Raw genomic sequence first — 112936 nt, forward strand, 5'->3', positions numbered from 1 at the left:
GCTGTACCACGCAGAGTGGGTCAGACCAGCGGCTCCGGGCGGTGCACACCGCGCGGGCGGTAGCCGAGAGCATCGGACAGACCGAGGTAGTCGGAGAGCAGCCAGATGATCGCCAGCCACATCTCGGTCCCCTGCAGGCCCGGGATCGCGCGGTCGTCCGTGCCGTCCGGCGCGAACGCGAAACCGGCGCCATCGACCCAGCGCGGCAGGATTGCTCGCAGCTGCTCCTCGGCCCAGCGCCGGCCGTCCGCTTCGCCGTACGTGGTCTGCTTGCGCGCCAGCCACAGCGGGTGGATCACGTCGAGCACGTTGCACGCGTTGTAGTTGTCGCCGGTGAACATCCGCCGGTCGTTGCTGTGGGCAAGTACGGTCGCGACGGCCTGCTCGGGGTACGGGAGCGGGAGGCCGAACTGCGCGTACGTACCACGGGTCAGCCGGTAGAAACCGTTCACGACCTGCAGCAGGCCGTCGTCCGGATGCGCCGATCCCCAGGCCCCGGTCGCCGGATCGACGCGCGTCACGAGCCAGCCCATGAGGAGCTCGAGCGGCCCGGATTCCTTGTGGTCGTGGAGGTTTCGCGCCAGCGCCGTACCGAGGGCATCGATGCCGGAACCGGACGACCACGCCCTTCTTGCCCAGGGCAACTTGTCCAGCTCCTCGAGCGTGAAGTCGGTGGTGATCGGATGCTCGAAGCTGCTCCCGAGGACCTGCAGCGCGTACCCGACGCACAGGACGTGGTAGCTCGCAGGACCCTCCAGGACCGACAGTTCGACGTCGGACGGCTTACCCAGTCCGTCGTCGGACAGGTCTCCCGGTGATACCAGTCCGGTCTTCGGGTCCTGGCGTGCGCGGAGCCGGCGGACGAGGTCGTCGCGGGTGTGGCCGGCAGGCGTCCGGCGTACGAGCAGGTCCGCGATCTCGATGGCGTCGCACCAGGGCCGGATCTCCGGTTCGCGGTCGATACCGGGACGGTCGACGAAGCGCGATCCGTCCCAGGAGCGCGCGAGGACGTCGTCCACCTGGCCGCGGGCCTGCGCGGCGAAGTCGGCAAGCTTGGTTCGCAGATCACCTGACACGGAAACTCCTGTCCGAGAGCGGAGGACGCGGGCCGGGTTGCCGGCCGCGACCGAGTTGGCCGGGATGTCCTTGGTGACGACCGCGCCGGCACCGACGATGCAGTGCGGGCCGATCGTCACGCCGTCGAGGATCGTCACGTTCGAACCGATCCACACGTCGTCGCCGATCGTGATGCCGCGGGCGGTGATCGGCTGCCGGAAGACCGGCGTACCGGCGGCGGTGCCGTGGTTGAAGGCGAGGATCGAGGTGTGCGCACCGATCCGGACGCCGTCGCCGATCGTCACCTCGCCGCGGACCGCGGCGAACGGGTTGATCGTGGAGTCCGAGCCGAGCGCGATCCGGCCGGTGACGTAGGCGTGCGCGGCGATGTACGAACGCTCCCCCATCCGGAGCTCGTCGCAGTACACCGCGGCCGACTCCGCGACGTACACGTCGGCCCCGAGCTCGACCGACCCGCCGAGCCGCGCCTGCCGCTCGGCCTGCCGGTCACGCTCGTCGTCGGACGCCTTGCGGGCGTACTCCCAAGGCAGGAAATCCAGTCGCAACGGCTCGTTCGGCACCATGGGAAAACGCTATCCAAATCTCCGGGCCAGCGCTAGGGCGTATCTCCCACTCCCACGCCGTAGCGAGCAGGTGCTCGGCGGAGTGCCTCGGCGAGCGGGAGCGGAGGGTTCGATGCGGGTTTCATCGTGCCCTCCGCTCCCGCTCGGCGAGGTGCCCGTCGAGTGCCGCGCAGTAGGCGTGGGAGTGGGAGATACGCCCTCGGGCCGAAATGCCGCTGCTAATCTCCGGTCTGACATGAACACTTTTCCGTCTGTGCGAGGGGCGGCCGGGCGATGACGACGAGCGGAACCGTTGCGGACTCCGGCGCCGACGACGACCGCCCGGCGGGCGGTACCCGCCGCAGTCATCGAGTCACGATCAGCGACCTCGCCCGCCGGTTGCACATCTCGAAGGCGTCCGTCTCGTACGCGCTGAACGGCCGCGCCGGGGTCAGCGAGGAGACCCGGCAACGGGTGCTCGCCCTGGCCGAGGAGCTGGGCTTTCACCCGAACTCCGCGGCGGTCGCGCTCTCCGCGAGCCGGACCCGGACGATCGGCATCGTGATCGCGCGGGACCCCTCGCTGATCTCGACCGAAGCGTTCTACATGCGCACGCTGGTCGGCATCGAGCAGTACCTGAACGAGGTCGATTCCTCGCTGCTGCTCCGACTCACGGGCGAGCACGGCGAGGACCTGGACGTACTGCGCCGCTGGTCGCGGCAGGGTCGCGTCGACGGGTTCATCCTGTTCGACGAGCTCGAGAACGACCAGCGGATCGGTTTGCTGAAGGAGCTCGGGGTGCCGTGCGTGGTGGTCAGCTCGAACGAGCCGGACGACACGGTCGGACGGCTGATCAGCTCGCCGACGGAGACCGTTGCGCTGCTGCTCGAGCACCTGTCCGAGCTCGGGCACACGGACATCGCGCACATCAGCGGGCCGTTCAACTTCATCCACGAGCGGCTGCGCGTACAGACCCTGCTCGAGCAGGCCGCGGAGCACGGGATCACGGTGCGGCACATCGAGGGCAGCTACCGGTACGACGACGGCGCCGAGCTCACCCGGCAGTTGCTGACCGGGCCGAATCCGCCGACGGCGATCGTGCTCGGGAACGACCTGATGGCCGTCGCGGCGCTGCGCGTGGCACTGGATCTCGGTACGGCCGTACCGGACGAAGTGTCCGTGGTGGCGTGGGACGACTCGCCTTTGTGCGAACTCGCGCGGCCCGGGATCACCGCGGTCGACCAGAAGACGATGGAACGCGGCCGCGCCGCCGCCGACCTGCTGCTGCGGATCATCACCGGTAGCAGCACCCTCCACGAGGAAGCCCCGGCCGGCGAACTCCGCCCCCGAGCATCCTCCGGCCCAGCCCACCCCTGAACGACCAATTTGCCTGGCAGACCCACGAAATATGGGGTTCCCCACCGTGGTCCAGGGTGCAGAACCCCATATTTGGTAGGTCTGCCAGGCAAATTCGTGGGTCTGCCAGGCAAATGCCGCGCGCGACGGCGGCGAGGGCTGGCGGGGTGATGCTCGGGGCCTGTTTGAAGACTGTGTGAAATCGGGTGGTTCCGGTGTGTGTCGGATTGCGTTTGCCGGTGCACCGGAGGAGGTTGGGCGGGTCACGAGGTCGTAACGAACACGCTTCTACTGAACCGGTTAGGGTTTCGAAACTTAACCGGTTAGGTCAGTATGGGGCCGATCCGCCCCCGCAGGTCCGCGGGGGCTCGAAGGGACGAGGGAGTCCGACGTGAGACTGCGTTCGCTTGTAGCCGCGGTTGCGGCGACCGCCATGGGAATCACCCTCGCCGCCTGTGGCGGCGGCGACAAGGATGACTCCTCCGGCGGCAGTACCGGTGACCAGACGCTGACCTACTGGGCCAGCAACCAGGGCACCAGCCTGGACAACGACAAGGAGGTGCTGACCCCGGTCCTGCAGAAGTTCACTCAAGACACCGGCATCAAGGTCAACCTCGAGGTGATCGGCTGGAACGATCTGCAGACGCGGATCCAGACCGCGATCACCTCCGGCCAGGCGCCGGACGTGGTGAACATCGGCAACACCTGGGCGGCCTCGCTGCAGGCGACCGACGCGTTCCTGCCGTTCGACGGCGACGCGATGACCGCGATCGGCGGCAAGGACAAGTTCGTGCCGACGGCTCTGGCGACCGGCGGCAAGGAGGGCACCGACCCGACCTCGGTCCCGCTGTACGGCCTGGCCTACGGCCTGTACTACAACAAGGCGATGTTCGCCGCCGCCGGCCTGCAGCCGCCGAAGACCTGGGAAGAGATGGTCACCGACGCGCAGAAGCTGACCATCCCCGCCAAGAAGCAGTGGGGCATGGCGCTGGCGGCCGGCAGCTACACCGAGAACGTGCACTTCGCGTTCATCAACGCCGCGCAGAACAAGGCCGAGTGGTTCGACAAGGACGGCAAGCCGACCTTCGACGGTGACGGCAACGTGCAGGGCGTGCTGCGGTACCTCGACCTGATGCAGAAGGACAAGGTCGCGAACCCGTCCAACGCGCAGTACGACAACGGCACCAAGTCGGTGAACGACTTCGCCACCAAGAAGGTCGCGATGGTCATCAACCAGAACAACGCGGACTCCTCGATCGTCGCCAACGGCATGAAGGCCGGCGAGTACGGCGTCGTACCGTTCCCGGCTCCGGCCGGTGGCGAGCAGGTGGCCAGCCACGTGGCGGGCATCAACCTGTCGGTGTTCAAGAACACCAAGCACAAGGACGCGGCGCTGAAGTTCGTGAAGTACATGACGGACGCGACCACGCAGACCACGCTCGGCAAGCCGTTCTCCTCGCTGCCGGTGCTGAAGGACGCGAAGCCGGTCTTCACCACCGACGCGGCCGAGGCGGCGACCTTCTCCGACGTCTACAACACCAAGTCCAAGCCGCTGCCGCTGGTGCCGGCCGAGGACCAGTTCGAGAGCACCGTCGGCAAGGCGATGAACTCGATGTTCGCCAAGATCGCGACCGGCGGCACGGTGAGCGCCGACGACGTGAAGGCGGCCCTGAAGACCGCCCAGGACCAGGTAGCAGCCGGCAGCTGACCCACCCCCGCTTGCGTCCGAGGCTTTGTGGCTGCCAAGCCACAAAGCCTCGGACGCAACGCACTGTTCGAGACAGGAGGCGACTCGAAGGATGTCCGTCGCCACAGAGCACGCGACGCCGGCCGCCGCAAAGCCCGCGAAATCCAAGGCCAAGCGCGGCCCCGAGCACCGGCCGGGCCTGAACCGCTGGCTGCCGTACGCACTGCTGGCCCCGGCGGTGTTGCTGGAGCTGCTGATCCACATCATCCCGATGCTGGTCGGGATCTGGATGAGCTTCGTGAAGCTCACCAAGTTCTTCATCGCCAACTGGTCCGCCGCCCCCGGCGCCGGGATCAACAACTACAAGGTCGCGCTGGACTTCAACAACGCGGTCGGCCAGGGCCTGCTGAAGTCGTTCGGCGTCACCGTCGTCTTCTCCCTCGTCACGGTCGCGTTCTCGTGGGTACTGGGGATGGCGGCCGCGGTCGCGCTGCAGCCCGAGTTCCGCGGCCGCGGCATCGTCCGGACGTTGTTCCTGGTGCCGTACGCGCTCCCGGCGTACGCGGGAATTCTGACCTGGAACTTCATGCTGCAGCGCGACACCGGCGCCGTGAACCACATCCTGCAGCAGCTGCACCTCAGCGACGGCAACACCTTCTGGCTGATCGGTGGCAACGCGCTGGTGTCGCTGATCACGGTGGCCGGCTGGAAGCTCTGGACGTTCGCGTTCCTCACCCTGATGGCCGGTATGCAGAGCATCCCGCGGGACCTGTACGAGGCCGCGTCGGTGGACGGCGCCGGCAACATCCGGCAGTGGCGCAACATCACGCTGCCGTCGCTGCGCCCGGTCAACCTGGTGCTGGTGCTCGTCCTGTTCCTGTGGACGTTCAGCGACTTCAACACGCCGTACGTGCTGTTCGGTACGGCGCAGCCGCCGGCCGGTGACCTGATCACGTTCCACATCTACAACGCGTCGTTCCTGACCTGGAACTTCGGGACCGGTGCGGCGATGTCCGTACTGCTGCTGATCTTCTTGATGATCGTCACCGGCGCCTATCTGCTCGTCACCGGAAGGAGGTCACGTCGTGCGTGAGACCAGAGGCTTCAAGATCTACCGCGGTGTCACCCTGACTGTGCTCGGGCTGTTCGTGCTGATCCCGCTGTACGTGATGGTCACGTCGTCGCTCAAGCCGCTGAAGGACGTACAGGGCGCCTTCACCTGGTGGCCGTCGAACCTGACGCTCGCGCCGTTCGTCGACATGTGGAAGACGGTGCCGCTGGCGAAGTACTTCGTGAACTCGACGATCGTGTCGGTGTCCGCGACGGTCTTCTCGGTGGCGATCGCGATCCTCGCGGCGTTCGCGGTGTCGCGGTTTCGGTTCCGCGGGCGGACGGTGTTCACCACGACCGTACTGTCGACGCAGATGTTCCCGGGCGTGCTGTTCCTGCTGCCGTTGTTCCTGATCTTCGTGAACATCAACAACTCGTTCGGTCTGCAGCTGGTCGGGACGCGGCTCGGGCTGATCATCACGTACCTGACGTTCAGCCTGCCGTTCTCGATCTGGATGCTCGCCGGGTACTTCGACAGCATCCCGCGCGAGCTGGACGAGGCGGCGCTGGTCGACGGCTGTGGTCCGATGGGCGCACTGTGGCGGGTCGTCCTGCCCGCGGCGCGTCCCGGCGTGATCGCGGTGGCGATCTACTCGTTCATGACCGCGTGGGGCGAGGTGTTGTTCGCCTCGGTGATGACCACCGAGGCCAACCGCACACTGTCCGTCGGCCTCCGCCAGTACTCCACCCAGACGAACATCTACTGGAACCAGATCATGGCGGCCGCCCTGGTCGTCAGCGTCCCGGTCGTCATCGGCTTCCTGCTCGCACAGCGACACTTCGTCGCCGGCGTAACTGCCGGTGCGGTCAAATAGGACGCATGTACTTCGAGGACTACCAGCCGGGTGCTCCCGTCGAGCACCCGGCCACGATCACCGTCGACCAGACCGCCGTCATCGAGTTCGCCGAGGAGTTCGATCCGCAGTACTTCCATGTGGATCCGGAAGCCGCCGCGGACGGCCCGTTCCAGGGCCTGATCGCCAGCGGCTGGCACACCGCGGGCCTGATGATGCGGCTCTACGCCGACCAGTTCCTGTCCAAGGAAGCGAGTCTGGGCGGCCCCGGCGTCGACGAGCTCCGCTGGCCCGCCCCCGTCCGTCCGGGCGACGTACTGCGGCTGCGTACCGAAGTACTCGAGGCCCGCCCCAGCCGTTCGAAGCCGGACCGCGGCCTGATCCGCACCCGCACAGAGTTGCTCAACCAGCACGACACCATCGTGTTCTCCTGCGAGGTACTGAATTTCCTCGCCGTGCGCCCCTGAGCGGCTATCTGTTGTACTCGCCCTCGATCGTCGCCGAGCTGGTCCAGGTGGCGGAGCGTTCGGAGATCTCCGTGGTCGTCGGCGTTGTGCAGGTGAGGCGAAAACCCGTGAGGGTCATCGGTTCGCAGTCCTCGAGGCTGTAGCTGTAATGCCCGACGATCGCCTGGTGGATCTTCGGGTCGGCGAAGATTCCGGCGAGCAGGCGCCGGAGTTCGGCGTTGGTCGCCGCGATCGCCAGAGCGTTGCCTTTGGCACGATCGAACGGGCCGGGAGTCGAAGTACGGACGGAGAAGATGCCGAGCCGGCTCGGATGCTGGGCCGACTTCCGGAACGTCACCACGGCGGTTTTGCCTTTGGTGCACAGCGTTCGGTCTGCTGCCTCGGCCTGGCACGCATAGCCGTTGGCTTCGACATGGCTGCGAAACGCCGGCAGCGTCATCGTGTAGAAGCAGCCGTAGCAGTACGTCCCGTCCGGCGGCGGCGTCGCCGAGGCGGTTGCCGATGGTTTGCTTTTCTCTGCTCGCTCGGCGGCCGCTCGGTGCTTCTCGGAGATCGTCTGCACGCCGACGATGACGAGACCGCTCAGTACGAACGCGATCACCACCCCGAGCACGATCCAGCCGGCGCGGGACCGGCGCGGAGTGGGCTGCTGGTTGCTCACTGCCACAAGATAGTGACGCGACGGTTCAGCTGAGGAGTTTTTCGCCCCAGTACGAGCCCGGGGTTACGCCGGGTGGGCAGGCGAAGATGCCGGAGCCGACGTGGTGGATGTACTCGTTCATCGTGTCGTTCTTGGCCAGCTGGTTCTGGATCGGGATGAACTGTTTGCGCGGATCGCGTTGGTAGGCGAGGAAGAACAGGCCGGCCTCGAGACGGCCCAGTCCGTCGGAGCCGTCGACGAAGTTGTACCCGCGGCGGAGAAGCTCGGCACCGTTGTTGAACTGTGGGTGCGCCAGCCGGACGTGTGAGTCGGTCGGCACCTTCGGGCCGCCGTCGGCGCTCTTGGCGGCGAAGTCGATCGCGTCGAACTCGTCGGCCTTGCCCAGCGGTGCGCCGGTGCCCTTGCCGCGGCCGATGATCTGCTCCTGTTCGCCGAGCGACGTACGGTCCCAGATCTCGATGTTCATCCGGATCCGTCGCGACACCAGGTACGAGCCACCGACCATCCAGTCCGGGCCGTCCTCGGGCTGCACCCACAGCTGCTGCTCGAGCTTGTCGGCGTCCTCGAGCTTGAGGTTGTTCGTGCCGTCCTTGAACCCGAACAGGTTCCGCGGCGTGGCCTGCGCGCGGGAGGTGGACGACGTACGTCCGAAGCCGAGCTGTGAGTACCGTACGGCGACCCGCCCGAAACCGATCCGCGCCAGGTTGCGGATCGCGTGCACAGCGACCTGTGGGTCGTCGGAGCAGGCTTGTACGGCGATGTCACCGTACGAGCGTTCCGGGTCGAGGTCGTCGCCGATGAAATGCGGGAGGTCGACCAGCGCCTTCGGTCGTTTCGCGGCCAGTCCGAAGCGCTTGTCGAACAGCGTCGGACCGAAGCCGACGGTGATCGTCAGGCGTGCGGGTGGTAGGCCGACCGCCTCGCCGGTGTCCTCCGGAGGTGCCTCGTCCGGCCCGTTCACGGCCCCGTACTGACCGATGTCCCGGCCGGCGGTGAGCAGCGCGGCGGCCGCCGTCCACTCCTTCAGCAGCGCGACCAACTCGTCCCGCTTCGTCGTCGTCACGTCGAACGCCGCAAAGTGCAACCGATCCTGCACAGGCGTAACGATCCCAGCCTGCCGAGGTCCATGGAACTCCACCGGCCCGTTGTTGTCGGCAGCCTGGACCTTCTCGTCGCTGAGGACAGAGTGCGCGGCGTACCCGGCGACACCGGTGGCCACGGCGGCACCCGCGGCCCCCAACAGGCCGCGGCGAGAGATCCCCATACGTTCGCTCATTTCTTTGCGAGTACTCCGGCGACCTTGCTGACCGGTTCGGCCAGGCCGTCCACGACTGCGCCGAGGGCCTTCTTCTCTGGTTCGGTGGCGGTATAAGGCTTGAAGCCGTCGCCGGTGCGGTACTTGTCGAGGGACGCGAAGACTGCCTTGAACTGCGTGTCCAGTTGCGTAACGAGCGCCGCGTCGCGGGCCTGGAGCGCCGGGCGGAGCGCCTGGATCGCCGCCTGCGAGCCCTCGACGTTCGCCTGGAAGTCCCACAGGTCGGTGTGCGAGTAGCGGTCCTCCTCGCCGGTGACCTTGCCGGTCGCGACCTCGTCAAGCAGTTCCTTCGCGCCGTTCGCGAGCTGCAGCGGCGTGAGCTTCACGACCTTCGCCTTCGCTACGACCGTCTTCACATCGGTGAGCAGCTGGTCGGCGTACTTCTCCATGCCCTTGGTGGTGTTGGAGACCCAGAGCGCCTGCTCGATCCGGTGGTACCCGGTCCACTCGGTGCCCGGCTCGACGTCGTTCACCCGGGCGTCGATCTTCGGGTCGAGGTCGCCGAACGACTCCGCGACCGGCTCGATCCGCTCCCAGTACGTCCGCGAGACCGGGAACAGCGCCTTCGCCTTCGCGACGTCGCCGGCCTTCACCGCGGTGACGAACTCGGCGGTCTTCTGCTCCAGCGCGACCGCCTGCGAGTTCACGTACCGCTGATAGCTCTCGGTCGCCTGCTTGAGCGCGGTGTCGGTGTCGATCTGCGCCGGCACGTCCCCGGTGACCGTCAGATCGCCACGGATCCCGTCGCCGACCATGCCCGGCTTGCAGACCGCCTGGTACTTGCCGGTCGGCAGCTCGACGATCAGGTCCCGCTTCAGGCCGGGGCCGATGTTCTCGACCTCGCCCATCACGCGGTCGCCGTCGGCGTACACGTAGAACTCGGTGACCTTGCTGCCACCGTTCGACACCGAGAACGTACTGGTGCCGGACTTCACGTCGCGGCGGCTCAGGTCGCAGCCGGAGTCGGATGCCTGCACCGACACCGGGCCGGAGCCGTCGTCCTTCGCCGCGGGGGTGTCCTTCGCGCACGCTGTGAGCGTGGCCAGGCCGGCGACGGCAGCGAGTACGGAGGCCTTACGAGCCAGGGACGCGGACATGGTTCTCCTGTGCGGAAACGGGACGAGGGGTGTGGATCAGGCCGCTTCGCCGGCGGGCTTGCCGGCAGGTACGGCGGGCGGCGCGGAGCTCTTCACCGGGCGGAAGTACAAGAACAGCACCGGGACGAGGTAGACGAGCCACGCGGTCGCCTCGAGCACCGACGGTGCCGGGTTGAAGTTGAAGATGCCCTTCAGCAGCACGCCGTACCAACTGTCCGGCGGGACGACGTGCGAGATGTCGAAGGCGAGCGTGTGCAGGCCGGGCAGGATATTCGCCTCTTGCAGGTCGTGGAAGCCGTACGCGAAGATGCCGGCCGCGACCAGGATCAGCACCGCGCCGGTCCACTTGAAGAACACCGCGAGGTTGATCTTCACCGCGCCCTTGTAGATCGCGATTCCCAGCAGCACCGCGGTGCCGAGGCCCAGCAGGACCCCGATCAGCGGCACGGCGGTGGTCGCGGAGGCGGCCGACGCGTACACGATGAACGCGGTCTCGATGCTCTCCCGGAAGACCGCGAGGAAGGCCAGGATCACCACCGCGCGGGACCCGACCTCGAGGGCCTGGGTCATCCGGTCGCGCAGTTCCTTGGCGATGCTGCGGGACGCCTTGCGCATCCAGAAGATCATCCAGGTGACGAAGCCGACCGCGAGGATCGACATCACGCCGCCGACGGTCTCCTGGGTGGTGAACGACTTCGCGGTCAGCGCGGTGACGAACTGCAGCAGGCCCCAGGCGGCGGCCGCCACGGCCAGCGCCGAGACGACGCCGATCCAGACCAGTTTGAGCCGGTCCCGGTGCCCGGACTTGACCAGGAACGTCGCCAGAATGCTGACCACCAGCGACGCCTCGAGGCCTTCGCGGAGTCCGATCAGATAGTTCGCAAGCATGGCGGGGACACTTTCGGCTTCTTAGGTACGGCTAACCTTGATGAGGTTAGCCTAAGAAATCCCATTCGCCTACGGTGACGTACGCCGCAGTCTGCCCGGGGCCCTCGCCCAGCCGGGACTCGATCAGCCGCAGACTGCCTGCGGTCCAGACCGGACTCTCGTAGGTGTCGAAGATCCGCACCCACTTGGTGACATCGAGTTGCCGGCGCAGCCGCGCGAGCGTCAGGTGCGGCGTGAACTTCCGACCCTCGACCGTGACCCCGGCCCGGCTCGCGGCCGAACGGGTCGTCATCGACAGGTGCTGCAGTGACTCGGTGTCGTCGCGGACGCCGGCGTACAGCACCCGCGCATCCGGTACGCCCGGGAACGCGCCGGCGCCGGCGACCTGCAGTTCGAACGGCTTCTGCCGCTCGGCGGCCCGCTCCAGCCGCTCCTCGAGCTCCTCGGTCTTCCAGTCCGGTACGTCACCGAGAAACGCCAGCGTGATGTGCCAGTGCTCGTCCGCCGCCCACCGGATGTCGTCGTCCGGATGCTCCCGGCGCGGCTCGACGAACGCCCCCAGATCCTCCACAACCTCAACAGGCGGCACCACCGCCACAAACAATCGCATCCGAAAAGCCTAGCGGTGATGGAAACTCTTTTTGTGTCCGAGTTGAAGCTGCCTTCGCCGTGTGTCGTCGTGCTGGTGGGCCCAGGAGCGTCGGGGAAATCGTCGTGGGCCGCGGAGCATTTCGCGGGTGAGTTGATCGTGTCGAGTGATCGGTTGCGGGCGTTGGTGGGGGCCGGGGAGGACGACATCGCTGCCAGTGCGGACGCGTTCGCGTTGCTGGAAGAGGTGGTGCGGCAACGGATCGGGCGGCGGTTGACGACGGTCATCGACACGCTGGGGCTGGACAGGGAGCGGAGGATGCGCTGGTTGGCGGCGGCGCGGGAGGCGGGGATGGCCTGTGTTGCCGTGGCGTTCGATACCCCGGCCGAGGAGTGCAGGAAGCGCAATCGGGAGCGTACGGCGAAGCGCATTCCGGCCGACGTACTGACGTCCCAGTTGCGGTCGTGGCGGGTCGCGAAGACCGAGCTCGCGGACGACGGGTACGACGACGTACTGCAGCCTGCTGCGCTGCGCGTGGTGCCGAGCGCGTTTGTGGAGTCGGCGGCGGCACAGACCCGGCAGTCCGAGGCGCCGGTGGGATTGCGGTTCGGGCTGCAGCTGAGCAGCTACACGCATCCTGGCGGTCGCGTGGGGACGGCTGCGTGGGTGCGTGAGGTGGCGGAGCGGGCCGAGGCGGCCGGGTTCGACGCGATCTACGTCATGGACCATTTCCGGCAGATCCCGCAGGTCGGGCGGGCGTGGGACGATTTCCTGGAGAGCTGGACGACGCTCGCGTACTTGGCCGCGTGTACGACGCGGGTGCGGCTCGGCACGCTCGTCACGGGGATCACGTACCGCAACGTCGCCCATCTCGGGAAGATCGCGGCGACCCTCGACGTACTGAGTGGTGGGCGGGCCGTGTGCGGGGTCGGGCTCGGCTGGTTCGAGGCCGAGCACAAGGCGTACGGGTGGCCGTTTCCTTCGGTGAGCGGGCGGTACGCGTTGCTCGAGGACGCCCTGCAACTGCTGCCCGTGATGTGGGGGCCAGGCAACAAACCGTTCCACGGCAAGGTGCTCGACGTCCCGGACACCACCTGTTATCCACGCCCATTGCAGGAGCACCTACCGGTGCTGGTCGGTGGCAGCGGGCCGAGGACACTAAGGCTGGCAAGCCGGTACGCCGACGCCGTCAATGTGTTCGGCGATGTCGAGGCGGTCCGCAAACGCGCGCAGTATGCCGGTCCGAACGTCGAGCTGACGCATCTGTCCACCACCCTGGTGGGGCGCGACCGCGCGCAGCTCGACGAGCTGATCGCCCGGCTCCGGCCGCGGAACGCGAACCCCGAGAAGTACGCCGCCTCGGTGAACGCGGGCACGGTCGACGATCAGATCGGGCGGTTCCGGGAGCTGTCCGAGGCCGGGGTGGCCGAGGTGATGATCAGCCTCCCCGACCTGGACACGCTCGACGCGGTCGCCGACGTGATCTCAGCCTTCCGGATGTAGGTCGAGCTTGAGCAGGGCGTTCTCGATCAGCTCGGGCATCGCCGGGTGGATCCAGTACTGGCCGCGGGCCATCGTGTACGCGTCCAGGCCGAAGCTCATCGCCTGCACCACCGGCTGGATCAGGGTCGGCGCCTGCGGGCCGATGATGTGGCAGCCGATGATCTGCCCGCTCTTCGGGTCGGCCAGCACCTTGGCGAACCCGGTGGTGTCCTCCATCGCCCAGCCGTACGCGATGTCTGCGTACCGCTGAACCGCCGCCACATAAGGGATCCCACGCTCTTTGGCCTGCTCCTCGGTGAGCCCGACAGAGGCGATCTGCGGCGAACTGAACACCGCGTGCGGGACGAAACGGTGGTCGGACTCGATCCGGTCGTCCGGGTTCAGCAGGTTGTGCTTCACCACCCGCGCCTCGTGGTTCGCGACATGCTTCAGCTGCAGCGGGCTCGTCACGTCGCCGAGCGCGTAGATGCCCTCGACAGCGGTCTGCTGGTACGCGTCGACCACCACCCGGCCCTCGGTGTCGACCTCCACGCCGGTGGTGTCCAGGTCCAGGTCCGAGTTCGGCGTCCGGCCGACCGCGACCAGCAGCTCGTCGACGACCAGTTCGTCGACGCCCGTCGGGGTCAGCATCTTCAGCTGGATCGAGCCGTCGTCACGCCGGGCGACGCGGACGGTCTCGTGGTTCAGGCGTACGTCGTACAGCTCCTGGGCGATCTCGGTGAAGCGGGCCGCGACCTCGCCGTCCTCGGGCCGGAGCAGCTCCTTCGAGCGGGCCACGATCGTCACCTCGACGCCGAACGCCGCGAACACGTGCGCGAACTCGGCCGCCACGAACCCGCTGCCGATGATCGCGATCCGGCGCGGCAGCTCCTCGAGCCGCATGATCGTGTTCGACGTGTGGTACCCGGTCTCCTCGAGGCCGGGGATCGGCGGTACGACCGGCCGGCTGCCCGTGGCGATCACGAACCGCTCGGCGCTGAACACGCTCGTCGAGCCGTCCTTGTTGTCGACGGTCAGCTCCTTGAAGCCGGTGAACCGCCCGGTGCCGTCGTAGAACGTGACGTTGGCGTTGTCCGGGTTGTGGTGCCGGTACTCCGACCCGCTCGCGGAGATCGGGTCGATCCGGCCGAAGATCCGGTCCCGGACGTCCGGCCAGCGGACGCCGAGCAGTTGCTCGTCGACGCCGTACCGCGAGCTCACCGACGGGGTCGCGGCCACGTCGGCGGCGTGCACGAACATCTTGGTCGGGATGCAGCCGAAGTTCAGGCAGGTGCCGCCGAACGTGCCGCGCTCGACGAACGCCACCTTCCAGTCCGCGAACCGCCGGTTGACGATCGTGTTCCCGGACCCGGTCCCGATGACGACAAGATCGTAATTGGTCACACCCTATTGTGCGCGTTACAGGTGAGAGACCCACTCAGGGGGAAGGATGGGCGGGTGGCAGGTGGTGAGTTGGTGAGCGTGAACGGCACGGTGGTCTGGGACGGGACCGGGACCCTCAGGGTTCGGTACGACGGGACGCAGACCGGGCTGGATCCGCTGACCAGTTCGCTGCGGGAGCGCCTGGGCGAGCGGGTCCTGCCGGTCGAGGCGCTGCAGTCGGTCGAGGTGCGCGACGGCGGCCTGCGGCTCATCCTTCGCGAGGGCGCCGATCCGCTGCAGTCCGTCACCGGGTGCACGGCCCTGGCCGATCCGTACGACTTCCCGGGCGTCGATCCGGTGCTCGCGGAGCGGATCGCCGGCGAGATCCGGCGTACGCTCGCGCGCCGCGACGTACCGGCGGCCGCCTCGCGCTGGTTGCTCGCGCCGCCGCCTGCTCCGGACCGGATCGAGGGGCGGGACGCGACGCTGTCGGTGGCGAACGGGCAGCTCACGTTCGCGTACGAGCGCGGCGCCGGACGGCGGAAGACGGCGCTCGGCAACCCGTGGTCGGTGCCGCTGGACACCGTTCTCGACGTGGAATGGCGGCCGTACCAGGGCCGGATCGGCGGGCGTGGGTTCCTCCGGATCGGTACCGGCCAGACCCCGCTCGAACGCCCGAAGCCGAAGCACGACCCGGCCGCGATGCTCACCCGGCGGGACGCGGACGTCGACGCCCTGTTCTTCGCCGCCCGCCTCCTGACCCGCATCCGCCCGTAGCTGGTTGTACCGCCACGCAGGCAAAACCCCCGTTTCGAGGGTGATTTCGGCCCGTTTGGGCGGGTTCTGCCCGCGTGGCGGTACAGCTACGCGACCTGTGGGCCCTTCTGTCGCTCGTCCACCTCGGGCGCCGCCGGGATGTCCCGCGCCGTGAGGTCGGGGGCGGCGTCGACGGCGGCCTTCTCGCCGAGGAGTTCGCTCTGCGGGAGCACCTCGAGGTGCGGGCGGGGCAGCAGCCGCGGACGGATCGCGAGGCCGCGCTTGCGGGAGAAGTACAGCACCGAGCCGACGGTGCCGAGCACGGTCATCCCGCCGCCGACGATCAGCGAGGAACGGGCGCCGAACTCCTGCCCGATCCAGCCGATGAACGGCGACCCGATCGGCGTACCGCCCATCAGGACCGTCATGTAGAGCGCCATCACCCGGCCGCGCATGGTCGGCTCGATGCTCAGCTGCATGGTCGCGTTCGCCGAGGTCAGCATGGTCAGCGACGACAGGCCGACGATCGGCAGCACCAGCGCGAAGGTCAGGTACGTCGGCATCAGCGCGCTGACGACCTCCGCAACCCCGAACGCGAGCGCCGCACCGACCACCAGCCGGGCGCGGATCCGGACCCGCCGGGCCGCCAGCAGCGCTCCGGCCAGCGATCCGATCGCCAGCACCGAGCCGAGGATGCCGTACTCCCCCGCGCCCTTGTGGAACGCCTGGGTCGCCATCAGCGCCGAGGTCAGCTGGAAGTTCAGGCCGAAGGTGCCCGCGAAGAACACCGCGACGAGCACCATCATCAGCTCCGGGCGGCGCCACAGGTAGCGCATGCCGTCCCGGATCATGCCCTTGTCACGCGCCGCCGGCTTCGGGGTGTAGAGCTCGCCGACCCGCATCAGCCGCAGCGACAGGATCACGGCGGCGTAGGTGAACGCGTTGATCAGGATCACCGGACCGGTGCCGATCCAGTTGATCAGCAGACCCGCGAGCGCCGGGCCGAACAGCCGGGCGGCGTTGAAGGAGGCAGAGTTCAGCCCGACGGCGTTGGACAGCTCGTCCCGGCCGACCATCTCGACCACGAACGCCTGCCGGGTCGGGGCGTCGAACGCCGTACCGACACCGAACAGCAGCGCCAGCAGGTACACATGCCAGGGCTGGACGACATCGGCGATCGTGAGGGCACCGAGGACCAGCGCGACGCTCGCCATCGCGATCTGCGTGACGGTCAGGACCTGCCGCTTCGGGAAGCGGTCGGCGACCAGGCCCGCGTACGGCCCGAACAGCAGGGCGGGGAGGAACTGCAGGCCGGTGACGATGCCCAGCGCCGTACCCGAATGGGTCAGCTCCAGGACCAGCCAGTCCTGGGCGACACGCTGCATCCAGGTACCGACGTTCGAGACGATCGCACCGGTGGCGTAAAGCCGGAAGTTGCGGACTTTGAACGCGCGGAAGGTGGGGCTCACATCGCCGCCAGACGTTCGAGAACAGGTGCTGCCTTGCGCAGGATGTCGCGCTCCTCGGGGGTCAGTTGCTTCAGTTTGGTCTGCAGCCATTCGTCGCGGCGCCGGCGGTTGGCCAGGATCAGCTTGTCCGCGCGGTCGGTCAGCTCGACGACGATCTGGCGCTTGTCGGTCGGGTGCGGGCGGCGGAGCACCAGGCCCGCCTCCTCCAGGTTCGTCACGATGCGCGTCATCGACGGCGGCTTGACCTGCTCGTGGGCGGCCAGCTCACCGATCGTCATCGCGTCGTGCTTGGCCAGCGCGCCGAGCACGCTGAGCTGGTTCGCGGTGAGGTCGTGACCGGGCTCACGCTGCCGCCGGATCTGCCGGGACAGCCGCAGGGTCGACGACCGCAGGGCACTCGCCAGCCCGACATCACTCTTCACCTGCTGGGCTACGACTTCGGGCATGTCTTTACCTTAACTCATTACCTTTGCTAACTAAAAACGCACAGCCACCCATCGGTATTCCCGTACCTACGGACGGGTGGTGGCCGGCCCGGGCGGCTGGGCGCCGCGGGGCTGAGCGTGACCGGGGCGGGCTGAGCGCCACCACTACCCGTTCTTCGGTACGCGAGCGGCTAGGGTTCCGGCTCATGGGAACGACGGGCGAGCTGGAGCGGTACGAGCAGCGGTTCCGGCGGGCGGGGCTGCCGCTGTTCATCGAGGACCTGTCGCCGACGCACGACATCTTCACGCGGGCCGCACCGCTGCTCGTCGTGGTGTTCGGTATCGAGATGCTCGGCGCCACCTCCCTGGACTGGCGCTGGTGGCAGAACCTGCTGGCCGCCCTCGGCGGGCTGGTCGCGCTGGTCGTCGGCTTCGGCCTGCTGAACGGGTTCCGCGGGCGGCCGTTCTGGTCGCTGCCGACCCGTTTCGGCATCCCGGAGCTGGCGGTGTTCGTGTTCCTGCCGGCACTCCTGCCCGTGGTCACCCAGGAGCAGTTCCGCCAGTTCTTCGGGATTGCCGCCGGCAACCTGTTGCTGCTCGGCGTCGCGTACGTCGTGATCGGCTACGGCCTGATCGCCACGACGTACTGGGGTCTGCGCCGGCTCGCAGGCGAGCTGGCGAACTCGGTGGCCAGCCTGATCCGGGCGCTGCCGCTGCTGCTGGTCTTCTCACTCGTACTGTTCGTGACCGCGGACATGTGGCAGGTCTTCGCCGGGATGCCGACCGCGTTCATCGTGTTCTCGGTGGTTGCCTTCACCGCGCTGAGCACACTGTTCCTACTGATCCGGTTGCCGCACGAGGTGGACGCCATCGAGCGCGACGCCGGCTCCGGCCCGCCGCTGCGCCGCAGCCAGCGACTGAACCTCAGCGTCAGCCTGGTGATCCGGCAATGGATGCAGGTCCTGGTGGTGAGCGCGGGCGTCGGACTGTTCTTCGTTGCCTTCGGCATGCTCGCGATCAGCCAGCACATCTACGACCAGTGGGGCGTGACCGTCGGCTCCTGGTCGTACCACGTGACGCTCCTGAACCACCCGCTCGTGCTCAGCGCCTCGCTCGTCAAGGTCGCGGTCGGGATCGCGAACTTCACCGGCCTCTACTACTCGATCGCGCTGCTCACCGACTCCACGTTCCGCACCGACTTCCTCGACAACGTCAGTACGGAACTCCGCGACCTCTTCACCGCTCGCGCGGAGTACCTGGCGATGCGGGATGCAGATGCGTCGACAGGAAGTCCAGTTCGTGACGCATGAGGCCCTCGGCCGCGGATCCACCGGCCATGTGGGTCGTGTTCGAGAGTGGGAGGACCTGGTGCGGGCGGCCCGCGGCCAGTAGCGCGGCCGAGAACCTGAGCGTGTGGGCGGCGAAGACGTTGTCGTCGGCCAGGCCGTGGACGAGCAGGAGCGGGCGGCGCAGCTCGGCGGCGTACGTCATCAAAGACAACCGGTCGTAGATCTCGGCGTTCTGATCGGGATGACCGAGGAACCGCTCCCGCCAGTGCGTGTCGTAGAGGCGCGGATCCGCGGGCGCCGCACCGGCGACGGCCGCGTGGAAGTGGTCCGGGCGCAGCAGTACTGCGGCCGCGGCGAGCAGACCGCCGTAGCTCCAGCCGCGGATACCGACCCGGCTCAGGTCGAGCGCACCTGTCTGCTCGGCGGCCGCCTGCAGTGCGGTGACCTGATCGTCGAGAGGCCCGGTCAGCGTGTCGAGGTGGACGGCCTTCTCCCAGACCGGACCGCGGCCCGGCGTACCGCGACCGTCCGCGATCACCACCGCGAACCCGTGCTCCGCGAACCACTGCGCGGTCACGAAAGCACTCCCCGAGCGCCGCATCGCGAGCTGCATCGCGGGGCCGCCGTACGGCGCCATGAGTACGGGGAGCGTGCCGGATTCGTACCAGGACGGGAGCAGGACGGCGGTACGCAGCTCGAGCTCACCGGCTCGGAGCCAAGTGATGCGCGGCTGGAGGATCGGCTCCGCGGCCCTGGACTCCACGGCTTGGTCGGGTTGGCCTGGTCGACGGACGATGACGGTCTGGCCGGACTCGGTGCTGGACATGAGGAGGAGTGCGTCGCCGGCGCGGCTCCCGCTGTGGGTGCCTGGTTCGGAGCTGAGCCGGCGGAGCTCACCGTCGTACAGCCAGAGGTGGCTTTCGGTCGGCTCGTCGTTCGCCTCGAAGAGGACCTCTTCACCGGACACGTCGAGGACGCCGCGGATCTGGAGACCGTCCGGGGTGATCGGTACGCCGTCGATCGTCAGCCGCCGGGTCTCGCCGTCGTCCTCGGTGTGGACGAGTTTGCCGGCCGCGGTACGGGCGGGCGTGCCGTGGATCAGCTCGACCCACGCCGGGTCCCGCTGCTCGTGGAGGAGCTTCGTCTCACCGCTGTCGGGGTCGCCCGCGAGCACCAGCACAGTGCGCTGGTCGCGGGACTGTACGGACAGCAGCGGTCCATGCGCATCCCAGGTGACCGCGGCCAAATACTCGTACGCCGACCGGTCCCACCGGATCTCGACCGCGCCGCCGGTCAGGTCGAAGGCGTGCAGGGTGACGATCGCGTTCGGCGTGCCGGCGGCCGGGTACGCGACCTCGCGGGGCAGACGGTCCGGGTTCGCCGGGTCGGCGATCCACCAGCGCTGCACCGGCGTCTGGTCGACGCGGGCCGCGAGCAGGCGGGTCCCGTCCGGCGACCACCAGTGTCCGCGCTGACGGCCCATGGATTCGGCGGCCACGTGCTCGGGCAGGCCCCAGCTGACCTCGGGATCGTCGTCCGCGGCCACGGCCAGGTTGTTGCCGTCAGCAAGATCCACCACGTGCAGCTCGCGGCCGGTGACGTACGCGACCCGGCGACCGGTCGGGTCGATCCGCGGCTCGACGACCGGACCCGCGGTCCAGATCTCCCGGGGCAGCGCGTCCGGGCCGTCCAGGTGGTACAGCACGCCCTGGAGCCCGAAGACGATCTGCCGGCCCGTCCGATCGGAGGAGTAGGCAACGATTCCCGACGTACGCTCGCGGCTGCGTTCCCGCCGGATTCGCTCGGCGTCCGGAAGCCGGCCGCCCGCGACCAGGTCCTCGGGCGCGACGACAAGCTGTTCCACTCCGTCGCGATCCAATTGCCACAGGCAACTGGTGCTGTCCTCCGGGCCGCGGGTGCGCAGGAACAGCAGGTGTTCGTCGTGCAGCGTGAACGACTTCGGCAGGCCGTACGTGAACCGGCCGGTCCGGGCGGACTGTGCCGGGAGTTCCTCGACCGGATCCACTCAGGTCAGCCAGTCCGTCAGCGGGCCGATCGCGAAGTAGACCACGAACAGCACCGAGACCACCCACATCAGCGGATGCACCTGGCGGGCCTTGCCGCGGACCAGCTTGAGGAGCACGAACGAGACGAAGCCGGCCCCGATGCCCGCCGAGATCGAGTACGTGAACGGCATCAGCACGATCGTCAGGAACGCCGGGAACGCGATCTCGAGATCGTCGAAGTCGATCCCCTTCACCTGCGTCATCATCAAGAACCCGACCAGGATCAGCGCCGGCGTCGCGGCCTCGTACGGAACCAGGGTCACCAGCGGCGCGACCACCATCGAGATCAGGAAGCAGATCCCGGTCACCACGCTCGCCAGCCCGGTCCTTGCGCCCTCGCCGACGCCCGAGGCCGATTCGATGTACGAGGTGTTGCTCGAGACGGAGGCGGCGCCACCGGCCGCGGCCGCGACGCTGTCGACGATCAGGATGCGCTGCGAGTTCGGCGGGATGCCGTCCTTGTCGTTCAGGCCGGCCTCGGCGCCGATCGCGGTCATCGTGCCCATCGTGTCGAAGAAGTCCGCGAGCATCAGCGTGAAGATCAGCAGCAGCGCCGACACCACCCCGATCTTCCCGAACGACCCGAACAGGTTGAACTCGCCGATCGTGTCCAGGTTCGGTTTCGTGAACCACTGGTCCGGCAGCTTCGGCACGCTCAGGCCCCAGCCGCCCGGGTTCTTGTCGGTCCGGGCGCCGATGGAGGCGATCGACTCGATCACGATCGCGAGGACGGTCGCGGCCAGGATCCCGATCAGGATCGAGCCCTTCACCTTGCGTGCGTACAGCGCCACGATCAGGACCAGACCGAACACGAACACCAGCACCGGCCAGCCGCGGAGGCTGCCGCCGACACCCAGCTCGACGGGCGGGCCGCTGAGGGCGGCGGGGCGACGTACGAACCCCGCGTCGATCACGCCGATGAACGTGATGAACAGGCCGATGCCGACGCTGATCGCGATCTTCAGCTGCAGCGGCACCGCCTCGAACACCGCCTTGCGGAACCCGGTCAGCACCAGGACCAGGATGATCAGGCCCTCGAGGACCACCAGGCCCATCGCGTCGGCCCAGGTCATCTTGGTCGCCACGGAGAACGCCAGGAACGCGTTCAGGCCGAGGCCGGTGGCGAGCGCGAGCGGGAAGTTCGCGACCAGGCCCATCAGGATCGTCACCACACCGGCCACCAGCGCGGTCGCCACCGCGATCTTCGCGATCGCCGCCGCCGGGTCGGTGCCGCCACCGACGAACTGGCCGGCGCCGTCCTTGACGGTGCCGATGATCAGTGGGTTCAGCACGACGATGTACGCCATCGTGAAGAACGTGACCAGCCCACCACGGACCTCCCGGCCGATGGTGGATCCGCGTTCACTGATCTTGAAGAAGGAGTCCAGAGGACCGGAACCGGAGCGGGCCGTCGCGGCCTGGGGCGAGCTCATGACGGCATCGTGCCAGGTCTCACCGGGCAGGTGCGAGCACATACCGCAAACCGTTGTACGCCGGAAGCTAAGGTAGACCCGTGACGGAGGATCAGGGGGCATCCAAGAAGCGCACCGACCCGACCAGCCAGCTGGCCCGCGGCGAGCTGGTGCACGCCGAGGTCAAGCCGCTGGACCTGTCCGGCATCCCCAGCGTGATCACCGGCATCGTGCTCTGGGCCGTGTCCTTCGTCGTCCTGCTGCTGCTCCGCGGCCACCTCAAGAACAACGACCTCGACTGGTGGCTCTGGGTCCCGGTGGCCGGCTTCGGTCTCGGCCTGATCGGTCTCTGGTACTGCAAGCGCCGCTGGGCCGCCATCCAGGCCGGGCACCGCCCCGCCACCGAAGACTGACCCGAAGACGTCAGGCTTCGGGCTGGGCCAGCTCGAGGGTGTCGTAGCCGGTGGTGTCGAAGGCGTGCTCCGGCGTGGGCTGTTCCGGGTTTTCGATGGTCGCGTCCGAGTGCGCGCCGCAGCCGTAGTCGTAGGCAACGACGCGGGCCTCGCCCGGGGCCATCTCGTTCGCGCAGACGCCGAACGCCTGGCCGAGGCTGTCGGCGAGCCGGATCCAGTAGCCGCAGGAGTGGCACTTGTACGGGACCGCCTGGGCGATTGCGGACGTCGGCCCGAAGTCCCCGGCGTACCAGCGCTCGGCCGCGTCCTCACGACCGAACGGCGAGAGCACCCGCTCGCGACCGAGGCCGAGCTCCTCGACGACCGTGAGCACGTCCTCGGGGGCGTCCGCAGTGTCGGTGAAACCCGGCTCGAGGCGCGGGTCGTCCGCGTGCGTCGGGAACAGGTCACCGGGACGCAGGTCGCCCGGCTGGACGCGATCCGACCACGGGACCCACTCGGGCGCGACCACCGCATCGCCGCCCGGCAGCATAACGACCTCGTTCACCGTGACGGTCTTCGCACGCGAGGCGCGGGTGACCGTGACGGCCCAGCGCCACCCGCGGTACCCGGGGTGGGCGGAGGCGAAGTAGTGCGTGACGAGGCGCTCGCCCTCGACCTGATGGCCGAGGTGCTCCCCGACCTGTGCGGCGCCGGCCTCTGCGACCGCGGCCGCACGCGCCGGTTCGACCGCCGCGACGCAGACGGCGTCGGGCTTCGCGCGTACCGGTTCCGGGGCTTTGACGGGAGTCACAATCGCCCATTCTCGCACGCCCTCTGCCGTACGCCGAACCGCCCGTGAACCACCCCGGTACGCGCGGTGCCTGCGGTCTGTCCCCGGGAAGAGGCAGGATGGTTTCATGCACCCTCCCGACCCGGACGACCCGAACGCCCGCCGCGGCAGCAACCCCGCCGGCACCGGGCGTGACGACGTACGCACCGGGGACGGCAGAAACGGTGATCCGACCGCGGGCGACGCTGGGAAGGGAAAGCCGTCCGGCGACCGGCTCGGGGACGCGCGCGAGCGGGTCGGGAGTGCGGGTAAGAAGGTCGGAAGCGCCGGGAAGAAGGTCGGGCACGCCTCGAAGGTGGGCGCGGAGGGCGTCGCCTCGGCTTCCAAGAAGGCGGCCGCAGTCAGCGGGAAGGTCGGCCGGGCGACCGGGCGGCGGATCCGCGGGCTGACCAGCGCCCAAGGAGCCGGCGAATCAGGCCTCTCGCGACTGATCGAGCTCGGCGCAGTGAACGCCGCCGGTGACACCGCCTTCGCGGTGTCGCTCGCGGGGACCGTGTTCTTCACCGTGCCGAGCGACCAGGCGCGCGACCGCGTGGCCCTGTTCCTGCTGCTGACGATGGCACCGTTCGCGTTGATGGCGCCGCTGATCGGACCGATCCTGGACCGATTCCGGCACGGTCGCCGCTGGGCGATCGGCGCGACGCTCGGCGCCCGCGCGTTCCTGGTCTGGAGCCTGGCGTCGTCGATCTCCGGCCACGGTTCGGCCTGGCTGTATCCGGCCGCCCTCGGCTGCCTCGTCGCCTCGAAGGCGTACGGCGTCACGCGCGCGTCGGCCGTACCGCGCCTGCTCCCCCAGCAGATCACGCTCGTCACGGCCAACTCGCGGATCTCGCTCGCCGGTGTCGCAGGCGGCGCGATCGGCGCCGGGATCGCCGGTGCGTTCGCGGCGATCGGCCCGCAGTGGTCGCTGCGCTGGGCCGCGCTGGTGTACATCGTCGGCCTGGTCCTCGCGATCCGCCTGCCCGGCGCGGTCGACTCCCCCGCCGACGAGGAAGTCACCGGTCCCGCGGGACGCAATGCTCGCAAGCGCGCGATCACCTCGGCGGTGGCGCGCGGGATCCGGTGCAACCTCGGCCTGCGGTTCGTGTCCGGATTCCTCACCATGTACCTGGCGTTCCTGCTCCGCGACCAGCCGATCAGCGGCGTCAAGGGCGCGGTCGCGGCGGCCGCAGTGATCGGTGCGGCTGGGATCGGGAACAGCCTCGGCACCCTGTTCGGATCGTTGCTCAAGGCCCGCAAACCTGAAGGTGTCGTCCTGGTGGTGCTGCTCGCGGACGCCCTCGTCGCGGTCGCGGTCGCGGTGCTGTACGGCCTGCCGATCCTGATTGCGCTCGGCCTGGTGGCCGGGTTGTGCAGTTCGCTCGGGAAGCTTTCGCTGGACGCGATGATCCAGCGCGACGTTCCGGAGTCCGTCCGTACGTCGGTGTTCGCCCGCTCGGAGACGGTGCTGCAGCTGGCGTGGGTGATCGGTGGTGGGTGCGGGATCGTGCTGCCGTTGATCCCGCGGCTCGGGTTCGGGTTCCTCGCGGGCGTACTGGTCGTCGTGGTCTTCCTCGTACTGCGGATGCGTCCGGTCCAACGTCCCAGCCAGGGGCCGTTGCGCCCCGGCGGTCTCGGCGGGCCCCGTACGGACGGCCCCTCGCACCACCACCCGCGGGACCCGCACCAGTCCGACCCGCATCACGACCAGCAGGACCCGTCGTACGACCAGCACTCCGACAGCTCCACCCGGACGATCCTCAGCGTCGCCGAGCAGCGCGCGAACCGGGAACGCCGCTCCACCTCGCACGACGAGCCGACCGTCGAATGGCGCGCCCGCGGCCAGATGCCCCCGCCCGAACAACCCATCGGCCCCTGGTGGAGCGGCCAGCCCGAAGAGGACGAGAACACCGCCGGCAACCCGGCCCCCTGGTCCGAAGAACCGACCGAAGAACGCAACCGCTCCCCCTTCAAACGCCGCCCCGGCAACACCCCCCGCCGCCCACCCCGCTAACCACCTGCACTCGGCCGTCACAGGACGGGTTAACCCTTCAGCTGGCGGGTTCTCACCTCGCATACCAGCAGAGAACCCACCACCTCAGCGGTTAACCGCTGAGGTGGTGGGTTGACGCGGGGTCAGACTGCGGAGAGCAGGTTGGGCTCTTCGGGTTCCGGGGCGGCGGCCGGCGCGGGCTCGTCGTCGGTCGGGTTGGTGTGGGTGGTGCCTCGGAGGGTGAGGGTGGTGGCTACGGCGGTGGCCAGGAGGAGGAGGGCTCCTACCAGGGCGACTGCGTTCATGCTGTGGGTGAAGGCATGGCGGGCGGTGGTCAGGACGGTGTCGGCCAGCTCGGCGGGCAGGTGTGCGGCGGCGGCAGTGGCGGCAGGCAGGCCGTCGTGGACCGGAGCGGCGACGGTGGCGGGCAGGTCGGCCGGTACGTCGGAGCGGTAGACCGCAGTACCGATCGAACCCAGGATCGCGATCCCGAGCGCCCCGCCGAACTCCGCGCAGGTCTCCATCACCGCGGACGCCGAGCCGGCTCGTTCCGGGGCGACCGATCCGACGACCGCCTCGGTCACCAGGGTCATCACCATCACCAGGCCGGCGGCCAGCAGACCGGCACCGACCAGCGGCACCACCAGGGACGAGTCGACGTGCACCTGGGTGAGGACGCCGTACCCGGAAGCGGCCAGGACGAACGCTCCACCAATCACGTACGCACGGTCCATCTTCGCGGCCAGCGCGGTCGCCAGCGGAGCCGCGCCACCGACCAGTACCGACGGCGCCAGCGACCACAGCGCCGCCTTCAACGGCGAGAGTCCGTGGACGAGTTGCAGGTACTGGGTGAGGAACACCGCGTTGCCGACCAGTGCCAGGGTCCCGACGGTGTTAGCGGCGAGCGACCCGCTGAACGCACGGTTGCGGAACATCGACAGCTCCACCATCGGGTGCGCAGCGCTCCGCTGCCGCTGTACGAACAGCACCCCGAACACCAGCCCCGCGACGATCGCGACCACCGGCAGCGCCGACGCACCGTTGGCGGCCAGTTCCTTGATCCCCCAGATCACCGGCAGTACGGCGGCCAGCGACAGGACCGAGCTCAGCAGGTCGAACCGCCCGCCCACCGGCGCCTTGAACTCCGGCAGCAGCATCGGCGCGAGCACCACGAGCAGGACCATCGCCGGGGTGTTGATCAGGAACACCGAGCCCCACCAGAAGTGCTCCAGCAGGAATCCGCCGAGCACCGGGCCGAGGGTGATCCCGCCCATCATCACCGCGCTCCAGAACGCGATCGCCTTCGAGCGCTGCTTCGGGTCGTGGAACAGGTTCCGGATCAGCGCCAGGGTGGAGGGCATCAGGGTCGCGCCGCCGATCCCGAGGACGGCGCGAGCGGCGATCAGCTGCTCCGGGTTCTGCGCGTACGCCGCGGCGATCGACGCCAGCCCGAATCCGATCGCGCCGAACAGCAGCAGCCGGCGGCGGCCGATCCGGTCGCCGAGCGAGCCCATGGTGATCAGCAGCCCGGCCAGTACGAAGCCGTAGATGTCGAAGATCCACAGCTGCTCGGTGGCGTTCACCCCGAGGTCGGCGCTGATGAACGGAACCGCGAAGTACAGCACCGAGACGTCCATCGAGACCAGCAACAGCGGCAGTGCGAGGACACCGAGTGCGATCCACTCCTTGCGCCCCGCCCGTTCGTTCGCACTCATGACACCCTCCGGATTATCTGTCTATGCCGCACACTGTGTGCGCCATACACAGACCATACACATGACTGTCTATGATGTAAACAGATAAGCTCCGAGCGGAGAGGACGGTAGCCATGGACGAGCACGACCTGCCGCGGGTGTTGCAGCAGCTCTGGGGGTTCGAGGGGCGGAGCCGGCCGGGGCCGAAGCCGGCGTTCCACATCAGCGACATCGCGCGCGCCGCGATCAAGCTGGCCGACGCGGGCGGGCTGCCCGCGGTGTCGATGAGCAAGGTGGCGGCCGAGCTCGGCTTCACCACGATGTCGCTCTACCGGTACGTCGACGCCAAGGACGACCTGTACGTCGTGATGCTCGAGCACGCGTTCGGCGAGCCGCCGGTGCTCGACCCGCGGAGCGACTGGCGGGCCCGGATCACCACCTGGGCGGAGGCGTTCCGCGCCGGGCTCCGCGAGCACCCGTGGATCCTGCAGATCCCGGTGTACGAGCCGCCGCTGTCACCCAACCAGCTGGCCTGGCTGGAGTCCGCGCTGCACGCGTTCGACGGAACGCCGCTGACAGCGCAGGACCGGCTGTCCGCGATGCTGCTCGTGAACATCTACGTCCGCGGTACGGCACAGCTGACCGCGAACATGCGGACCGAGCCGGACGCGATCCAGGAGGGCGGCCGGCTCTACACCGAGCGGCTCACGATGCTGGCCACGCCGGAGCGCTTCCCCGGGATCGCCGCCACCCTCGAGCAGCCCCCGAACGAGGGCTACGCCGGCGACTTCGACGCCGGCGAGTTCGCCTTCGGCCTCAACACCGTCCTCGACGGCATCGAATCCCGCATCACCCGCCTGACCCCCTGACCCCGCACCCGCATCACCCGCCCGACCCCGCACCCGCATTTGCCTGGTCAACCCAGCAAGTTGGGGGTTCCTGACCCTTAACCAGGGTCCAGAACCCCACATTTGCTGGGTCTGCCAGGCAAATTGGTGGGCCTGCCAGGCAAATGGGGACGGCGGCTGGCCGGGGCGGGGCTGGGCGGCCGGGGCGGGGCGGGAGGCTCAGACGTCGAGTTTGTCTGCTACTCCGCGGAGTACGGTGGCGACCTGGCGGGCGGACTTGTTGTCGGGGTGCCGGCCGTGCCGGTACCCCTCGCCGACCCGGTCCAGGAGCTTGATCAGGTCCTCGATGACGACCTGCATCTCCTCGGGCTTCGGGCGCATCGCCTTGGCCACCGACGGTGGCGGGTCGATCAGCCGGACCTGCAGGGCCTGCTCGCCCTTGCGGCCCTCGACGACACCGAACTCGACCTTCTGACCCGGCTTCAGGTTGGTCACGCCGGACGGCAAGGCCTCGGCGCGGACATAGACGTCCCCGCCCTCCTCCTTGCTGAGGAATCCGAACCCCTTGTCGGAGTCATACCACTTCACCTTGCCAACGGGCACGGGAAACCTCTTCAGTCGTCAAAAATTCGGAAGCTGATCGGGCCCGTCAGGCCCGACCGAAACCAGCGTACGTGAACCGGCGCGGCGGCGCCTCCGGGAAACTACCTGATCGGGCAGCCTCCCCGCACTCCTCAAAGATTCCGATACTTTTCGGGCTCCGGCAGCCGCTCGTTCATCGAACCGGACCGGAAGCCCCGCGGGTCGACCTGCGCGGTCGTGAACCCTTCGGCGACGACCGCATCGACCAGCTCCTGGTGGTCCACTCGATCGAGCAGCGCGGCGTCGATCTCGATCGAGGCGTTCTCCCCGAGGTCCCGGACGCGGACGTTCTCGACACCGTACGACGCCAGCTTCGCGCGCACCGTCTGCTCGGCGCGGTCGACCCGGGCGAGCAGGTTCGGGGTGATGCGGATGCCGTACGCGATCCGGCTGGACAGGCACGCCGCGGCCGGCTTGTCGGAGGTCTCGAGCCCCCAGCTGCGCGACGCCGTACGAATCTCGTCCTTGGTCAGCCGCGCGTCCCGCAGCGGGGTCAGCGCACCGCGTTCGAAGGCCGCGCGGATGCCCGGCCGGAACCCGGCGATCGCGTCGTCGGCGTTCGTCCCGGTGGCGATCGCGGTGATGCCGAACTCGTCGGCGATCGGCTGCAGCGTCTCGATCAGCTCGGCCTTGCAGAAGTAGCAGCGAGCACCCGAGTTCGCCTGGTAACCCTCGCGGTCCATCTCGTGGGTGTGCGGGGAGACGTGCCGGACGCCGAGGCTGTCGGCGAACCGTGCCGCCGGCTCCAGCTCCGCGGCCGGCAGCGACGGCGACACCGCGGTCGCGGCGATCACGTTCGCGGGCCCGATCGCCCGGGCCGCGGCCGCGAGCAGGAAGGCCGAATCGGCACCCCCGCTGAACGCGACGACCATCTTGTCGTACGACGACAGCCGCCGCATCAACGCCTCGAGTCGCTGCTCGAGCACGTACCCCTCGAGCCAGGCCGGGAACTCGGTCAGGTCGTTCAGCACGACGTCGGCGCCGTACGCCCGCAGCTCGTCCGCGGTGAACGGACCGGTCGCAACCGACACCGCGACCGCGCCCGCGGCATGTGCTCCGTCGATGTCGGCGGTGTGATCGCCGACGTAGACCGTCGCGTGGTGCTCGCGCAGCGCCGTGCCCTTCTCGGCCCCGTGCAGGTCACCGACCGGCTCGTCGACGTCCAGGCCGAGGTGCTCCAGGTGCAGCCGGACCGACGGGGTGTACTTCGCCGAGACGACCATCGTCCGCCCGCGCAGCGCGCGGATCGTGGCCAGCGCCTCGGCCACCCCCGGCAGCGGCAGGCTGCCCGAGATCGCGTGCGCCGGATAGTGCTCGCGGTACCGCGTGACCATCGCGTCGACCTGCTCGGGCGGGAACCAGTTCGCCATCTCCCAGGTCAGCGGCGGCCCGAGCCGGCTCACCACCAGGTCGGAGTCGATCGGTACGCCGGTCTCCGCGGACAGCAGGTCCCAGACCGCCTGGATCCCCGGTCGCGAATCGATCAGCGTCATGTCCAGGTCGAACCCGACCACCAGCTCCGGTACGTCGGCGGTATCGGGGGCGGGTTCAAGAGCGGCAGTTGACACGTCCCCAACCTTAACAAGGGTCCCTGAGCCGCCAACCATCCTTTGACAATCGGATCAATGTTGTCCGGATCCTTGACAGCGAGATCTATTTTGTAAACCATCGTCCGCATGGACTCGTTCGCGGACCGGACCAAGCGCCGCTTGCGCGACGAGTTGCTGGACGCTGCGCAGGACGCCATCGAGACAGGTGGGTACGACGGGCTCCGGATGGCTGAGGTCGCTCGCCGGACCGGGGTGTCCCGGCAGACCGTCTACAACGAGTTCGGCGACAAGTGGCGGCTGCTCGAGGCCGTCGCGGCGCGCGAGACCGAGCGGTTCCTGCTGGAGGTCAGCGCGGCGCTCGCCGATGCACCCGACCCGATCGACGGCTTACGCGCCGCGGTCGAGCGGGCGCTGACGCTGGCCATGGAAGCCCCACTGGTGAAGGCGGCATTGAGCCAACCGGGATCGGACCAGGCCAGTCAGTTGCTGACCACGCGAGGGCAGCGGGTGCTGGAGTTGGCGCACCTCCGGCTGGACGCCCATGTCAGGGAGCACTGGCCGGAGGTTCCCGCAGCGGACGCGACCAGTTGCGTCGATGTCGCCTTGCGCATCGTCATCAGCCACATCGTCACCCCGGGCCCTCCCCCCGAGACGGTGGCGGCGCAGCTGTCCCGCGTTCTTTCGCCCTTCTTGACCGAATCCAGGAGGCACCACGGATGAACGATCTGCACAGGCAGGGCTTCAGCTCGCTGAAGGCCGGCGGTTTCAACTGGGACACGTTGCCGCTGCGGCTGTTCGACAAGGGCAATCGCAAGTTCTGGAACCCGCGCGACATCGACTTCAGCCAGGACGCGAAGGACTGGCAGCAGCTCAGCGCGAACGACAAGGACAACGCGTTGATGCTCTGCTCGCAGTTCATCGCGGGCGAGGAGGCGGTGACCGAGGACCTGCAGCCGTTCCTGCAGGCGATGTCCGCCGAGGGCCGGTTCGGCGACGAGATGTACCTGACCCAGTTCTGTTTCGAGGAGGCCAAGCACACCGCGGTCTTCCGGCTCTGGCTGGACGCGGTCGGCGTCACCGAGGACCTCCACCGGTACGTCGAGAACAACCCGGGCTACCGCGCGATCTTCTACGAGGCCCTGCCCGTTGCGCTGAAGTCGCTCGCGGACGACCCGTCGCCGTCCAACCAGGTGCGCGCCTCGGTGACCTACAACCACGTGGTGGAAGGGACTTTGGCGCTCACCGGGTACCACGCGTGGAACCTGCTCTGTACGTCCCGCGGCGTGCTGCCCGGCATGCAGGAGCTGATCCGGCGGATCGGCGACGACGAGCGCCGGCACATGGCCTGGGGTACGTTCACCTGCCGCCGGCACGTCGCCGCGGACGAGTCGAACTGGAAGATCGTCACCGGCACGATGGAGGAGCTCCTCCCGCACGCGCTGACCCAGATCCAGTGGGCGCTCGACAACTCGCCGGAACTGCCGCCGGAGATCAGTCCGACGGCGTTGATGACGTACGCCGGTGATCGCGCCACGCGCCGGCTCGGCGCGATCGAGTCGGCGGTGGGCGCGGACGTCGCGGGCATCGACCTCGACTACTCGCCGGAAAAGCTCGAGGACACCTTCGGCGACGAAGACTCAGCCGCGCTGGCGTCGGTTCGTCAGTAGTACAACGAGCGCTGCAGTCGCTAGTACTGCAGGAAGCCAGGTGACCGTCGTCGTACCGAGGTGGTCGGCGCACTGGCCGCCGGCGAAGGCGCCCAGTGCGATCGATCCGTTGAACGCCCCGACCAGGACGGCGGACGCGGATTCGGGGAAACTGGGCGCCGCGTCATGGGCCCACGCCTGCGTACTGATCGTCGTACCGCCGTACGCGAGGCCCCAGATCACCAGCAGGACAAGGGATCCGGCCGCCGTCGTACCGAAGATTGGCATCGCCAACGTAGTCGTAGCGATTCCCGCAGCCACGACGAGGAGCGCGCGAGTCGGGGGCAGTGCGCCGGTGAGGAAGTTGCCGAACACCCCCGCCACGCCGTACGCGAGCAGGAACGCACCGATCAGCGACGGGCCGACGTGCGGTTCGAGAAGCGGTCGGACGTACGTGTACGCGGCGAAGTGTCCGGTGACGATCAACGTGACGAGTGCGAGTCCTACCCGGACCTGGTGGAGCTTCAGCACTTCCCGTACGTCGATGAGCCGGACGGATCGCTCCGGGGCGAGCGGCGGCAGGAGGATGCCCAGGGCAACGGACAACGTCACGGCGAGGACGCCGACACCGGCGAAGGCCCAGCGCCAGCCGGCGAACTCACCGACGTACGCGCCTGCTGGAATCCCCAGCACGGAAGCGATTCCGATGCCCGAGAAGACGAGTGAGGTCGCCGGTCCGGCGGCGGTCTGCGGGACGACGCGACGGGCGAGACTGACGGTCAACAGCCAGACACCGCCGATCGAGACGCCCATCACCACCCGGGCGGCGATGAAGAGCAGATAGGACTGGGCGACGGCCGCGGCGAATGCGGCCGCGGCAAGCAGCACCGCCAGACCACTCAGTACCGTCCTGCGGTCGAGCTTGCCGAGCAGGGGCGGGAGCGCGGGGGCGGCCAGGGCGGACACGACCCCGGTGACGGTGAGGCTGAGGCCGACGGTGCCCTCCGTGATGCGCAGGTCGTCGCTGATCGGCGTCAGCAGGCCGACCGGCAGCATCTCGGCGGTGACCACGGTGAAGACGGTCACGGCCATCGCTACCGACGCGGCCCAGGCGCGGGCATCGGTGCGGATCGGCTGGTCCACGCAGATCGTTGTCATGTGTCCAGTGAGCGCCCGCGAGGCGGACCCGAACAACGGCGATCTGATCATCCTTGTATTAGCTGAGCTCATCGATCATCGTGGAGGCATGCCCGTCGAGATCCGTGAACTCGAGTGCTTCCTCGTCCTCGCCGACGAGCTCCACTTCGGCCGTACGGCGGAACGCCTCTACCTGTCGCAGAGCCGCGTCAGCCAGCTGCTGCAGGCGCTGGAGCGGCGGATCGGCGGGCCGTTGTTCGAGCGCACCAGCCGGCGGGTGGCGCTGACGCCGCTCGGCAAGGAGCTGGTCACGTCGTTGCGGCCCGCGTACGCGGCGCTGGAGCGGGCGGTCGACGGCGCCCGCGAGTACGCGACGCTGATGAAGGGCACGCTCCGGATCGGGTTCCAGGGCGCGGCGAGCGACGAGATCCTGCGCGCGGTGGCGGCGTTCCAGGAGCGCAATCCGAACTGCCTGATCAACGTCTGCGAGCTGCCGCTGACCGATCCGTTCGGCGGTCTGCGGCGCCGGATGGTCGATGCGGCCGTCGTCCTGCTGCCGGTCGCGGAGGACGATCTGGTCGTCGGCCCGGTCTTCTCACGTCATCCACAGACGCTGGCCGTCGCGAAGGGCCACCGCTTGGCCGGCCGGAGCACGATCGATGCCGAGGAGCTGGCCGGCGAGACCCTGATCGCGTACTCCGGGCCCGCGCCCGGGTACTGGCGTCAGGCCCAGGCGCCGACCCAGACCCCGGCCGGCGCGCTCGTCCACCGCGGCCCCGAGGTCGCCACCTTGCAGGAGGGCTTGTCGCTGATCGCCGCCGGCCGCGGCACGATGCTGATCTGCCGCCCGACCGCGGCGAAGAACGACCGCGCCGACCTGATCGCGATCCCGGTCACCGGCATCCCGGACTCGGCTCTGGCGCTCGTCTGGCGCCGCGGCGAGGACACCCCGTCCGTGCAGGCCTTCGCCGAGTACCTGAAGGGCTGACTTGGGAGACGTGCCCTACAGGCCGAGTAGCTCGACGGACTTCTCGCGCATCTCGACCTTGCGGATCTTGCCGGTCACGGTCATCGGGAAGTCGTCGACCAGGACGACGTACTTCGGGATCTTGAAGTGCGCCAGCTTGCCGGCGGCGAACGCGCGGACGGCCTCGGCGTCGACCGGGTCGGCGCCCGCCTTGAGCTTGATCCAGGCGCAGAGCTCCTCGCCGTACCGTTCGTCGGGGACGCCAACAACCTGGACGTCCGCGATCGCCGGGTGCGTGTAGAGGAACTCCTCGATCTCCCGCGGGTACACGTTCTCGCCGCCGCGGATCACCATGTCCTTGATCCGGCCGACGATGTTCACGTACCCGTCCTCGCGCATCGTCGCCAGGTCGCCGGTGTGCATCCAGCGCGCCTGGTCGATCGCCTCCGCGGTCTTGTCCGGCTCGTCCCAGTACCCGAGCATCACGGAGTAGCCGCGGGTGCACAGCTCGCCCGGTTCGCCGCGTTCGACGATCAGGCCGGTCGCGGGGTCGACGAGCTTCACCTCGACATGCGGCAGGACGCTGCCGACGGTCGACGTACGGCGGTCCAGGTCGTCGTCGCTGCGGGTCTGCGTGGAGACCGGCGACGTCTCGGTCATGCCGTAACAGATCGCGACCTCGGCCATGTGCATGTCCGCGACGCACCGCTTCATCACCTCGACCGGGCACGGCGACCCCGCCATCACACCGGTCCGCAACGAGGTCAGGTCGTAGTCGGCGAAGTTCGGCAGGCCGAGCTCGGCGATGAACATCGTCGGCACGCCGTACAGGCCGGTGCAGCGCTCGTCCTGGACCGCCTGCAGCGTCGCGGCCGGGTCGAACGCCGGCCCCGGGATCACCATGCAGGCGCCGTGCGTGGTGCAGCCGAGGTTGCCCATCACCATGCCGAAGCAGTGGTAGAACGGCACCGGGATGCACAACCGGTCCTCGGCGGTGAACGCGATCGTCTCGGTGACGAAGAACCCGTTGTTCAGGATGTTGTGGTGGCTGAGCGTCGCGCCCTTCGGGAACCCGGTCGTGCCGCTCGTGTACTGGATGTTGATCGGGTCGTCGAAGGACAGCTCGGCCTCGCGGGCGTGCAACTGGTCGAGCGGGATCCGCGCGGCGTCGTCGCGGAGCGCGTCCCAGTCGCCCGTACCGAGGTAGATCGTCTCCTCGAGCGCGGTGCAGTTCGGGCGCACCTCGTCGACCATCGCGCGGTAGTTGCTGGTCTTGAACTCGGTCGCGGACACGAGCATCCGGACGCCGGACTGGTTCAGTGCGTAGGCCAGTTCGTGGGTGCGGTAGGCCGGGTTGATGTTCACCAGGATCGCGCCCATCAGCGCGGTCGCGTACTGCGTGATCGTCCATTCGGCCTGGTTCGGGGCCCAGATGCCGACGCGGTCGCCCTTCGCGATGCCGCGCGCCATCAGGCCGCGGGCGACGAGCTCGACCTCGGCGCCGAACTCGTCGTACGTCCAGCGCCGTCCGGTCTGCACCTCCACCAGCGCCTCACGGTCGCCGTACGCACCGATCGTCCGTCTCAGGTTCGCCCCGATCGTCTCCCCCAGCAACGGAACCTCAGACACTCCGGATGCGTACGACGGCAGGCTCATACAACTCATCGTCACGCGCCCCGCCCCCACCGGCAAGCCCAGAAGGAGGCCCGCAAGTTCAGGGGTTGACCGTCCAGCTTGTGGGTTGGCCCCGGGCATGCTGCTCCACAACCCACCATCTCAGCGGTCAACCCCGCAAGGCCCTCCCCCGCACTTGCGGCAGGAAACAGGGGTGCTCCCTCCCCACCGTTCTTGCACTTGTGGCGGAAACAGGGGGTGGACGGCAAGCAATGTCCTTACCAACTCTGCGTCACTTCGGTCGCTGAGCGTGTTTAGACGGTTACCTTGGAGTGGAGAGGTGTGAGGCGATGGGCCGATCTGCCGAAGGTCATGCCCGCAGCGACCGGCCGCCCGGACGCACTGCCGAGGCGGCGCAACGGACCGCTGCGGTGCAAGAACACGTCCAGGTACTCGAGAACATCCTGTCCGACGCCCTCGCGGTCGATGTCCACGGCACCGACCTGCAGACCCTGAAGCGCGCCCCGCGGCGGGCTCCGCCGACGGTGTCGCCGACCGATCTCGAGGCGCATCCCGGACCGGTCTGGGATGCGTTCGTGCCCCATCCCCCGGGCCGGTTCCGCTGGTGGGGCGCGGAACGCAGGTTCGCGCGTCGACTCGCCGACGCGGAGGACCGGTTCGCCGAGGTGATCGAACGGCACCTGGCCGCAGAGGAGACCCGCCGCGAACGCGTGGCCAAGGCGCTCCGCGAGCAGGTCGAGCAACAGCGCCGCCTCGACGAAGCAACCGCGGAGCAGCACGCCCGGATCGACGCGTACGAACGCGCGGTGATATCCCGCGACCGTGCAGCCGTCACACGGTACTTCACCAAAGCGCTGGACCGCCTCCCGGAGCCGCTGGACTTCCCACGCCGGCGCAAGGTCGGGTACGTACCCGAGTCGACGCTGCTCGCGCTCGAGTGGGAGCTGCCCGACGTCAGCGTCGTGCCAGCCGAGGTCGCCTACCGGTACGACCGCTCGCTCGACACCGTACTGGCCGTGCCCCGGGAGCCCGTGGAGCTGCGGCGGATGTACCAGCAGCTGGTCGCGCAACTGGCCCTACGCGCACTGCACCTGGTGTTCGGCAGTGACAGGTACGACGTGGTGGAGACGGTTGTTTTCAACGGGATGGTGGAGTCGGTGGACCTCACGACCGGTCAGACAGTACGGCCGTGCCTCATCACGTTGCGGGCGACCCGCGAGCAGTACCAGGCGCTCGTACTGGACCAGCTCGACCCGGTGGCATGCGTACGGCACTACTTCGCCGCTGAGGTGTCACGGCACCCTGAGGAACTGCAGCCGGTGGAGCCGGTGCTGGACTTCGACCTCACGGACCCGCGCATCGTCGAGGCCGTGGACGTGATCAGCGAGATCGACGCCCGCCCCAACCTGCTGGACCTCAGCCCCGAGTCGTTCGAGCACCTGGTGCACAACCTGCTCACCCGGATGGGCCTGGAGACCCGACTGTTCCGCCGCGGCACGGACGGCGGTATCGACTGCGTCGCCTACGACCGCCGCCCGATCACCGGAGGCAAGTTCGTCGTCCAGGCCAAGCTCTGGACCCGCACCGTCCCGCCGACCGCCATCCGCGACCTCTTCGGCACCGTCATCGACGCCGGCGCCACCAAAGGCATCCTCATCACGACCTCCGGCTTCGGCCCCACCAGCTACCAGTTCGCCAACGGCAAGCCCCTGCAACTCATCGACGGCACCGCCCTGCTCTCCCTCTGCCACCTCCACAACATCCCCGCCCGAATAATCCCCCGAGCCAGCTGAGCATGAACTAAAAAGTGGGCATATGCCTGATATAGTGAGCACTCGGGGTGGTGGTCATGGAGTTTCCGGAACCGATGTCGAGCGTCGTTCCCGGCTTGCACGGCCGGGTTCTCGCGGTGCTCACCCGAACGGAGCGCCCGCTCACGGGTCGCGCGGTCGCTGCACTGTTGCGTTCGCCGGCGAGTTCGAGCGGCGTGCAGAAGGTGCTGGACGATCTCGTGAGCAAGGGTGTCGTGATCGCGGAGCCGGCGGGCCGGGCTCGGCTTTACACCCTCAACCGGGACCACGTCGCGTACGAAGCGATCGACCAACTCGCACGGCTGCGGGAGTTGCTGCTCGATCGCATCAAGACCGAAGCCAAGTCGTGGGCGGTACCGGCCAAGGCGATCTGGCTCTTCGGCTCCACGGCACGTGGTGAGGGCGGGGCGGGCAGCGATATCGACCTGCTGATCGTCAGGCCCGACGACGTCGAAGACTCGGACCCTCGCTGGCTGGAGCAGCTCGAAACCCTTGCTGCGCACGCGAGTCTGTGGTCGGGCAACCGCTGCGACGTCGTCGAATACAGCGAGCAGGAGGTCAGCGACCTCGTCCGCCACGGCGAGCGCCTGGTCGTCGAGCTACGTCAGGACGCCGTACCGATCGCCGGCAGCACGCCCCGACAACTCCTCAACCGAAAGGCCGGCTAGTTGCCCACCCTCGACGACGCCCGCGCCCACTTGGCAAAGGTCTGCGCGGTCAGGTGGTGAGCTGGTGGTGCCAGACTGGGGTTATGGATTCTGGGGTTCGGGTTGTTGGGGCGGGGTCGGTCAGTGGCGTTCCGGATGTTTTGCGGGTGATGTTCGGGGTGGAGGTGGTGGCGGCGGACGTTGCGGCTGCGGTGGCGAAGGTCGGGGAGCTGACCGAGGCAGTCATGGCGGCGTTGCGGGCGCACGGGGTGGAGGAGTCGCAGCTGGGGACCAGTGCGGTGAACGTGTTCCAGCACTACCGGGAGCCCGGTACGGGCGTGGGGTACCAGGCGATGCACACGATCCAGGTCGAGTCCAAGGACCTGACCGGGTTCGGGACGATGCTGAACGCGGCGGTCGATGCTGCGGGCAACGGTCTGACGATGAACGGGCTGCAGTTCGACATCGAGGACAAGTCCGAGCTGCTCGCCCAGGCCCGGGAACTCGCTTTCCAGCAGGCGCGGGCGAAGGCCGAGCACCTCGCCGCGCTGGCCGGGTACTCGCTCGGCTCGGTCACCGCGATCGAGGAGTCCCAGAGCCCGTACCCGATCCACCGGGCCGCGGCGAACGCCAGTCGCAAGGCCAACTTCGACGCGTCGGTGAACGTCACGCCCGGCGACAGCAGCGTCGAGGTCACGCTCGAGGTGCAGTTCGCCTGGGCGTAACGGCTGTCTCAATTCGCGCACAGGGGTTGCGCTGTCGGTGGTGTCGTACAGACTGCTCTCATGTACGCACCGGCGCCGCTGCGGCGGCAACTGAACCGGTCCGGGCTGTTACTGCTCGGACCGGCCTTCGTTGCCGCGGTCGCGTACGTCGACCCGGGCAACTTCGCCACCAACATCGCCGCCGGCGCCACGTACGGCTATCTGCTGTGCTGGGTCGTCGTCGGCGCGAACCTGATGGCCGTCCTCGTGCAGTACCTGGCAGCCAAGGCCAGCATCGCCACCGGGCGCACCCTGCCGCAGCTGTGCCGTGACCACTTCAAGCGCTCGACGTCCACCGGCCTGTGGGCCCAGGCCGAGATCGTCGCCCTCGCCACCGACCTCGCCGAAGTCGTGGGCGGCGCCATCGCTCTCAATCTGCTCTTCCACATACCGCTGCTGCTCGGCGGCATCATCACCGGCGCGGTCTCGTTCGGGCTGCTGATCTACCAGTCCAAGCGCGGACAACGCCCCTTCGAGGCCGCGATCATCGGCCTGCTCGCCGTCGTACTGATCGGCTTCGTCGTCTCGACAGCGAAGTCGGACCCCTCCGCAACCGGCGTGATCGGCGGCCTCGTACCGCGCCTCGACGGCACCCAATCGCTCGTACTCGCCGCCGGCATGCTCGGCGCCACCGTGATGCCGCACGCGATCTGGCTGCACGGCGCACTCGTCACCGACCGGCACTGGAAAACGATCCGTTCCGAGGGCGGCAAATCCCGGGTACTGCGCGCCACCCGGCTCGACGTCGCCGTCGCGATGGCCCTCGCGGGCGCGGTCAACCTCGCCATGGTCGTACTGGCAGCTGCCGCTCTGAAGGGCACCGGCGCCGACTCCCTCGACGCCGCGCACACCGCCATCGGCGACCGCATCGGCCAACTCCCCGCCCTGCTTTTCGCGCTCGCCTTGCTGGCCAGCGGATTCGCCTCCTCCTCGGTTGGTACGTACGCCGGATCCGTCATCCTGGACGGCTTCTGGCAACGCCGCGTCCCGCTCGCCGTACGCCGACTCGTCACCCTCACCCCCGCGCTCCTGGTCCTTGCGATCGGCATCGATCCCAGCCGCGCCCTGGTTATCTCGCAGGTCGTGCTGAGCTTCGGGATCCCGTGCGCACTCTGGCCGTTGGTGAGATTGACCGCATCCCGGCGCGTCATGGGCGGACTTGTCAACCGCCGGGCGACTACTCTCGCCGCATGCCTGGTAGCCACCGCCGTCACGGCCCTCAACGTCGTACTGATCGTGCTGACCGTGCGGGGATGATGTGACCGGGGTGTACGCCGTGAGCGACATCCACGGCCACCTGGAGAAACTCACCCCGGCACTGCACGCGGCCGGCCTCACCGATGCCGACGGCAACTGGGCGGGTACGGACGCACGGCTGTGGTTCCTCGGCGACTTCTTCGACCGCGGCCCGGACGGTATCGGCGTCCTGCACTACGTCCGTGGGCTGGTCGACCAGGCGCCCGAGGGCGCGGTCCGGATGCTGCTCGGCAACCACGAGATCCTCGCGCTCGGGATGCACAGGTTCGGCGACACGTTCGTCCCGCACGACGGCATCACGCTGCGCAGCTTCGAGCGGTCCTGGGCGCTTAACGGTGGCCAGGACCGCGACCAGGAGCTGCTCACCGACGACGACGTGGCCTGGCTGCTCGACCAGCCGATGCTCGGCATCGACGCGGACCAGCTGCTGATGCATTCCGACACGGCGGAGTACGTCGAGTGGGGCGACACGCTCGACCAGATCAATGCCGCGGCCCGCGCCGAGCTGCACTCCGACGACATCGAGGTGTGGTGGGAGATCTGGCGCCGGACCACGTCGCGATACGCGTTCCGCGGTGAGAGCGGCCCGGAGGTCGCGCGGATCATGCTGCAGCACCTCGGCGGGCGCCGGATCGTGCACGGGCACAGCATCATCGCCGACCAGTTGCACATCGACCCGGAGTTCCTCACCGGCCCCCACCTGTACGCGGACGGCCTGGTCCTCGGCATCGACGGCGGCGCCTTCGACGGCGGACCGTGTCTAGTGGTCGAGCTCTCGGCCGAGTGACGCGACGACGGCGTCCAGGCAGGACCGGAAGGGCTCCTGCCCGCCGCGGTCGATCCAACGGCTGAACGCGTTCTGGAACACCGCCGACCCGACCTGCGCCACCAGGACCGCGTCCTCAGCTGAGAGCCCGCGCTCCTCGAGTCCGTCCCGGAGCGCCGCGGTGACCGAGGCCAGCTTGGTCCGCTCGCGCTCCTGCAACTCGGGGCTCGCGGCGATCACAGCCCTTCGTACGTCGGAGTTCTCCGCGAGCTCGGCAAGCAGCTCGCCGACGGCCACGGCGGCCTGCAGTACGGCGGGCCAGGGGCGGATGGCCGGGTCGACGGCACGGATCGCGTCCAGCACCGCCGCGGGCAGACGTTCGGAGCCGGCGAACAGGACCTCACGCTTGTCCGGGAAGTAGCGGAAGTACGAGCGGCGGGTCAGGCCGGCGTGCTCGGCGATCTGGTTCACCGTCACCGCGTCGTACCCGTGCGCCGCATACAGCTCGAGGGCGGCCTTGCGCAGCCGCTGCTCCGCCCCGGGGTCCCATCGCGCCATGACCCGAGTCTAGCAACCGCGATGTCTCAGGGTGTTATCGTGAGTGATGACACCCTGAGACATGAGGAGCGGAACAATGATCTGGATTCTGGGCGCGACCGGGCGGACCGGTCGGGAGATCGCGGCCCGGGTCGCGGCCCGCGGCGGTACGCCGGTGCTGGTCGGACGGAACGCGGAGCGGCTCCGCAAGACCGCGGCGGAGCTCGGGCTCGACGGCGTCGAGGTGGTCGAGACCGCCGACATCGCCGGGGAGGTCGCGCGCCGACGGCCGGCTGTGGTGGTGAACACGATCGGCGGGTACGCCGACACCGCCGTACCGATTGCGCGGGCGTGCCTGCCCGGCGGGCATTACGTGGACCTGGCCAACGATCTCGTGGCGATGCCGCGGCTGTTGGCGCTGCACGACGAGGCGGCGGCCGGCGACAGTACGTTCGTGACCGGTGCCGGGTTCGGGGTGCTGGGGACCGAGGCCGTCGTCGCACGGCTGTGCGCGGACCGGCCGACGCCTCAGGAGGTTCGCGTCGACGCGCTCCCCTCGGTCGCGATCGAGGCCGGGCAGCTGGGCGCGGCGCTTGCGCTGTCGATCGTGTCGGCGTTCACCACGGGCGGGCTGCGCTACCGGGGTGGGCAGATGGTTCCGACTCGGCTTGCGGGTGAACCCCGGGAGCACGCGCTGCCGGACGGCCAGAAGGCGAAGTCCGCGGTCGGCGCGACGGGTGAGTTGCTCGCGGCACATGAGGCCAGCGGTGCTCCGAACGTTGTGGCGACGACCGGGCTGCTGCCCACGGCGCCGTACATTCGGGCGATCCTGCCGCTCGCAAGTGCTCTGCTGAAGGTTTCTGCAGTACGACAGTTCGCCGTACGGCGAATGGCGGCGATGGAGTTCAAGCCCGCGCCGCGCCCGCGCGAGCACTCCTGGGGACATGCCGTCGTCACCTGGGCGGACGGTACGACGCGGGAGGGCTGGCTGCGGACCGAGGATGCGATGGGCTTCACCACCAACGCCGCCGCGGAGACCGCCGTACGGCTGGCCCGCGGCGAAGGCCGGCGTGGTGCGTACACGCCGGCCTGCGCCCTCGGCCCCGAGCTCGCCGAGGCGGCCGGAGCGACCATCGATCAGCTGTGAGCCGGCCGCCGGTCATCGATCGGCTGTGGGACGGCCGCCGGCTATCGGTCGGCGGTGAGGTGGCCGCCGACGGCCCAGCTCTCCGGCGGCGTTTCCTGGATCCAGACCTGGACGCTCTCGGCCGGTACGCCGAGGCTGTCGACGAAGGCGTCGGTGACCTTCTGGACCAGTTCGCGCTTCAGCTCCGGGGTCCGCGGGCCCTGCAGGACGGTGACGACGGGCATCGGTCTTTCCTTTCGTTCGGTGGCTTCTGGGTCCATTCCAGCCGTCGCGGACGGCCCGAACGAGACGCAGATCCGATGCGCTCCCATCACTCGAACTGATCGGACGCCTTCCGGCAGGCCGCCAGCAGTACGGCGAGATCGCCGCCGATCGTCGTACCGGCCGGGACCGCGAGGCTGGTGGTCAGCGCCAACCGGGGGCGCGGGCGCCGGAACACCACCCGGCCCTCGCGGAGCAGACGCGCATGCGACTCGTAGATGACGGTCCAGCTCGGGCTGCCGGCGCCGATCGCCGCCTGGGTGTCCTGCAGGCTGCCGGAGCGCGGGCCGATGACCGGCTCGAATCCCGCCGCAGCGCAGGCCGACATCACCAGGTCGACGAGCGACGGGTTGGTACGGCGCTCGGTGATCCGGAGCGGCAGTTCCCGAAGGTCGTGCAGGCCGATCTCGTCGTCCGGTGCGGTGGCCTTGGGGAGTGCGATGAGCAGGTCGTCCTCCCAGACCGGGAGGAACTCGAGGCCGGCTGCCTCGTCGACGCCGCGGACGAAGGCGGCGTCCAGTTGCCCGCCACGGACGCGGTCGAGGCGGGCGCGGGTTGACGTACTGACAAGCTCCACGTGCAGGCCTTGGGCGGACAGCTCCGCGACCACCGTCTCCAGGCGTTCTCCCAGGCCGGTGCTGGTTCCTAAGCGCAGCGTGCGGGTCGGTGTGCCGGTGGCGGCTGACCGTGCTGCTTCGACAGAGGTCAAGACGGCCCGGGCGGCGGGGAGGAACCGCTGGCCGGCTTCGGTGAGACGGATGGCGCGCGCCGAGCGGTCGAAGAGCAGGACGCCGAGCTCGCGTTCGAGGCGGGCGATCTGCTGGCTGACGCCCGGCTGGCCGATGCCGAGCTGCTCGGCGGCGCGGCCGAAGTTCAGTACCTCCGCGACCGTGACGAAGTACTCGATCTGCCGAAACTCCATGACCTGATCATCGCCGGGAATGGCCGGCGCGCGCGGGAGGTTGTGGGTGGTCATGGCGGAGAAGACTGTGAAGATTCCTGGCCCGGATCATCCGATCACCGTGGTGAAGAACCCGGACCGCGTCGTCGTGAAGGTCGGTGACCGGGTGATTGCCGACACCCGGGACGCCCTCTCGCTGCAGGAGGCGAACTACCCCGCGGTGCAGTACATCCCGCGCGCGGACGTCGACCTCACGCAGCTCGAACGCACCACCCACGAGACCTACTGCCCGTACAAGGGCGACGCCTCGTACTACACGCTCCTCCCGGACGCGGAGAACGCAGTCTGGACCTACGAGCACCCGTACGAAGCAGTAGCCGACATCCGCGACCACGTCGCCTTCTACCCCGACAAGGTCTCCATCGAGATCACCGCCTGACTCCAGGCTGGTGTTTCCGCTGGCGGGTTGGCCGTTGTGGGTGGTTCACTGCTCGCGATGATCACCACAGTTGACGAGTACCTGCACAGCGTCCCCCTGTCCAATGCGGTTGCTGAGCAGGTCGGGCCGTTCACCCTGTTCCGTAGTACGACCGTGTGGCCGTACTACGCGCGCCCTGTGCCTGGAGCGGGGGTGACGATAAAGCCTAGCGACATCGAGCTGGTGCGGAAGCGCTGCGCCGAGCTGGACATCCCGCTGAGCTTCGAATGGGTCGTCGAGACCTGTCCCTCACTGGGCCCTGCCGCGGCTGCGGCCGGCCTCGAGGTCGTACAGCACCCGCTGCTGGTGCTGCAGCGCGATGACTTCCGTCCTGCCACGGCTGATGCGCGCTGCGAGGTCCTGTCTGCTGACGAGGACATGGTCAGGCAGTCGCGCACCGTGGCCAACCTGGCGTTCGGTGAGTCCGGTACGGCGGTTGGCCAGGCTGGTCCGGCTGAACGGGACGCCAAGGCCGGTGAGCTGTCGGACAAGATGGTGGCGGGCCTGCAGGACCGTGCGCGCCGTGGCGTGTCCGTGGCGGTCGGAGCGTTCACCGATGACGGCATGGTCGCCACCGGAACGCACCAGCCGGTCAACACCGCTACAGAGATCGTCGGCGTCGCCACGCTGCCGTCTGTTCGACGACGTGGTCTGGGTGCCGCCGTGACCTCAGCACTCGTTGAACACGCCTTTGCGAACGGCGTGGAGCTCGTACTGCTCTCAGCCGAGTCTGACGCCGTTGCGGCGGTCTACGAACGCGTCGGCTTCCGCCGGATCGGCCACGCCGGGGCAGCCGAGTGACAGGGAGCCCGAGCACTCGCCTCGTCGTACTGCGTGGCAACTCGGGCTCCGGCAAGACCACCACGGCCCGTACGCTGCGCCAGCGCCTCGGCCGCGGGACCGCCTGGGTCGAGCAGGACCACGTCCGCCGGATCCTGTTGCGCGAACGCGACGTACCGGGCGGTGTGAACATCGGCCTGATCGACCTGAACACCCGGTACGCCCTCGACCACGGGTACGACGTCGTGCTCGAGGGCATCCTGGACGCGGACAGGTACGGGGACATGCTCCGGCGGCTCACGTCCGACCACCGCGGTACGACACTGCACTACTACTTCGACATCCCGTTCGGGGAGACCGTCGTACGGCACGCGACCCGTGAACTGCGCAACAAGTTCGGTCCGGACGTGATGCAGGACTGGTACCGCGAGCGCGACGTACTGGACGGTGTCGAGCAGACCGTGATCGGGCCGGACAGCACCCTCGACGAGACGGTGGCGAGGATCCTGACCGAGCTTGGGGTGGATCCCGTACCTTTGGAAGGATGAGCACTACCGAGCCGATCCGCCCCCGTACCCTCGCCGAGGCGCTGCGGGGCTGGGGCGACGCCGCGCTCGGTGAGCTGCTCCGCCGGCGTCCCGACCTGGCGCTGCCGATCCCTGCGGACACCGGGCAACTGGCAGCGCGAGCGACGAGCAATGCGTCGGCTGCGCGCGCCATCAACCGGCTGGACGAGTTCGGTGTGGACCTGTTGGAGTCGCTGTCCGCGCTGCCCGAGCCGGTCGACCTGGAGGCGCTGGCGCAGGGAGTCGGTCAGCCGGAGGACGTGGTCCAGCCACGAGTCGCCCAGCTCCTGGACCTCGCGCTGGTGTGGGGAACCGAGGACGACCTGCGACCGATCCGTGCGGTGCACGAGCTGCTCGGCCCGACACCTGCCGGGCTCGGTCCGACGACCACGCGGCATTTCGGCGACCTGGACAAGCTGATCGAGGACGCCGGCCCGGACGCGCGCGCAGTGCTCGACAAGCTGACCTGGGGTCCCCCGACCGGCTCGGTGGAGAAGGCAGACCGCCCGGTGACGATCGCCTCGGCGCGGACGCCCGTGGAGCGGTTGCTGGCCCGCGGTCTCGTCGTACCCAAGGATCCGAACACCGTCGTACTGCCACGGCAGATCGGCCTGCACCTGCGTGGTGGCCGCGTACTGGCGTCGACACGTCCGGTGCCGCCTCCGCTGGACGGCAAGAAGGTGTCGGCGGCGATAGCGGAACGGGCCGCGGCCGGGGCCGCACTGGACCTGGTGCGGTTGGTTGACCGCACACTGGAACAGCTGGGGACGGAGCCGCCGCCCGTACTGCGTACAGGTGGTGTCGGGGTCCGTGAGCTGCGCAGCCTGGCCGGGAAGATCGGTGCGGAGGAGCAGACGGCCGCGGCGGTGCTGGAGATGGCGTACGCCGCTGGGCTCGTTGCTGCGGTGGAGGTCGGCACCAGTGAGCTCTGGCTGCCTACGAGTGCGTACGACGACTGGCTGGAACTGGACCTCGCACACCGGTGGGCTCAGCTCGTCATGGCGTGGTTCTCGGGGCTCAGGGCGATCGGACTGATCGGCCGTCGCGACAGCACCGGCAGTACTGCGGCTGCACGCGAGCGGCTGATCAACGCGCTGGCGCCGGACCTGGAGCGGCTGCTCGCGCCGGAGATCCGGGTGCTGGCGTTGCAGGCACTGGCCGTGGCAGAGCCTGGTACGGCGCCTGCTCCAGCGACCGTGGTGACGTGGGTCGCGTGGCATCGCCCGCGGCGCGGCGGGCAGTTCCGGGACGAGCTGGTCGAGTGGAGCGTGGCAGAAGCCGCCCTGCTCGGGTTGACCGGTCTGGGTTCGCTGGCGAAGCACGCGCAGCCGCTACTGGGTGCTGAGCCCACGGCGGACGAGCTGGCCGAGGCGATCAGTCCGCTGATGCCGGAGCCGGTGTCGGAGTTCCTGCTGCAGGCTGACCTGACTGCCGTCGCACCTGGACCGCTGGTGCGGACTGTGCAGGACGAGCTGTCCGCGATGGCCGACGTGGAGTCTGATGGTGGCGCTGTGGTCTACCGGTTCAGTGAGAGCTCGGTGCGACGCGCTTTCGACCTGGGGCGTACAGCGGAGCAGTTGCACACGTGGTTGGCGGAGCATTCCCGTACGCCGGTGCCGCAGCCGCTGGCGTACCTCGTCGACGACGTGGCGCGGCGACACGGCGTACTGCGCATCGGGACCGCGTCGACGTACCTGCGGTGTGACGACGAGAACGTACTGACACAGCTCCTCACTTCGAACCTGCCCGGTGTGCGCTTCCGCCGGTTGGCCCCGACCGTCGTGGTGTCGCCGTCGCCGCCGGACATGGTGCTGAGTCGACTACGGGGCGCGGGGCTCGCGCCGCTGGCAGAGACGTTCGACGGTGCGCTGCATGTGACCGGTGCGCCACGGCGGGGCGAGGCAGCGCGCCGACGTACCAGCCGGGACTTCAACGAGAGCGCGTTCGACCTGACCGACGATCAAGTCAAGGCGGTGATCGAGAAGGTCCGCGCCGGCGACCGCATCGCCGCGGAGCGCCCGGGCGACGATGGTCTGGTCGAGCCGGCAGCACCTGCAGAGACCATCGCCGTACTCACCAACGCCGCCGAGGCACACACCCGTACGTGGATCGCGTACGTGGACCACAACGGTCACTCCTCCGAACGCATCGTCGAACCGGCCCGGGTAGCCGACGGCTGGCTCACCGCGTACGACGACACCACCGAAGCGCCCCGCACGTACGCCCTGCACCGCATCTCCGCCGCCCGTCCCGTGGAGTAACAGATGCCTCCGTTGCTGATCGTCCTGACCGGCCTGCCGTACTCCGGCAAGACGACGCTGGCCCGAGCTCTTGAACAACAGGGTGCGGCCGTTGTCGAGCTGGACCACATCAACCGCGAGCGCGGCTTCCGGATCGAGGACGGCGTACACCCCCTGCTCGACACCCGCCGAGCCACCGCCGCCGCCACCCCCGACCGCCACGTCCTCTCCCCCGACGTACTCCACCGAGTCCAACGCCGCTTCCAACCCCCAACAACCTCAACCCACACCATCAGCGCCAACTGGCCCACCAACCAACAACTGCAAGCCGCAACAACCAACTGGCCCACCCCCGCGTCCGAGTGAACGACGACAACTTCCGGCGCGCGATCCGGGCAATGTGGCGGTGGTCGCCGAACGGCGGCTACCAGCCTCTACTAGTGGGTGCGTGGATCTGGCCGCGCCCACGACAGGCCTGGTACCAGTTCCGGCTGCGGTGCGGTGGCCGCTGGGCACCGGTGAAGGACCTTGACCTGCTGCTGGACGCCGGCTGGCGAACCAGCGTCGCCGCGATCTGGCTGATCGCCGCGGGTCGGCGCGCGGACATGCGGCCGCGCATCGAGCGGGAGATGCTGGCTGGTCGGCCATGCGGCCACGGCTGGAGTTACTGCACGCCACTGGCCTGTCTGGGCACTGACGCTGATGCCCGGGTCCTTGTCGCCTATCTCGACAACGCGCTCACCTTGCCTGTCGAGCAGGAAGGTTTGGAGACCCAGTGCCAGGGCGAGGCTCTGGCGACTCTCCTGTACCTCGACGAGCAACTGGGAACCAGCCACGCTCAGCAGTTCCTGGGTGACGGTGGTGCGTGGGAGCGCTGGCCAGGGTCGTCCGAGGTGGACCTGCAGGTGTATGCGGAGCACGTTCGGGGTGAGGTCGTGTTCGCGGCCGGTGGCGACCCGGGGGTGCGTCGCCGGATGCGGGAAGAGCGGCGGGGCGGGGGCGTTTGAGGAGACGAGGCACAATGGAGGGTCGGGGCGAGGATTGGAGTTGTTGGTGACAGACGGTCCGTTGATCGTGCAGTCGGACAAGACCTTGTTGCTGGAGACGGCGCATGCGGATGCCAACGAGTGCCGGAAGGCCATTGCGCCGTTCGCGGAGCTGGAGCGGGCGCCGGAGCATGTGCACACGTACAGGCTGACGCCGCTCGGCCTGTGGAACGCACGGGCCGCCGGCCACGACGCAGAGCAGGTGATCGACGTGCTGCTGCGCTACAGCCGCTACCCGGTCCCGCACTCGCTGCTGGTCGACATCGCGGAGACCCTGGATCGTTACGGGCGGCTGCGGCTCGAGAAGCACCCACAGCACGGGCTGGTACTGGTGACGACCGACCGACCGGTGCTGGAGGAGGTGCTGCGCAGCAACAAGGTGAAGCCGATGCTGGGCGCGCGGCTCGACGACGACACCGTCGTGGTGCACCCGTCGGAGCGCGGTCACCTCAAGCAGACCCTGCTGAAGATCGGCTGGCCGGCTGAGGACCTCGCCGGGTACGTCGACGGTGAGGCGCACCAGATCGACCTGGTGAAGGACGGCTGGGACCTGCGCCCGTACCAGGAGCAGGCCACGGACTCGTTCTGGCACGGTGGCTCAGGCGTTGTCGTACTGCCCTGTGGTGCCGGTAAGACGATCGTCGGCGCGGCCGCGATGGCACAGGCGTCCGCGACCACACTGATCCTGGTCACGAACACGGTGTCCGCCCGGCAGTGGAAGGACGAGCTGCTGCGCCGTACGACCCTGACCGAGGACGAGATCGGCGAGTACTCCGGTGCGCGCAAGGAGATCCGCCCGGTCACGATCGCCACCTACCAGGTGATGACGACCCGCCGGAAGGGCGTGTACACGCATCTGGAGCTGTTCGACGCCCGCGACTGGGGCCTGATCGTGTACGACGAGGTGCACCTGCTGCCCGCGCCGATCTTCCGGATGACCGCTGACCTGCAGACGCGCCGGCGGCTCGGGTTGACCGCGACGCTGGTCCGTGAGGACGGCCGTGAGGGCGACGTGTTCTCGCTGATCGGCCCGAAGCGGTACGACGCGCCGTGGAAGGACATCGAGGCGCAGGGCTGGATCGCGCCTGCGGACTGCATCGAGGTCCGGGTCGATCTGGAGCAGACCGAGCGGTTCGTGTACGCGACCGCAGAGCCGGAGGACCGGTACCGCCTGGCGGCCTCGACCCCGGCGAAGTCGAAGCTGGTCCGCCGGATCGCGGAGCATCATGCCGGCGAGCCGCTGCTGGTGATCGGGCAGTACATCGACCAACTGGACGAGCTCGGCGAACGGCTCGAATGCCCGGTGATCAAGGGCGAGACCACCGTCCGCGAACGCCAGCGCCTGTTCGACGCGTTCCGGCACGGGGAGATCGACCGCCTGGTGGTCAGCAAGGTCGCGAACTTCTCGATCGACCTGCCCGAGGCGTCGGTCGCCATCCAGGTCTCCGGCACCTTCGGCTCCCGCCAGGAAGAGGCCCAGCGCCTCGGCCGCGTCCTCCGCCCCAAGGGCGACGGCCGCACCGCCCGCTTCTACTCCATCGTCGCCCGCGACACCATCGACGCCGAATTCGCCGCCCACCGCCAACGCTTCCTCGCCGAACAAGGCTACGCCTACACCATCATCGACTCCGAAAACCTCTTCGCCTAACCCAAACAAAGCAGGAGAGGGATCGATCGACGCCGAACCAGCTTCGTCTGAGACTGCAGTTGGACAGTACGTATGCGCCCACTGGCCGAACCACCACGCTCAGCGGCGGGGCTGAGGCGGTGGAGTGGACGTATACGTACTGTTCAACTGCAGATCAGGCGGCGAGGCACTGGGCCAGCGCAGCGCGGACGGTGGCGATGACCCAGGCCGGGTCGCCGATGATCTGCTCGTAGGTGAACCTGAGCACCAGCCACCCTGCGGCGTTCAGCTCGTCGTACCGGTAGCAGTCGGCGGCGAAGTCCCGACGCGAGCCATGGAACTCGAATCCCTCGGCTTCCAGGGCCAACCTGGCAAGGCGATGCCCAAGATCTACTCGCGCATGGAACCCGTCCTGCGAGACCAGCACCTGCGGTTCGAAGCCGTCGATGCCCGCGTCGATCAGCAGCGCCCGGAGCATCGACTCCAAGAAGCTGCCGGACAAAGGCGTCGCCGCGGCCGCAACCCGGCGGGCGTTCGGGCACCCTGGGCCCCGCAGCGCGGCCACTTCGGCCACCAGTTCCTCCGGCTGAAGGCGGCGGGTGGCAAGAGCTGCGTCGGCGACTGCCAGCGCCTCGGCGAACGGGAGCATCCGCGAACAGTCGGCGACCGTGCGGGACAGCGAGGTGATCCGGTCCCGTCGATCGGTGGAACCTACCGCGGCCCAATGAAGCACGGCGGGTGGTCCTGGTCGTGGGCGGCGGTGTGGCGGGAGGATCAAGTGGGGCTTCTCGGGCGCCACCAGAAGCGGAAGTCCAGAGGCCGCAGCCGCGCTCACGTGCGAGAGGACACCGTCGTAGGCCAGCACAGCCACGGTGTCGGCAGGCAGACCCGGCAGCCCATAGACGCCGTGGGCGATCCGCTGGACCTCGCCGCGCGCGAGAGCCTTCGCGACCGCGTGCCTCGAGACCAGCCCTGCCAACTCGGAAGCAGTTGCCCATCCGCCCCGGTGCGCCAGGACATGTTCGACCGATTGCATCCCAGGATGGTGCCTGATCCCGGCCGACAGGTGCGTTCGTTCATCCACAGGCGGCAGTTCGACAGGAGGTGTCGGCTTTCGATGCCAAGTCCCGCGCTCACTCGAGCGGCAATCAGCTCGTAGTGGGCGTATACGTACTGTCGAAATGCAGAGCTATTCGCCGAGGCGGGTGTGGATGCCGTTGAAGTGAGACTTCATGGAGTGGGCGTAGGTGGCGGGGTTGCCGGATTCGAGGGCTCTGAGGAGGTCTCGGTGCCAGGCGGCGGCGTCGGAGGGGGTGTAGCGGGCGCCGGGGAGGCGGGCGTCTACCTGGGCGAAGGTCCGCCAGAAGACTGAGAGCAGGTCGATGACTAGGGCGTTACCGAGGGGCTCGTAGAGGGCCTGGTGGAAGGCCCAGTCCTCCTCGGGGAAGTAGTTGCCCTCGGCCGCCTTCGCCTCCATCCGTTCGACGATCGGGTCGAGGGCCTCGTACCCGTGCTGCTGGAAGTGCGCGACGACGTCGTCCGCGAGGCCGACCTCGATGGCCTGGCGGACGTCGAGAACGTTCTGCACGTCGCGAAGATCGCCGGCCATCGACTGCGACATCCGGAACGCGAGACCGTCCTCCAGCGACTGCAGGTTCACCTCGCCGACGTACGTTCCGTACCCGTGCCGGATCTCGATGATGCCGACCGCCTGCAACGCCTTCATCGCCTCGCGGAGCGGGTGCCGCCCGACGCCGAGCTGTGCCATCAGCTCCTGCTCGTTCGGCAGCGGGTCACCCGCCTTCAGCCCGCGTTCCAGGATGTACGACTTCATCTGGTCGCGGATGAAGGACTGGTTCCCCGCCGCACCACGTGCCCGGCTGAGCCCACCCGTTGTCACTGCCGGCCTCCCTTGACTTGAATCGCTCAGTGTAATCCGGCCCGGTCCAGCAGTGGCCGGATCGCGGCGATTTCCCCGTCGTTCAAGGCGATGCTGGGGTACGCCGTCACCGGACAGTCGATCACACCCAGCAAATACAGCCCGCCCTTGAACGCCCCCAGCGCGGCCGAGCTGGCCCCCATCCGGGAGCGATCGGCGACCTTGATGATGTCGAACAACCGGAACAGCCGGTCCTGCTCCGCCCGCGCCGCCGCGGCATCCCCGGCAACAGCTGCGTTGTACAGCCGCACATAGCCAGCAGGATCCACGTTGCCCAGGCCCGGCACGACACCGTCCACGCCGAAGGCCAGCGAGGAGTCAACGGTCACCTCGGAGCCGGTCATGATCGTGAGGTCCAGCTTCTTCTCACGGCGTTGAAGAACCAGCTCCCGCAACGAGGTCTCCTGGCCGGACGAGTCCTTGACGCCTGCGATCACGCCCTGTTCGGCCAGGGAGGTGATGAGGGAGGCAGGGAGCTTGGTGCCGGCGCGGGGCGGGATGTCGTACGCGTACAGCGGCGTGTCCCCCGCAACAGACTTGAGCCGTACGAAGTGGCGCTCGATCTCCGCGGGATGCGTGGCTGCGTAGAACGGAGCTGTGACGACCAGTGCGTCCACGCCGGCCTTCAACGCAGCCGAGACGTGCGCGGAGACCCGGTTGGTGGAGGTGTCGATGACACCGGCCAGCACCGGTACCTGCCCGGCCACCTCGGCGACCGTGGTCTCCAGCACGACCTGTCGCTGCTCGTCGGTCAGGAACGTACCCTCGCCGGACGTGCCGAGCACGAACACCCCGCTAACGCCTCCGGCCAGCTGGTACTGGACCAGCCGGGCCAAAGACGCGGTGTCGACGTCGTACTCGGGCGTGAGCGGGGTGACGAGCGGCGGTACGACGCCGGTCAACTGGGCGGACTCGGTCAAGACATCTCCAACCTCTAAAGGGCGAATGTGGCGAAGCGCAAGGTGGCGAACGAGGACGTCTCACCGGCCTCGTAGAAGATGCCCACCGACCCGTCGGCCAGCTGCACCAGATCGGAATACCCGGCCATGGCTTCGTGCACGACGAGGGCCGGCTGCCATGAGGCGCCGGCATCCTCGGACACGAAGACGGTCAGCTCGCGACGCGAGGACGGGTTCACCGGGGTGGACAGCAGCAGCCGTCCGTCCGGCAGACAGATGACGCTGCCCTGGATCCCGGGCGCGGTGATCTCGGGAATCCCCGCGTACGGCGCGTCGAGGGTCTGACCGCCGTCCGACGACCAGGCGTGCACCCGGGCCGGGCCGGTGCCCTTGTGGTTGCGGGCGTTGAAGTACAGCCGGCCGTCGGGCAACTCGGCAACGGTGGTTTCGTTGGCGTTGATCTCGGTGCCGTCGTTGCGGTCCACGAATCCGACCGACCACGTGACGCCGCCGTCGTCGCTGTAGATGCAGTGCCCGCCGTTCAGCCGGATCAGGTCGTCGACCGGCTCGGACGGCACGAACGAGTGGTTCGCCGGTACGACGAGACGCCCGGACCGCAACGTGATGCCGTGACATGGACCCGTCGCGTACCAGCCCCAGTCCCCCGGCTTCACCTGCGCCGTGATCTCGGCCGTCGGGCTCCAGGTCGCGCCGTCGTCGGACGAGCGCTGTACGAAGATCCGCCGCCCGTCGACCGGATCGGTGCCCCGGGCAAGCGACATCTCGACCGCGTGCGCACCGTTCTCGACAGTGACCAGGACGATGTCGCCCGAGGCCGGGTCGAGCAGCGGCACCGGGTTCCCACAGGTCTTGCCCGGCTGCGCAGACACCACCTGCAGCGGCCGCCAGGTCAGGCCGCCGTCGAGCGACCGCCGCAGGACGATCTCGATCTCGCCCGCGTCCCCGGACCCGTGCAGACGACCCTCGCAGAACGCGAGCACCAACTCGCCCCGCGCCAGCACGGACGGGATGCGGAACGTGTGGTAACCACTGCCCGCCGGATCGAAGACTGGCGCCGAGACGATTTCCGGCGCGCCGACTCTTGAAGACATAGGACGTACTATGTCATGGTGTGGCCCTCCGATGGAAGTGAGGCCTCATGCCGGTCAGCAGAAGAAGTTTCCTCGGTGGCGGCCTTGCTGCCGCCGCTGTCGCGGTCACGGGTACGCCGCTGCTGGCGGGGTGCGCGTCCGACAAGAAGAACACCGCGGTCGCCAATGCGGCCGTCAAGCTCCCCTCGTACGTCAGGTACAGCGAGGTGAAGCCGGACCTGCCCGGCACCGACGTGGTGCTGGACGGCTTCCTCAAGTACCCGGCGAGCCCGGTGAAGGCGATCACCGACGCCCCGGGCGACGGTCAGCCGATCACGTTCATGACGAACATCCCCGGCGCGATCCCGCCGGCTGCCGACAAGAACCAGTTCTGGCAGGAGGTCAACAAGCGCCTCGGCTCCGAGCTGCAGATCAGCATGGCATCGAACGACGAGTACAACGACAAGTTCGCGACCCGGATCGCGGGCGGTGACCTGCCGGACATCCTGAACATCCCGACCAGTACGCCGCAGATCCCCGGCCTGGTGAAGTCCAAGTGCATGGACCTGACCGAGCACCTGTCCGGCGACGCGGTGAAGAAGTACCCGTTCCTGGCCAACATCCCGACCGAGTACTGGAAGGGTTGCGTCTTCAACGGGGCGATCTACGGGGTCCCGGTGCCGCGCGGCATGTCCCGGACGTCGCTGCCGCTGTACCGCACCGACCTGCTCGCCGCGAAGGGCATCAAGAACCCGGCGCCGAAGAGCTTCCAGGAGTTCTTCGACCTCTGCAAGGAGATGACCGCGGCGAAGGACAACCGCTGGGCGTGGACCCGGGTGCCGACGTCGTACATCCGGATGATGCTTGGCATGCCCAACAACTGGAAGGAAGAGGGCGGTAAGTTCTCTTCCGTGTACGAGGCGGACGGCAACACCGAGGCGCTCGAGGCGGCCCGCAAGATGGTTGCTGCCGGCACCATCAACCCGGATGCCTTCAGCGACAAGGCCAGCGCCCGCAAGCAGTGGTTCAACGGCGGCATCGCGGCCTTCGACTACGACAGCTTCGTGGCCTGGAACCAGTACTACTCCGACAACACCGCCGGTCCGGCGTTCGGCGTGAACATGCTCGACGTACCGGGCTTCGACGGCGGCGACGGCAAGCCGTGGATGGGCGCCGCGCTGAACAACGTGACCTCGTTCAGCAAGGCCAGCAAGCACTCCGCCGAGACGCTGCTCAAGGTCGCGAACTGGATGGCCGCGCCGTTCGGCACCGAGGAGTACCTGTTCCGCAAGTATGGTCTGCCCGGCCGGCACTACACGCTGCAGGGCTCGGACCCGGTCCCGACCAAGGTCGGCATCGTGGAGACCGGCATCGGCCTGCAGTACATCAGCGACTCCACGCTGGCGCTGTACTGGGCCGGCAAGCCGGACGTCCCGCAGCTGCAGCACGCGATCCAGCAGAAGGTCGCGGACCGCCTGGTGTACGACGCGTCGTACGGCCTCTACTCCGACACCCTGTCGAAGAAGGGCGCCCAGCTGACCAAGACCATGAACGATCTGGAGAGCCAGATCGTGCAGGGCAAGAAGCCGGTCTCGGACTGGAAGGCGGGCGTGGAGTCCTGGAAGGCCGCGGGCGGCGACAAGATCCGCGGCGAGCTCGAGCAGGCGCAATCCGACACGGCAGGGAAGTAATGCTGCAACGAAACTCCAAGCACCCGCAGCAGCAGCTGAGCCTCGGCCGGCGGCTGCTGCGGGATCGCGTCCTGCTGCTGTTCGCACTGCCCGGGGTGGCGCTGATCATCGCGTTCCACTACGTGCCGTTGCTGGGCAACATCATCGCGTTCAAGGACTACCAGCCGTTCCTCGGGATCGGCGGCAGCGACTGGTCGGGCTGGGAGAACTTCAGCGTGATCTTCAACGGCGACCCGGCGTTCCTGCGGGCGTTGAAGAACACCCTGATCCTCACCAGCCTGCAGTCGATCTTCGTGTTCCCCGCACCGATCCTGCTGGCCCTGCTGCTGAACTCGTTGTTCTCCGAGCGGATCAAGCGGATCGCGCAGAGCATCCTGTACCTGCCGCACTTCATGTCCTGGGTGATCGTGGTCGCGCTGTTCCAGCAGATGCTCGGCGGCAGCGGCCTGCTGAACAACTACCTGCGCTCGCACGACCTGTCGACGATCAACATCATCGGGAACTCCGAGTTGTTCCACGTGCTGCTGACGTCGCAGATCATCTGGAAGGACACCGGGTGGGCGACCATCTTGTTCCTGGCCGCGCTGTCCCAGATCGACTCGCAGTTGTACGAGGCGGCGAGCGTGGACGGTGCCACCCGGATGCGGCAGCTCTGGCACGTCACGCTGCCCGGGCTGCGCGGGATCATCATCTTGCTGTTCATCCTGCGGCTCGGTGACTCGCTGACCGTCGGGTTCGAGCAGATCATCCTGCAGCAGCAGGCGGTCGGGCGGGACATCAGCGAAGTGCTGGACACGTACGTCTACAACAACGGCGTGCTCGGCGGTGCCTGGGGCGTCGCCGCAGCGGTCGGCCTGGTCAAGGGCATCGTCGGCGTCATCCTCGTACTGACCGCGAACAAGGTCGCGCACATCTTCGGCGAGCAAGGGGTGTACCAGAAATGAGCCGGAGGATTGTTCAGGGCGTGCCGATGCCCGGCTGGCCGATGCGGGCCTTCAAGGGCCTCGTGCTGCTCGTCTTCTGTGCGGTCGTGATCATCCCGTTCGTCGGGGTGATCTCGACCAGCCTCGCGCCGAACAAGCAGATCAACGAGTCCGGTGGTCTGGTACTGCTGCCGAAGTCGATCAACTTCCGGGCGTACGAGTCGTTGTTCGCCGGCGGTGTGGTGACACGGGCACTGCTGGTCAGCATCTTCGTCACGGTCGTCGGCACGCTGCTCAGCCTGGCGGTGTCGTGTCTGCTCGCGTACGCGCTGTCGCGGCCGAGCTTCACGGCCGGGAAGCCGATCCTGCTGATCGTGCTGTTCAGCATGCTGTTCTCGCCGGGCATCATCCCGCTGTACCTCACGGTCAAGGGCGTCGGGCTGCTCGACAGCATCTGGGCGCTGATCGTGCCGACGATGATCAGCGCGTTCAACGTCGTCGTCCTGCGGGCGTTCTTCATGAACCTGCCGAGCGAGATCACCGAGAGCGCCCGGATCGACGGCGCGGGTGAGCTGATGACGTTCACGCAGATCGTGCTGCCGCTGTCCAAGGCGGTGCTGTCGGTGATCGGCCTGTTCTACGCGGTGGCGTACTGGAACGCGTTCTTCTCCGCGCTGCTGTACCTGAACGACTCCAAGCTGTGGCCGTTGCAGCTGGTGCTGCGGACGTACGTCATCAACGACACCCAGCTCGGCAGCGCCGAGCTCGGCACCGAACTGCTGCCGCCGCAGGCCTCGATCCAGATGGCGATCCTGGTGGTCTCGATCGTGCCGATCCTGATCATCTACCCGTTCCTGCAACGGCACTTCGCGAAGGGCGTACTGACCGGCGCCGTGAAGGGCTGATCGTCACAGCGGCGTTACAAAACGCTGCTAAGGGGTTGCCCAGGGCAACGTCAGGGTTGCGCCTGGGCAAACCCTGTGGGAACGGCGAGTACCGTCGATCGGTATGGGGATCGAGGCACTCGAACGGGTGGGGCAGGGCGGGGAACAGCAACAGAAAGTCTTCTGGAGAGTGGTCCGGGAAGCAGTCCTGCTGGCCACTCTTTTCCTCGTCTACAGCGCGGGCCGGCAGCTCGCGGCACGACATACCGGGTCTGCGTTCGACCACGCTCACGAGGTGTTGTCGTTCCAGAGCTGGCTGCACCTGCCGAACGAGGTGTCGGTCCAGCACTGGGCGCTGCAGTTCCCGCATCTGATCCAGGGCGCCAACCTGTACTACGCCAGCGTGCACGCGCCGTTGACCGCCGCCGTGCTGCTCTGGCTGAGCATCTGGCGGCCGAAGGCGTACTCACAGGTGCGCTGGACGATGGTGGCGCTCACCGGTCTCGCACTGATCGGTCACATCGCGTTCCCGCTGGCGCCGCCTCGGATGATGCCGGGCTTCGTCGACACCGGTCTGCGGTTCGGGCAGTCCGTGTACGGAGCGGACCACACCGGTGGCGCAGTGAACCAGTTCGCGGCCATGCCGAGCCTGCACGTCGGCTGGGCGGCCCTGATCGCACTGTCGCTGATCCTGATCACCCGGTCGCGCTGGCGCTGGCTGTGGCTGCTGCACCCGCTCATCACGTTCACCGTGGTCGTGGTGACCGGCAACCACTACTGGCTGGACGGGCTGGTCGCACTGGCCCTCCTGGCACTCAGCCTGCCACTCCTGCTCCGCCCTGGTCTGCACGCCGACAGGCCGCACGACCGTAATTCAGTTCCGCCATCCAGAGTGCTCAAGTAACGTAGCTGGGCTCCCCACTCGCGCTCGGAGGTTTTCGCATGCCGTCAGACACGTCCGACACTCTCCAGGCCGAGAAGGACTACCTGAAGACCTCCCGGGCGGCGCTGGCGCTGATGCGGGAGAAGACCGGCGCACTGGAGATCCACAGTGCAGACCGGGTCAACCAGGAGTACCTGCAGGCCGCGATCTTCCGGCGGATGAAGGAGCTCGAGGACGACCCGGACGTGCCGCTGTTCTTCGGCCGGCTGGACTACGTCGAGCCGACCGACGAGACGTTCCACATCGGCCGCCGGCACGTGAACGACGCGCTCGGCGAGCCGCTGGTGGTGGACTGGCGGGCAGACATCTCGGTGCCGTTCTACCGGGCCAGCAAGACCGAGCCGATGGGCGTCGGGGCCCGGCGGCGGTTCGGTTTCACGCACGGCGAGATGACCGCGTTCGAGGACGAGGACCTGACCGCGAGCGGCGAGGCCGAGCAGCACTCCGACATCCTCGACGCGGAGATCGAGCGCCCGCGGTCCGGCCCGATGCGCGACATCGTGGCCACCATTCAGCCGGAGCAGGACGTGATCGTCCGGGCCGGCGTCGACGACACCATCTGCGTACAGGGCGCGCCTGGTACCGGGAAGACCGCGGTCGGGCTGCACCGGGCGGCGTACCTGCTCTACGCGTACCGCGACCAGCTCAGCCGGGCAGGCGTGCTCGTGGTCGGGCCGAACGCCAGCTTCCTGCGCTACATCGGCGACGTCCTGCCGGCGCTCGGTGAGATCGAGGCGAAGCAGACCACGGTCGAGGAGCTCGTCGCGCGGGTCAAGATCGCCGGGCCGGGGCCCGCGCCGGTCGACGTACTCAAGGGCGATGCGCGGATGGCCGACGTCCTGCACCGGGCGGTGTGGGCACACGTACGGCAGCCGGACGACGCACTGGTAGTGCCACGTGGTGCGCACCGTTGGCGCGTGGCGACGTACCAGGCCGAGGAGCTCGTGGAGGAGCTGCGTACGCGCGGCATCCGGTACGGCGCCGGGCGGGCGATGCTGCCGCAACGGCTGGCGCATGCGGTACTGCTGCGGATGGAGGCGGCCGGTGACTCGCCGGACGACCGCGTCCAGGACTCGGTGGCCAGGAGCCGCCCGGTCAAGCAGTACGCCGAGGCGCTGTGGCCGGCCGTGGACCCGGCCAAGCTGCTGTACCGCTTGTTCACCGACCCGGAGGCGCTGGCCGAGTACGCCGACGGCATTCTGACCGCGGACGAGCAGGCGCTGCTGATCTGGGACAAGGTGCCGCGGTCGCCCGGCGCGGCCAAGTGGTCCGTTGCCGATGCCACGCTGATCGACGAGATCGCCGACCTGGTCGACCGTACGCCGTCACTCGGCCACGTGGTTCTTGACGAGGCACAGGACCTGTCCGCGATGCAGCTGCGCGCAGTGGGCAGGCGCTGCTCGACAGGCTCGATGACCGTCCTTGGTGACATCGCCCAAGGCACCACACCGTGGGCCACACCGTCCTGGGACGAGGCGCTGAAGCACCTGGGCAAGACCAGTGCGCACACCGAGGAGCTGACCGCCGGGTTCCGCGTCCCCGGTCAGGTGATCGAGTACGCGGCCCGGCTGCTCCCGACGATCGCACCGCACCTCAAGCCGCCGACCGCCGTACGGCGAGCACGTGGTGAGCTGACCATCTCCCGCGTACCGGACCCGCTGGCTGCTGCCGTCGCCGCCGTCCGTGACGCGTCCGAACGCCTCGGGTCGATCGGGCTGATCGTTCCGGACGCACTGGTCCCGGCCGCACGGAAAGCCTTGCAGGGCATGGCTTTCTCGGTCCTGGGCGACGAGGACGACGCAGACGCCCACCTGGACGTCGTGCCGGCGTCACTCGCCAAGGGCCTCGAGTTCGACCACGTAGTGCTGGTGGAGCCGGCCGGCATCGTGGCCGGTGAGGCCGACGAGCGGACCGGCCTCCGGCGCCTCTACGTCTGTCTGACGCGTGCTGTCACCTCACTGGTCGTCCTGCACAGCGAAGACCTACCTGAGGTACTAGAAACCGCGTGACCCACCGGACCGGCGCGAGGAGCGCCGGGACGAGCCGCCGCCGCTGGAACGGGTCCGCGACGAGAAGGACCTGCGGCGGCTCGAGCCGCTGTACCAGCTGCTCCCACTGTCGTCGTCCGAGCTGCTGCCGGACGAAGACGCCCAGCTGCCGACGGAGCTGCCGAAGCTGGAGCTCATCCGGCCGAAACGAGCGCCCGGCCGGCGGGAGCGCCAGCGCGAGCGCATCTCGTCACCACGGCGGCTGAACTCGGAGTACGGGTACCACCACCGGTTGCCGTCGCCCTGCGACCAGTAGCCGTCGACGTACGCGCCCAACTCCTCGGCGTAGTCCCAGTACGGCCGTGGTGTCTGGAGCCTGGTGACCATGCGGATCTCGGGCTCGGTGCCGGCCTCGTCACGCTGCTTGCACGCCGCGCAGACATCCACGTTGCGGGCGGTGCCGTGGTCGGGCTTCCACTGGACCTCCGCCACGCTCGGCCCGTGCCGAGGGTCGAAGAAGCACGGTGCGGTCGGCTTCGGCATCGGCTTGCCGTCGCGGACGGCCTGCAGGCACACCATCCCGTAGCGGGCCGACCCGAGCAGGGTCGTGACCGCTTCGACGTCCTTGTCGCCCTTGGCCTCGTCGAGCCGGTGCCGCGCCTTCTCAACAGTGTCGAGCACGTCCTTCGACAGCTTGGACTGTTGCGGGTCCGAGGTCGTCGGCAGGGCGGAGACCTGCTCGGAGAGCGCGATGACCTCCTCGTTGAGCAGTGGCCGGCTCAGCTCGAGATGCTTCTTCTCGTCCTGCCGCCGTTCCCTGCGTGCCCCCAGTCCGGTCACTGCACACCACAGACCGATCACGCCGGCCACACCACCCGCGTACGGCGCCGCGTCGACGTAGAACGGCTTGTTCACGACCTGCGCGCGCTGGATGAACCGCTCCAGCATGCTCTCGTAGTCCGGTGCACAGCAGTCGACTGCCTGGTCCACCGCATCGCCCACGAAGTACGTCGGTCCGTGGTCGGCGCGCTGCACCGCATGGAACCCGCGCCCGTCGGACTCCGACGACGCGTCCACCAGTACCGCGTACACGCCCTCGACGCCGACGCGGTCGTACAACTGGTCGGCGATCTCCTCACCGTCCCAGGCGAGCGTGACGATGTAGTTGTTCTCGGCGGTGTTGATCGCGGACGCCGGGATGACTGCGATCCGCATCGGTGCGGCCGCGTTCCTGACCAGGGAGTTCAGCTGAGCGGTCTCACTCGCCGTCAGTTCCTTGACGGCGGGGTCGACCCACACACCGGCGTCGCCGAGATGGCTCGCCACGGTGTTCATGTACGCGACCGGGTCCTCGGCAGCGTGCGCCGGTGCTGTTGGCAGGACCCACAAGGTGATGAGTGCGAGCGCACCGAGCAGACGTTTCATCGTGCTCCTCCCGAGAGCCGATCGCGGCAGGCACTGCAGACCGGGATCTCCCGCGGCCGCCCACCAGGTGGCGTGTACATCCAGTCCGTCACGGACGTGCCGTGCGCCGGGTCGAAGAAGCAGGCGGCGCGGCGCGCAGGTGCCGGCGTACCGGCCACCTTCGCCTGCGCACAGGCCAGCCGCCAGCGACCGTACTCGACCGTGGCCCGCACCTCACGCAGCTTGTCGTCGTCGGGCTCCCCATCGACAACACGGCCGGCGTCGGCGTATGCATCCATCGCCGCTTGCACGTCCGTCGCAGTATCCACGCCGTCAAGACGCACGTCCGCCGCATCCAGTTCCTCACCGAACCGCGTGACGTCCTCGCGCGCAGTAGCCCGCCGCTCCTGCACCGTGTCCACTTCGTCGGGCAGGACCTCGTACGACGGCCGGTAGAGCGCGGGTCCCTCGTCCTTGCCGCGCCGCGATCTCCACCACCACAGCCCCAGCCCGGCGGCGACGAGAACCACCAGAGCGATCAGCAGCGGCCACAGCCAGCCAGGCTTGCCGCGCGGAGCCTTCTGTACGCCGAGTTGGTCCAGCAAACCGTTCAACGTGCCGACCGGGTCGGAGCGGCTGTGCTTGCCCAGCTCGTCGGTCAGGATGCCCGCGATCGGTGTATCCACCCCGACCGCACTCCCCCACGTGATCGCACCACCGAACACGACCAGGTAGACGCCGTCGGCCTTCTGCAGGTCCACAACCGCATCGACGTACTTGTGGGCCGCAACGCTGTTGTCGCCGCTCCCGTCGTTGAGTACGGCAGCGGGCACGACCGCGATGTGAATCGCCGGGTCGTGCCCGCTCACGCGTTCGGCCAGCTCAGCCGCGTCCTTCTCGGACACCAGCGCCTTCTGCGTCGGCTCGACGTACACAGGTGACGACTTCCACCCGTCGACCACTGCCGCTGGATCGGTGGAGCCCGTCAGAGTCGAGGCGAGCAACAGCACACCGGCAAGCAGACGCATGGGGCAAAGAGTGCCCTACTGGAGGTCCTTCTCAATCGGCGGCTGCCGTGACGTAGATGTCCTCCTCGCGCTCCAACTGCTCCACCCGCTGCAGAGACGGGTCGCGCCACAGCACGTAGACGAGACCGACCACCACCAGCGACAGTACGGACGCCAGCACCGGCAGATAGCCGACACCGACTGCCTGGATGACCACTCCGCCGACCACGGCGGACAGTCCGGCGCCCAGGTAGATCGCCGAGGCGTTCAGGGAGATCAGTAGGCCGCCTCCCAGCTCCATGAGCAGGTTCTGGATCGGCGGGTTGAACGCCCAGGTCAGCATGCCCCACACGACCAGAGCGGCTCCGGCACCGATCGTTGTGGTCAGTGTCAGGTCGAGCGTGGCCAGGACCGCGGTGATGCCGAGCATCAGGACGACCAGCGTGCGCAGGCTGCCGAACCGGTCGGTGACGCGACCACCGAGGAAGTTGCCGATCACCGCGCCCACGCCGTACAGCAGAAGCAGCAGGCTGGTGACGTTACCGCTCAGGCCAGCGGTGTGCTTGAGGAGCGGAACGATGTAGATGTACACGCTGAACGCGGCGAGTACGGCGAGCACTGTGATCGCCAGGATGATCTGCACGCGCCGGTCGGTAACCCCGGCGAAGCGTTCGCGCAGGCCGACCACAGGTGGTGCGTCAAGCTTCGGCAAGGCGGTGCGCTCGACGATGGCGACCAGTACGGCGACTGCGGTGATGAGTGCGAAGACGCCCTTGTAACCGAGCGTCGGGCCCAGCAACGTGCCAGCTGGTACGCCAAGGACGAGGGCGAACGTGAGACCACCGAACACGATCGCCACTGCCCTCCCGCGCTCTTCAGGTGGCAGCAGACTGGTGGCGAACAGTGTGGCGGCCGGGGTGTACACGGCGGCGCCGAAGGCCGCGACGACACGGCCGACGATCAGGATCGGGTAGTTGCCGGCCACGGCGGCGATCAGGTTGCCGAGCGCGGCCAGGACCAGAGCGGCGATCAGCAGAGTACGGCGCTCCCACCGGCCGGTCAGCGTGGACAGGATCGGCGCACCGATCGCGTACGACAGGGAGAACGCGGTGGCGAGCTGGCCCGCGGCGGTCAGCGAGACGTGCAGCTCGGAGCTGACGTCGGGCAGCACCCCGGACACGACGTACGCGCTGGTGCCGACCGCGAACGCGCCGGCGCCGAGCAGGTAGATCCGTGCGGACATCTAAGGGCCTTCCGGTGACGTGATCATTAGTTCGATCGTCATCGTACTACGAAGTTCATCGAACTTCGACAGGCGTCGTACTATGGACACATGGCTCTACTAAGGCCACGCCTCCGGCGCGGCGGGTCCCGGGGCTTCGACTCCCGGCCTTCCCTCGTCACTCCGGTCGCTTCGCTCCCTCCGCTCCTCAGTCCAGGCCGGGAGGCCCCGTGACCACGAAAGTCCTTCCGCAGCCGGACAGGGCAGAGATCCGCGTCGAGACCGTTCTGCAGGCGCTGGGCGAGCCGGTCCGGCTGACCATCGTCCGAGCCTTGTCCGACGCGCCGGCCGGGATCTGCTGCGGCGACCTCGAGCTCCCGGTCACCGCGTCCACCCGGGCGCACCACCTGAAGATGCTCCGCGAGGCCGGCGTGATCTCGACGCACACCGACGGCACCCGGCGGATCAGTCTGCTGCGCCGCGACGACCTCGAGGACCTCTATCCGGGCCTACTGACCGGGGTGCTGTCGGCGAAGCAGTAACCAACCGCAAGGTTGCGGTGGGGTGATCGAGGGCTGGTTGTAGAAGTGCGGCTGGCAGACTGAAGCGGTGGTGGATCTTCGGGCGCGCTGGGCTGAGCTGCTGCCCGGCTCTGCCCCGCTGGCCGACGACCTGGTCGCCAGGTACGTCGACCGCACCCGCCGGGCGTACCGCGACCAGTACCTGAACATCGTCCTCACCGCACTGGACTCACTGATCCAGCTGTCGACCGATCCCACCAGCGTCCGGCTGGCGGCCTGGTTCCACCGCGCGGTCCACGAGCCCGGCGGTACGCCACCCGAGGACGCCGAGGCGTCAGCCCAACTCGCCGAGCAGTTGCTCCCGCAGTACGGCGTCCCGTCCATCCGGATCGCCGAGGTCGCGCGGCTGATCCGTCTGACCGGCGACCTCGCCGCACCAGCCCCGGACTCCTACGCTCCACCCCGCCGAGACGCGAACGGTGACGTACTGCTCGACGCCGTCAACGCAATCCTCGCTTCCGACCCCACCCGGTACGCCGTCCACACGGCGGAGGTACGGCGGGACGCCGGCGAGCGGAAGGCTGCACTCGAGCACCGGTACGACGAAGTACGCGACCTGCTCGACGGACACCTGTACCGCACCCAACTGGCGCGGCAACGGCTCGGTCAGGTCGCACGCCTCAACCTGGAGTCGGAGCTCGCCGGTCTGGACAGCGAGTTGCCTGCCCCCTGGCGCGGCTGGCAACAGGCTGCACTAACAGCCACCGCCACATTCACCGCGATCGCCGCAGCTGTGGTCGCAATCGCTGCCTCTGGTGCGTCTTGGCAAACTCCTGCAGCGGAGGACGAGGTCGGCTGGCCAACTGTGGCACTGGCGGTCGTCTCGTTCTTCAGCGCACCTGTGCTGTTCAGATGCGCCCGCAGCGCCAGCCAGCGCGCCCGGCTGATCGCAGGCGCCGTACTGGCGATCGCTGTGACCGGGCTGCTCGTCGCGTGGGCGCAGGCACCACGTACCAACGTCGCCATCGGTGTAGGTCTCCGCGTCCCGCTGGTGATCTCCGCGCTGGTCCTGCTCCTGATAGCAAGCGCAGCTGCTCTCGTGGCCTCAATGCTCCGCACCCGGACCGCCCGCTTCCTCCCGGCGCGGAACCTCGGTCAGCAGCTCGCCTGGCTCGCAGTACCCGCGATTGTCGCTCTTGTCCTCCTCCTGATCGTCCAGCCGCTCTCACGCAACTACGTGCTCTCCTCCAACGAGCGCGTCGAGGGATCGGCACGTACGGCGGGCCGCGCCAGTCCCTCCGTACTGGACGGCGGAGTCGCCTGGGTCAGCGGCACCGTGCTGGGCACCGGCGCAGAGGAGGCGATCGGCACCCGGTACGGCGTCGCGATCCCCCGCCCGGACGGGGTGGTCGAGATGCTCGACGCGACCACCGGCGAGATGCGCTGGCGCTACAGCCGCTCCGACTCCGACGAGAAGCCGGTCATCACAGCAACCGGCAACGGCGAGTACGTACTGGCCTTGTTCGCTGACGTCGGCTACCTGCTCCTCGATGCGAACACGGGTCACCGTAAGGCTGCATGGCCCGGCCGCACCCGGGACAGGTTCGTCCTGCAGTCGCAGCCGCTCCTGACCGGTGAGCGCTCCGGCAAGCTGCACGGCGTCGACCCGAGCGGCCACGAGCGCTGGACGTACGAGTCAGGCGACTGCACCGACCTGGGAGCGATCGCCACCGCCGAGACGGTGCTGGCATTCGTCAGCCACACCTGTGACAACCGGCCCGACGAGCTGACCGCACTGGACGCCCAGTCGGGCAAGAAGCTCTGGACCAAGACCTCCACCGAAACCTACCGCCGTCCGGTCGAGGTCGCCGGTCTGGTCGTCGTGGCCGAGCCCGGTGGGGACTCCGACGTACCATCCGCGCTGACCGCGATCGAGCCGCGCACAGGCGACGTCCGCTGGCGCTGGGAAGTGCCCAAGAACTGGGCCTGCCGCACCCTGCTCAACGCGGCCGGGAAGTACCTGATCGTCGTCGACTGCCCTGGACCGAACACGCTGGAGAACCAGACGACGGTCGTCACGGCCATCGACGCCAACACTGGGCTGACCGCCTGGCAGACGCTCGCGCCGGTCAGCCCGCGGGTGAAGGTCACGGTGACCGCGGACGGCCGGGTGGTGTCCCTCGGCCGGGCAGCCACCGGCTGCGTCGCGAACGTGATCAGCCGGGCCGGCTTCCGCCAGGCCCGGCTGCCCACCGGGATCTCCTGCAGCCGTGATCCCCGGGCCGTCGGCAACCTCGTCCTCACCTCCGGCTCGAACACCCTGATCGCCCTGCGCTGACTAGAAGCTGTACTGCAGCACCACGTTCCCAAGCCGGGAGAACTTGGCGCTGTGGGCTGACAATCTGTTGGCCCAGCGCAGCCCGGCCGGGAACTGCTCGATCTCGGGCTCGCGGGTCATCAGGATCTCCCGGGCCAACTGGAGCTTCGGGTTCCAGGACTCGGGTGTCCGCGGGTCGTCGAACCCCTCGGACCGCATGATCGCCCGCACAGCCTTCCCCACCGGGGCGAACTTCGCCGCCTTCACCGCGAACGTCGAGTACCCGTTGAAGGCGATCTGGCCCCTCGGGAAGTGGTCGACGATCTGATTCAGGATCGCTCTCCACTCTGCCAACGGGAAGAACGCCAGCACCCCGTCCGCAACCACGACAGCCGGCCGGTCCGACGGAATCCCGTCCAGCCACCCGGGATCCGCGACGTCGGCGGCGAGGTTGTGCGTCCGCGGCAGTCCCGGGATCAGCTGCTCTCTCGCAGTGATCACCTCGGGCAGGTCCACGTCGTACCAGTCGGCCTCCGGCGACCGCTCGATCCGGTACGCCCTGGTATCCAGGCCGGCGCCGAGGTCGATGCCGATCGCGTCCGGGTGCTCGTCGATGAACCCCTGGGCGATCTGGTCCAGCTTCAGGGCGCGGTGGGCGATGTAGATCGCGCTGGACGAGCTGATCTTGAGCGCCCGGTAGTCGTAGTCGAGCGTCCGTACGAGCTCGTCCGCACGCTGGTCGCCGAGCACCGGGTGGTCCCGCCGGTTGTCCAGCGCCCGGCCGCAGAGGGTCAGCCAGAGGCTGCGCTCGACCTGGCTGAACGTCGGGAGGGTGCCGAGTGGTGTGGTCACGACTGCTTCATCTCCTCGGTGGCTGCGGCGGCGGCCCGCAGCACGGTGTCATCGGTGTACAGCCCGTACGTGTAGAGCTCGAGCATCGGCGCCGACATCCGGCGCAACACCTCAGGCCCGAACTCCTCCTGGCCGAGTGCCCGGGCCAGTGCGGGTGGCATCGTCAGCGTGGCCAGACCGATCAGTACGCCGCACACCGCGAGCGCCCGTGAGTCGGAGGTCGGGCGCATGGTCCCGGCCTCGACCCCGGCCTGGTGGACCGCCTCGGCGTCGTCGACGATTCGGTCCACGAACGCCTGCGCGATCGGCGAGTCGTCCGCGAGCGCATGGCTCATGTACCGGATCTGGACCCGGTACGCCTCGGGATCGGCGAGGTACTCCCGGAGCAGGTCCGGCGTACCGGCCGCACGGGCACGGCGGGCGAGGATCTCCAGCACGAACTCGTCGCAGGCCGCGCGCAGCCCGTCCTTGCTGCCGAAGTGGTGGATCACCAGCCCGGCACTGACCCCGGCCGCGGCCGCGATCGCCCGGACGTTGGTCTTCTGGAACCCGTCCCGGGCGAACAACTCGACCGCCGCGTTCCGGATCCGCGCGGCCGCCGTCAGATCGGCTGAACTCATGTTCAATACATTAAACACATGTTCAATCGCTGGCAAGTGCAGTGACTCCACGTAGCGGCCGGGTGCGGGTGTTGTCGCGACGACGCCGGAGTGTGACGTGCAGCGCAGTTCGCGGGGCGCGATTTGTGGCGAATCGCACCCCGTGGAGCGGTCAGGTGACGAGCCGATAACCCTTTGGCCACGGACCGATCCGGGAACCCCCGATCGGTCCTTCCAGGCGCCCAACGGGTGCGAGACTCCATAGCCATGGACCTGCGCGACCAGTGGAATCGCCTGCTGCCGCACGCGCAGCCGTTGGGCGACGACCTGCTGGCTCGTTACGCAGAGCAACATCGCCACTATCACAACCAGCAGCACCTGACCGAGGTGCTCGCGACGATCGACGAGCTGGCCGAGTACGCCGACAACGCGGACACCGTCCGGCTGGCGGCCTGGTTCCACGACGCGATCTACGACCCGCAGGCCGACCCGGGTGAGAACGAGGAGGTCTCGGCCCAGCTGGCCGAGCTCGAACTGGCGGCGTACGGCGTGCACGCCGACCGGGTCGCGGAGATCGGGCGGCTGGTCCGGCTGACCGCCAAGCACGACTGCGCCGAGGACGATCGCAACGGCGCCGTGCTCTGCGACGCGGACCTGCGGATCCTGAGCCTGCCGACGGCGCGGTACGACGAGTACGCCGCCGCGATCCGGCAGGAGTACGGGCACGTCGGCGACCGGGACTTCGCCCGCGGGCGGATGTCGTTCCTGCAGTCGCTGGACGAGACTCGGTTGTACGCGACCGCCAGAGGGCATGAGGAGTGGGAGCGACCGGCCCGGGACAATCTGACGCGGGAGGTCGGCTCCCTGGGCCCTAGGGCAGCCCGGCCGATCGGCGGGCTGATCCCGGTCATCTACTTCGGGGCCGCGCTCGGCGCGGTCGTCGCGTCCTCGGTCCTGCTGGGCCGGGGGCTCGGTGCGGCCGCCAAGTGGCCGGCCGACCCGTCCGAGGTCAGCGGTTTCCCGGTCTGGGCCCCCATTGCCGGTACGGCAGTAGCGGCCGCACTGACCTGTGCGTGGTTCCGCACGTCCAGCCGGCGGCTCGTGGCCGTACCGGCGATCGTCTTCGCGGCAGTCGGCCTGATCGCGATCGGGGTGTGCTGGTGGCGCTGGCCGGCCGCACAGCCCGGTGCTGCCATGTCGGAGCGCTGGCCGTACCTGCTGATCGCTTCGGTCGCACTCGTGCTCGCCGGCGCACTGCTGGCGCTGGCGCGGCGGCTGCGGCTCGCACCGCCGTACGCACAAGCTCCTCCACGCTGGCTGGGCGTCGGAGCGACGGCTGTCTGTGGAGCGCTGCTGGCGTGGGTCGTGGTCTCTGCCGGTGAGCCATTCGTCCAGGCGCGCCTGGAGACGGCCAACACGGTCAGTACGACCACCACGATCTCTCCGACCCAGCAGCCGGTGCAGCTCGACGGGACGCTGGCGTGGAGCCGTGAGGTCCCGGCAACGGGCGCCATCACCGGTACGGCGGGTGGGGTCGCGGAGCTGCGGTCGGACGGTGTCGTCATGTCGGACGCAGCCACTGGTCAGATCCGGTGGCGCTACTCGCGTGCCGACGTACAGGACGCTGCCGCCAGCGGCTCCCGGGGCCTGGTGGTGTCGGGGAACGGACAGATCCTCGCTGCGCACCTCCCCCGCGCCCAGGACCGCCAGCCCGCGGGCATCAAGCTCCCGACGTACGCCGTACTGAACGCAGTCACCGGGCAGGTGCTGACCGAGGTCGCCACCGACGGGACCGCGCTGGCGGTCGACGCGGATCAGCTGCTCGTGGCTGAAGGCAACAACGTCGTCTCGCACGGTGTGAGCAGTCCGACGCACTGGCGGGCACAGGTGCGTTGCAAGGTGACCCAGGGCGAGCTGGTCGCCGACCAGGCTGTCGTGGTCGACGCCTGCGCCGGTAACAGTGCCACCGTCCGCGGGCTGGATCTCAAGACCGGCGCCCAGAAGTGGGAGGTCGACCTGGGCGCTCGCATCGACCTGAGCGCCGAGCTGGAGCCGTCGACCTGGGTCGGCGAGCTGGTCACCGTACCGGACACCCGTGAGGTCTCTGGGCTGATCTGGACCGGTGCCGCCGGCGGCACGCTCTACCAGTGGTCCGTCGACACAGGTGCCGGCAACCTCATCTGGACGTCACCTGTGCCGGGGACACCACGCCCGCGGCTCGGCTCGTCCTCCTGCGACGCACAGCTGGCCGCCACGCACGCGTCCCTCGTACTGACCACCTGCCGGACCGGGAACGACCCAGGCCAGCCGCAGACGTACGACGTGTCGTCGTCGAGCCCAGCCGACGGTACGCCGCAGTGGCACCACCTGCTGCAGGTCCCTCCGCGGCTGCAGCACCCGGAGTACCCGCGGGACGGGTTCGGACTGCTGCCGGACGGACGGGTCGTCACGCTGATGCCACAGGCCGACGGCAGCTGCTCGCCCGTACTGATCGGCTCGACGGGGATCCAGCCGCGGCCGATCCTGGCCGGCTCGAACACCCAGACCGTCGCGAAGTCCGAAGCGGTCACCTGCAACCGGCCCGCGGTCACAGTGGCCGCTGCCCGCCCGATCTTCTCCGACGGCACGAGGCTCTTCGCACTGAACTGAACCCCCGGGAATTCTGTTGCCCCGGGCACGGTTGCTATCTACCGTGATCAACATGTTCCGCGTGGTTCTAGAGCTCGACCTGTCAGGCACCGGCCTGACGGGCGCTCCCACGTGGGCACCGTCAGTCGATTGCACCGGCGCTCGAAGCTGACCCTCCTCCTGCCTCGCAGGACCCGCGGAGGAGGGTGGCCCGAACCGGCCCCCTCTGCGCGGTGACAGCGCTGCGAGGGCTTGCCGGAGGGTCCTGGCTCACACCGAATCTTCTGACAGGCAAGGAAAACTCATGGCCAAGAGCCAGTTCGTGCGGACCAAGCCGCACCTCAACATCGGCACGATGGGTCACGTCGACCACGGCAAGACGACCCTGACCGCCGCCATCACCAAGGTGCTCGCCGAGCGCGACCCGAACGTGAACCGCTTCGTCGCCTTCGACGGCATCGACCGGGCCCCTGAGGAGCTGCAGCGCGGGATCACGATCAACATCTCGCACGTCGAGTACGAGACCGCCACCCGGCACTACGCGCACGTCGACATGCCCGGGCACGCCGACTACGTGAAGAACATGATCACCGGCGCCGCCCAGGTGGACGCCGCGATCCTGGTCGTGTCGGCACAGGACGGCGCCATGCCGCAGACGCGTGAGCACGTGCTGCTCGCGCACCGCGTCGGCGTGCCGTACCTGGTGGTCGCGCTGAACAAGGCGGACACCGTCGACGACCCGGAGCTGCTCGACCTGGTCGAGCTGGAGGTCCGTGAACTCCTGTCGGAGTACGGCTTCCCGGGCGACGAGGTGCCGGTCGTTCGCGTGTCCGGACTGAAGGCGCTGGAAGGCGACCCGCAGTGGACCGCCTCGATCGGCGAGCTGCTGGACGCGGTCGACAACTACGTGCCGGTGCCGGACCGTGAGCTCGGCGAGCCGTTCCTGATGCCGATCGAGGGTGTGCTCACCATCAGCGGCCGCGGGACGGTCGTCACGGGTGCCGTCGAGCGCGGTTCGCTGAAGCTCGGCGACCAGGTCGAGGTGGTCGGCCTCGGCCCGACGGTGGTCAGTACGGCGATCGGTCTGGAGACGTTCGGCAAGGCGCTGGAGTCCGCGGACGCGGGCGACAACGCGGCAGTACTGCTGCGTGGCGTGAAGCGCGACGAGGTCCGTCGCGGCCAGGTGGTGGCGCTGCCGGGCAGCGTGCGGCCGCACCGGAAGTTCCGGGCGAACCTGCACGCGCTGTCCACCGCCGAGGGTGGCCGGCACACGCCGTTCGCCGCGGACTACCGGCCGCAGTTCTACTTCCGGACCACAGACGTGTCCGGCGGGATCGACCTGGGTGAGATCGCCCTGGTGATGCCCGGCGACACGATCGAGCTCGGAGTGGAGCTGACGAAGCCGGTCGCGATGGACGTCGGCCTCGGCTTCGCCGTCCGCGAGGGCGGCCACACCGTAGCCGCCGGCACCGTGACCGAGCTGCTCGACTAGTACGGAACGGCCCTCAATTCGTTGAGGGCCGTTTCCTGTGTCTGAGGCCGCCTGCGATCAGCCGCTCCACCAGCTCGCGGCTGGAGACCGGTAGGGCGCCGGCGGCGACCAGGTCGTCGTAGCGGTCGCTGGGGACGTCGTAGTGGTCGCGGTCGAATCCGCGGGCGGGGATGCCGGCTGCCTTGGCGAACGCGTGCAGCTCCTCGTAGGACTCGTCGCTGACCAGGTGCGACCAGATCCGGTTCCAGGCCGGCCAGGCGGGTGGGTCGATGAGGATCATCCGCGGGCGTCCTGTGCATCCAGGAGGTTGCGCCACGAGCGGACGAAGCGCGAGTTCACGTACGCCTTCGTCCACGACCCGTCCTGGCGTACGGACGTACCGACGTGGAACCGGCGTACGCCGCTCTGGTACAGCCACGGCACGTGCTCCGGCTGCAGTCCACCGCCGGCCATCATCACGCCCGCCACGGACGCGTCCTGTTTCGCGAGCCTGCACAGGTCGTCCAGCCCGTGGCTGACTCCTATGGAGGAGCCCGCGGTCAGTACGCAGTCCAGCCCGGGCAGCGTGCGCAGTGCGCGCCACGCGGGCTGCTGCTCGAGGACGGCATCGATGGCGCGGTGGAACGTCCACGGCGTACCGGCGAACGTGCTGACCAGTTGGCTGACCGACTCGACGTCCACCTGGTTGTCGGGGGTCAGGAAGCCCAGTACGAACCCGTCCGCACCGGCGGACAGGAAGGACTGCGCCATCGCGGTCAGCCGGTTGAGGTCGGCGCCGTTGGCGGTGAACGAGTTCTCCAGGCGGAGCATCACCCGCAACGGCAGGTCGGTGACGCGGCGGATCGCGCTGACCGTCGACACCGACGGGCACAGTCCGTCGGCCTCCATCGAGGCGCACAGCTCCAGCCGGTCCGCCCCACCCTCCTGAGCCGCCTCCGCATCCGCCGGATGCAAAGCAATGATCTCCAGCAACGAACCCATGCACCACATCCTCTCGCACCCGCCGCCTGCATCGCCCGCCCGCGCCGAAGCCGTACCGAAGGACGGGTAGTGGTAGCGGATCCGGCGGCCTCGCCGGCCGCTCTCCGCGGGGACCTGGCGCCGGCGGTCCACCACTACCCGTTCTTCGGTACGCGACAAATGGGGTTGCAGTCTCCGGAAGGCTTCTGTATCGTTTTTCTAGAACGATTTAGAAGAACGATACAGAAGAGGTGGGCGAGATGGCGGGCGTGACGCTGAAGACCGTGGCGAAGGCCGTGGGTGTGTCACCGTCGACGGTCTCGAACGCCTACAACAAGCCGGACCAGCTCTCCAGCGCGCTGCGCGAGCGGATCCTGGCCACCGCCCAGGAGCTCGGGTACGCCGGCCCGGACGCCTCCGCCCGCGCACTGCGGAGCGGCAAGGCCGGCGCGGTCGGGGTGCTGTTCACCGACAAGCTGGCCTACGCCTTCTCGGACCCGTACGCGGTCGGCTTCCTGGCCGGGCTCGCGGAGGTCGCCGAGGAGTTCTCGACCAGCCTGCTGCTGATGCCGCTCAGCTCGACCGACATCGCGGGCGGCAGCAACGCCGTCCAGCAGGCGGCGATCGACGCGGCGGCGATCTTCTGCGTCCCGGGCGGACACCCGGCGCTGGAGATCCTCGCGAACCGCGGGATCCCCGCGGTGTCGACCGACCGCGGCGACCATCCGGACCTGTCCTGGGTGGCGATCGACGAGGTCGAGGCGGCCGCACAGCTGGGCGAGCACCTGGCCCGGCTCGGTCATCGCGAGGTCGTCGTACTGGTGGACAACGCGCAGGCAGCCGGCGGCCGGCCGGTAGAGCTGACGCTCGACGAGGTCGGGTACACCGACTGCGAGCTGCGGATCCAGGGCCTGCAGAAGGCGATGCCGGACGCCCGGCTGCGCATCGTCTCGGGCGGCCACAACGCGATCGCGTCCGGGCTGCGCGGCGCGGAGTACGTGCTCGACTCGCAGGATCGGCCGACCGCGATCGTCGGCCTGAGTGACGTCCAGGCGCTCGGTGCGCTGGAGGCGATGAAGGTCCGGGGCCTGACCCCGGGTCGCGATCTGTCGGTGGCCGGCTTCGACGACATCCCGGCCGCCGCGGCCGCCGGGCTGACGACGGTCCGGCAGCCGATCAAGGACAAGGGACGCGCGGTCGGCCGGATCCTGCTGGACCCGGCCGCGACCGAGCGCCAGCTAATGATGCCGACGCAGCTGATCGTCCGCTCGAGCAGCGGACCGGCGCCCCGGCACTGACAACCACACACACTTCCCTGGGCCCGTCCGGGTCCCGGGGCGATCGATCACGCTCTCAGGAGGGAGCATCATGACGTACTTCATTGCCGGTAACACCGCGGTCGACAACGCCCGCGCCCTCAGCCAATCGGCCCTCCCGAACGCTCCCCAGCAGCCGTACGAAGAGCCCGCACCGCGCTTCGACGTCCGCGCCCGCATCGCCGCCGTACTAAGAGCCGCCGCGGAACGCGAGTCGCGCCTGGCCAACCGCATAGACCCCACCCCCACCTGCCCCACCCCCGCAACCTGACCCACCCGACACGAGTGGATATCCGTCCGCGTGATGGGTTCTCCGGTGGTACACCGGCGGAGAACCCACAGCGGCAGTGGATATCCGTCCTTGTTTTGTCGGTGGGGTCTGGCACTCTGAAGGGCGATGAATGAGCCAGGGGTGTTGCTGACCGCGCGGGCGATGGTGCTGCACGACCTCGCCGCGCGGGGCTTGGACGATGCGGTGATGGTGTCGTTGCTCGAGGACGCCGTCGCCGGACGGCAATGGTGGCTGGACCAGTGGCCGGACGGGGCGGAGCACATCGCCGGCCTGGTCGCACAGGACGTCCAGGACCGGCTGGTCGACTCCGGCGTCCGCTGGCCGCGCTGCACCGCGTGCGACGACCTGCACGATCACGAGCTCCGCATCGAGCCGGAGCTCGGCCCCGACCCGCACTGGGTCTGCGAACGCGCCGGCATCTCCGTGGCACCCCTGGGAGGCCTGACCTGACCCTCGGGGACATACCTGGTTGATCTACATGTAGGCAGACTACTATTGTCTGTCTACATGAAGGTCATCTACGTACTCCGGGCGGCGGCCTGCCTGCATGCGGTCCTGATCTGCCTGCAGCCGATCTTCGCGGGGATCTACCTGAACGGGTCGCCCGAAGGTCTGCGGATGCACGAGCCGACCGGGCACGTGCTCGTCTACCTGGGTCTCGCACAGTTGCTGACGGCAATCATCTGGTGGCGCACCGGCGGCCGCTGGATCGCGCCGGTCGTGAGTCTGCTGATCGTCACCGGCGAGGTCTTCCAGGTCATCGTTGGCTACAGCCGGCAACTCGCGATCCACATCCCGCTCGGCATCACGCTGGTGGCGAGCACGATCGCCTTCGCGTTCTGGGTCACCCGGAGGGCGGTCGCATGATCACGCTCGAACCGGCAACCAAGGTCCGTCGCCCCCGCATCACCCTGCAGGTCCTGCGCGGCACGCTCGTGCTGCACGCGATCCTGATCATCGTCCAGCCGATCGCGGCCGGCTACTTCCTGTCCGGCAATGTCGACGCGATGAACGACATCCACGCGACCGTCGGCAGCACGGTCTGGATGATCGCGCTCCTGCAGACCGTCGCCGCCGCCTGCTACACGCTCGGCGGCCGCGGTCGTATCTGGCCGGCCGTACTGTCCGCGGTCCTGGTCGTCGCGGAGTTCGTCCAACTGACGTTCGGCTACCTGCAGAACCTCGCCGTCCACATCCCACTCGGTACGGCCATCGTCATCACCGTGATCTGGATGACGGTCTGGTCGCTCCGTCCCACCGCACGGCTGAGCCGCCGCGAGGCTCTGCAACAACGTCGCCAGGAGGCGAAGCGATGAAGATGTCCCGCCGTGGATTCCTGGCCGTTGCCGGAGGCACCGGTGTCGCCCTGACCCTGACCAGCTGCGGCGAGGAGGCACAGCCCGCGCAAGCCGGAGAACTCCTGCGCAGCAAGGCGAAACTCCCCGCACCGTTCCAGGTACCGCTCCCGATCCCGCCGGTGAAGAAGCCGCTCCGGTCGGACGCGACGACCGACTACTACCGGGTCGTGCAGCGCCGCGCGCGGCTGGAGATCCTGCCCGGCCTCAAGACCGAGGTCATGGGGTACGACGGCCTGTTCCCCGGCCCCACTTTCGACGTACGCAGCGGACGCACCACCGTGGTCGAGCAGGTCAACGACCTCGACGCGCCGACCGTTGTCCACCTGCACGGCGGCCACACGCCCGCACCCAGCGACGGCTGGCCGCTCGACATGATCATGCCCGCGAGCGGCGGGCACGCGGGCCACGAGATGATGCCCGGCGGCAACATGACGACCGGCAAGCGCACGTACACGTACCCGAACCAGCAGCGCGCCGCGACCCTCTGGTACCACGACCACACGATGGACTACACCGCCCCGCAGGTGTATCGCGGACTGTTCGGCGCGTACATCGTCCGCGACGACGAAGAGGACAAACTCCCGCTGCCGAAGGGCGATCGGGAGATCCCGCTGGTGATCGCGGACCGCGCCTTCGACGAGGACGGCTCGTTCCTGTATCCGCTCGCGAAGGACGGTCACGGGGTCGAGCAGAAGTACATGGAGGGTGTGATCGCGGACGTCACGCTCGTCAACGGAGCGCCTTGGCCGGTGCACGAGGTGGACGCGGTCCGGTACCGCTTCCGCATCCTCAACGCCAGCAACGCCCGCCGGTACGAGCTCGCCTTCGACAAGGGCCCCGCGAAGTTCGTACAGATCGGCAGCGACGGCGGACTGCTCGACAAGCCGGTCGACCACGCGACCGTGGTGATCGCGCCGGCCGAACGGTTCGACGTGATCGTGGACTTCTCGCAGTACCAGCCTGGCGACGAGGTCACGGTCGTCAACAAGCTCGACGGCGACGCGAACGTGATGCGGTTCCGGATCGCCCGCAAGGCCGCCGACGACACGCGCATCCCGGACACGCTCTCGACGTACGCGGTGACGCCGCGGCCCAGCGGGGTCGTACGGCGGGAGTGGCGCTTCCGTCGTGGTGACGCAGGAGGGCACAAGGGCTGGACGATCAACGGGAAGGCGTTCGACCCCGAGGTGATGCAGGCGCAGGTGATGCTCGGCCAGTACGAGATCTGGACGTTCGTGACCGATGTCCACCATCCCGTGCACGTCCACCTCGCGCCATTCCAGGTGCTGACCCGAGGCGGGAAGGCCAAGGTGGCGGAGTTCGACCACGGCTGGAAGGACACCGTGGACATCCGGCCGGCCGAGGTGGTCGAGGTGCTCGTGCACTTCACCGACCACAAGGGCAAGTACCTGATCCACTGCCACAACCTCGAGCACGAGGACATGGCGATGATGGCGGCCTTCGAGACGCTCTGATTCCTGCACAGCTCTTGACGGCGGCGGCAGCCCGTTCCTATAGTCAACACATCGGTTGATCAAGGGAATGGTTGATAAAGATGGCGATTGACGACGCTCAGCTCGACCGGGCGTTCTCGAGCCTGGCCGATCCGGTCCGGCGGGCGATGATCGCGCGCCTGTCGCGCGGTCCGGCCACGGTGAACGAACTGGCCGCGCTGTTCCCGATCACCAAGCAGGCGGTGTCGCGGCACATCCAGGTGCTCGAGGCCGCCGGGCTGATCACCCGGACCCGGGACGGCCAGCGCCGCCCGTGCCACCTGGTGCCGGCCGCTCTCGAAGCGCTGACGAGCTGGATCGACGAGTACCGGCTCCAGACCGAGCGCCGCTTCCGCCGGATGGAAGCACTGCTGAACAGCGCGCAGGTACCCAAGCCAGACAAAGAGGAGCAGGAATCATGACTGGAACCGTCATCAACACCCCGGCCGGCACCCCGTTCGTGGAGGTCACCCGGGAGTTCGCCGCGACGCCGGCGCAGTTGTTCAAGATCATGACCGATCGCGACCTGGTCGCGGAGTGGCTCGGCCCGCGGGACCTGGACGCGACCGTCGAGGAGTACGACGTCCGTCCCGGCGGGAAGTACCGCTACATCCACAGCGACAAGTCCGGTCAGTACGCGTTCCGCGGCGTCTTCCACGCCGTCGAGCAGGACAAGCTCGTCATCCAGACCTTCGAGTGGGAGGGTGCGCCGGGCGAGGTCTGCCTGGAGAAGATGACGCTGGAGCCGACCGAGAACGGCGTCCGGCTGCACCAGCAGTCGGTGTTCCCGTCCGTCGAGGCCCGCGACCAGTCGGTCGAGCACGGGATGGAGTACGGCATCAAGGACTCGATGGACCGTCTCGCCGAACTGGTGGCGAAGTCATGAGCCAGGTAGTGGTGGACATCTCGATCTCGCTGGACGGCTATGTCACCGGGCCCAACGCCGGCGTCGGCAACGGGCTCGGCGACGACGGCATGCCGGTGCACGACTGGGCCTTCCACGGCACCGACGCGGACCGCGAGGTACTGGACGCCGCGTTCAACGCCACCGGAGCGGTTGTCCAGGGCCGGAACCTCTTCGACGTCATCGATGGGCCGGGCGGGTGGAGCGACGAGCTCGGGTACGGCGCGAAGCCGACCGGCGAGATCAATCCGCCGATCTTCGTCGTCACCCACACGCCGCCTGAGAAGACCCGGCTGGGCGACCGGTTCCACTTCGTCGGCAGCCCGGCGGAAGCAGTCAGCCGGGCACTGGAAGTTGCCGAGGGCAAGGACGTGGTCGTGATGGGCGGCGGTCAGATCTGCCATGCTGTGCTCGCCGAGGGTCTGGCCGACGTACTGCGGTTGCACATGGCGCCCGTCGTACTGGGCGATGGAACGCCGCTGTTCCCGCCCGGGCCGTCCGCCGGCGTCACCGTGGAGCTCGTCGCTGCGGTCTCCACTCCTGCCGCGCAACATCTCACCTACCGGGTGGTGAAATAGCAATGGGCAACGTCGTCGTCGCGGCCGCGGTGTCGCTGGACGGGTTCGTCGCGGACACCGAGGACCAGGTCGGCCCGCTGTTCGACTGGTACGGCAACGGGCCGGTCGAGGTGTACGGAACCGACCATGGCCGGCCGTTTCAGGTCAGCGCGGCCAGTGCGGAGTACATGAAGTCCACCTGGCCGCGGATCCGCTCGTGCATCATCGGGCGGCATCTCTTCGACCTCACGAACGGCTGGGGCGGCGTACCAGCGGTGGGTGACCGCGTCTTCGTCGTCACCCACGAGCCGCCCACGGACTGGCCGTTCCCCGACGCACCGTTCACGTTCGTCAGCGGAGTCGAGGAAGCGATCGCCCAGGCCAAGGCGCACGCGGGTGACGGCGACGTCACCATCACCGGCGGCAACATCACCGGCCAGGCGATCGCCGCGGGCCTGGTGGACGAGATCGCGTACAGCCTCGTCCCGGTCGTCTTCGGTAGCGGTGTGCGCTTCTTCGGCGACTACCTCGGCCCCGAGGTCCTGCTCGACAACCCGCGTGTCGTCGAGGGCGATCGCGTCACGCACCTGCACTACCGCGTCAGCAAGGGGTGATGCGCGATCACTGTGCGGGAGCCGGGGGCGACCTCGGTGAAGCCGGCGTCTTGAACTACGGGGAGTCCGCTGCTCAGTAGGCGGGTCCACTGCGCCTTTTCCGCCGTACGTACGGCCAGGGCGAATCCGGACGCCTCCCACTCCTTCCGGGCGGCGTCAGGGAGCTCCCACCAGGTCAGCTGGGCGGCGTGGCCGCACTGTGCCATGGCCTTGCCGCTGGACATTTCCAGCGTTGGGTTGAGCCAGAGGACGGGGACTCCGGGCTCGACAGGTGGCAGGTCGTCGGCGTCTTCGAAGTCGGTGCCGCTGACCTGGAGCTTGAAGAGTTCCGGCGGTACGTCGTCGACCGGCGTCGGCGGAAACACCCGTACCTCAGCCGCCGCAGCGTCCGCGCCGCCTCCGGTGCCGGTTCCAGCGACGGTGATGCCGGGGAGTCCTTCGGTACGGCGCCACTCGGCTCCACGGGCGCGCTTGGTGATCTTGCGGATCCGGTTGTCCTGCCAGGCGCTCATCGCCTCGGCCCACTCACCCTCGCCGTACGAGCGCTCGTCGGCCAGGATCGCCAGCACCGCCCGCGCCGCCGTCTCCAAGGCGTCGGTCTGCGCCGGCCGCGCGCTCTTCTCGACCCGAACCACCAGCGTCAGCACGTACTCGTCCACCCCGCGAGTCTGGCATGGTGCAACAGGGCAACAAGGCAACAGGTTGGTAAGTTGGCCTCATGCAGCAGTACCTGGATCTTCTGAGGCATGTGCTGGACAACGGGGTGGAGAAGGGGGACCGGACCGGGACCGGCACGCTGAGTGTGTTCGGGTACCAGTCGCGGTACGACCTTCGCCAGGGCTTCCCGGCGGTGACGACGAAGAAGCTGCATCTGCGGTCGGTGATCGGGGAGCTGATCTGGTTCCTCAGCGGCTCCAGCAACATCAAGTGGCTGCACGAGAACAACATCTCGATCTGGGACGAGTGGGCCGACGAGAACGGCGACCTCGGCCCGGTGTACGGCTACCAATGGCGGTCCTGGCCGACGCCGGACGGCCGGCACGTCGACCAGATCGCGAAGCTGATCGACGCGATCAAGACCAACCCGGACTCCCGCCGGCACATCGTCAGCGCGTGGAACGTGGCCGACGTCGACGACATGGCGTTGCCGCCGTGCCACACGATGTTCCAGTTCTACGTCGCGGACGGCCGGCTGTCCTGCCAGCTGTACCAGCGCTCGGCCGACATCTTCCTGGGCGTGCCGTTCAACATCGCGTCGTACGCGCTGCTCACCCACATGGTCGCGCAGCAGACCGGCCTCGAGGTCGGTGACTTCGTGCACACGCTCGGCGACGCCCACCTGTACCTGAACCACCTGGACCAGGCCCGCCTGCAACTCACCCGCGAACCACGCCCGCTGCCGACGTTGCAGCTCGCGCAACGCGACTCGATCGACGGCTACGAGATCGCCGACGTCGAGCTGATCGGCTATGACCCGCACCCCGGGATCAAGGCGCCCATCGCGGTATGACCATTGTTCTGATCGCAGCGGTCGGCCGGAACGGCGTGATCGGGCGGGACAACGACCTGCCCTGGCGGATCCGCGAAGACCTGCAGCACTTCAAGCAACTCACGCTCGGCCACACGCTCGTGATGGGCCGCAAGACGTACGACTCGATCGGCCGTCCGCTCCCGGGCCGCCGCACCGTCGTCGTCACCCGCAACGCCGACTGGTCCGCGCCCGGCGTCGAGGTCGCCCACTCCGTCGAGGAAGCCCTGAAGTACGACGGCACCCTGTACGTCGCCGGCGGCGGCGAGATCTACCGCCAGGCCCTCCCGCACGCCACCACCCTCGAACTCACCGAGGTCGCCCAGTCCCCCGAAGGCGACGTCACGTTCCCAGCTATCAACCAGGACCACTGGACCGAGACAGCCCGCGAACCCCACAACGGCTTCTCCTTCGTTAGTTTCCAGCGCAGCTAACAACGAGTAGGCAACAGGCGCCCCCGTGGGGACCTGGAACCGACTAGATTGGGCGCGCGTCACGGGAGTACCAGGGGCGTCTTCCGGAGGGGAACACGATGACTGAAGCCGACAACACCGCTGCCGCGCAGGCTGCTGCCGCGGCGCCGCTGCAGCCGCCGACGGCCACCGCGCCGGGATTGATACTGACCGCGCCACCGCCGTCACAGCCGGTGGCCGAGACCGCCGCGCCGAGTATGGCGCCGGCTGTCGACCCGGCCGCGCTGCCGGGGCTGGACAGCAAGGTGGACGCGTTCCTGACCGGGCTGATGGCGGCCGAGCCGCGGTCGCCGGAGTTCGCGGCCAAGGCGACCGACGTCCGCAGCATGGGCGACGTCGACATCCGCGCCGCGGCCGAAAGCTCGAACCGGCTGCTGCAGTCGCCGGTCCGCGCATTGCAGGAAGGCGGCCTGTCGGAGGGCTCGACGGTCGGCAAGACCCTGCTCGAGCTGCGGCGGACGGTCGAGGACCTGGACCCCAAGGAAGCGACCGGGGTCAAGAAGCTCCTCGGGATGATCCCGTTCGGGGACAAGATCGAGGACTACTTCCGCAAGTACCAGACCGCGCAGAGTCACCTCGAGGGCATCCTGCACAGCCTGCGCAACGGCCAGGACGAGCTCGGCAAGGACAACGCCGCGCTGAACCTGGAGAAGCAGCAGCTCTGGGACGCGATGACCCGGCTGAACCAGTACGTGTACGTCGCCGAACGCCTGGACGCGCGACTGTCCGCGGCGATCGCGGAGCTGGACGCGACGAACCCGGAGAAGGCGAAGGCGTTCCGCGAGGACGTGCTGTTCTACGTCCGGCAGAAGCACCAGGACCTGCTCACCCAGCTGGCCGTGTCGATCCAGAACTACCTGGCCATCGACATCGTGATCAAGAACAACATCGAGCTGATCAAGGGTGTCGACCGCGCGTCGACCACCACGGTGTCGGCCTTGCGTACGGCGGTCATCGTCGCGCAGGCGCTCGGCAACCAGAAGCTGGTGCTCGACCAGATCACCGCGCTGAACAGCACCACCAGCGGGATGATCGAGCGCACCTCGCAGATGCTCAAGGACAACTCGGTCGCGATCCAGCAGCAGGCCGCGTCGGCGACGATCGGGCTGCCGCAACTGCAGGCCGCGTTCGCGAACATCTACGCGACGATGGACGCGATCGACACGTTCAAGGGCGAGGCGCTGGACAACATGGCCGCGACGATCGGGACGCTGGAGACCGAGGTCACCAAGTCGCGGACGTACCTGGACCGGGTTGCGCAGCAGAACCAGCAGGTCGTGCACGGCAGCCTCGACCTGAACCTCGGTCGCTGATCATCTTTCTGGGAACGGGGATTGCATGGCGCTCGGTGACTTCTTCGCGCGGCTGACCGGTCGCAAGGAGGAGCCCGAGCCTGCCCCGGTGCCTGCACCACCGACGACCGACGACCTGCTCGCGTCGCTGGTCCGCGTCGAGCAGTTGGTCGCGGGCGGTGCCGTACCGGCGGTCGTGGCGTCGCGGGTCGGGCGGGTGGTGCGCGTCGTACGGGAGACGATTCCGCGGCTCGGGAACCTCGGCGGCAGCGCGCAGGCGTACTCCGTGATGGCGACGGCGACCGACTACCTGCCGGACGCGATCGGCGGGTATCTGCGGCTGCCGCGGCAGTGGGCCGACACCCGTCCGGTGGACCGTGGCAAGACGTCGCTGATGATCCTGATCGATCAGTTGGACCTTTTGGCCGCAACGATGGACAAGGTGTTCGACGCCGTGAACCGTGCCGACGCGGCGGCCCTGATCACGCACGGCAGGTTCCTGCAGGAGAAGTTCGGCACCGGCTCCACCGGCGGAGGCTTGGCGCTCGGCCCGACCGGGTCGACCCTGGCACCGGACCTCGGACCGGGCGCCGGACCAAGTACGGGACCAAGCGCTGGACCGGCGGGACCACTGGCACCACCACCTGGACGAGGAGGGTCATGAGCGGCGCGGGGGGAACATCTCTGCAGCAGGCGTTGTCCGGGCTGCTCGCGGTCGCCGACCGCGCCGGCGTCGCGGAAGCGCCCGCTCGCGCGGAGGCACTCGCGTTGGCCGCTGCGTTGGCCGAGTCTGCGCCAGGTGCGCCGGCCGACTGGAGCAAGGCAGTTCCGGGTGGGACGACACAGGACTTCTTCGACGCGGCCGTTCGCGGTCGTCGCTGGCGGGGCGCGCCCACTGCAGTACTGACCGAGCTCATCGCCAGCGGGTCGGCTGAGAAGGCGGCGTACGCGGAAGCTCTTGCGGAGGTCGCATCCGCTGCCTGCACGCTGGGTGAGCCGACCATGCGGGTCGTCGGCAATGCATCGGTGGCTGCTGCTGCTCAACTGCAGGCGGCCGGCGCTCGCCAGCTGCAAGTGGGTGCTCAGCCTTCTGTTACTCCACAGCCCAGGCCAACAGAAGCTGTCGAAGAGAAGCCGGCTCCCGAACCTGAGAAGACGGTTGAGGAGCTGCTCGGCGAGTTGGACGAGTTGACCGGGTTGGATCGGGTCAAGCGGGAAGTGCATCGGCAGGTCGCCGTACTGCGGGTCGAGAAACTGCGTACCGAGGCGGGGCTGAAGAGCGCGACGATCACGCGCCACCTGGTGTTCGTGGGCAATCCCGGTACCGGGAAGACCACGGTCGCGCGGCTGGTGAGCGGGATCTACAAGGCGCTCGGCCTGCTGTCGAAGGGGCAACTCGTCGAGGTGGACCGCTCCGAGCTGGTCGCCGGATACCTCGGCCAGACCGCGACGAAGACCGCCGAGGTGGTCGAGTCCGCGGCGGGTGGCGTGCTGTTCATCGACGAGGCGTACAGCCTGACGTCGGGCGACACAGGCGCGGATCAGTACGGTCGTGAAGCCGTCGACACGCTGGTCAAGGAGATGGAGGACCGGCGCGACGACCTGGTCGTGATCGTCGCCGGGTACCCCGAGCCGATGCAGGCGTTCATCGCCGCGAACCCCGGGCTGGCCAGCCGGTTCCGGACCACGATCGAGTTCGAGAACTACAGCGACGACGAGCTCACCGACATCCTCACCGGGCTCGCCCTCGCCGCCGACTACGAGCTGGTCCCGGAGGCGGTGGACGAGTTCCACCAGGTCCTCGCGGCGACCGAGCGGGACAGCTCGTTCGGCAACGGGCGCTTCGCCCGCAACGTACTGGAGGCCGCGATCGGCCGGCAGGCCTGGCGCCTGCGGGACGTGACGGCACCGACCAAGGACGAGTTGCGTCAGATCCTCGCGACCGACCTCACCGACGAGGAGTCCGACTCCCTGACGTCCGACGATCCGAGCGCTCTGGATCTCGAATCTTCGGACGCCACCGAGCAGCAGCAAGGAGAAAAGGCGTGACCCAGACGCAGAGTGCGCCGCCCGCGACCTTGTCGCCGGCCGCGCCACAGACCGGTGCGGCGGTGCAGCCGGCTGGTCCGGCGCCCAGCCGGCGGAGCGCCGTCGCGCAGTGGTTCGACGGTACGCCGGGCCGGATGCGCGCGTTCCTGATCCTGGCCGCGGCGATGAGTGTGGTGTTCGGCCTGGCCGCCTCGCAGGGCTTCAGCCAGTCCGACGGCGCCCTCGACCGCGCCCAGGCGAACGCCGCCCAACTGGTCCGGATCCAGGCGATCCACACCAACCTGGTGAGTGCGAACGCCGACGCGACCAACGCGTTCCTGGTCGGCGGTCTCGAGCCGCCGACCCAGCGCGCGCACTTCGTCAACTCGCTGGCCGCGGCCGCCGGGCTGATCTCCGACGCCGCGACCGCACAGCCCGCGGATCGCGAGGTGCTCGGCGCGCTGAACAAGACCCTGATCACGTACGGCGGCCTGATCGAGCAGGCCCGCGCGAACAACCGGCAGGGCCTGCCGATCGGTTCGCAGTACCTGAAGGACGCGAACTCGGTACTCCAGGACGACTCGCTGCCGCTGGTGAAGGCGCTCGTCGAGGCCAACGAGAAGCGCGTGAACACCGAGTTCGACGGGATCAGCCTCGGCACCATCTGGGTCCTGGTCGGCGGCCTGCTCAGCCTGATCGTCTTCGGCGTCACGCTGCGCTGGCTGGCCCGCCGTACGCACCGCTATCTGAACGTCCCGATCGCCGCCGGCGCCGCGCTCGTGCTGCTCACCACGGCCATCGGCGGCATCGCCCTGGCCAGCGCCTCCGGCTCCGCGAAGGACACCCGCAACTCCGACTACCAGCGGACGCTGGCGCTCTCGCGGGCCCGCATTGCCGCGTACGACGCCCGCTCGAACGAGAGCCTGACGCTGATCGCCCGAGGTTCCGGCGAAGCGTTCGACAAGGCCTACACCGCCGCGGCCACGGAGGTCGACGGCGAACTGGGCAAGGCATCCGGCACCACGGACGGCCTCCAGCAGGCCTGGAACGAATACAAGCGAGTGCACGACAAGGTCCGCGGGGCCGACAACAGCGGCAACTGGGACGGGGCTGTGGTGATGGCCGTCGGCGGCAAGACCGCCGGTGCCGACAACTCGGTGGAGGCCTTCAAGGCGTTCGACGCTTCGTCGTCCGAGCAACTGCAGGCGAGCAGCGACGCGGTCTCCAGCGGGCTGTCCGACGCCCGCGACGGGTTGCCGCCGATCGGGTGGCTGGGTGTGCCGATCGGTATCGCGGCCGCACTGCTCGTGGCCTGGGGCATGTCGCAGCGTCTGGAGGAGTACCGATGAAGAAGCTGATCCCGATCGCGGTCGCCGCGGCCCTTCTCCTCACCGCCTGCGGCAACGGCAACTACGCAGCCACTCAACTGCCAGTGAAGGAGACGCCCCCGGCGACCTCCAGCACGCCGGCCAAGCAGCGGCCCTGCGCCGACGGTAAGGACGCGCTGGCGTCGTACGCACCTGACCAAAACACGCCCGCGCCGGGCGGCGCGATGCCGGCCGGTACGTTCATGGCGGAGATCAAGGCGCGCGGCCGGCTGATCGCCGGTATCTCCGCGGACAGCTACAACCTGGGCTATCGCGACCCGTTGTCAGGCCAGATCCAGGGCTTCGACATCGACATGATCAAGGCAGTTGCCAAGGGCATCTTCCCGGACGCCGATACGAACCCGAAGCGGATTGAGCTGCGAGTGATCTCGAGTCCGGCGCGGATCCCGTCGTTGCGCGACACCAAGAACCCGGTCGACATCGTCGCCCGCAACATGACGATCAACTGCGACCGCTGGAACGACATCGCGTTCTCCGCGGAGTACTACCGTTCCGGCCAGAAGACGCTGGTGCAGAGCGACTCCGTGGCGAAGAGCACCAAGGACCTGGACGGCCAGACGATCTGCGCGCCGGCCGGTTCCACCAGTCTGGACAACCTGAAGGCGGAGAACCCGCAGGTCAAGGCGGTCACCGCCGACACCGACACGGGATGCCTGGTCATGTTCCAGCAGGGCAAGGCCCAGGGGATCAGCGGTGACGACACGGTGCTGGCCGGCGACGTCGCCCAGGACCCGTACGCCAAGGTGCTGCCGCAGCGGTTCAGCGACGAGCCGTACGGGCTGGGGATCTCGCTGAACCACCCGGACTTCGTGAAGTTCGTGAACGTGGTCCTTCAGCAGATGAAGGACGGTACCGCGTGGAAAGACTCGTACGACAGGTGGTTCAAGGATGCACTCGGTCCGGCGCCTGTGCCTCCGAAGGCGGTCTACGGCCGGGCCGAGGCGCCGACACGATGACAGTTCGTACGCCGACGGTCTCGGCGCCGGCGCCGCCGGGGAGGATGGGGAGCAGCGTTCCGGCCACGGAGCTGCTCTCGTTCCTCGGTGCGCTCGGTGAGTGGCGGGACCGGCGGAAGGCCGAGCTCGACGAGTTGGACCAGGCCGCCCTGCATTCGCCGGACGGGGACGCGCTGAGCTCGGACGTCGTGCTCAGCATGACGGTCTGGAAGGCAGTCTCGGACCGGTACGAGCTGATCTTGGTGACCTGGGACTCCGGCCGCGTCGGGCAGCAGGAGACCGAGCGGATCTCGAGCCTGATCTGGGGCGGTCTGGACGCCGGCGGCGCGGGCGGCTCGCTCGCCGTGTCGTTGCCCGAGGCATGCAAACTCTCGGACGCACTCGCCTCCAGCCTGCGCGCCAAGCTCGCGCTCGATCCCGGTGATGCCGATCTCGCCGCCCGCCTGCGTCAGCTGCGCGCGCAGGTCGAGCGAATCAGCGACCTGGTCAAGCAGGTGCCGGGAGGCGCCCGCAACGACGCGCTCGCCAAGCACCACGATCTCGACCGCCGGCTGCTGGATCTTGCCGACCGCAACAAACGGGGCGCGGACATCGGCGGCCTGATCGGCCCGCTGGAGCAGGACGCCGCCACCACCGAGCGGGACCTGATCGTCGGCGCCGCCACCCGCAAGGAACGGGCCGCCGACGTGGCCCGCGCCCGTACGGTGCGTGGCGAGCTTGAAGCACAAGGTATTGCGGTCCGCGCGCTCGCCGACAAGGCAGTCGCTACGGTCAGCCCGGCCCCGCGTCTGGCCGTACCGGATGTGACTGCGCTCGGTCCGGTGCCGAACACACCGGCCGAGCTGGCGAAGTACCTGACCCGCCTGGACGCCGTACGCCGGGCGCTCGGTCAGGCCCAGGCGGCGTACGGCGCCGCGCTGGGCCGCCGCGACGAACTAACCCAACTGCTCGACGCCTATCAGGTGAAGGCGGCAAGTGTTGCTGCAGGCAACGAAGATCTCGCCGAGCTGTACCGGCGCGGCCGCGCCGTGATCGACACCGAGCCGGTGGACCTGCCCCGGCTCGGTGCACTGGTAGCGGCCTACCAGGCCTACCTGGAAGGAACGAAATGACGAGCTGCTCCCAGCCGGGCTGCACCGGCTCCATCGTGGACGGGTACTGCGACGTCTGCGGCTCCCCCGCCGCCTCGAGCACGCCGGCCGCCTCGAGCGCACCGGCTGCTTCGAGCGTCCCGGCCTCCGGCGCGTGCACGCAACCAGGCTGCACGGGCACGTACGTCGACGGGTACTGCGACGTGTGCGGATCGCCGGCCGCCCACAGCACCTCGGCCCCGGACGTGGACCCGATCAGCTCGGTGTCGACCGTCTCCCGCGCGTCCAACCGGCTGGCCTCCACGCCGCTCGGCTCCGCACGGGCGCAACAGGCCGGCTCGAAGCTCACCCGCAAGCTCGGTACGTCGTCCACCCGGCTGCGCGGGGCCCGCCTCGGCGCCGGCCTCACGCACGTGCCGTCGATCCCCGCGATCGACGCGAGCAAGGCCATCCTGGCGAACCCGATGGTCCCGGAGAACCGCCGGAACTGCCCAAGCTGCGGCCACGAGGTCGGCCGTTCCCGGAACGGTCAGCCGGGCCGGACCGAGGGCTTCTGCCCGAACTGCCGCAACCGCTTCTCGTTCTCGCCGAAGCTCCAGGACGGCGACCTGGTCGGCGGGCAGTACCTGGTCCGCGGCTGCCTGGCGCACGGTGGCTTCGGCTGGATCTACCTGGCCCAGGACCAGAACGTCTCCGACCGCTGGGTGGTGCTGAAGGGCCTGCTGAACTCCGAGGACCCGGACGCGGTCGCCGCCGCGATCGCCGAGCAGCAGTTCCTGGCCCGCGTCGAGCACCCGCTGATCGTCGAGATCTACAACTTCGTCACCCACGACGGCGCCGGCTACATCGTCATGGAGTACGTCGGCGGTACGTCGCTGAAGACCCTGCTCAAGCAGCGGATGGCGGCCAACAACGGCCAGTACGACGCGCTGCCGATCGACCAGGCGATCGCGTACCTGCTGGAAATCCTGCCCGCGTTCTCGTACCTGCACGACCTCGGCCTGGTGTACTGCGACTTCAAGCCGGACAACATCATCCAGGTCGGCGACGCGGTCAAGCTGATCGACCTCGGCGGGGTCCGGCGGATCGACGACCTGGACTCGGCGATCTACGGCACGGTCGGCTTCCAGGCGCCCGAGGTGGCCGACGTCGGCCCGTCGATCGCCTCCGACATCTACACGCTCGGCCGGACGCTGTGCGTGCTTGCCATGGAGTTCCGCGGGTACCAGAGCCGGTACGTCGGTTCGCTGCCGCCCGTCGCCGAGGTGCCGCTGTTCCAGAAGTACGACTCGGTGTACCGGCTGCTGGCCAAGGCGTGCGCACCGGACCCGGCGGACCGTTTCCAGTCCGCGGACGAGTTCCGCGTGCAGCTGCTCGGCGTACTGCGGGAGGTCGTTGCGGACAGGCAGGGCGTGAAGGCTGCCCAGCACTCCGCTTCGTCGCTGCTGTTCGGTTCACCGGGCGCCAAGGTCGCCGGGCTGGGCCAGGACGCGCCGTGGCAGCAACTGCCGTCCCTGGCACCGGACGAGAGCGACAAGATGGCCGGCTGGCTGAAGACCGTCAGCGTGCCGGACCCTGCCGAACGGCTGGAGTTGCTGGTCAACGCGCCAGAGCAGTCGGCGCAGACACTCCTGGAGGTCGCAGAGGCGGCTCTCGAGGTTGGGCCGGATCGCTACGACATGGTCGACACCGCGGTGAACGACCTGCTCAGTGCGGACCCGTGGGAGTGGCGTGCGGTCTGGATGTCCGGACTGGTCGCTCTCGCCCGCGGCAACTCGGTCGCGGCGCAGTCCGCGTTCAACGCGGTCTATGGGCAGGTACCGGGTGAGCTGGCGCCGAAGCTCGCGCTGGCGGTCGCCTGTGAGCACAGTGGTGAGTTCGACGTGGCCGAGGGCCTCTACCTGACCTGTGCACGTACTGATGCCAACTACATCGCGCCCTCGGCGTTCGGTCTGACCAACATCCGGACCGCGCGTAAGGACCTGGACGGAGCGATCGGCGCGCTCGAACTCGTACCGCCGACCAGCGGCGCGTACGTCCGGGCTCGTCGCCAGCGAGCCGGTGTACTGGCAGGATCGGGGCGTGGCCTTCCCGCGCTCGCCGAGGCGATGAACAGCATCGCGACGCTGACCATCGACCCGGTGGACCGGGCCAACCTGGCCGCGGACGTGTTCCGGACCGCACTGACCGAGGTCCAGAAGGCCGGCCCGCAGGAAGCCCTGCGGATCGACGGGCGGGCAGCCACCGAGACGTCGCTACGGGACGGGCTCGAGGCCACCTACCGGTTGCTGGCCGACCAGGCCCGCTCCCGGCCGGAACGGATCGCCCTGGTCGACCAGGCCAACGAGGTTCGAGGATGGACGCTGAGATGACGAGTACGACCGACACGGCCTGCCCCAGCTGCGGCGGGCCGGTGGCCGAGGCAGACCTGTTCTGCGAGGCCTGTGGTGCTGAGCTCAAGCCCGGTGCCGCGACCGCTGCGAGCGCTGCCACAGCTGCGCCCGGCGTACCGGCCACTCCGGCGCTCAACACCGACACCGAGCCGACGGTGGAGATCGACCCGGCCACCGGCCTGGACGCCGGTCCGGTCGGCCCCTGTGCCTCGTGCGGCGGCACCGTCGGCGCGGACGGGTACTGCGAGACGTGCGGTACCAAGGCCGCCAAGCCACGGGACCACTTCGCCGAGCAGCCCGCTCCCTGGGTGGCCGGCGTCTGCGACCGCGGCATCCGGCACAGCCGGAACGAGGACGCGATGGCACTGGCCGCGGACGCCGAGCCCGGCAGCCGTGCGCTCCTGGTGGTCTGCGACGGCGTCAGCTCGTCCCTCGACTCGGACGTCGCCTCCCTGGCGGCGGCCCGGGCAGCACGTGAGGTGCTCGTGGCCGGCCACGCCCAGGGGCTCGGCACGGAGTCCTCACGGGCCGGCGCGATCGCGGCGCGGCTCAAGGCGAGCGCAGACGCTGCGAGCGACGCCGTACTGGAAAGCACCAGCCCGGACAGTCCGAACCCCGCGTCCTGCACGTTCGTCGCAGCGATCGTCGAGAACGGCCTGATCGTTGCGGGCAACGTCGGCGACAGCCGCGCGTACTGGTTCCCGGACGCCGGCGAACCGGTCGGCCTGACCACGGACGACTCCTGGGCCGCCGAGCTGATCGCCAGCGGCGTCTCGCGCGAGGAGGCCGAGTCCGGCCCGCACGCGCACGCGATCACCCGCTGGCTCGGCAAGGACGCTCCGGACCACACGCCGCGGACCACGACCGTCGAGGTCGACGGGCCGGGCTGGCTGCTGGTCTGTTCGGACGGCCTGTGGAACTACTGCTCCGAGGCGGCACCGCTGGCCGCGCTCGTACGTCAGACAGTTGCGGACGCGAACGGTGAGCCGAAGGCCGCCGCATCCGCCCTGGTCGACTGGGCCAATGCCCAGGGCGGCCAGGACAACATCACCGTCGCCTTGGCACGGATTTAGGGAGAGGGACCCGAGATGGCCGACTTCACCGCCAGCGTCTACCAGAACGAGTTCCTGCCGGACGGCGGGACCGACGTGCACGCGATCGTCACGGTGACGTGCGCCGGGGCCGGCGCCGCCGGGCAGACCGGCAGCGGCGACGCGGGCGAGATCATCATCGTCGACACGTCCGGCTCGATGGGCCGCGACGGCGTCCAGGCGGCCGCGTACGCCGCACAGACCGCGCTCGACCAGATCCTCGACGGCGTCTGGTTCGCAGTGATCTCCGGCAACGACCGTGCGCAGTTGGCGTTCCCGCCGTCCGCGGAGCCGGTGATGGTCAGGATGGACCCGTACACCCGGCAGGCCGCGAAGGACGCCGTGTCCCGGTTCTACGCCGACGGCGGGACCGCGATGGGCACCTGGCTGCGGCTGGCGTCGCGGGTGTTCGCGACCGTGCCGTCGCTGTCGCAGAAGCACGCCCTGCTGCTGACCGACGGCGAGAACCAGCACGAGACACCGGAGGCACTGACCCAGGCGATCGAGTCGGTCACCGGCCAGTTCCAGTGCGACGCCCGCGGTGTTGGCGTGGCCTGGCAGGTCGACGAGGTCCGCCGGATCGCGCAGGCACTGCTCGGGACCGTCGACATCATCCCCGCGCCGGACCAGCTCGCTGCCGAGTTCTCGAAGATCATCCAGAACGCGATGAGCCGTGGTGTCGCGCAGGCCGACCTGCGGGTCTGGGCGCCGCAGGGTGCCGAGGTGCTTTTCGTTCGGCAGGTGGCGCCGACGGTCGAGGACCTGACATCGCGCCGTACGGCGATCAACCCGCTGACCGGCTCGTACCCGACCGGCTCCTGGGGTGACGAGTCCCGCGACTACCACGTCGCGATCCGCCTGGCCGCGAAGGCGGTCGGGCAGGAGCAGCTCGCGGCGCGCGTGCAGCTCGTGCTGGGCAACGACACGGTCGCGCAGGGCCTGGTGAAGGCACTGTGGTCGGCCGACGAGGCGCTCACCACCCGGATCAGCCCGGAGGTCGCCCACTACACCGGTCAGACCGAGCTGGCGCAGGCGATCCAGGACGGCCTGGCCGCGAAGGCCGCCGGCGACACGGCGACCGCGACCACCAAGCTCGGGCGCGCGGTGCAGCTCGCGGCCGCGACCGGGAACGAGGAAGCGACCACGCGGCTGCGGAAGGTTGTCGACATCGACGACCAGGAAACGGGTACGGTGCGACTCAAGCGCGCGGTCGAGAAGGCCGACGAGATGGCGCTGGACACCGCCTCCACCAAGACGACCCGGGTACGGAAATGACCGTGAACTGTCCGAGCGGACACCCCTCCACCTCCACCGACTACTGCGACGTCTGCGGCCTCCCGATGGCGCCCGCAGCCGCTGCAGGCTCGGCAGCTCCCGCGCCTCCGGCTGGGCCTTCCCCGACTCCCCCTGCCCCAGCGGAAGCTGCCCCGGCCGGCCAGACCTGTCCGAACTGCTCGGAGCCGGCAGCGGCCGACGCGTTGTTCTGCGAGAACTGCGGCTACGACTTCACGACCGGGACCATGCCCCGGCCGGCGTCGGCACTCGACCTGTCCGCGCCTCCAGGCACCGGTCCGGCTCCGGGCACTCCCCCGGCGCCGGTCACGATGACCGAGTGGGTCGTCGAGCGCTGGGTGGACCCCGACTGGTACGCCGTGCAGCAGAGCGACGACCCGTGCCCGTCGCCCGGGCTGCCGACGGTGATCCCGCTGGCGGAGAAGAGCCTGCTCGTCGGTCGTCCGTCCCGCAGCCGCGGCATCTCGCCCGAGGTCGACTGCGGTGACGACACCGGTGTCAGCCGTCGCCAGGCCCAGCTGACCACGGACGGCCAGCGCTGGTGGGTCGAGGACCTGCAGTCCTCCAACGGTACGTACGTCGCCTCGGCCGCCGGCCCGCTCCCGGAGACCCCGATCGTCCCCGGCCAGCGCCAGGAACTGAACTCCGACGACCGCATCTACGTCGGCGCCTGGACCCGGCTCGTCGTCCGCAAGGCAACCCCTGAAGAGCTGGCCGGCCAGGCCTGATCAGAGGTACGTGGCCAGCCAGTCGAGGATCGTGCGGTTCCAGAGGCGGGTGTTGGCGGGCTTCGCGATGCCGTGGCCCTCGTCCGGGAACGACAGGTAGGCGGACTCGACACCGACGCGCTGCAGGTCGTTGAACAGATGGATGCCCTGGCCGGCCGGAACGCGCTGGTCGAGGCCGCCGTGCGTGACGAGGACCGGCGTGGTGATGTTGCCGAGGTACCGGCGGGGCGAGCGTTCGGCGTACCGCTCCGGCCGGTCCTCCGGGGTGCCGATCTGCCGGCTGAAGTAGCCGGTCAGGTCGGCGGTGCCCTGATGGCTCGCGTGGTCCCAGATGCCCGCATGGCTGATCAGGCACCGGAAGCGTCCGGTGTGGCCGGCGATCCAGTTGACCATCTCGCCACCGAACGACTCGCCGTAGGCCGCGGTCCGCGCGGAGTCGATGTCCGGACGCTGCTCGACCGCGTCGGTGATCGCCATCAGGTCGTCGTACACGGTCGCGCTCCAGCCGTCCCAGCCACGCTCGACGAACGCGCGGCCGTACCCGAGCGACATCGCCGGATCGGGCAGCAGCACGGCGTACCCGGCGTCGGTGAACACCCAGGAGCTGGAACCCCACACCCAGCTGCTGAAGCTGGCCAGCGGTCCGCCGTGGATCCGGAGCAGCAGCGGCGCTGGGCCGTCGGTCTCGGGCGTCAGCAGCCAGCCCTCGAGCGGTACGCCGTCGGCGGCCACGGTCCGGATCCGTTCCAGGCCGCCGACCGTGGTCTGCGGCAGCAGATGGACGACGTCGCCGGTGGCGAGGTCGATCCGGACCGGGTTGTGCGGCGAGTCCACGTGGTGCCGGATCGCGTACAAGGTGGTGCCGTCGGGTGCCGGCCGGAGTGCGGTGAAGCAGCCTCCGGCGGCGACCTTGGTCAGCTCGCCGGTCGCGAGGTCGACCCGCAGGACGGGCTGCTCGCCGTGGTCGTGGATCACGAAGAACAGCGCACTGTCGTCCGCCGCGAAGGCCGGTGCGGTGGCCTCCGACGGCCAGAGGTCGAGGTCGTCGACCAGCGGCCGGGACTCGCCGGTCGTGAGGTCGAAGAGGACCAGTGAGATCGACGGCGCGCGGTCGGGTTCGGGGTCGCGCCAGCGGGCGGCCACGACGTACCGGCCGGTGGTGGACACCGTCGGCTGGAAGAACCCGGCGCCCGGATCGTCAGCGAGGATGCGCCGCTCGCCGGTGGTGGTGTCGATCGCGACCAGCTGCCGCTGGAGCCAGCCGCCCTGGTTGACCGACCACGTACTGATCACGGTGCGGCCGTCGGGCGTCACGGCGTACTCGGACGTGACCAGCGCCTGCCCGGGCTCGGGCGCGAGGTCGATACCGTCGACGACCTGCAGCCGCGGCTCGTCCGGGCCGAGCTCCCAGCTCGCGAACGACACCGGCGACGAAGTGTGCAGGATGCCGCTCGACCTCCGCTCGTTGCGAAGCTTCTCGTCCGTGCCGGCATCGACCGCGCCGGGCATCATCGACGTCTGGATCACCACGGTGCCGGCACCGACCTGTACGGCGTCGACTCCGCCCGGCCGGGTCGCGATCTGCTCCGCCTCGCCGACGGCCGGAAGCCGCCAGAGCGCGGTCCTGCCGTTGTTCGCACGGCTGGACAGGAAGTACAGGGCGCCGTCCGGGCCGAACACCGGTTGCCCTTCACCCTCGACGGACCGGGTCAGCCGACGTGCCTGCGTCGCACGGGCAGGATCGAGCTCCCAGAGCGCACCGATCAGCCTGCCGGACTTCTCGTCGTACTGCGAAATGCCTGCGACCAGGCGGGATCCGTCGGCGGAGAGGGCCAGCGAGTTGATGCGCGGCAGGGTCATCAGGCGGTCGTAGTCCACGCCAGAGGCTAACCCTGGCCCAGGTCGGTCGAGCCATGCTTCGACACGCTTCGATCCGTCCAGCGCAGCGCCGGATGCACGCAGAACCACTCGATGGCGGTGAGGCCGACGATGACGGGAATCGCCCAGGCCCAGGGGTAGCTGGGCAGGCCGACGATGGCGATCGCTGTCCACAGGGCGATCCAGCTGCCGCCGTACCCGCGGAGCACGCCGCGGTACCAGAGGCCGCCTGGTGTCTCGGCTGCGCGCTGACCGAAGTACACGAACAGGTACGACGCGATCGTGATCGGCCAGAAGTACCAGAGGCCGCTCCAGTCGTACGGGACCATCACCAACGCGGTCAGGCAGACCACCGCGATCGCCCAGTGGTAAACCTCGCCGGCCCAGGTCAGCCCGCGGCGGCGCAGGGTGAATGCGACCGCCAACGGGCCGAACGGGACGGCCACGACCCCGGCGAGAACGTGCAGGATCAAGGCGATGTCACGCATCACGCTCCCCCGGAGCTCTCTGACATGTCAGGGAGCATAGGGAGTCCTGCTGTGCACGTCTCTAGTTCGCGTCAGTCTCCGGGAAGGAGAGCACCCGGCGGACCGCGAAGATCCGGTAGCCGAGGCGTTCGAAGCTCTTCGCCATCGGTACGTTGCCGAAGTCGGTGTCCGACCGGATCCGCTCGGCACCGGTCTCGACGAGCTGATGGGTGATCTCGGCCAGCAGATCGTCGACGTACCCGTGCCCGCGATGCTCGGGCACCACGCCGACGTAGCCGACCACCGGTCCGCCTGCGTTGGCCGACGGCATCGCGAACCCGACCAGTTCGTCGTTCGCGTCGTACCCGAGCCGCCACCAGGAGCGGTCGCCGGGCATCGACTTGTAGCCCTCGAGGTCCGCGCGGGCCGCTCCTTCGCGCCCGAGCCGGGCAACGTCCCGCGCGGTCGCCGCGTCCAGACTGTCGTCACTGACCCGTGCGAACACGTCGACGAACGCCTCGTCGTCGGCCGGCTCGAACCGCAGGCGCGTGGAGCGCTCGGGCAGCCCGTACTCCGGCCGCCAGTCGTACCGCAGCCGATCGGTGATCGCGGTCAGCCCGGCCGCGGCGGCCGCCTGCGAACGCGGCTCGAGCGCGGCGACCGTCTCCGGGTCGTCCCGCCAGTCCGGCGCGAGGAAGATGTGGTACTCCGGCTGCTCGATCTCGTCCGGACGCCCCTCGATCGCCTGCTGGATCAGCGCCGTCCAGGCCGGTACGGGGTCGCCGTCGCCGACGAAGTACAGGCCGTCGATGCTGTACGGGTGCTCGTCGCCGGGACGGCCCCACCAGATCGCGAGGGCCTGGATCTTGCCGTCCTCCTCGACGACCCAGTTCCACGCGTCGCGGTACATGCCGGCGGCAACATGGTCGTGGTACTGCGGGACGTTCACGGTGTTGACGGACTTCTGCTGCTCGATCAGAGCAAGAATGGTGTCGAGGTCAGCCTCGACGGTGTTGCGGATGGTCACGAAACCTCCAACGGGAGGCGCCTTCTCCGCTCAGTGCGAGCTGTGGAAGCGGATCGGTCGCGCCGGGAAACAGATCAGTGTGTTCATCGGTCGCTCCTCTCCGCATCGGGTTCTCTCGCCGCGGCAGACTGTAGGCGTCCGGCGGGGTCATAGTCCACCCGTTATTCACAGCTGGGATGTACCGGCGAGGTTGCGGGCGGGAAGCCTCCGAGCATGAGAACCCTCATCGCCGCCGTGACCCTGGCGACCACCGCCGCCTTGGGCACCACGGCCTACGCCGCCCCAACCGCCCCTCACCCCGCCGCCTCTTCGTACGTCGTGCCGCAGAGCGCGACGGCCATAGACACCTGTGCGCTCAGCTCGCTGCCGTCGCAGGCCGGCGACACCCTCGACCTGATCCACTCCGGCGGACCGTTCCCGTACGACCAGGACGGCACCGTCTTCTCCAACCGCGAGGGCATCCTGCCCGCCGAGTCCTCCGGCTACTACCACGAGTACACCGTGATCACACCCGGATCCCCCGACCGCGGTGCCCGCCGGCTGATCGGCGGCGGTGCCGAGACCACGCCCGCGCACGTCTACTACACCAGCGACCACTACGCCTCGTTCTGCGAGGTCGACGAAGACTCCTGAGGGTAGTGTGATCGGCACGTTGAGTGATCTGGAGGATCTTTCACGATGCCGACTCTGCGTCCCGTGGCCGCCGGCCTGCTGCTGACCGCCGCGCTGCTCGCCTTCGGCCAGCCCGATTCCGGGCTGGCCGAGGCGACCGGCGACCCGCTGAAGCTCACGAACGGGTTCTACGTCGATCCGGCGTCGGACGCGGCGGCCTACGTACGGCGGCATCCCGAGGACACCGAGCTGGCGTCGAAGATCGCCGGCCAGGCGTCGGCGCGCTGGGTCGGGTCGTGGAGCGGAGACGTACAGGCGGGCGTCACGACGTACACAACAGCAGCCGCGAAAGCGGACAAACTGCCGGTGCTGGTGACGGACAACCTCCCGGGCCGGCAATGCGGGATCGGCGGCGGCGCGACATCAGCAGCGGCGTACCGGACCTGGATCGCGGCGGTGTCGGCAGGGATCGGCACGCGGCCCTCGGTGGTGGTGCTCGAGCCGGACGCACTGGCGCGGCTCGACTGCTACCCGGCGTCGCAGTGGGACGCGCGGCTCGCGATGCTGAAGTACGCGGTGGGGTTGTTCGCGGCGAAGAACCCGAACACCTGGGCGTACCTCGACGCCGGGAGCGTGACGTCCGGTGACGCGAAGGAGATGGCGCGGCGGCTGCGGCTCGCCGACGTCGGGAAGGTCCGTGGGTTCGCGCTGAACACGGCCAACTACTTCACCACCGAGCAGTCCGTCACCCGCGGCTCCGCGATCCTGTCCGCGCTGGGCGGCGGCTCGCACTACCTGATCGACACCAGCCGCAACGGCAACGGCTCCGACGGCAGCGCCTGCAACCCACCCGCCCGCAAACTCGGCACCGCGCCCGCCAAGGCCACGTCCCCCGTCGACCTGCACCTCTGGCTCCGCACCCCCGGCGAATCCGACGGCCCCTGCGGCCTCACCCCCACCCTCCCCACCGGCACCTTCTCTCCCCTCCTGGCCCATCACCTGATCACCGGCACATGACAGTGGGGATGTAACCGAGGGCCCCGCAGCCCCTCTGCAGGCCAGCCCCGCGACCACAACTGTCCCGCGCCTCAGCACGCGAGCGGATATCCGGCTCTCCTGCCGTATGTATGGGTGGACCGCCACCGTCCCCGCCCGCTGCCCCGCACACCTACCACTCGACCGGGCAGGGCGACGGACATTTCAACAGGTGGTGCACCCCGAGACACCGTACGCGCAACGCACTTTCACGCTCAGGTGCACTACCCACCGACCAGACACCGACCGACACATCCTGTCGAACTGTCCACCCCGCCACCCCCGACCACACTCGCGTGCCGCATCACCGAACCGTGCCCTCATCCATGCACCATCCCGCGCCCGGCTCCGTGCCCGGTCTCGCTGTCCGCGGGCAGGTGTGGATAGCGCAAAGGGTCCCGGGCGGTTGCCCGGGACCCTTTGGTGTACTGCGGGTACTGCGTGTGCTGTTGGACTACTGGATCAGAAGTCCATGCCGCCCATGTCGGGCGCGCCACCCGGAGCGGCCGCGGCCTTCTCCGGCTTGTCGGCGATGACGGCCTCGGTGGTGAGGAACAGGGCCGCGATGGACGCTGCGTTCTGCAGCGCCGAGCGCGTCACCTTGGCCGGGTCGATGATGCCGGTGGCGATCAGGTCCACGTACTCACCGGTCGCGGCGTTCAGACCGTGACCCGGCTCGAGGTTGCGAACCTTCTCCACCACGACGCCACCCTCGAGGCCGGCGTTCACGGCGATCTGCTTCAGCGGGGCCTCGACGGCCGAACGCACGATCTGCGCACCGGTCGCCTCGTCACCCTCGAGCTCCAGCTTCTCGAACGCCGCCACGGACGCCTGCAGAAGAGCGACGCCACCACCGGCGACGATGCCCTCCTCGACGGCCGCCTTCGCGTTGCGAACGGCGTCCTCGATGCGGTGCTTGCGCTCCTTCAGCTCGACCTCGGTGGCCGCGCCGACCTTGATCACCGCAACGCCACCGGCCAGCTTGGCCAGCCGCTCCTGCAGCTTCTCGCGGTCGTAGTCGGAGTCCGACTTCTCGATCTCGGCGCGGATCTGGTTGACCCGGCCGGTGATCTGGTCGGCGTCGCCCGAACCCTCGACGATGGTCGTCTCGTCCTTGGTGACGACGATCTTGCGGGCCTGGCCGAGCAGCTCCATGTCGACGGTCTCGAGCTTGAGGCCGACCTCCTCGGAGATCACCTCGCCGCCGGTCAGGACGGCGATGTCGACGAGCATGGCCTTGCGGCGGTCACCGAAGCCCGGCGCCTTGACGGCGATGGCCTTGAAGGTGCCCTTGATCTTGTTGACGACCAGGGTGGCCAGGGCCTCGCCCTCGACGTCCTCCGCGATGATGGCCAGCGGCTTGCCGGTCTGCATGACCTTCTCCAGCACCGGGACCAGGTCCTTGATGCTGCCGATCTTGCTGTTCACCACCAGGATGTACGGGTCGTCGAGGACGCCCTCCATCCGGTCGGTGTCGGTCACGAAGTACGGCGAGATGTAGCCCTTGTCGAAGCGCATACCCTCGGTGAGCTCGAGCTCGAGGCCGAAGGTGTTGCTCTCCTCGACGGTGATGACGCCTTCCTTGCCGACCTTGTCCATCGCCTCGGCGATGATCTGGCCGACCTGGGTGTCAGCAGCCGAGATGGACGCGGTCGACGCGATCTGCTCGCGGGTCTCGACGTCCTTGGCCAGCTTGAGCAGCTGCTCGCTGACCGCCTCGGTCGCCTTCTCGATGCCCTTCTTCAGGCCCATCGGGTTGGCGCCGGCGGCGACGTTGCGCAGCCCCTCGCGGACGAGAGCCTGAGCGAGCACGGTGGCGGTGGTCGTACCGTCACCAGCGACGTCGTCGGTCTTCTTGGCAACTTCCTTGACGAGCTCGGCCCCGATCTTCTCGTACGGGTCCTCGAGCTCGATCTCCTTGGCGATGGAGACGCCGTCGTTGGTGATCGTGGGTGCGCCCCACTTCTTCTCCAGCACGACGTTGCGGCCCTTCGGGCCAAGCGTCACCTTGACGGCGTCGGCGAGGGTGTTCATTCCCCGCTCGAGGCCGCGGCGCGCCTCTTCATCGAAAGCAATCAGCTTGGGCATTCTCCGCGAGTCCTCCCGCGTCGAGTCTTTGTGGTCCAGCCGGCGTCGATGCCCGCGACGGACGGCACCACACCGCGACGCTCATGTCCCGTCCCGGTCCGGCACCTCATCGAAGCCGTCTTCTTGCACACTCAGCCGGGCACGAGACTTATCACTCTCACCCATGGAGTGCTAACCAAGTATTAGCACTCGCCCCAAACGAGTGCAAGCCGGACCCCGGCCGCCGTCAGTCCGCCAGCTGGGCGATCAGGTACTTCGGGGCGGTCAGCCGCCACGCCTCCGTGATCAGCTCCCCGAGCTCCTCGGCGTCGGCCCGCGCCAGCTGGATCAGGATCCACGCGAACCGGCCACCGTCCCAGGACGGCTCGTAGACCTCCGGATTCTCCGCGACCAGCGCCTCCTGCTCCTCGCGCAGCGCCTTCAGGTGCATCCGGGTCTGGTCCTCGGACAGGTACGCAAAGCTCTTGTTCCGCACCTTGAACACCGGCTGCCCCGCCCACCCCTCATGCTCCTCGGCCCCCGGCAACCCCGCCATCACCTTCACCACCGCCCGCGCATCCATACCCCCAAACGCTAACCACCCCCACCGACACTTTTCAGCGCGCAACCGTCACCGTGACCGTCGCGCCGAGCGGCAGCATGGTGCCGGATGCGGGCGAGACGCCCAGAATGGTGCCCGAGGGATAGCTGGGTGACTTCACCCGCTTGGCCTGCGCCTTGAGCCCGACCTCCGCCAGCAGCGGCGCATAGCTGGTCACGAGCGGTCCGGTCGGCGGACCGCCCACCGTCCACGGGCTGAGGACCCCCGATCGGTGAGCCACGATCTGGATTCTGCTGAGGACGCGGTCGACCTCCGCCTTGTCGGTGGACGAGTCAGCCATGAACCAGACCTTCAGCGACGGCAGAAACACCGTGCTCGTGCATACGGCCGATTCGGGCGTGGAACGGTTTGAGACCTGGCAAGTCGTCGACTGCCGCTCCGCGCCTACCCCGTCGATCTCGAACGTCTCGTCGGCGTGGAAGCCCTGTCGCGGACTCCCGGCGCCCACCGCCACACTTTCCACTCCTGCCGGGCGGACTGCTAAGCACAGGCGAGACGCGCCCAGGTTGTCGACCAGCACCGTGTCCATCTGCGGTGTACCGCAGTGGGTCTTGTCCGTCCCCCAGTCCACCGGTACGGCGATGGCAGCGTGCCCGAGCCCGACCAGCCTGGTCGATACTGGTACGGGTGCTGGTGCAGCGGGGGTCGTAGAGGTTCGGGGAACAAGTAGGGCCAGCCGGCTCTTCACCGTTCCGGCAGCGACTCCCAGTACGGAGGCCATCTGCTGCTCGCTCAGGTGCGCGTAGTACCGCAGTACGACCGCCGTCCGCTGGTCGCCCGGCAGCCTGCCGAGTGCACGCATCACGGCGTCCGCGTCGTCGACTCTGGTCAACTGGTCGCCGGCTGCGGACTCTGGGAGGGACGCGGACGGCAGCTCGCCGTGCCAGCGGCGCCTGCGGGAGGACCGGAAGCAGTTGATCAGTACGCGGTGCACATAGGCGTCCCGGTCGTCGGCCACGCGCACCCGGTTCCACTTGAGCAGGCAGCGCTCCAGGGTGGACTGTACGAGGTCCTCGGCTTCGGACGGCGTACAGCCGAGCAGGACCGCCGACCGGACCAGTGTGGGCCAGCGTGCGGTGACGTACTCGGTGAACTCGTCCATTGCCCTCCTCACCCTTAGGGACAGCTTGGTGCGGTGGTGGGGTTCCACGAAAGTTGTCGGGGTCGGGTCAGGGGTTGGTCGGTACGGATCCTGATGTGGCGAGGGGTGCCGGGACGGGACAGTGGAGCCATGACGAACTCCAACGCACCGTTCCAGAACCTGTCCGGCAAGATCCTCCGCCGTTCCTCGAACCAGCGGATGCTGTCCGGCGTCTCCGGCGGCATCGCCGAGTACCTGAACGTCGACGTGACCCTGGTCCGCCTCGGCTGGGTCGGCCTCACGCTGATCACCGGTGGCGCCGCGATGATCGGCTACGCGGTGGCCTGGATCGTGATCCCCGAGTCCGACGGCAAGGCGGTCTGGCAGAACGTCCAGCAGTCGGTCAACCAGAACCAGGACACCACCGAGCAGGACATCGCCTCCCGCCTCTACGACGACACCAACAACAAGCCCCCGGCGGCGTGAGCCGTGCTTTTGGCCGGGCCTTCGGCGCCGGCGGGCTCATGGGGCCTAAAGCGGGGTGATCGCGGGCAGCGGTCGCCCCGCTGCTAAACGTTCAGGGCCGGCTTGCGGAGGGCTGCTACTGCTTGGTCGGGGTGGTCGGCGAAGACGCCTTGCAGGCCCAGGGCGGCGAAGCGAGTCAGTTCGGTGGGGAAATCGGTCGCTGTCGGCAGGAAGCGCCGCTCAGCGCGGAACGTCCACACCTGGATCCCCAGGCCGGCACGGTGCGCGTCGTCCACCAGACGGGTCGGCTCACCGAGGCACCCGTCCGCAGTACGCGGGAGAACGAGGTCCTTGTGCGGCGCCAGCACCTGTGCGTACGTGGCGATCTCCCGGAGCCCCCGAGGTTCCACCAGGTCGGCGTACGTCCGCCCGTCACCTGTCCGCAGGAAGTCGTTCGGTGCGCTCTCGGAGTCGATCAGCTGCACCAGCGGGACCCGTGTCATCACCGACAGCCGCCGCAGGCTCGTCGGTTCGAACGACTGCACCATGATCTCGTCCGCCCGTAGCTCGAGCGCCAGGATCCGCTCGGTGAGCAGTTCCTCGAGCGGCAGCCCGAGCCGCCGGAAGTACGCGGGGTGCTTGATCTCCGGGATCACCCCGATCGGACGTCCCAGCCGCGCCGACTCCCGGCGCGCCAGTGCGACCACCTCGTCGAAGGTGGGGACCGCATCCAGCCCGTCGTACGCGGTGTTGTTCGCCCGGAGCGCCGGCATCCGCTCCCGGGTCCGGAGCGTACGCAGCTCGGCGTACGTGAAGTCCTCGACGAACCAGCCGGTGACCGCGGTCCCGTCGACGATCTTGGTGATCTTCCGGTCCGCGAAGACCGGGTGCTCGGCGACGTCCGTCGTACCGGAGATCTCGTTCTCGTGCCGGCAGACCAGGACCCCGTCCAGGGTGGAGACCAGGTCGGGCTCCAGGTAGTCGGCTCCCTGGGCCGCCGCCAGCCGGTAGGCCGCCGGTGTGTGTTCCGGGCGGTAGCCACTGGCTCCCCGATGCGCGATCACCAACATGGATCCAGGACAGGGGCCGGACATTGCCCGACGGGAACCCGTTGCCCAACGCAAGGTGAAGGTCTACCGACTGTCACCGTCACTGCGTGTGTCGGCTCCCGGGCAGCAGACTGCTCACCAGCAGGTACTGCGCGACGCAGTACGTCGCCATCACCAGGAGGTCTCGCCCAGCGAAGCCGTGTCCTGCCAGACCCACGCCGATGAGCCCGTCCGAGATCAGGAACAACGCACCGCCCACACCGGCTCGCCACCCGTTCCAGCCGCTCGTGACTGCCGTGGCGGTGACCAGGAGCGAGTACACGGCCACCGGGATCCGGTTGTCCCCCAGACCGGGCCACAGCAGCACCAGTGCGACAAGCAGAGCGACCGGTCCGCCGTTCCGCCGGGCCCACACCGCCAGCAATGGCATTAGCAGCACCTTGTGATCGCCTGCGACCACGTCTCGCCGATCCCGATCGCGGCCAGATGCGCCGCGGTCAGCACCCCGTACGCGACCAGCCAACCTCGCCCCCTTGCCATGGTCCTGATGGCGCCGGTCAAGGGGTCCACAGGTGCGAGTAAATCGCATGCAGAGTGTCGGTGGCGGGACCTAGCCTGAGTAGGCCATGAAACAGCTTCCGCTCGCCGAGCCCGGCGTCCCGAACCATCGCTCACCGGCCCGCTACCTGTGGTGGGTCGCCGGGGGTCAGGCCCGCACGCTCGCCGGCGGGATGACCTTCGGCATCCTGTGGATGGCGGCGCAGGCGTTCATCCCGGCGATCCTCGGCCGGGCGATCGACGAGGGCATCGCGGCCGGTGACGGCGAGCGGCTGCTGCGCTGGACGGCGCTGCTGTTCGCGGTCGGTGTGGTGCAGGCGACGGCCGGCATCATGCGGCACCGGTTCGCGGTCACCAACTGGCTGACCGCGGCGTACCGGACGGTCCAGGTCGTGACCCGGAAGTCGGCCGACCTCGGCGCGACGCTGCCCAAGCAGCTGGCCACCGGCGAGGTGGTCAGCATCGGCGCCGGCGACCTGTCCTACATCGGGAACCTGATGGAGATCTCGGCCCGGTTCGCGGGCGCGATCGTCGCGTTCTTCGTGGTCGCGGTGATCCTGCTGTCGTCGTCGACCGTGCTCGGGCTGGTCGTGCTGATCGGTGTACCGGTGATGCTGTTCTGCCTCGGGCCGATGCTGCGGCCGCTGCACAAGCGGCAGTCCGCGCAACGCGAGGCCGTCGGCGAGCTGAACTCGCTCGGTTCCGACATCGTGGCCGGTCTGCGCGTGCTGCGCGGCATCGGCGGCGAGGAGTCGTTCTCCAACCGCTACCGCACCGAGTCCCAGCAGGTGCGGAAGGCCGGCGTCCGGGTCGCGGGCATCCAGTCGGTGCTGGACGCGGCGCAGGTGTTGCTGCCGGGCATCTTCGTCGTGCTGGTCGTCGGGCTGGGCGCCCACTTCGCCCTGGGCGGTCACCTGAGCGCTGGATCGCTGGTTGCGTTCTACGGCTACGCGACCTTCCTGGTGCTGCCGCTGCGTACTGCGACCGAGTTCGCCAACCAGCTGATGCGCGGACTGGTCGCGGCGGGCCGGGTGATCCGCGTCCTGAAGCTCGAGCCGGACGTCACCGACCCCGAGACTCCTGTGCGGCTCCCGGACCACGGTGACCTGGTCGATCCGGTCTCCGGCGTACGCGCCCGCGACGGCCTGCTCACAGCAATCGTCTCGGCAGAGCCGGACAGCTACGGCGCTCTCGCAGACCGCCTGGGTCGGTACGACAACACCAGCGAGGTCAGGTACGGCGGGGTGACGCTGGCCAGTGCTACCAGGACAGACGTCCGCGAGCGGATCCTGGTCAGCGACACCAGCTCTCAGCTGTTCACCGGCGTACTGCGCACCGAGCTGGACCCAACAGGTCGCCGGACTGACGACGAGCTGATGGCCGCGATCCGTACGGCATCCGCGGAGGATGTGCTCGTAGCGCTGCAGGACGGGCTCGACTCCGAGGTGGAGGAGAAGGGCCGCTCGTTCTCCGGCGGGCAGCGGCAGCGGCTCGTTCTGGTGCGGGCACTGCTCGCGGACCCGTCCGTCCTGGTCCTGGTCGAGCCGACGTCCGCCGTCGACGCGCACACCGAGGCGCGGATCGCGGACCGGCTGCACGAGCACCGGCGCGGCCGGAGCACCGTCGTACTGACCGCAAGCCCGCTGCTGCTGGACCGCGTCGACGAGGTGATCTTCGTGACCGCCGGCCGAGTCGTTGCCAGCGGCAAGCACCGCGAGCTGCTCGCATCCACCCCCCGGTACCGCCGAACCGTCACCCGCCAGACCGAGGAAGAGGAGGCCCTCCGATGAGGCAGATCCTGCCCGTGGCCGGGCCGGCCGAGATTCGGCAGCACGCCCGGCGGCTCGCACGCCGGCACCCACGGACACTGCTGGCCGCGTTGCTGCTGCACGGGCTCGCGGCGGTGTCAGGGCTGGCGGCGCCGCGGCTGATCGGCAACCTGGTCGAGGACGTGCAGAACGGCACCACCGCGTCCAAGGTCAACCTGGTGATCGCCGTGATCGCCGGGTTCATCGTGGCGCAGTCGCTGCTGACCCGCTGGGCGCGCTACAAGTCGTTCGCGCTCGGCGAGCAGGTGCTGGCCGAGCTGCGTGAGGAGTTCGTCGACAACGCGCTGGCACTGCCGATCGGCACGGTCGAGCGGGCCGGCACCGGTGACCTGCTGTCGCGGACCTCGCGGGACGTCGACACCCTGTCGCGGACGGTGCGGTTCGCCGTACCGGAGACCATCATCGCCTTCGTCACCGTACTGTTCACTGCCGTCGCGACGCTGCTCGTCGGCGTCTGGGTGCTGGTGCCGCTGCTCGCGATGGTCCCGCTGCTGCTGCTGAGTACGAAGTGGTACCTGCGCCGCGCCAAGGACGGGTACCTCCGCGAGAACGCCGCGTACGCGCAGATGACCAGCTCGCTCGCGGAGACGGTCGAGGGTGCCCGGACGGTCGAGGCCCTGCGGCGGTACGACGACCGGGTGCGGCGCGGCGACGAGGACATCCGCGGCTCGTACAACGCCGAGCGGTACACCCTGTTCCTGCGGACCGTGTACTTCCCGGCGGCCGAGCTCGGCTATCTCGTACCGGTCGTGGGCACGCTGCTGTTCGGCGGCTGGCTGCATCTCAACGGACATGTCTCACTCGGCGCCGTGACTGCTGCCGTTCTGTACGTGAACCAGCTGATCGACCCGGTGGACCGACTGCTGTCCTGGCTGGACGAGCTGCAGTCGGGTGGTGCCGCGTTCGCCCGGCTGCTTGGTATCAGCGACGTCCCCGACGACCGCACACCCTCCGGTCAGGAACCTGATGGTGAGCTGGTGGAGGCGCGAGACGTCCGCTTCTCGTACGTCGACGGGCGCGACGTCCTGCACGGCGTGGACCTGACGATCCAGCCGGGCGAACGGATCGCGATGGTCGGGCCATCCGGTGCCGGCAAGTCGACGCTGGGCCGGCTGGTCGCGGGCATTCATCCGCCGCGCACCGGGTCGGTGACGGTTGGCGGTGTGGGGATGACGGACCTGCCGCTGGACGAGCTGCGCAAGCAGGTCGCGCTGGTGACGCAGGAGCACCACGTGTTCGTCGGCACGCTGCGGGACAACCTGTCGATGGCACGTCCGTCGGCAACCGACACGGAGCTGCTGGATGCACTGGCTGCCGTGGACGCCCGCGAGTGGGCCGAGTCGTTGCCGCACGGCCTGGATACCCGTGTCGGGTCCGGACAGTTGTCGCTGACACCTGCGCAGGCACAGCAGTTGGCGCTGGCGCGGCTCGTGCTGGCTGACCCGCATACGTTGGTACTGGACGAGGCGACGTCCTTGATCGACCCACGGGCAGCGCGGCACATGGAGCGTTCGCTGGCCGCCGTGCTGGACGGCCGCACGGTGATCGCGATCGCCCACCGCCTCTACACCGCCCACGACGCCGACCGAGTCGCCGTAGTCGAAGACGGCCGCATCACAGAGCTAGGCAGCCACGACGACCTGGTAGCTCACCAAGGCTCCTACGCAGCCCTATGGACCTCCTGGCACGGCTAACCCAAACCCGCCCCACCGCACTCCCCGCCACACCAGCCCCCCCCCGTCACACCAGCGCACTCCCCGCCACACCAGCGGACGGCCCGCCCGCCAGTCGGCGGCCATGGCTCCTCCCCCGCCCCCGAGCGAAGCAAGGGGACGGGGTTTCTCTTAGCGTTTGCGTAGTAGTAGGACTGCTGAATCGACATGGGGTGGTGGACTGAACGCTTTGCGGGGCAGCCGAAGTCCGATCGACGGGTTGTAGTAACGGGACCACCGGTTGACCCCAGGCGCCTCGCCGCGAACCCACCGGTTCGCCACCTGCCGCTGCAGCACCAAATCGGCCGACACCATCCGAGACCCCTGTGCCAGCAGGCGTTTCAGCAACAAGGTCGAGACGTTGTACGGCGGACTCGACACCACCCGGAACGCCCGCGACGGCAACCTGAGATCACCGGCATCGGCCCGAACCACCGTTACCGGAGCGTCCGCGAACCGCCGGCGCAACCTGTCGGCCCGACCCGGATGAAGCTCGACAGCGATCACCCGAGCACCGGCCCGGACCAGCGGCGCAGTCAGCGCACCGAGACCGGCCCCGACATCGAGGACGAGTTCGCCGGGTTCGATCCCGGCCGCGTCCACGACCCGTTGGGCCCAACGACTATCGAGCGGATGCCATCCCCAGGCACCCCGCGCCTGCCCGGAGCCGGGCACGACGGACCATCACAAAGTACGTAATCATGCGCCGACCCTAAACACCCCATGCCCTTCCCCACAAAGCATTTTCGCCTCCGGGAAGTCTCAGCAAAGTTCAAACGGTCCTACCGCCGCGCGTTTGCTCGACTGCAGCCGCCAGAGCGCCGGTGAGGGCAGAGAGCGTGGGTACGTCGGCGCCGTAGACAAGGCGAACGTGGCCGGCCGGCCCGTGCAGGTCGGCGCCGCGCACTGCCGCGATGCCGTTCTGCAGAAGGACATCTTCGATCTCACTCGACGTACTGCCGAGCGCCGAACAGTCAACCAGCAGGAACGCACCGGCCGCCGGCCGCACCGGCTCCGGGAGCCCGGCGGCAACGATGCCGTCGCAGACGAGATCGCGCTTCGCCTGGTACTCCGACAGTGCGTCCTGCAGCCAATCGCGCGGACCGGTCAGTGCTGCGACCGCCGCACGCTGCGGCACGATCCCGCAGCACACCGACTCCCACTGGAAGCGGCGCTCGACCGCGTCCACGATCGACGGCGGCCCGAGGACGTACCCGAGCCGCCAGCTCGCGAGCGCGTAGTACTTGCTCAGGCTGGTGATCGTGACGATGTGCGGCCAGCGTTCCGCGTACGCCTCGATCGGCTGGTACCGGCGGCCGTCGTACGTGAAGTGCTGCCAGGAATCGTCGGAGACGACGAGCAGACCGTGCTGCGCCGCGAGGTCGACCACAGCGGACAGCGTCGCGGCATCCGGGAGGTCGCCCGTCGGGTTGTTCGGGTTGCACAGCAGGATGACGCGGGTCCGGGAGCTGATCGCGGCCTCCAGCCCGGCGACGTCGAGAGCCCAGCCGTCGCTCTCCCGGGACGGCACGTAGACCGGCGAAGCACCGGCCTCGCGGACCGCGCCGTCGAAGAAGAACGTCGGCGTCGGCACGATCACCTCGTCGCCCGGCGCGAGCACCGTACGCAGCACCACCGACAACCCCTGCATCGCGCCGTGGGTGATCAGCAGCCGCCGTTCGGGGTCGACGTCCAGACCGTACGCCGACAGCTCGGCGGCGATCGCGGCGCGCAACTCGGGCAGACCACGGCTGTCGCGGGGATCGGGCTCGTCCAGCGCCTCCTGAGCAGCGCGCCGTACGTGGGCCGGCATCGGCAGCACCGGGGCACCGATCAGCGGGAGGATCCGGCCGCCGCCACGGGCTGTCCGCAGTGCGCGATCGCGCGTACTCATCGCGCCCATCGTTGGGAGGTCGCTCGCGGCGGGTACTGCCCAGAGACTCTGCATTCCCGGAGTTTAGCCACGTTAAGATATCAATGGAACAGATAAGTATCCTTAGTCTGTCATACTGAGAGCTCCTGATGTATCAACTAATCGTGGTGATACGCTGACGCGGTGCGCGATATCCACTCGGTGATCAGGGGAACAACCCATATTCCGGCCCTGCTGCTCGGTGCCGATGACGCCGGACTCGACCGCACCAGTCAGGCGTACCGGGCGATCCGCCGGCAGATCATCGACCTGACGCTGCCTCCCGGGAGCGGCTTCACCGAGACCTCCCTCGCGCAACAGTGGAACACCAGCAAGACACCGGTGCGCGAGGCACTGGTGCGGCTGCGGCGCGACGGTCTCGTGACCGCGCTGCCGCGGGCGGGGTACGTCGTCAGTCCGATCACGCTGCAGGACACCGACGACCTGTGCGCCCTGCGCACGCTGCTGTCCGGCGAGGCCGCCTGGAACGCCGCACAGCACGGCATCGACGCACCGGCACTCGAGCGTCTCGAGGTGCTGTCGAGGGTGTACTCCGCGCTCGCCGCCGGCGAGGTGGATCACGAGGACGCGCTGCAGGATGCGATCGAGTTCGAAGCCATCGTCGCCAACTTCAGCGGCAATGACCGGCTCGGCAAGGCCATCGTCGACGTCGTCGACGAACTGGAGCGCGTCCTGCGGATGGCCGCGCTCATCGCGCCGGACGTCGCGAGCCCGCCGGGCGAGCTGACGGCCATCTACGAGCGGCTGCGCGACCGTGACGCGGAGGGCGCGCGCAAGGCCGTGCGCAACCGCTGCGAGCGCGTACGCCGCGACGTACTGAAGGTCCTGTCCCGCAGCACGTCCGTCAGCAAAGCCCCCATCGAGATGCCCTCCACCTAGCCCCTCGCCCAGTCGGCCGGGGTGGGTCAGGTGGCGGTGGGGAAGTGGAGGTTGGGTTGAGGGGTGGGGGTGTCGTCGGGCCAGCGGGTGGTGACCGCCTTGGCGCGGCTGTAGAACGCGACGCCTTCGGGTCCGTGGATGTGGTGGGCGCCGAACAGGGAGTCCTTCCAGCCGCCGAACGAGTAGAACGCCATCGGTACCGGGATCGGTACGTTCACCCCGATCATCCCGACCTGTACGGAGCGCTGGAAGACCCGCGCCGCGCGGCCGCTCGCGGTGAAGATCGCCGTACCGTTGGCCCACGGACTCGCGTTGATCAACCCGATCGCAGCGTCGAGCGACTCCGCCCGGACGACGACGAGCACCGGGCCGAAGATCTCGTCGCGGTAGATGTCCATGTCCGGCGTAACCCCGTCGAACAACGTCGGACCGACGAAGAAGCCATCGCCCGGTACGCCGTGGTCGCGCCCGTCGAGTGCGAGGTCCGCGCCCGCATCCAGACCCGCATCGATGTAGCCGCGAACCCGTTCGAGTGCCTCCGGTGAGACGACCGGGCCCATCTCCGATCCCGCGTCCTGCCCGGGGCCGACCTTGATCGCACGCGCCTTGTCCCGCAGGCGTTCGACGAGCGGCCCGGCGACGTCGCCGACTGCGACGGCGACCGAGATCGCCATGCAACGCTGGCCCGCGGAGCCGTAGGCGGCTGCGACCAGGTGGTCGGCCGCCTGGTCGAGATCGGCGTCGGGCAGGACGACGGCGTGGTTCTTCGCGCCGCCGAGCGCCTGCACCCGCTTCCCGTTCGCGGTCGCCCGTTCGTGCACGTACTGCGCGATCGGCGTCGAGCCGACGAACGACACGGCCGCGATGTCCGGGTGGTCGAGGATCGCGTCGACCGCGACCTTGTCGCCGTGCACGACGTTGAAGACGCCGTCCGGCAGCCCCGCGTCGGCGTACAGCCCGGCGATGAAGTTCGACACCGTCGGGTTCCGCTCGGACGGTTTGAGGACGAACGTGTTGCCGGTGGCGATCGCGATCGGGTGCATCCACAGCGGCACCATCGCGGGGAAGTTGAACGGTGTGATCCCGGCGCAGACGCCGAGCGGCTGCCGGAACGAGTACAGGTCGACGCCGTTCGAGACCTGGTCGGAGTACTCGCCCTTGAGCAGTTGCGGGATGCCGCAGGCGAAGTCGATGACCTCCAGGCCGCGGACGACCTCGCCCTTGGCGTCGTCGAGGACCTTGCCGTGCTCGGCGGACACGATCCGCGCGAGCTCGTCGACGTGCTGCGCGACCAACTCCCGGAACGCGAACATCAAACGGGACCGTCGCATCACCGACGTGTCAGCCCAGTCCGGCAGCGCGGTCCGGGCCGCCTGCACCGCGGCGTCCACGTCTGCGGACTCGGCCAGCAGTACGTCGGCCTGCCGTTCGCCGGTCGCCGGGTTCCACACCGGTGCCGTCCGGCGGGACGTACCGGCGGTCTCGTGGCCGTTGATCCGATGGTGGATCGTCGGGACTGTTGCTGTGCTCACAGACTG

107 protein-coding genes are annotated in these 112936 nt (G+C 68.8%); 64 read left to right on the plus strand and 43 right to left on the minus strand.

Annotated features, from left to right (window positions below; genetic code table 11):
* Nucleotides 1-20: 20 nt before the first annotated feature.
* Nucleotides 21-1640: an acyltransferase gene (locus tag ACGFI6_RS18420; RefSeq protein WP_393119950.1), complete on the minus strand. Its 1620-nt coding sequence runs from the start codon at nucleotides 1638-1640 to the stop codon at nucleotides 21-23.
* Nucleotides 1641-1913: 273 nt separating this feature from the next.
* Here ACGFI6_RS18420 and ACGFI6_RS18425 point away from each other — a divergent pair, with 273 nt between their 5' ends.
* The 5 genes from ACGFI6_RS18425 to ACGFI6_RS18445 all read left to right on the plus strand — a co-directional run bounded on the left by ACGFI6_RS18425 (nucleotide 1914) and on the right by ACGFI6_RS18445 (nucleotide 7033).
* On the plus strand, nucleotides 1914-2996 hold the full coding sequence (locus ACGFI6_RS18425; RefSeq protein ID WP_393119951.1) for a LacI family DNA-binding transcriptional regulator: 1083 nt from the start codon (nucleotides 1914-1916) through the stop codon (nucleotides 2994-2996).
* Nucleotides 2997-3366: 370 nt separating this feature from the next.
* Nucleotides 3367-4683, plus strand: coding sequence for an ABC transporter substrate-binding protein (locus tag ACGFI6_RS18430; RefSeq protein WP_393119953.1), 1317 nt, complete (start codon nucleotides 3367-3369; stop codon nucleotides 4681-4683).
* A gap of 91 nt (nucleotides 4684-4774) precedes the next feature.
* On the plus strand, nucleotides 4775-5755 hold the full coding sequence (locus ACGFI6_RS18435; RefSeq protein ID WP_393119955.1) for a carbohydrate ABC transporter permease: 981 nt from the start codon (nucleotides 4775-4777) through the stop codon (nucleotides 5753-5755).
* Nucleotides 5748-6587, plus strand: coding sequence for a carbohydrate ABC transporter permease (locus tag ACGFI6_RS18440; RefSeq protein WP_393119957.1), 840 nt, complete (start codon nucleotides 5748-5750; stop codon nucleotides 6585-6587). The genes ACGFI6_RS18435 and ACGFI6_RS18440 overlap by 8 nt, the downstream gene beginning before the upstream one ends.
* A gap of 5 nt (nucleotides 6588-6592) precedes the next feature.
* On the plus strand, nucleotides 6593-7033 hold the full coding sequence (locus tag ACGFI6_RS18445; RefSeq protein WP_393119959.1) for a MaoC family dehydratase: 441 nt from the start codon (nucleotides 6593-6595) through the stop codon (nucleotides 7031-7033).
* A gap of 4 nt (nucleotides 7034-7037) precedes the next feature.
* On the opposite strand, the gene ACGFI6_RS18450 is transcribed toward ACGFI6_RS18445, so the two are convergent.
* Genes ACGFI6_RS18450 through thpR form a run of 5 tightly spaced genes read right to left on the minus strand, consistent with a single transcriptional unit; the run spans nucleotide 7038 to nucleotide 11604 of the window.
* The gene (locus ACGFI6_RS18450; RefSeq protein ID WP_393119961.1) at nucleotides 7038-7694 is read right to left on the minus strand and encodes a hypothetical protein; all 657 of its coding nucleotides are present in this window, start codon (nucleotides 7692-7694) and stop codon (nucleotides 7038-7040) included.
* 25 nt (nucleotides 7695-7719) lie between these two features.
* Complete coding sequence (gene efeB, locus ACGFI6_RS18455) at nucleotides 7720-8958, minus strand: iron uptake transporter deferrochelatase/peroxidase subunit (RefSeq protein ID WP_393119962.1); 1239 nt, start codon at nucleotides 8956-8958, stop codon at nucleotides 7720-7722.
* 8 nt (nucleotides 8959-8966) lie between these two features.
* Nucleotides 8967-10106, minus strand: coding sequence for an iron uptake system protein EfeO (gene efeO, locus ACGFI6_RS18460; protein ID WP_393119963.1), 1140 nt, complete (start codon nucleotides 10104-10106; stop codon nucleotides 8967-8969).
* Between the two features lie 36 nt (nucleotides 10107-10142).
* The gene (gene efeU / locus ACGFI6_RS18465; protein ID WP_393119965.1) at nucleotides 10143-10994 is read right to left on the minus strand and encodes an iron uptake transporter permease EfeU; all 852 of its coding nucleotides are present in this window, start codon (nucleotides 10992-10994) and stop codon (nucleotides 10143-10145) included.
* A gap of 46 nt (nucleotides 10995-11040) precedes the next feature.
* Nucleotides 11041-11604 (minus strand): RNA 2',3'-cyclic phosphodiesterase, encoded by a 564-nt coding sequence (thpR, locus tag ACGFI6_RS18470; RefSeq protein WP_393119967.1) that lies wholly within the window; start codon nucleotides 11602-11604, stop codon nucleotides 11041-11043.
* 33 nt (nucleotides 11605-11637) lie between these two features.
* Between thpR and ACGFI6_RS18475 the strand changes: the two genes are divergently transcribed.
* Nucleotides 11638-13086, plus strand: a complete 1449-nt coding sequence (locus ACGFI6_RS18475) for an LLM class flavin-dependent oxidoreductase (RefSeq protein ID WP_393119968.1) — start codon at nucleotides 11638-11640, stop codon at nucleotides 13084-13086.
* Here the strand turns inward: ACGFI6_RS18475 and ACGFI6_RS18480 are convergent.
* Nucleotides 13069-14469 (minus strand): mycothione reductase, encoded by a 1401-nt coding sequence (locus ACGFI6_RS18480; RefSeq protein WP_393119969.1) that lies wholly within the window; start codon nucleotides 14467-14469, stop codon nucleotides 13069-13071. The two genes, ACGFI6_RS18475 and ACGFI6_RS18480, sit on opposite strands and share 18 nt — an antisense overlap.
* A gap of 54 nt (nucleotides 14470-14523) precedes the next feature.
* Here ACGFI6_RS18480 and ACGFI6_RS18485 point away from each other — a divergent pair, with 54 nt between their 5' ends.
* Nucleotides 14524-15225: a DUF4429 domain-containing protein gene (locus ACGFI6_RS18485; protein WP_393119971.1), complete on the plus strand. Its 702-nt coding sequence runs from the start codon at nucleotides 14524-14526 to the stop codon at nucleotides 15223-15225.
* Between the two features lie 86 nt (nucleotides 15226-15311).
* Here ACGFI6_RS18485 and ACGFI6_RS18490 read toward each other — a convergent pair whose 3' ends face one another.
* Together ACGFI6_RS18490 and ACGFI6_RS18495 are read right to left on the minus strand one after the other, a co-directional pair.
* Entirely contained in the window at nucleotides 15312-16673 is a 1362-nt protein-coding gene (locus tag ACGFI6_RS18490; protein WP_393119973.1) for an MFS transporter, read from the minus strand.
* The gene (locus tag ACGFI6_RS18495) at nucleotides 16670-17119 is read right to left on the minus strand and encodes a MarR family winged helix-turn-helix transcriptional regulator (protein ID WP_393119975.1); all 450 of its coding nucleotides are present in this window, start codon (nucleotides 17117-17119) and stop codon (nucleotides 16670-16672) included. Before ACGFI6_RS18495 ends, ACGFI6_RS18490 begins: the two co-directional genes overlap by 4 nt.
* 185 nt (nucleotides 17120-17304) lie before the next feature.
* On the opposite strand from ACGFI6_RS18495, the gene ACGFI6_RS18500 reads away from it, so the two are divergent.
* Nucleotides 17305-18408, plus strand: a complete 1104-nt coding sequence (locus tag ACGFI6_RS18500; RefSeq protein WP_393119977.1) for a hypothetical protein — start codon at nucleotides 17305-17307, stop codon at nucleotides 18406-18408.
* Here the strand turns inward: ACGFI6_RS18500 and ACGFI6_RS18505 are convergent.
* Both ACGFI6_RS18505 and ACGFI6_RS18510 read right to left on the minus strand, forming a co-directional pair.
* Nucleotides 18335-20413 carry a prolyl oligopeptidase family serine peptidase gene (locus ACGFI6_RS18505; RefSeq protein ID WP_393119979.1) on the minus strand — a complete coding sequence of 693 codons (2079 nt, stop codon included), beginning with the start codon at nucleotides 20411-20413 and terminating at the stop codon, nucleotides 18335-18337. The two genes, ACGFI6_RS18500 and ACGFI6_RS18505, sit on opposite strands and share 74 nt — an antisense overlap.
* Entirely contained in the window at nucleotides 20414-21886 is a 1473-nt protein-coding gene (locus tag ACGFI6_RS18510) for an NCS2 family permease (protein ID WP_393119981.1), read from the minus strand.
* Nucleotides 21887-21966: 80 nt separating this feature from the next.
* On the opposite strand from ACGFI6_RS18510, the gene ACGFI6_RS18515 reads away from it, so the two are divergent.
* Nucleotides 21967-22278: a DUF2530 domain-containing protein gene (locus tag ACGFI6_RS18515; protein WP_393119983.1), complete on the plus strand. Its 312-nt coding sequence runs from the start codon at nucleotides 21967-21969 to the stop codon at nucleotides 22276-22278.
* Between the two features lie 10 nt (nucleotides 22279-22288).
* On the opposite strand, the gene ACGFI6_RS18520 is transcribed toward ACGFI6_RS18515, so the two are convergent.
* Nucleotides 22289-23071, minus strand: a complete 783-nt coding sequence (locus tag ACGFI6_RS18520) for a DUF3027 domain-containing protein (protein ID WP_393119984.1) — start codon at nucleotides 23069-23071, stop codon at nucleotides 22289-22291.
* Nucleotides 23072-23177: 106 nt separating this feature from the next.
* On the opposite strand from ACGFI6_RS18520, the gene ACGFI6_RS18525 reads away from it, so the two are divergent.
* On the plus strand, nucleotides 23178-25103 hold the full coding sequence (locus ACGFI6_RS18525; protein WP_393119986.1) for an MFS transporter: 1926 nt from the start codon (nucleotides 23178-23180) through the stop codon (nucleotides 25101-25103).
* A 122-nt stretch (nucleotides 25104-25225) separates the two neighbouring features.
* Here ACGFI6_RS18525 and ACGFI6_RS18530 read toward each other — a convergent pair whose 3' ends face one another.
* The gene (locus ACGFI6_RS18530; RefSeq protein WP_393119987.1) at nucleotides 25226-26797 is read right to left on the minus strand and encodes an MFS transporter; all 1572 of its coding nucleotides are present in this window, start codon (nucleotides 26795-26797) and stop codon (nucleotides 25226-25228) included.
* Nucleotides 26798-26910: 113 nt separating this feature from the next.
* Between ACGFI6_RS18530 and ACGFI6_RS18535 the strand changes: the two genes are divergently transcribed.
* A complete protein-coding gene (locus ACGFI6_RS18535) occupies nucleotides 26911-27645 on the plus strand; it encodes a TetR/AcrR family transcriptional regulator (protein WP_393119989.1) in 735 nt (244 codons plus the stop codon).
* A gap of 198 nt (nucleotides 27646-27843) precedes the next feature.
* Here ACGFI6_RS18535 and ACGFI6_RS18540 read toward each other — a convergent pair whose 3' ends face one another.
* Together ACGFI6_RS18540 and larE are read right to left on the minus strand one after the other, a co-directional pair.
* Nucleotides 27844-28227 carry a cold-shock protein gene (locus ACGFI6_RS18540; protein ID WP_393119991.1) on the minus strand — a complete coding sequence of 128 codons (384 nt, stop codon included), beginning with the start codon at nucleotides 28225-28227 and terminating at the stop codon, nucleotides 27844-27846.
* 131 nt (nucleotides 28228-28358) lie between these two features.
* The gene (gene larE, locus ACGFI6_RS18545) at nucleotides 28359-29834 is read right to left on the minus strand and encodes an ATP-dependent sacrificial sulfur transferase LarE (RefSeq protein ID WP_393119992.1); all 1476 of its coding nucleotides are present in this window, start codon (nucleotides 29832-29834) and stop codon (nucleotides 28359-28361) included.
* Nucleotides 29835-29942: 108 nt separating this feature from the next.
* On the opposite strand from larE, the gene ACGFI6_RS18550 reads away from it, so the two are divergent.
* Together ACGFI6_RS18550 and ACGFI6_RS18555 are read left to right on the plus strand one after the other, a co-directional pair.
* Nucleotides 29943-30536 carry a TetR/AcrR family transcriptional regulator gene (locus ACGFI6_RS18550; protein ID WP_393119993.1) on the plus strand — a complete coding sequence of 198 codons (594 nt, stop codon included), beginning with the start codon at nucleotides 29943-29945 and terminating at the stop codon, nucleotides 30534-30536.
* A complete protein-coding gene (locus ACGFI6_RS18555; protein ID WP_393119995.1) occupies nucleotides 30533-31483 on the plus strand; it encodes a R2-like ligand-binding oxidase in 951 nt (316 codons plus the stop codon). The genes ACGFI6_RS18550 and ACGFI6_RS18555 overlap by 4 nt, the downstream gene beginning before the upstream one ends.
* Here ACGFI6_RS18555 and ACGFI6_RS18560 read toward each other — a convergent pair.
* Nucleotides 31454-32620 (minus strand): MFS transporter, encoded by a 1167-nt coding sequence (locus ACGFI6_RS18560; protein ID WP_393119997.1) that lies wholly within the window; start codon nucleotides 32618-32620, stop codon nucleotides 31454-31456. The genes ACGFI6_RS18555 and ACGFI6_RS18560 overlap by 30 nt on opposite strands.
* Nucleotides 32621-32627: 7 nt before the next feature.
* On the opposite strand from ACGFI6_RS18560, the gene ACGFI6_RS18565 reads away from it, so the two are divergent.
* Nucleotides 32628-33587 (plus strand): LysR family transcriptional regulator, encoded by a 960-nt coding sequence (locus ACGFI6_RS18565; protein ID WP_393119999.1) that lies wholly within the window; start codon nucleotides 32628-32630, stop codon nucleotides 33585-33587.
* Nucleotides 33588-33602: 15 nt separating this feature from the next.
* Here ACGFI6_RS18565 and ACGFI6_RS18570 read toward each other — a convergent pair whose 3' ends face one another.
* On the minus strand, nucleotides 33603-35222 hold the full coding sequence (locus tag ACGFI6_RS18570) for an AMP-binding protein (protein WP_393120001.1): 1620 nt from the start codon (nucleotides 35220-35222) through the stop codon (nucleotides 33603-33605).
* 308 nt (nucleotides 35223-35530) lie between these two features.
* On the opposite strand from ACGFI6_RS18570, the gene ACGFI6_RS18575 reads away from it, so the two are divergent.
* The 5 genes from ACGFI6_RS18575 to ACGFI6_RS18595 all read left to right on the plus strand — a co-directional run bounded on the left by ACGFI6_RS18575 (nucleotide 35531) and on the right by ACGFI6_RS18595 (nucleotide 40467).
* Nucleotides 35531-36994, plus strand: coding sequence for a restriction endonuclease (locus ACGFI6_RS18575; protein ID WP_393120003.1), 1464 nt, complete (start codon nucleotides 35531-35533; stop codon nucleotides 36992-36994).
* A 56-nt stretch (nucleotides 36995-37050) separates the two neighbouring features.
* Nucleotides 37051-37680 carry a nucleotidyltransferase domain-containing protein gene (locus ACGFI6_RS18580; protein ID WP_393120005.1) on the plus strand — a complete coding sequence of 210 codons (630 nt, stop codon included), beginning with the start codon at nucleotides 37051-37053 and terminating at the stop codon, nucleotides 37678-37680.
* 83 nt (nucleotides 37681-37763) lie between these two features.
* Nucleotides 37764-38384, plus strand: coding sequence for an SIMPL domain-containing protein (locus ACGFI6_RS18585; protein WP_393120007.1), 621 nt, complete (start codon nucleotides 37764-37766; stop codon nucleotides 38382-38384).
* Nucleotides 38385-38444: 60 nt separating this feature from the next.
* The gene (locus tag ACGFI6_RS18590; protein ID WP_393120009.1) at nucleotides 38445-39680 is read left to right on the plus strand and encodes an Nramp family divalent metal transporter; all 1236 of its coding nucleotides are present in this window, start codon (nucleotides 38445-38447) and stop codon (nucleotides 39678-39680) included.
* A 19-nt stretch (nucleotides 39681-39699) separates the two neighbouring features.
* Nucleotides 39700-40467 (plus strand): metallophosphoesterase, encoded by a 768-nt coding sequence (locus ACGFI6_RS18595; RefSeq protein WP_393120011.1) that lies wholly within the window; start codon nucleotides 39700-39702, stop codon nucleotides 40465-40467.
* On the opposite strand, the gene ACGFI6_RS18600 is transcribed toward ACGFI6_RS18595, so the two are convergent.
* On the minus strand, nucleotides 40441-41004 hold the full coding sequence (locus ACGFI6_RS18600) for a TetR/AcrR family transcriptional regulator (protein WP_393120013.1): 564 nt from the start codon (nucleotides 41002-41004) through the stop codon (nucleotides 40441-40443). The genes ACGFI6_RS18595 and ACGFI6_RS18600 overlap by 27 nt on opposite strands.
* A 76-nt stretch (nucleotides 41005-41080) precedes the next feature.
* Between ACGFI6_RS18600 and ACGFI6_RS18605 the strand changes: the two genes are divergently transcribed.
* A complete protein-coding gene (locus ACGFI6_RS18605) occupies nucleotides 41081-42130 on the plus strand; it encodes a hypothetical protein (protein WP_393120015.1) in 1050 nt (349 codons plus the stop codon).
* 41 nt (nucleotides 42131-42171) lie between these two features.
* Here the strand turns inward: ACGFI6_RS18605 and dmpI are convergent, their stop codons facing one another.
* On the minus strand, nucleotides 42172-42354 hold the full coding sequence (dmpI, locus tag ACGFI6_RS18610) for a 4-oxalocrotonate tautomerase DmpI (RefSeq protein ID WP_393120017.1): 183 nt from the start codon (nucleotides 42352-42354) through the stop codon (nucleotides 42172-42174).
* An 86-nt stretch (nucleotides 42355-42440) separates the two neighbouring features.
* Nucleotides 42441-43313 (minus strand): LysR family transcriptional regulator, encoded by an 873-nt coding sequence (locus ACGFI6_RS18615; RefSeq protein WP_393120019.1) that lies wholly within the window; start codon nucleotides 43311-43313, stop codon nucleotides 42441-42443.
* 52 nt (nucleotides 43314-43365) lie between these two features.
* On the opposite strand from ACGFI6_RS18615, the gene ACGFI6_RS18620 reads away from it, so the two are divergent.
* The 7 genes from ACGFI6_RS18620 to ACGFI6_RS18650 are packed head-to-tail and all read left to right on the plus strand — an operon-like array spanning nucleotide 43366 to nucleotide 50050.
* A complete protein-coding gene (locus tag ACGFI6_RS18620) occupies nucleotides 43366-43731 on the plus strand; it encodes a DUF427 domain-containing protein (RefSeq protein ID WP_393120021.1) in 366 nt (121 codons plus the stop codon).
* A 57-nt stretch (nucleotides 43732-43788) separates the two neighbouring features.
* Complete coding sequence (locus ACGFI6_RS18625; RefSeq protein WP_393120022.1) at nucleotides 43789-44571, plus strand: GNAT family N-acetyltransferase; 783 nt, start codon at nucleotides 43789-43791, stop codon at nucleotides 44569-44571.
* The gene (locus ACGFI6_RS18630; RefSeq protein WP_393120024.1) at nucleotides 44568-45098 is read left to right on the plus strand and encodes a kinase; all 531 of its coding nucleotides are present in this window, start codon (nucleotides 44568-44570) and stop codon (nucleotides 45096-45098) included. Before ACGFI6_RS18625 ends, ACGFI6_RS18630 begins: the two co-directional genes overlap by 4 nt.
* Nucleotides 45095-47377 (plus strand): helicase-associated domain-containing protein, encoded by a 2283-nt coding sequence (locus ACGFI6_RS18635; protein WP_393120026.1) that lies wholly within the window; start codon nucleotides 45095-45097, stop codon nucleotides 47375-47377. The genes ACGFI6_RS18630 and ACGFI6_RS18635 overlap by 4 nt, the downstream gene beginning before the upstream one ends.
* Nucleotides 47378-47380: 3 nt before the next feature.
* Nucleotides 47381-47722 (plus strand): hypothetical protein, encoded by a 342-nt coding sequence (locus ACGFI6_RS18640; protein WP_393120028.1) that lies wholly within the window; start codon nucleotides 47381-47383, stop codon nucleotides 47720-47722.
* On the plus strand, nucleotides 47719-48363 hold the full coding sequence (locus ACGFI6_RS18645) for a DUF6000 family protein (RefSeq protein ID WP_393120029.1): 645 nt from the start codon (nucleotides 47719-47721) through the stop codon (nucleotides 48361-48363). Before ACGFI6_RS18640 ends, ACGFI6_RS18645 begins: the two co-directional genes overlap by 4 nt.
* Nucleotides 48364-48409: 46 nt before the next feature.
* Nucleotides 48410-50050: a DNA repair helicase XPB gene (locus ACGFI6_RS18650; RefSeq protein ID WP_393120031.1), complete on the plus strand. Its 1641-nt coding sequence runs from the start codon at nucleotides 48410-48412 to the stop codon at nucleotides 50048-50050.
* 154 nt (nucleotides 50051-50204) lie between these two features.
* On the opposite strand, the gene ACGFI6_RS18655 is transcribed toward ACGFI6_RS18650, so the two are convergent.
* The 4 genes from ACGFI6_RS18655 to ACGFI6_RS18670 all read right to left on the minus strand — a co-directional run bounded on the left by ACGFI6_RS18655 (nucleotide 50205) and on the right by ACGFI6_RS18670 (nucleotide 53979).
* Nucleotides 50205-51065, minus strand: coding sequence for a DUF559 domain-containing protein (locus tag ACGFI6_RS18655; protein ID WP_393120033.1), 861 nt, complete (start codon nucleotides 51063-51065; stop codon nucleotides 50205-50207).
* A 153-nt stretch (nucleotides 51066-51218) separates the two neighbouring features.
* On the minus strand, nucleotides 51219-51929 hold the full coding sequence (locus tag ACGFI6_RS18660) for a FadR/GntR family transcriptional regulator (RefSeq protein WP_393120035.1): 711 nt from the start codon (nucleotides 51927-51929) through the stop codon (nucleotides 51219-51221).
* Between the two features lie 26 nt (nucleotides 51930-51955).
* Nucleotides 51956-52888, minus strand: coding sequence for a dihydrodipicolinate synthase family protein (locus ACGFI6_RS18665; protein WP_393120037.1), 933 nt, complete (start codon nucleotides 52886-52888; stop codon nucleotides 51956-51958).
* A gap of 14 nt (nucleotides 52889-52902) precedes the next feature.
* Nucleotides 52903-53979: an exo-alpha-sialidase gene (locus tag ACGFI6_RS18670; protein ID WP_393120039.1), complete on the minus strand. Its 1077-nt coding sequence runs from the start codon at nucleotides 53977-53979 to the stop codon at nucleotides 52903-52905.
* A gap of 47 nt (nucleotides 53980-54026) precedes the next feature.
* On the opposite strand from ACGFI6_RS18670, the gene ACGFI6_RS18675 reads away from it, so the two are divergent.
* The 5 genes from ACGFI6_RS18675 (at nucleotide 54027) to ACGFI6_RS18695 (ending at nucleotide 60408) form a co-directional block, all read left to right on the plus strand.
* Nucleotides 54027-55649, plus strand: coding sequence for an extracellular solute-binding protein (locus ACGFI6_RS18675; RefSeq protein ID WP_393120041.1), 1623 nt, complete (start codon nucleotides 54027-54029; stop codon nucleotides 55647-55649).
* Complete coding sequence (locus tag ACGFI6_RS18680; protein ID WP_393120044.1) at nucleotides 55649-56593, plus strand: ABC transporter permease; 945 nt, start codon at nucleotides 55649-55651, stop codon at nucleotides 56591-56593. The genes ACGFI6_RS18675 and ACGFI6_RS18680 overlap by 1 nt, the downstream gene beginning before the upstream one ends.
* Nucleotides 56590-57477: a carbohydrate ABC transporter permease gene (locus tag ACGFI6_RS18685; RefSeq protein WP_393120045.1), complete on the plus strand. Its 888-nt coding sequence runs from the start codon at nucleotides 56590-56592 to the stop codon at nucleotides 57475-57477. Before ACGFI6_RS18680 ends, ACGFI6_RS18685 begins: the two co-directional genes overlap by 4 nt.
* 103 nt (nucleotides 57478-57580) lie before the next feature.
* Nucleotides 57581-58360, plus strand: a complete 780-nt coding sequence (locus ACGFI6_RS18690) for a phosphatase PAP2 family protein (protein WP_393120047.1) — start codon at nucleotides 57581-57583, stop codon at nucleotides 58358-58360.
* Nucleotides 58361-58398: 38 nt separating this feature from the next.
* Nucleotides 58399-60408, plus strand: coding sequence for a HelD family protein (locus ACGFI6_RS18695; protein WP_393120048.1), 2010 nt, complete (start codon nucleotides 58399-58401; stop codon nucleotides 60406-60408).
* Here ACGFI6_RS18695 and ACGFI6_RS18700 read toward each other — a convergent pair.
* Genes ACGFI6_RS18700 through ACGFI6_RS18710 form a run of 3 tightly spaced genes read right to left on the minus strand, consistent with a single transcriptional unit; the run spans nucleotide 60394 to nucleotide 64041 of the window.
* The gene (locus ACGFI6_RS18700) at nucleotides 60394-61812 is read right to left on the minus strand and encodes a hypothetical protein (RefSeq protein ID WP_393120050.1); all 1419 of its coding nucleotides are present in this window, start codon (nucleotides 61810-61812) and stop codon (nucleotides 60394-60396) included. The two genes, ACGFI6_RS18695 and ACGFI6_RS18700, sit on opposite strands and share 15 nt — an antisense overlap.
* Complete coding sequence (locus tag ACGFI6_RS18705) at nucleotides 61809-62819, minus strand: hypothetical protein (RefSeq protein WP_393120052.1); 1011 nt, start codon at nucleotides 62817-62819, stop codon at nucleotides 61809-61811. Before ACGFI6_RS18705 ends, ACGFI6_RS18700 begins: the two co-directional genes overlap by 4 nt.
* 31 nt (nucleotides 62820-62850) lie before the next feature.
* Nucleotides 62851-64041, minus strand: coding sequence for an MFS transporter (locus tag ACGFI6_RS18710; RefSeq protein WP_393120054.1), 1191 nt, complete (start codon nucleotides 64039-64041; stop codon nucleotides 62851-62853).
* Between the two features lie 209 nt (nucleotides 64042-64250).
* Here ACGFI6_RS18710 and ACGFI6_RS18715 point away from each other — a divergent pair, with 209 nt between their 5' ends.
* Nucleotides 64251-64562, plus strand: a complete 312-nt coding sequence (locus ACGFI6_RS18715; RefSeq protein ID WP_393120056.1) for an ArsR/SmtB family transcription factor — start codon at nucleotides 64251-64253, stop codon at nucleotides 64560-64562.
* Nucleotides 64563-64629: 67 nt separating this feature from the next.
* Entirely contained in the window at nucleotides 64630-66879 is a 2250-nt protein-coding gene (locus tag ACGFI6_RS18720; protein WP_393120057.1) for a PQQ-binding-like beta-propeller repeat protein, read from the plus strand.
* Here the strand turns inward: ACGFI6_RS18720 and ACGFI6_RS18725 are convergent, their stop codons facing one another.
* Both ACGFI6_RS18725 and ACGFI6_RS18730 read right to left on the minus strand, forming a co-directional pair.
* Nucleotides 66880-67710, minus strand: a complete 831-nt coding sequence (locus tag ACGFI6_RS18725; RefSeq protein WP_393120059.1) for a class I SAM-dependent methyltransferase — start codon at nucleotides 67708-67710, stop codon at nucleotides 66880-66882.
* Nucleotides 67707-68330 (minus strand): TetR family transcriptional regulator, encoded by a 624-nt coding sequence (locus ACGFI6_RS18730; RefSeq protein WP_393120061.1) that lies wholly within the window; start codon nucleotides 68328-68330, stop codon nucleotides 67707-67709. Before ACGFI6_RS18730 ends, ACGFI6_RS18725 begins: the two co-directional genes overlap by 4 nt.
* Before the next feature lie 246 nt (nucleotides 68331-68576).
* On the opposite strand from ACGFI6_RS18730, the gene ACGFI6_RS18735 reads away from it, so the two are divergent.
* Nucleotides 68577-70958 (plus strand): hypothetical protein, encoded by a 2382-nt coding sequence (locus tag ACGFI6_RS18735; protein WP_393120063.1) that lies wholly within the window; start codon nucleotides 68577-68579, stop codon nucleotides 70956-70958.
* Between the two features lie 283 nt (nucleotides 70959-71241).
* Nucleotides 71242-72429 (plus strand): elongation factor Tu, encoded by a 1188-nt coding sequence (tuf, locus tag ACGFI6_RS18740; protein WP_393120065.1) that lies wholly within the window; start codon nucleotides 71242-71244, stop codon nucleotides 72427-72429.
* Nucleotides 72430-72442: 13 nt separating this feature from the next.
* Here the strand turns inward: tuf and ACGFI6_RS18745 are convergent, their stop codons facing one another.
* Both ACGFI6_RS18745 and ACGFI6_RS18750 read right to left on the minus strand, forming a co-directional pair.
* Nucleotides 72443-72709: a DUF4031 domain-containing protein gene (locus ACGFI6_RS18745; protein WP_393120067.1), complete on the minus strand. Its 267-nt coding sequence runs from the start codon at nucleotides 72707-72709 to the stop codon at nucleotides 72443-72445.
* A complete protein-coding gene (locus ACGFI6_RS18750) occupies nucleotides 72706-73410 on the minus strand; it encodes a copper homeostasis protein CutC (RefSeq protein WP_393120069.1) in 705 nt (234 codons plus the stop codon). Before ACGFI6_RS18750 ends, ACGFI6_RS18745 begins: the two co-directional genes overlap by 4 nt.
* A 239-nt stretch (nucleotides 73411-73649) precedes the next feature.
* Between ACGFI6_RS18750 and ACGFI6_RS18755 the strand changes: the two genes are divergently transcribed.
* The 10 genes from ACGFI6_RS18755 (at nucleotide 73650) to ACGFI6_RS18800 (ending at nucleotide 79923) form a co-directional block, all read left to right on the plus strand.
* Nucleotides 73650-74687, plus strand: a complete 1038-nt coding sequence (locus ACGFI6_RS18755; protein WP_393120070.1) for a LacI family DNA-binding transcriptional regulator — start codon at nucleotides 73650-73652, stop codon at nucleotides 74685-74687.
* Nucleotides 74688-74757: 70 nt separating this feature from the next.
* The gene (locus tag ACGFI6_RS18760) at nucleotides 74758-74976 is read left to right on the plus strand and encodes a hypothetical protein (RefSeq protein ID WP_393120072.1); all 219 of its coding nucleotides are present in this window, start codon (nucleotides 74758-74760) and stop codon (nucleotides 74974-74976) included.
* 126 nt (nucleotides 74977-75102) lie between these two features.
* Nucleotides 75103-75447, plus strand: coding sequence for a hypothetical protein (locus tag ACGFI6_RS18765; RefSeq protein ID WP_393120074.1), 345 nt, complete (start codon nucleotides 75103-75105; stop codon nucleotides 75445-75447).
* Between the two features lie 57 nt (nucleotides 75448-75504).
* Complete coding sequence (locus ACGFI6_RS18770) at nucleotides 75505-75864, plus strand: hypothetical protein (RefSeq protein ID WP_393120076.1); 360 nt, start codon at nucleotides 75505-75507, stop codon at nucleotides 75862-75864.
* Nucleotides 75861-76313, plus strand: coding sequence for a hypothetical protein (locus ACGFI6_RS18775; RefSeq protein WP_393120078.1), 453 nt, complete (start codon nucleotides 75861-75863; stop codon nucleotides 76311-76313). The genes ACGFI6_RS18770 and ACGFI6_RS18775 overlap by 4 nt, the downstream gene beginning before the upstream one ends.
* On the plus strand, nucleotides 76310-77830 hold the full coding sequence (locus ACGFI6_RS18780) for a multicopper oxidase family protein (protein ID WP_393120080.1): 1521 nt from the start codon (nucleotides 76310-76312) through the stop codon (nucleotides 77828-77830). The genes ACGFI6_RS18775 and ACGFI6_RS18780 overlap by 4 nt, the downstream gene beginning before the upstream one ends.
* Before the next feature lie 80 nt (nucleotides 77831-77910).
* The gene (locus ACGFI6_RS18785; protein ID WP_393120082.1) at nucleotides 77911-78270 is read left to right on the plus strand and encodes an ArsR/SmtB family transcription factor; all 360 of its coding nucleotides are present in this window, start codon (nucleotides 77911-77913) and stop codon (nucleotides 78268-78270) included.
* Nucleotides 78267-78734 (plus strand): SRPBCC domain-containing protein, encoded by a 468-nt coding sequence (locus tag ACGFI6_RS18790; RefSeq protein ID WP_393120084.1) that lies wholly within the window; start codon nucleotides 78267-78269, stop codon nucleotides 78732-78734. Before ACGFI6_RS18785 ends, ACGFI6_RS18790 begins: the two co-directional genes overlap by 4 nt.
* On the plus strand, nucleotides 78731-79330 hold the full coding sequence (locus ACGFI6_RS18795) for a dihydrofolate reductase family protein (protein ID WP_393120085.1): 600 nt from the start codon (nucleotides 78731-78733) through the stop codon (nucleotides 79328-79330). Before ACGFI6_RS18790 ends, ACGFI6_RS18795 begins: the two co-directional genes overlap by 4 nt.
* A 2-nt stretch (nucleotides 79331-79332) precedes the next feature.
* Nucleotides 79333-79923, plus strand: coding sequence for a dihydrofolate reductase family protein (locus tag ACGFI6_RS18800; protein ID WP_393120087.1), 591 nt, complete (start codon nucleotides 79333-79335; stop codon nucleotides 79921-79923).
* On the opposite strand, the gene ACGFI6_RS18805 is transcribed toward ACGFI6_RS18800, so the two are convergent.
* A complete protein-coding gene (locus tag ACGFI6_RS18805) occupies nucleotides 79902-80582 on the minus strand; it encodes an aminoacyl-tRNA hydrolase (protein WP_393120089.1) in 681 nt (226 codons plus the stop codon). The two genes, ACGFI6_RS18800 and ACGFI6_RS18805, sit on opposite strands and share 22 nt — an antisense overlap.
* 59 nt (nucleotides 80583-80641) lie before the next feature.
* Between ACGFI6_RS18805 and ACGFI6_RS18810 the strand changes: the two genes are divergently transcribed.
* The 12 genes from ACGFI6_RS18810 to ACGFI6_RS18865 all read left to right on the plus strand — a co-directional run bounded on the left by ACGFI6_RS18810 (nucleotide 80642) and on the right by ACGFI6_RS18865 (nucleotide 94184).
* Nucleotides 80642-81433: a thymidylate synthase gene (locus ACGFI6_RS18810; RefSeq protein ID WP_393120091.1), complete on the plus strand. Its 792-nt coding sequence runs from the start codon at nucleotides 80642-80644 to the stop codon at nucleotides 81431-81433.
* A complete protein-coding gene (locus ACGFI6_RS18815) occupies nucleotides 81430-81885 on the plus strand; it encodes a dihydrofolate reductase (RefSeq protein ID WP_393120093.1) in 456 nt (151 codons plus the stop codon). Before ACGFI6_RS18810 ends, ACGFI6_RS18815 begins: the two co-directional genes overlap by 4 nt.
* Nucleotides 81886-81983: 98 nt before the next feature.
* Complete coding sequence (locus ACGFI6_RS18820) at nucleotides 81984-83237, plus strand: toxic anion resistance protein (protein ID WP_393120095.1); 1254 nt, start codon at nucleotides 81984-81986, stop codon at nucleotides 83235-83237.
* Between the two features lie 25 nt (nucleotides 83238-83262).
* Nucleotides 83263-83880, plus strand: coding sequence for a hypothetical protein (locus tag ACGFI6_RS18825; protein ID WP_393120097.1), 618 nt, complete (start codon nucleotides 83263-83265; stop codon nucleotides 83878-83880).
* Nucleotides 83877-85265, plus strand: a complete 1389-nt coding sequence (locus tag ACGFI6_RS18830; protein ID WP_393120098.1) for an AAA family ATPase — start codon at nucleotides 83877-83879, stop codon at nucleotides 85263-85265. Before ACGFI6_RS18825 ends, ACGFI6_RS18830 begins: the two co-directional genes overlap by 4 nt.
* Nucleotides 85262-86593 (plus strand): hypothetical protein, encoded by a 1332-nt coding sequence (locus ACGFI6_RS18835; protein ID WP_393120100.1) that lies wholly within the window; start codon nucleotides 85262-85264, stop codon nucleotides 86591-86593. The genes ACGFI6_RS18830 and ACGFI6_RS18835 overlap by 4 nt, the downstream gene beginning before the upstream one ends.
* On the plus strand, nucleotides 86590-87588 hold the full coding sequence (locus ACGFI6_RS18840; protein ID WP_393120102.1) for a glutamate ABC transporter substrate-binding protein: 999 nt from the start codon (nucleotides 86590-86592) through the stop codon (nucleotides 87586-87588). Before ACGFI6_RS18835 ends, ACGFI6_RS18840 begins: the two co-directional genes overlap by 4 nt.
* Nucleotides 87585-88700: a hypothetical protein gene (locus tag ACGFI6_RS18845; protein ID WP_393120104.1), complete on the plus strand. Its 1116-nt coding sequence runs from the start codon at nucleotides 87585-87587 to the stop codon at nucleotides 88698-88700. Before ACGFI6_RS18840 ends, ACGFI6_RS18845 begins: the two co-directional genes overlap by 4 nt.
* Nucleotides 88697-91051, plus strand: a complete 2355-nt coding sequence (locus tag ACGFI6_RS18850) for a tetratricopeptide repeat protein (protein WP_393120107.1) — start codon at nucleotides 88697-88699, stop codon at nucleotides 91049-91051. The genes ACGFI6_RS18845 and ACGFI6_RS18850 overlap by 4 nt, the downstream gene beginning before the upstream one ends.
* Nucleotides 91036-92145, plus strand: coding sequence for a PP2C family protein-serine/threonine phosphatase (locus ACGFI6_RS18855; RefSeq protein ID WP_393120109.1), 1110 nt, complete (start codon nucleotides 91036-91038; stop codon nucleotides 92143-92145). The genes ACGFI6_RS18850 and ACGFI6_RS18855 overlap by 16 nt, the downstream gene beginning before the upstream one ends.
* Before the next feature lie 15 nt (nucleotides 92146-92160).
* Nucleotides 92161-93438, plus strand: a complete 1278-nt coding sequence (locus ACGFI6_RS18860) for a VWA domain-containing protein (RefSeq protein ID WP_393120111.1) — start codon at nucleotides 92161-92163, stop codon at nucleotides 93436-93438.
* Nucleotides 93439-93683: 245 nt separating this feature from the next.
* A complete protein-coding gene (locus tag ACGFI6_RS18865; RefSeq protein WP_393120114.1) occupies nucleotides 93684-94184 on the plus strand; it encodes an FHA domain-containing protein in 501 nt (166 codons plus the stop codon).
* On the opposite strand, the gene ACGFI6_RS18870 is transcribed toward ACGFI6_RS18865, so the two are convergent.
* The 3 genes from ACGFI6_RS18870 to ACGFI6_RS18880 all read right to left on the minus strand — a co-directional run bounded on the left by ACGFI6_RS18870 (nucleotide 94185) and on the right by ACGFI6_RS18880 (nucleotide 97556).
* Nucleotides 94185-96062, minus strand: coding sequence for a prolyl oligopeptidase family serine peptidase (locus ACGFI6_RS18870; protein ID WP_393120117.1), 1878 nt, complete (start codon nucleotides 96060-96062; stop codon nucleotides 94185-94187).
* A gap of 8 nt (nucleotides 96063-96070) precedes the next feature.
* A complete protein-coding gene (locus tag ACGFI6_RS18875) occupies nucleotides 96071-96550 on the minus strand; it encodes a hypothetical protein (RefSeq protein ID WP_393120120.1) in 480 nt (159 codons plus the stop codon).
* 61 nt (nucleotides 96551-96611) lie between these two features.
* Entirely contained in the window at nucleotides 96612-97556 is a 945-nt protein-coding gene (locus ACGFI6_RS18880) for a GNAT family N-acetyltransferase (protein WP_393120123.1), read from the minus strand.
* Nucleotides 97557-97769: 213 nt separating this feature from the next.
* On the opposite strand from ACGFI6_RS18880, the gene ACGFI6_RS18885 reads away from it, so the two are divergent.
* Together ACGFI6_RS18885 and ACGFI6_RS18890 are read left to right on the plus strand one after the other, a co-directional pair.
* The gene (locus tag ACGFI6_RS18885) at nucleotides 97770-98189 is read left to right on the plus strand and encodes a ribonuclease domain-containing protein (RefSeq protein ID WP_393120126.1); all 420 of its coding nucleotides are present in this window, start codon (nucleotides 97770-97772) and stop codon (nucleotides 98187-98189) included.
* A 45-nt stretch (nucleotides 98190-98234) separates the two neighbouring features.
* The gene (locus ACGFI6_RS18890) at nucleotides 98235-99185 is read left to right on the plus strand and encodes a glycoside hydrolase family 6 protein (RefSeq protein ID WP_393120128.1); all 951 of its coding nucleotides are present in this window, start codon (nucleotides 98235-98237) and stop codon (nucleotides 99183-99185) included.
* Between the two features lie 480 nt (nucleotides 99186-99665).
* Here the strand turns inward: ACGFI6_RS18890 and groL are convergent, their stop codons facing one another.
* From groL to ACGFI6_RS18905, 3 genes are all read right to left on the minus strand, one after another.
* The gene (groL, locus tag ACGFI6_RS18895; RefSeq protein WP_393120131.1) at nucleotides 99666-101291 is read right to left on the minus strand and encodes a chaperonin GroEL; all 1626 of its coding nucleotides are present in this window, start codon (nucleotides 101289-101291) and stop codon (nucleotides 99666-99668) included.
* Between the two features lie 226 nt (nucleotides 101292-101517).
* Complete coding sequence (locus tag ACGFI6_RS18900; protein WP_393120133.1) at nucleotides 101518-101853, minus strand: MmcQ/YjbR family DNA-binding protein; 336 nt, start codon at nucleotides 101851-101853, stop codon at nucleotides 101518-101520.
* 34 nt (nucleotides 101854-101887) lie between these two features.
* Entirely contained in the window at nucleotides 101888-102994 is a 1107-nt protein-coding gene (locus tag ACGFI6_RS18905; protein WP_393120135.1) for a SigE family RNA polymerase sigma factor, read from the minus strand.
* 129 nt (nucleotides 102995-103123) lie between these two features.
* Between ACGFI6_RS18905 and ACGFI6_RS18910 the strand changes: the two genes are divergently transcribed.
* On the plus strand, nucleotides 103124-103459 hold the full coding sequence (locus ACGFI6_RS18910) for a PspC domain-containing protein (RefSeq protein ID WP_393120138.1): 336 nt from the start codon (nucleotides 103124-103126) through the stop codon (nucleotides 103457-103459).
* An 83-nt stretch (nucleotides 103460-103542) separates the two neighbouring features.
* Here the strand turns inward: ACGFI6_RS18910 and ACGFI6_RS18915 are convergent, their stop codons facing one another.
* Both ACGFI6_RS18915 and ACGFI6_RS18920 read right to left on the minus strand, forming a co-directional pair.
* Complete coding sequence (locus ACGFI6_RS18915; RefSeq protein WP_393120140.1) at nucleotides 103543-104508, minus strand: glycerophosphodiester phosphodiesterase family protein; 966 nt, start codon at nucleotides 104506-104508, stop codon at nucleotides 103543-103545.
* Between the two features lie 79 nt (nucleotides 104509-104587).
* A complete protein-coding gene (locus ACGFI6_RS18920; RefSeq protein WP_393120142.1) occupies nucleotides 104588-104917 on the minus strand; it encodes a lysoplasmalogenase family protein in 330 nt (109 codons plus the stop codon).
* Between the two features lie 196 nt (nucleotides 104918-105113).
* On the opposite strand from ACGFI6_RS18920, the gene ACGFI6_RS18925 reads away from it, so the two are divergent.
* Both ACGFI6_RS18925 and ACGFI6_RS18930 read left to right on the plus strand, forming a co-directional pair.
* Nucleotides 105114-106835, plus strand: a complete 1722-nt coding sequence (locus ACGFI6_RS18925) for an ABC transporter ATP-binding protein (protein WP_393120144.1) — start codon at nucleotides 105114-105116, stop codon at nucleotides 106833-106835.
* Nucleotides 106832-108568 carry an ABC transporter ATP-binding protein gene (locus ACGFI6_RS18930; RefSeq protein ID WP_393120147.1) on the plus strand — a complete coding sequence of 579 codons (1737 nt, stop codon included), beginning with the start codon at nucleotides 106832-106834 and terminating at the stop codon, nucleotides 108566-108568. The genes ACGFI6_RS18925 and ACGFI6_RS18930 overlap by 4 nt, the downstream gene beginning before the upstream one ends.
* Nucleotides 108569-108718: 150 nt before the next feature.
* On the opposite strand, the gene ACGFI6_RS18935 is transcribed toward ACGFI6_RS18930, so the two are convergent.
* Nucleotides 108719-109261: an rRNA adenine N(6)-methyltransferase family protein gene (locus tag ACGFI6_RS18935; RefSeq protein WP_393120149.1), complete on the minus strand. Its 543-nt coding sequence runs from the start codon at nucleotides 109259-109261 to the stop codon at nucleotides 108719-108721.
* 97 nt (nucleotides 109262-109358) lie between these two features.
* The gene (locus tag ACGFI6_RS18940; protein ID WP_393120152.1) at nucleotides 109359-110480 is read right to left on the minus strand and encodes a pyridoxal phosphate-dependent aminotransferase; all 1122 of its coding nucleotides are present in this window, start codon (nucleotides 110478-110480) and stop codon (nucleotides 109359-109361) included.
* 162 nt (nucleotides 110481-110642) lie between these two features.
* On the opposite strand from ACGFI6_RS18940, the gene ACGFI6_RS18945 reads away from it, so the two are divergent.
* A complete protein-coding gene (locus tag ACGFI6_RS18945) occupies nucleotides 110643-111398 on the plus strand; it encodes a GntR family transcriptional regulator (protein WP_393120154.1) in 756 nt (251 codons plus the stop codon).
* A gap of 26 nt (nucleotides 111399-111424) precedes the next feature.
* Here the strand turns inward: ACGFI6_RS18945 and ACGFI6_RS18950 are convergent, their stop codons facing one another.
* On the minus strand, nucleotides 111425-112930 hold the full coding sequence (locus ACGFI6_RS18950) for a CoA-acylating methylmalonate-semialdehyde dehydrogenase (RefSeq protein ID WP_393120157.1): 1506 nt from the start codon (nucleotides 112928-112930) through the stop codon (nucleotides 111425-111427).
* Nucleotides 112931-112936: the final 6 nt, after the last annotated feature.

The sequence above is a fragment of the Kribbella sp. NPDC048928 genome, from assembly GCF_043197975.1.
Classification (GTDB): Bacteria; Actinomycetota; Actinomycetes; order Propionibacteriales; family Kribbellaceae; genus Kribbella.

Coding starts and splice junctions, on each gene's coding strand:
- ACGFI6_RS18760 (WP_393120072.1), top strand. CDS start 74,758: ATGACGTACTTCATTGCCGGTAACACCGCGGTCGACAACGCCCGCGCC.
- ACGFI6_RS18680 (WP_393120044.1), top strand. CDS start 55,649: ATGCTGCAACGAAACTCCAAGCACCCGCAGCAGCAGCTGAGCCTCGGC.
- ACGFI6_RS18535 (WP_393119989.1), top strand. CDS start 26,911: ATGGACGAGCACGACCTGCCGCGGGTGTTGCAGCAGCTCTGGGGGTTC.
- ACGFI6_RS18445 (WP_393119959.1), top strand. CDS start 6,593: ATGTACTTCGAGGACTACCAGCCGGGTGCTCCCGTCGAGCACCCGGCC.
- ACGFI6_RS18840 (WP_393120102.1), top strand. CDS start 86,590: ATGAAGAAGCTGATCCCGATCGCGGTCGCCGCGGCCCTTCTCCTCACC.
- ACGFI6_RS18555 (WP_393119995.1), top strand. CDS start 30,533: ATGAACGATCTGCACAGGCAGGGCTTCAGCTCGCTGAAGGCCGGCGGT.
- ACGFI6_RS18585 (WP_393120007.1), top strand. CDS start 37,764: ATGGATTCTGGGGTTCGGGTTGTTGGGGCGGGGTCGGTCAGTGGCGTT.
- ACGFI6_RS18600 (WP_393120013.1), bottom strand. CDS start 41,004: ATGGCGCGATGGGACCCCGGGGCGGAGCAGCGGCTGCGCAAGGCCGCC.
- ACGFI6_RS18655 (WP_393120033.1), bottom strand. CDS start 51,065: ATGCAATCGGTCGAACATGTCCTGGCGCACCGGGGCGGATGGGCAACT.
- ACGFI6_RS18915 (WP_393120140.1), bottom strand. CDS start 104,508: ATGTTGGTGATCGCGCATCGGGGAGCCAGTGGCTACCGCCCGGAACAC.
- ACGFI6_RS18795 (WP_393120085.1), top strand. CDS start 78,731: ATGAGCCAGGTAGTGGTGGACATCTCGATCTCGCTGGACGGCTATGTC.
- ACGFI6_RS18820 (WP_393120095.1), top strand. CDS start 81,984: ATGACTGAAGCCGACAACACCGCTGCCGCGCAGGCTGCTGCCGCGGCG.
- ACGFI6_RS18435 (WP_393119955.1), top strand. CDS start 4,775: ATGTCCGTCGCCACAGAGCACGCGACGCCGGCCGCCGCAAAGCCCGCG.
- ACGFI6_RS18730 (WP_393120061.1), bottom strand. CDS start 68,330: ATGAGTTCAGCCGATCTGACGGCGGCCGCGCGGATCCGGAACGCGGCG.
- ACGFI6_RS18625 (WP_393120022.1), top strand. CDS start 43,789: ATGATCACCACAGTTGACGAGTACCTGCACAGCGTCCCCCTGTCCAAT.
- ACGFI6_RS18785 (WP_393120082.1), top strand. CDS start 77,911: ATGGCGATTGACGACGCTCAGCTCGACCGGGCGTTCTCGAGCCTGGCC.
- ACGFI6_RS18590 (WP_393120009.1), top strand. CDS start 38,445: ATGTACGCACCGGCGCCGCTGCGGCGGCAACTGAACCGGTCCGGGCTG.
- ACGFI6_RS18875 (WP_393120120.1), bottom strand. CDS start 96,550: ATGCGTGACATCGCCTTGATCCTGCACGTTCTCGCCGGGGTCGTGGCC.
- ACGFI6_RS18860 (WP_393120111.1), top strand. CDS start 92,161: ATGGCCGACTTCACCGCCAGCGTCTACCAGAACGAGTTCCTGCCGGAC.
- ACGFI6_RS18865 (WP_393120114.1), top strand. CDS start 93,684: ATGCCCCGGCCGGCGTCGGCACTCGACCTGTCCGCGCCTCCAGGCACC.
- ACGFI6_RS18770 (WP_393120076.1), top strand. CDS start 75,505: ATGAAGGTCATCTACGTACTCCGGGCGGCGGCCTGCCTGCATGCGGTC.
- ACGFI6_RS18615 (WP_393120019.1), bottom strand. CDS start 43,313: ATGGAGTTTCGGCAGATCGAGTACTTCGTCACGGTCGCGGAGGTACTG.
- efeU (WP_393119965.1), bottom strand. CDS start 10,994: ATGCTTGCGAACTATCTGATCGGACTCCGCGAAGGCCTCGAGGCGTCG.
- thpR (WP_393119967.1), bottom strand. CDS start 11,604: ATGCGATTGTTTGTGGCGGTGGTGCCGCCTGTTGAGGTTGTGGAGGAT.
- ACGFI6_RS18845 (WP_393120104.1), top strand. CDS start 87,585: ATGACAGTTCGTACGCCGACGGTCTCGGCGCCGGCGCCGCCGGGGAGG.
- ACGFI6_RS18580 (WP_393120005.1), top strand. CDS start 37,051: ATGGAGTTTCCGGAACCGATGTCGAGCGTCGTTCCCGGCTTGCACGGC.
- ACGFI6_RS18570 (WP_393120001.1), bottom strand. CDS start 35,222: ATGAGCCTGCCGTCGTACGCATCCGGAGTGTCTGAGGTTCCGTTGCTG.
- ACGFI6_RS18940 (WP_393120152.1), bottom strand. CDS start 110,480: ATGAGTACGCGCGATCGCGCACTGCGGACAGCCCGTGGCGGCGGCCGG.
- groL (WP_393120131.1), bottom strand. CDS start 101,291: ATGCCCAAGCTGATTGCTTTCGATGAAGAGGCGCGCCGCGGCCTCGAG.
- tuf (WP_393120065.1), top strand. CDS start 71,242: ATGGCCAAGAGCCAGTTCGTGCGGACCAAGCCGCACCTCAACATCGGC.
- ACGFI6_RS18755 (WP_393120070.1), top strand. CDS start 73,650: ATGGCGGGCGTGACGCTGAAGACCGTGGCGAAGGCCGTGGGTGTGTCA.
- ACGFI6_RS18640 (WP_393120028.1), top strand. CDS start 47,381: ATGCCTCCGTTGCTGATCGTCCTGACCGGCCTGCCGTACTCCGGCAAG.
- ACGFI6_RS18825 (WP_393120097.1), top strand. CDS start 83,263: ATGGCGCTCGGTGACTTCTTCGCGCGGCTGACCGGTCGCAAGGAGGAG.
- ACGFI6_RS18775 (WP_393120078.1), top strand. CDS start 75,861: ATGATCACGCTCGAACCGGCAACCAAGGTCCGTCGCCCCCGCATCACC.
- ACGFI6_RS18800 (WP_393120087.1), top strand. CDS start 79,333: ATGGGCAACGTCGTCGTCGCGGCCGCGGTGTCGCTGGACGGGTTCGTC.
- ACGFI6_RS18420 (WP_393119950.1), bottom strand. CDS start 1,640: ATGGTGCCGAACGAGCCGTTGCGACTGGATTTCCTGCCTTGGGAGTAC.
- ACGFI6_RS18425 (WP_393119951.1), top strand. CDS start 1,914: ATGACGACGAGCGGAACCGTTGCGGACTCCGGCGCCGACGACGACCGC.
- ACGFI6_RS18560 (WP_393119997.1), bottom strand. CDS start 32,620: ATGACAACGATCTGCGTGGACCAGCCGATCCGCACCGATGCCCGCGCC.
- ACGFI6_RS18780 (WP_393120080.1), top strand. CDS start 76,310: ATGAAGATGTCCCGCCGTGGATTCCTGGCCGTTGCCGGAGGCACCGGT.
- ACGFI6_RS18620 (WP_393120021.1), top strand. CDS start 43,366: ATGGCGGAGAAGACTGTGAAGATTCCTGGCCCGGATCATCCGATCACC.
- ACGFI6_RS18605 (WP_393120015.1), top strand. CDS start 41,081: ATGATCTGGATTCTGGGCGCGACCGGGCGGACCGGTCGGGAGATCGCG.
- ACGFI6_RS18735 (WP_393120063.1), top strand. CDS start 68,577: ATGGACCTGCGCGACCAGTGGAATCGCCTGCTGCCGCACGCGCAGCCG.
- ACGFI6_RS18905 (WP_393120135.1), bottom strand. CDS start 102,994: ATGGACGAGTTCACCGAGTACGTCACCGCACGCTGGCCCACACTGGTC.
- ACGFI6_RS18900 (WP_393120133.1), bottom strand. CDS start 101,853: ATGGATGCGCGGGCGGTGGTGAAGGTGATGGCGGGGTTGCCGGGGGCC.
- ACGFI6_RS18925 (WP_393120144.1), top strand. CDS start 105,114: ATGAAACAGCTTCCGCTCGCCGAGCCCGGCGTCCCGAACCATCGCTCA.
- ACGFI6_RS18525 (WP_393119986.1), top strand. CDS start 23,178: ATGCACCCTCCCGACCCGGACGACCCGAACGCCCGCCGCGGCAGCAAC.
- efeO (WP_393119963.1), bottom strand. CDS start 10,106: ATGTCCGCGTCCCTGGCTCGTAAGGCCTCCGTACTCGCTGCCGTCGCC.
- ACGFI6_RS18920 (WP_393120142.1), bottom strand. CDS start 104,917: ATGCCATTGCTGGCGGTGTGGGCCCGGCGGAACGGCGGACCGGTCGCT.
- ACGFI6_RS18810 (WP_393120091.1), top strand. CDS start 80,642: ATGCAGCAGTACCTGGATCTTCTGAGGCATGTGCTGGACAACGGGGTG.
- ACGFI6_RS18495 (WP_393119975.1), bottom strand. CDS start 17,119: ATGCCCGAAGTCGTAGCCCAGCAGGTGAAGAGTGATGTCGGGCTGGCG.
- ACGFI6_RS18575 (WP_393120003.1), top strand. CDS start 35,531: ATGGGCCGATCTGCCGAAGGTCATGCCCGCAGCGACCGGCCGCCCGGA.
- ACGFI6_RS18635 (WP_393120026.1), top strand. CDS start 45,095: ATGAGCACTACCGAGCCGATCCGCCCCCGTACCCTCGCCGAGGCGCTG.
- ACGFI6_RS18500 (WP_393119977.1), top strand. CDS start 17,305: ATGGGAACGACGGGCGAGCTGGAGCGGTACGAGCAGCGGTTCCGGCGG.
- ACGFI6_RS18690 (WP_393120047.1), top strand. CDS start 57,581: ATGGGGATCGAGGCACTCGAACGGGTGGGGCAGGGCGGGGAACAGCAA.
- ACGFI6_RS18705 (WP_393120052.1), bottom strand. CDS start 62,819: ATGCGTCTGCTTGCCGGTGTGCTGTTGCTCGCCTCGACTCTGACGGGC.
- ACGFI6_RS18550 (WP_393119993.1), top strand. CDS start 29,943: ATGGACTCGTTCGCGGACCGGACCAAGCGCCGCTTGCGCGACGAGTTG.
- ACGFI6_RS18815 (WP_393120093.1), top strand. CDS start 81,430: ATGACCATTGTTCTGATCGCAGCGGTCGGCCGGAACGGCGTGATCGGG.
- ACGFI6_RS18910 (WP_393120138.1), top strand. CDS start 103,124: ATGACGAACTCCAACGCACCGTTCCAGAACCTGTCCGGCAAGATCCTC.
- ACGFI6_RS18855 (WP_393120109.1), top strand. CDS start 91,036: ATGGACGCTGAGATGACGAGTACGACCGACACGGCCTGCCCCAGCTGC.
- ACGFI6_RS18890 (WP_393120128.1), top strand. CDS start 98,235: ATGCCGACTCTGCGTCCCGTGGCCGCCGGCCTGCTGCTGACCGCCGCG.
- ACGFI6_RS18850 (WP_393120107.1), top strand. CDS start 88,697: ATGACGAGCTGCTCCCAGCCGGGCTGCACCGGCTCCATCGTGGACGGG.
- ACGFI6_RS18530 (WP_393119987.1), bottom strand. CDS start 26,797: ATGAGTGCGAACGAACGGGCGGGGCGCAAGGAGTGGATCGCACTCGGT.
- ACGFI6_RS18930 (WP_393120147.1), top strand. CDS start 106,832: ATGAGGCAGATCCTGCCCGTGGCCGGGCCGGCCGAGATTCGGCAGCAC.
- ACGFI6_RS18695 (WP_393120048.1), top strand. CDS start 58,399: ATGCCGTCAGACACGTCCGACACTCTCCAGGCCGAGAAGGACTACCTG.
- ACGFI6_RS18710 (WP_393120054.1), bottom strand. CDS start 64,041: ATGTCCGCACGGATCTACCTGCTCGGCGCCGGCGCGTTCGCGGTCGGC.
- ACGFI6_RS18700 (WP_393120050.1), bottom strand. CDS start 61,812: ATGAAACGTCTGCTCGGTGCGCTCGCACTCATCACCTTGTGGGTCCTG.
- ACGFI6_RS18675 (WP_393120041.1), top strand. CDS start 54,027: ATGCCGGTCAGCAGAAGAAGTTTCCTCGGTGGCGGCCTTGCTGCCGCC.
- ACGFI6_RS18830 (WP_393120098.1), top strand. CDS start 83,877: ATGAGCGGCGCGGGGGGAACATCTCTGCAGCAGGCGTTGTCCGGGCTG.
- ACGFI6_RS18685 (WP_393120045.1), top strand. CDS start 56,590: ATGAGCCGGAGGATTGTTCAGGGCGTGCCGATGCCCGGCTGGCCGATG.
- ACGFI6_RS18670 (WP_393120039.1), bottom strand. CDS start 53,979: ATGTCTTCAAGAGTCGGCGCGCCGGAAATCGTCTCGGCGCCAGTCTTC.
- dmpI (WP_393120017.1), bottom strand. CDS start 42,354: ATGCCCGTCGTCACCGTCCTGCAGGGCCCGCGGACCCCGGAGCTGAAG.
- ACGFI6_RS18750 (WP_393120069.1), bottom strand. CDS start 73,410: ATGGGTTCGTTGCTGGAGATCATTGCTTTGCATCCGGCGGATGCGGAG.
- ACGFI6_RS18745 (WP_393120067.1), bottom strand. CDS start 72,709: ATGATCCTCATCGACCCACCCGCCTGGCCGGCCTGGAACCGGATCTGG.
- ACGFI6_RS18510 (WP_393119981.1), bottom strand. CDS start 21,886: ATGAGCTCGCCCCAGGCCGCGACGGCCCGCTCCGGTTCCGGTCCTCTG.
- ACGFI6_RS18790 (WP_393120084.1), top strand. CDS start 78,267: ATGACTGGAACCGTCATCAACACCCCGGCCGGCACCCCGTTCGTGGAG.
- ACGFI6_RS18765 (WP_393120074.1), top strand. CDS start 75,103: ATGAATGAGCCAGGGGTGTTGCTGACCGCGCGGGCGATGGTGCTGCAC.
- efeB (WP_393119962.1), bottom strand. CDS start 8,958: ATGGGGATCTCTCGCCGCGGCCTGTTGGGGGCCGCGGGTGCCGCCGTG.
- ACGFI6_RS18885 (WP_393120126.1), top strand. CDS start 97,770: ATGAGAACCCTCATCGCCGCCGTGACCCTGGCGACCACCGCCGCCTTG.